Annotated in this window: 110 protein-coding genes, 1 tRNA gene, 2 pseudogenes and 1 riboswitch (1 of these 114 only partly in view); of the genes and pseudogenes, 61 read left to right on the forward strand and 52 right to left on the reverse strand. The window is 42.2% G+C overall.

Annotated features, from left to right (window positions below; translation table 11 throughout):
- Positions 1–265, forward strand: partial view of a TIGR03279 family radical SAM protein gene (locus ACE3JL_RS08265; RefSeq protein WP_375329598.1) — the end only. 1,088 nt of this gene lie to the left of the window's left edge; the window shows 265 of its 1,353 coding nt (coding positions 1,089–1,353); its start codon lies beyond the left edge, outside the window; its stop codon occupies positions 263–265.
- A 248-nt stretch (positions 266–513) separates the two neighbouring features.
- Here the strand turns inward: ACE3JL_RS08265 and ACE3JL_RS08270 are convergent, their stop codons facing one another.
- The 4 genes from ACE3JL_RS08270 to ACE3JL_RS08285 form a co-directional block, all read right to left on the reverse strand.
- Entirely contained in the window at positions 514–1,071 is a 558-nt protein-coding gene (locus ACE3JL_RS08270) for a 50S ribosomal protein L25/general stress protein Ctc (RefSeq protein ID WP_271990459.1), read from the reverse strand.
- Positions 1,072–1,098: 27 nt separating this feature from the next.
- Positions 1,099–2,442 (reverse strand): adenylosuccinate synthase, encoded by a 1,344-nt coding sequence (locus ACE3JL_RS08275; RefSeq protein WP_375329248.1) that lies wholly within the window; start codon positions 2,440–2,442, stop codon positions 1,099–1,101.
- Between the two features lie 127 nt (positions 2,443–2,569).
- Entirely contained in the window at positions 2,570–2,737 is a 168-nt protein-coding gene (locus ACE3JL_RS08280; RefSeq protein ID WP_164502949.1) for a hypothetical protein, read from the reverse strand.
- A 60-nt stretch (positions 2,738–2,797) separates the two neighbouring features.
- Positions 2,798–3,961: an LptF/LptG family permease gene (locus ACE3JL_RS08285; protein ID WP_375329249.1), complete on the reverse strand. Its 1,164-nt coding sequence runs from the start codon at positions 3,959–3,961 to the stop codon at positions 2,798–2,800.
- A gap of 207 nt (positions 3,962–4,168) precedes the next feature.
- Here ACE3JL_RS08285 and ACE3JL_RS08290 point away from each other — a divergent pair, with 207 nt between their 5' ends.
- Both ACE3JL_RS08290 and ACE3JL_RS08295 read left to right on the forward strand, forming a co-directional pair.
- Positions 4,169–5,221 (forward strand): dipeptide epimerase, encoded by a 1,053-nt coding sequence (locus ACE3JL_RS08290; protein WP_375329250.1) that lies wholly within the window; start codon positions 4,169–4,171, stop codon positions 5,219–5,221.
- Positions 5,214–6,275, forward strand: a complete 1,062-nt coding sequence (locus ACE3JL_RS08295; protein WP_271990447.1) for a DUF1611 domain-containing protein — start codon at positions 5,214–5,216, stop codon at positions 6,273–6,275. The genes ACE3JL_RS08290 and ACE3JL_RS08295 overlap by 8 nt, the downstream gene beginning before the upstream one ends.
- A 153-nt stretch (positions 6,276–6,428) precedes the next feature.
- On the opposite strand, the gene ACE3JL_RS08300 is transcribed toward ACE3JL_RS08295, so the two are convergent.
- Both ACE3JL_RS08300 and ACE3JL_RS08305 read right to left on the reverse strand, forming a co-directional pair.
- Positions 6,429–9,314, reverse strand: a complete 2,886-nt coding sequence (locus ACE3JL_RS08300) for a tetratricopeptide repeat protein (protein WP_375329599.1) — start codon at positions 9,312–9,314, stop codon at positions 6,429–6,431.
- Entirely contained in the window at positions 9,283–10,704 is a 1,422-nt protein-coding gene (locus tag ACE3JL_RS08305) for a hypothetical protein (RefSeq protein WP_375329251.1), read from the reverse strand. Before ACE3JL_RS08305 ends, ACE3JL_RS08300 begins: the two co-directional genes overlap by 32 nt.
- Before the next feature lie 320 nt (positions 10,705–11,024).
- Positions 11,025–11,158: riboswitch (guanidine-I (ykkC/yxkD leader) on the forward strand.
- A 68-nt stretch (positions 11,159–11,226) separates the two neighbouring features.
- Here ACE3JL_RS08305 and ACE3JL_RS08310 point away from each other — a divergent pair.
- The 11 genes from ACE3JL_RS08310 (at position 11,227) to ACE3JL_RS08360 (ending at position 20,225) form a co-directional block, all read left to right on the forward strand.
- Positions 11,227–12,405, forward strand: a complete 1,179-nt coding sequence (locus tag ACE3JL_RS08310) for an agmatinase family protein (RefSeq protein WP_375329252.1) — start codon at positions 11,227–11,229, stop codon at positions 12,403–12,405.
- A gap of 51 nt (positions 12,406–12,456) precedes the next feature.
- Positions 12,457–12,813: a hypothetical protein gene (locus tag ACE3JL_RS08315; protein ID WP_271988934.1), complete on the forward strand. Its 357-nt coding sequence runs from the start codon at positions 12,457–12,459 to the stop codon at positions 12,811–12,813.
- Positions 12,814–12,828: 15 nt separating this feature from the next.
- Positions 12,829–13,185, forward strand: coding sequence for a hydrogenase maturation nickel metallochaperone HypA (gene hypA / locus ACE3JL_RS08320; RefSeq protein ID WP_375329253.1), 357 nt, complete (start codon positions 12,829–12,831; stop codon positions 13,183–13,185).
- Between the two features lie 58 nt (positions 13,186–13,243).
- A complete protein-coding gene (gene hypB, locus ACE3JL_RS08325) occupies positions 13,244–13,933 on the forward strand; it encodes a hydrogenase nickel incorporation protein HypB (RefSeq protein WP_271988935.1) in 690 nt (229 codons plus the stop codon).
- A gap of 63 nt (positions 13,934–13,996) precedes the next feature.
- Positions 13,997–15,037: an ABC transporter substrate-binding protein gene (locus ACE3JL_RS08330; RefSeq protein ID WP_375329254.1), complete on the forward strand. Its 1,041-nt coding sequence runs from the start codon at positions 13,997–13,999 to the stop codon at positions 15,035–15,037.
- A gap of 86 nt (positions 15,038–15,123) precedes the next feature.
- Positions 15,124–15,939, forward strand: a complete 816-nt coding sequence (locus tag ACE3JL_RS08335) for an ABC transporter permease (RefSeq protein WP_375329255.1) — start codon at positions 15,124–15,126, stop codon at positions 15,937–15,939.
- A 70-nt stretch (positions 15,940–16,009) separates the two neighbouring features.
- Positions 16,010–16,768 carry an ABC transporter ATP-binding protein gene (locus ACE3JL_RS08340; protein ID WP_052277856.1) on the forward strand — a complete coding sequence of 253 codons (759 nt, stop codon included), beginning with the start codon at positions 16,010–16,012 and terminating at the stop codon, positions 16,766–16,768.
- A gap of 267 nt (positions 16,769–17,035) precedes the next feature.
- Positions 17,036–17,998, forward strand: coding sequence for an orange carotenoid-binding protein (locus ACE3JL_RS08345; RefSeq protein WP_002788671.1), 963 nt, complete (start codon positions 17,036–17,038; stop codon positions 17,996–17,998).
- Positions 17,999–18,164: 166 nt separating this feature from the next.
- Positions 18,165–18,554 carry a hypothetical protein gene (locus tag ACE3JL_RS08350; RefSeq protein WP_008204498.1) on the forward strand — a complete coding sequence of 130 codons (390 nt, stop codon included), beginning with the start codon at positions 18,165–18,167 and terminating at the stop codon, positions 18,552–18,554.
- A gap of 167 nt (positions 18,555–18,721) precedes the next feature.
- Positions 18,722–19,237 carry an alpha/beta hydrolase gene (locus tag ACE3JL_RS08355; protein ID WP_271988938.1) on the forward strand — a complete coding sequence of 172 codons (516 nt, stop codon included), beginning with the start codon at positions 18,722–18,724 and terminating at the stop codon, positions 19,235–19,237.
- A 73-nt stretch (positions 19,238–19,310) separates the two neighbouring features.
- Positions 19,311–20,225, forward strand: coding sequence for a DNA adenine methylase (locus ACE3JL_RS08360; protein WP_375329256.1), 915 nt, complete (start codon positions 19,311–19,313; stop codon positions 20,223–20,225).
- 133 nt (positions 20,226–20,358) lie between these two features.
- On the opposite strand, the gene ACE3JL_RS08365 is transcribed toward ACE3JL_RS08360, so the two are convergent.
- Positions 20,359–21,600 carry an aldehyde dehydrogenase family protein gene (locus ACE3JL_RS08365; protein ID WP_375329257.1) on the reverse strand — a complete coding sequence of 414 codons (1,242 nt, stop codon included), beginning with the start codon at positions 21,598–21,600 and terminating at the stop codon, positions 20,359–20,361.
- Between the two features lie 283 nt (positions 21,601–21,883).
- On the opposite strand from ACE3JL_RS08365, the pseudogene ACE3JL_RS08370 reads away from it, so the two are divergent.
- Positions 21,884–23,132: pseudogene (locus ACE3JL_RS08370) on the forward strand (ISNCY family transposase).
- Positions 23,133–23,453: 321 nt separating this feature from the next.
- Here the strand turns inward: ACE3JL_RS08370 and eno are convergent.
- The 9 genes and pseudogenes from eno to ACE3JL_RS08415 all read right to left on the reverse strand — a co-directional run.
- Positions 23,454–23,765 (reverse strand): annotated as a pseudogene (eno, locus tag ACE3JL_RS08375) (phosphopyruvate hydratase); the annotation flags it as partial.
- A 1,287-nt stretch (positions 23,766–25,052) separates the two neighbouring features.
- Complete coding sequence (locus tag ACE3JL_RS08380) at positions 25,053–25,430, reverse strand: hypothetical protein (protein ID WP_375329258.1); 378 nt, start codon at positions 25,428–25,430, stop codon at positions 25,053–25,055.
- 42 nt (positions 25,431–25,472) lie between these two features.
- A complete protein-coding gene (locus tag ACE3JL_RS08385; protein WP_375329259.1) occupies positions 25,473–26,396 on the reverse strand; it encodes an alpha/beta fold hydrolase in 924 nt (307 codons plus the stop codon).
- A 151-nt stretch (positions 26,397–26,547) separates the two neighbouring features.
- Entirely contained in the window at positions 26,548–27,255 is a 708-nt protein-coding gene (locus ACE3JL_RS08390; protein WP_375329260.1) for an SIMPL domain-containing protein, read from the reverse strand.
- A 99-nt stretch (positions 27,256–27,354) separates the two neighbouring features.
- The gene (locus ACE3JL_RS08395) at positions 27,355–27,642 is read right to left on the reverse strand and encodes a hypothetical protein (RefSeq protein ID WP_271988944.1); all 288 of its coding nucleotides are present in this window, start codon (positions 27,640–27,642) and stop codon (positions 27,355–27,357) included.
- A gap of 14 nt (positions 27,643–27,656) precedes the next feature.
- Positions 27,657–28,310, reverse strand: coding sequence for a uracil phosphoribosyltransferase (gene upp, locus ACE3JL_RS08400; protein WP_271988945.1), 654 nt, complete (start codon positions 28,308–28,310; stop codon positions 27,657–27,659).
- 168 nt (positions 28,311–28,478) lie between these two features.
- On the reverse strand, positions 28,479–28,661 hold the full coding sequence (gene rpsU, locus ACE3JL_RS08405) for a 30S ribosomal protein S21 (protein ID WP_002738938.1): 183 nt from the start codon (positions 28,659–28,661) through the stop codon (positions 28,479–28,481).
- Between the two features lie 66 nt (positions 28,662–28,727).
- Positions 28,728–29,081: a metal-sensing transcriptional repressor gene (locus ACE3JL_RS08410; RefSeq protein WP_002766602.1), complete on the reverse strand. Its 354-nt coding sequence runs from the start codon at positions 29,079–29,081 to the stop codon at positions 28,728–28,730.
- 91 nt (positions 29,082–29,172) lie between these two features.
- Complete coding sequence (locus ACE3JL_RS08415; protein ID WP_271988946.1) at positions 29,173–29,436, reverse strand: hypothetical protein; 264 nt, start codon at positions 29,434–29,436, stop codon at positions 29,173–29,175.
- 120 nt (positions 29,437–29,556) lie between these two features.
- Here ACE3JL_RS08415 and ACE3JL_RS08420 point away from each other — a divergent pair, with 120 nt between their 5' ends.
- Entirely contained in the window at positions 29,557–30,027 is a 471-nt protein-coding gene (locus tag ACE3JL_RS08420) for a hypothetical protein (protein ID WP_375329261.1), read from the forward strand.
- A 29-nt stretch (positions 30,028–30,056) separates the two neighbouring features.
- Here ACE3JL_RS08420 and ACE3JL_RS08425 read toward each other — a convergent pair whose 3' ends face one another.
- From ACE3JL_RS08425 to ACE3JL_RS08435, 3 genes are all read right to left on the reverse strand, one after another.
- Positions 30,057–31,946, reverse strand: a complete 1,890-nt coding sequence (locus ACE3JL_RS08425) for an ABC-F family ATP-binding cassette domain-containing protein (protein WP_375329262.1) — start codon at positions 31,944–31,946, stop codon at positions 30,057–30,059.
- A 582-nt stretch (positions 31,947–32,528) separates the two neighbouring features.
- A complete protein-coding gene (locus tag ACE3JL_RS08430; protein ID WP_271988949.1) occupies positions 32,529–33,536 on the reverse strand; it encodes a DnaJ C-terminal domain-containing protein in 1,008 nt (335 codons plus the stop codon).
- 211 nt (positions 33,537–33,747) lie between these two features.
- Positions 33,748–34,398, reverse strand: coding sequence for a TVP38/TMEM64 family protein (locus ACE3JL_RS08435; RefSeq protein WP_271988950.1), 651 nt, complete (start codon positions 34,396–34,398; stop codon positions 33,748–33,750).
- A 233-nt stretch (positions 34,399–34,631) separates the two neighbouring features.
- Between ACE3JL_RS08435 and ACE3JL_RS08440 the strand changes: the two genes are divergently transcribed.
- Positions 34,632–35,420, forward strand: a complete 789-nt coding sequence (locus tag ACE3JL_RS08440; RefSeq protein ID WP_375329263.1) for an ABC transporter permease — start codon at positions 34,632–34,634, stop codon at positions 35,418–35,420.
- A 136-nt stretch (positions 35,421–35,556) separates the two neighbouring features.
- Positions 35,557–36,141: a pseudouridine synthase gene (locus tag ACE3JL_RS08445; protein WP_271988952.1), complete on the forward strand. Its 585-nt coding sequence runs from the start codon at positions 35,557–35,559 to the stop codon at positions 36,139–36,141.
- A 144-nt stretch (positions 36,142–36,285) separates the two neighbouring features.
- Here ACE3JL_RS08445 and recQ read toward each other — a convergent pair whose 3' ends face one another.
- Entirely contained in the window at positions 36,286–38,397 is a 2,112-nt protein-coding gene (recQ, locus tag ACE3JL_RS08450) for a DNA helicase RecQ (RefSeq protein WP_375329264.1), read from the reverse strand.
- 108 nt (positions 38,398–38,505) lie between these two features.
- Complete coding sequence (locus tag ACE3JL_RS08455) at positions 38,506–39,117, reverse strand: DUF3318 domain-containing protein (RefSeq protein ID WP_271988954.1); 612 nt, start codon at positions 39,115–39,117, stop codon at positions 38,506–38,508.
- Between the two features lie 470 nt (positions 39,118–39,587).
- Between ACE3JL_RS08455 and ACE3JL_RS08460 the strand changes: the two genes are divergently transcribed.
- Together ACE3JL_RS08460 and ACE3JL_RS08465 are read left to right on the forward strand one after the other, a co-directional pair.
- Positions 39,588–39,872, forward strand: coding sequence for a hypothetical protein (locus ACE3JL_RS08460; protein ID WP_043995575.1), 285 nt, complete (start codon positions 39,588–39,590; stop codon positions 39,870–39,872).
- A gap of 211 nt (positions 39,873–40,083) precedes the next feature.
- A complete protein-coding gene (locus tag ACE3JL_RS08465; protein ID WP_002767176.1) occupies positions 40,084–40,284 on the forward strand; it encodes a hypothetical protein in 201 nt (66 codons plus the stop codon).
- Between the two features lie 68 nt (positions 40,285–40,352).
- Here the strand turns inward: ACE3JL_RS08465 and uvrC are convergent, their stop codons facing one another.
- From uvrC to leuB, 3 genes are all read right to left on the reverse strand, one after another.
- Positions 40,353–42,230 carry an excinuclease ABC subunit UvrC gene (uvrC, locus tag ACE3JL_RS08470; RefSeq protein ID WP_375329265.1) on the reverse strand — a complete coding sequence of 626 codons (1,878 nt, stop codon included), beginning with the start codon at positions 42,228–42,230 and terminating at the stop codon, positions 40,353–40,355.
- An 82-nt stretch (positions 42,231–42,312) separates the two neighbouring features.
- Complete coding sequence (locus ACE3JL_RS08475; RefSeq protein WP_002734814.1) at positions 42,313–42,573, reverse strand: hypothetical protein; 261 nt, start codon at positions 42,571–42,573, stop codon at positions 42,313–42,315.
- A 79-nt stretch (positions 42,574–42,652) separates the two neighbouring features.
- Positions 42,653–43,738 carry a 3-isopropylmalate dehydrogenase gene (gene leuB / locus ACE3JL_RS08480; protein WP_375329266.1) on the reverse strand — a complete coding sequence of 362 codons (1,086 nt, stop codon included), beginning with the start codon at positions 43,736–43,738 and terminating at the stop codon, positions 42,653–42,655.
- Between the two features lie 30 nt (positions 43,739–43,768).
- Between leuB and ACE3JL_RS08485 the strand changes: the two genes are divergently transcribed.
- On the forward strand, positions 43,769–43,909 hold the full coding sequence (locus ACE3JL_RS08485) for a hypothetical protein (RefSeq protein WP_375329267.1): 141 nt from the start codon (positions 43,769–43,771) through the stop codon (positions 43,907–43,909).
- On the opposite strand, the gene ACE3JL_RS08490 is transcribed toward ACE3JL_RS08485, so the two are convergent.
- Genes ACE3JL_RS08490 through rfbC form a run of 3 tightly spaced genes read right to left on the reverse strand, consistent with a single transcriptional unit; the run spans position 43,910 to position 46,414 of the window.
- The gene (locus tag ACE3JL_RS08490) at positions 43,910–44,983 is read right to left on the reverse strand and encodes a glucose-1-phosphate thymidylyltransferase (RefSeq protein WP_375329268.1); all 1,074 of its coding nucleotides are present in this window, start codon (positions 44,981–44,983) and stop codon (positions 43,910–43,912) included.
- 4 nt (positions 44,984–44,987) lie between these two features.
- Positions 44,988–45,863 carry a dTDP-4-dehydrorhamnose reductase gene (gene rfbD, locus ACE3JL_RS08495; protein ID WP_375329269.1) on the reverse strand — a complete coding sequence of 292 codons (876 nt, stop codon included), beginning with the start codon at positions 45,861–45,863 and terminating at the stop codon, positions 44,988–44,990.
- A gap of 5 nt (positions 45,864–45,868) precedes the next feature.
- Complete coding sequence (gene rfbC, locus ACE3JL_RS08500) at positions 45,869–46,414, reverse strand: dTDP-4-dehydrorhamnose 3,5-epimerase (RefSeq protein ID WP_375329270.1); 546 nt, start codon at positions 46,412–46,414, stop codon at positions 45,869–45,871.
- A gap of 133 nt (positions 46,415–46,547) precedes the next feature.
- On the opposite strand from rfbC, the gene bioB reads away from it, so the two are divergent.
- The 3 genes from bioB to lspA are packed head-to-tail and all read left to right on the forward strand — an operon-like array spanning position 46,548 to position 48,746.
- On the forward strand, positions 46,548–47,642 hold the full coding sequence (bioB, locus tag ACE3JL_RS08505; RefSeq protein WP_271988961.1) for a biotin synthase BioB: 1,095 nt from the start codon (positions 46,548–46,550) through the stop codon (positions 47,640–47,642).
- Entirely contained in the window at positions 47,614–48,264 is a 651-nt protein-coding gene (locus ACE3JL_RS08510; protein ID WP_271988962.1) for a biotin transporter BioY, read from the forward strand. Before bioB ends, ACE3JL_RS08510 begins: the two co-directional genes overlap by 29 nt.
- 11 nt (positions 48,265–48,275) lie before the next feature.
- Positions 48,276–48,746 carry a signal peptidase II gene (gene lspA, locus ACE3JL_RS08515; RefSeq protein WP_110577804.1) on the forward strand — a complete coding sequence of 157 codons (471 nt, stop codon included), beginning with the start codon at positions 48,276–48,278 and terminating at the stop codon, positions 48,744–48,746.
- 140 nt (positions 48,747–48,886) lie between these two features.
- Here the strand turns inward: lspA and ACE3JL_RS08520 are convergent, their stop codons facing one another.
- The 3 genes from ACE3JL_RS08520 to ACE3JL_RS08530 form a co-directional block, all read right to left on the reverse strand.
- On the reverse strand, positions 48,887–49,099 hold the full coding sequence (locus ACE3JL_RS08520; protein WP_151696174.1) for a type II toxin-antitoxin system HicB family antitoxin: 213 nt from the start codon (positions 49,097–49,099) through the stop codon (positions 48,887–48,889).
- A complete protein-coding gene (locus ACE3JL_RS08525; protein WP_271988963.1) occupies positions 49,083–49,349 on the reverse strand; it encodes a type II toxin-antitoxin system HicA family toxin in 267 nt (88 codons plus the stop codon). The genes ACE3JL_RS08520 and ACE3JL_RS08525 overlap by 17 nt, the downstream gene beginning before the upstream one ends.
- A gap of 162 nt (positions 49,350–49,511) precedes the next feature.
- On the reverse strand, positions 49,512–51,305 hold the full coding sequence (locus tag ACE3JL_RS08530) for a fatty acyl-AMP ligase (protein WP_271988964.1): 1,794 nt from the start codon (positions 51,303–51,305) through the stop codon (positions 49,512–49,514).
- Positions 51,306–51,468: 163 nt separating this feature from the next.
- Here ACE3JL_RS08530 and ACE3JL_RS08535 point away from each other — a divergent pair, with 163 nt between their 5' ends.
- From ACE3JL_RS08535 to ACE3JL_RS08585, 11 genes are all read left to right on the forward strand, one after another.
- On the forward strand, positions 51,469–52,170 hold the full coding sequence (locus tag ACE3JL_RS08535; protein WP_375329271.1) for a Uma2 family endonuclease: 702 nt from the start codon (positions 51,469–51,471) through the stop codon (positions 52,168–52,170).
- A gap of 58 nt (positions 52,171–52,228) precedes the next feature.
- The gene (locus ACE3JL_RS08540; protein ID WP_375329272.1) at positions 52,229–55,246 is read left to right on the forward strand and encodes an Eco57I restriction-modification methylase domain-containing protein; all 3,018 of its coding nucleotides are present in this window, start codon (positions 52,229–52,231) and stop codon (positions 55,244–55,246) included.
- Positions 55,247–55,328: 82 nt separating this feature from the next.
- Positions 55,329–55,580 (forward strand): DUF2281 domain-containing protein, encoded by a 252-nt coding sequence (locus ACE3JL_RS08545; protein WP_072923991.1) that lies wholly within the window; start codon positions 55,329–55,331, stop codon positions 55,578–55,580.
- Positions 55,581–55,762: 182 nt separating this feature from the next.
- Positions 55,763–56,083, forward strand: a complete 321-nt coding sequence (locus ACE3JL_RS08550; RefSeq protein WP_052278164.1) for a DUF4258 domain-containing protein — start codon at positions 55,763–55,765, stop codon at positions 56,081–56,083.
- A gap of 1 nt (position 56,084) precedes the next feature.
- Positions 56,085–56,303, forward strand: coding sequence for a YgiT-type zinc finger protein (locus tag ACE3JL_RS08555; protein ID WP_190359537.1), 219 nt, complete (start codon positions 56,085–56,087; stop codon positions 56,301–56,303).
- A 6-nt stretch (positions 56,304–56,309) separates the two neighbouring features.
- Positions 56,310–56,525, forward strand: a complete 216-nt coding sequence (locus ACE3JL_RS08560) for a hypothetical protein (protein WP_375329273.1) — start codon at positions 56,310–56,312, stop codon at positions 56,523–56,525.
- Positions 56,526–56,569: 44 nt separating this feature from the next.
- Positions 56,570–56,902, forward strand: coding sequence for a DUF6883 domain-containing protein (locus ACE3JL_RS08565; RefSeq protein WP_002790331.1), 333 nt, complete (start codon positions 56,570–56,572; stop codon positions 56,900–56,902).
- A gap of 12 nt (positions 56,903–56,914) precedes the next feature.
- A complete protein-coding gene (locus tag ACE3JL_RS08570; protein ID WP_185238376.1) occupies positions 56,915–57,142 on the forward strand; it encodes a DUF4926 domain-containing protein in 228 nt (75 codons plus the stop codon).
- Between the two features lie 52 nt (positions 57,143–57,194).
- On the forward strand, positions 57,195–60,554 hold the full coding sequence (locus ACE3JL_RS08575) for a helicase-related protein (protein ID WP_375329274.1): 3,360 nt from the start codon (positions 57,195–57,197) through the stop codon (positions 60,552–60,554).
- A gap of 122 nt (positions 60,555–60,676) precedes the next feature.
- A complete protein-coding gene (locus ACE3JL_RS08580) occupies positions 60,677–61,399 on the forward strand; it encodes a Uma2 family endonuclease (protein ID WP_375329275.1) in 723 nt (240 codons plus the stop codon).
- A gap of 58 nt (positions 61,400–61,457) precedes the next feature.
- Positions 61,458–61,592, forward strand: a complete 135-nt coding sequence (locus ACE3JL_RS08585) for a hypothetical protein (protein WP_375329276.1) — start codon at positions 61,458–61,460, stop codon at positions 61,590–61,592.
- A 392-nt stretch (positions 61,593–61,984) separates the two neighbouring features.
- On the opposite strand, the gene ACE3JL_RS08590 is transcribed toward ACE3JL_RS08585, so the two are convergent.
- Positions 61,985–62,455, reverse strand: a complete 471-nt coding sequence (locus ACE3JL_RS08590; protein WP_271990654.1) for a DUF29 domain-containing protein — start codon at positions 62,453–62,455, stop codon at positions 61,985–61,987.
- Positions 62,456–62,634: 179 nt separating this feature from the next.
- Here ACE3JL_RS08590 and ACE3JL_RS08595 point away from each other — a divergent pair, with 179 nt between their 5' ends.
- From ACE3JL_RS08595 to recN, 3 genes are all read left to right on the forward strand, one after another.
- Positions 62,635–63,693, forward strand: a complete 1,059-nt coding sequence (locus ACE3JL_RS08595) for a DUF2157 domain-containing protein (RefSeq protein ID WP_271990657.1) — start codon at positions 62,635–62,637, stop codon at positions 63,691–63,693.
- Positions 63,694–63,826: 133 nt separating this feature from the next.
- Positions 63,827–64,507: a two-component system response regulator RppA gene (rppA, locus tag ACE3JL_RS08600; protein ID WP_271990660.1), complete on the forward strand. Its 681-nt coding sequence runs from the start codon at positions 63,827–63,829 to the stop codon at positions 64,505–64,507.
- A gap of 50 nt (positions 64,508–64,557) precedes the next feature.
- A complete protein-coding gene (gene recN / locus ACE3JL_RS08605) occupies positions 64,558–66,312 on the forward strand; it encodes a DNA repair protein RecN (protein ID WP_375329277.1) in 1,755 nt (584 codons plus the stop codon).
- Here recN and ACE3JL_RS08610 read toward each other — a convergent pair.
- Positions 66,289–66,930 (reverse strand): Uma2 family endonuclease, encoded by a 642-nt coding sequence (locus ACE3JL_RS08610; protein ID WP_271990664.1) that lies wholly within the window; start codon positions 66,928–66,930, stop codon positions 66,289–66,291. The genes recN and ACE3JL_RS08610 overlap by 24 nt on opposite strands.
- 121 nt (positions 66,931–67,051) lie before the next feature.
- Between ACE3JL_RS08610 and ACE3JL_RS08615 the strand changes: the two genes are divergently transcribed.
- Positions 67,052–68,209, forward strand: coding sequence for an NAD(P)/FAD-dependent oxidoreductase (locus ACE3JL_RS08615; RefSeq protein ID WP_375329278.1), 1,158 nt, complete (start codon positions 67,052–67,054; stop codon positions 68,207–68,209).
- A 256-nt stretch (positions 68,210–68,465) separates the two neighbouring features.
- Here the strand turns inward: ACE3JL_RS08615 and ACE3JL_RS08620 are convergent, their stop codons facing one another.
- Positions 68,466–68,741, reverse strand: coding sequence for a hypothetical protein (locus ACE3JL_RS08620; protein WP_002768833.1), 276 nt, complete (start codon positions 68,739–68,741; stop codon positions 68,466–68,468).
- 487 nt (positions 68,742–69,228) lie between these two features.
- Here ACE3JL_RS08620 and cysS point away from each other — a divergent pair, with 487 nt between their 5' ends.
- The gene (cysS, locus tag ACE3JL_RS08625; protein ID WP_271990671.1) at positions 69,229–70,671 is read left to right on the forward strand and encodes a cysteine--tRNA ligase; all 1,443 of its coding nucleotides are present in this window, start codon (positions 69,229–69,231) and stop codon (positions 70,669–70,671) included.
- On the opposite strand, the gene ACE3JL_RS08630 is transcribed toward cysS, so the two are convergent.
- Entirely contained in the window at positions 70,654–72,183 is a 1,530-nt protein-coding gene (locus ACE3JL_RS08630; RefSeq protein WP_375329279.1) for a glycine betaine ABC transporter substrate-binding protein, read from the reverse strand. The genes cysS and ACE3JL_RS08630 overlap by 18 nt on opposite strands.
- A 118-nt stretch (positions 72,184–72,301) precedes the next feature.
- On the opposite strand from ACE3JL_RS08630, the gene ACE3JL_RS08635 reads away from it, so the two are divergent.
- Together ACE3JL_RS08635 and ACE3JL_RS08640 are read left to right on the forward strand one after the other, a co-directional pair.
- Positions 72,302–73,306: a CHAD domain-containing protein gene (locus ACE3JL_RS08635; RefSeq protein ID WP_375329280.1), complete on the forward strand. Its 1,005-nt coding sequence runs from the start codon at positions 72,302–72,304 to the stop codon at positions 73,304–73,306.
- 12 nt (positions 73,307–73,318) lie between these two features.
- Positions 73,319–74,752, forward strand: a complete 1,434-nt coding sequence (locus tag ACE3JL_RS08640; protein ID WP_375329281.1) for a bifunctional orotidine-5'-phosphate decarboxylase/orotate phosphoribosyltransferase — start codon at positions 73,319–73,321, stop codon at positions 74,750–74,752.
- A 321-nt stretch (positions 74,753–75,073) separates the two neighbouring features.
- Here the strand turns inward: ACE3JL_RS08640 and ACE3JL_RS08645 are convergent, their stop codons facing one another.
- The 5 genes from ACE3JL_RS08645 to carA all read right to left on the reverse strand — a co-directional run bounded on the left by ACE3JL_RS08645 (position 75,074) and on the right by carA (position 78,386).
- Complete coding sequence (locus ACE3JL_RS08645; RefSeq protein ID WP_271990682.1) at positions 75,074–75,370, reverse strand: DUF1816 domain-containing protein; 297 nt, start codon at positions 75,368–75,370, stop codon at positions 75,074–75,076.
- A 112-nt stretch (positions 75,371–75,482) separates the two neighbouring features.
- Positions 75,483–76,349, reverse strand: coding sequence for a 23S rRNA (guanosine(2251)-2'-O)-methyltransferase RlmB (gene rlmB / locus ACE3JL_RS08650; protein WP_271990684.1), 867 nt, complete (start codon positions 76,347–76,349; stop codon positions 75,483–75,485).
- Positions 76,350–76,392: 43 nt separating this feature from the next.
- A complete protein-coding gene (locus ACE3JL_RS08655) occupies positions 76,393–76,809 on the reverse strand; it encodes a Mini-ribonuclease 3 (protein ID WP_002768850.1) in 417 nt (138 codons plus the stop codon).
- Between the two features lie 3 nt (positions 76,810–76,812).
- Positions 76,813–77,163, reverse strand: a complete 351-nt coding sequence (locus ACE3JL_RS08660; protein WP_271990686.1) for an STAS domain-containing protein — start codon at positions 77,161–77,163, stop codon at positions 76,813–76,815.
- 74 nt (positions 77,164–77,237) lie between these two features.
- A complete protein-coding gene (gene carA, locus ACE3JL_RS08665; RefSeq protein WP_271990689.1) occupies positions 77,238–78,386 on the reverse strand; it encodes a glutamine-hydrolyzing carbamoyl-phosphate synthase small subunit in 1,149 nt (382 codons plus the stop codon).
- Between the two features lie 197 nt (positions 78,387–78,583).
- On the opposite strand from carA, the gene ACE3JL_RS08670 reads away from it, so the two are divergent.
- Both ACE3JL_RS08670 and ACE3JL_RS08675 read left to right on the forward strand, forming a co-directional pair.
- Positions 78,584–79,471, forward strand: coding sequence for a helix-turn-helix domain-containing protein (locus ACE3JL_RS08670; protein ID WP_375329282.1), 888 nt, complete (start codon positions 78,584–78,586; stop codon positions 79,469–79,471).
- A 509-nt stretch (positions 79,472–79,980) separates the two neighbouring features.
- On the forward strand, positions 79,981–80,760 hold the full coding sequence (locus ACE3JL_RS08675; protein WP_271990695.1) for a pentapeptide repeat-containing protein: 780 nt from the start codon (positions 79,981–79,983) through the stop codon (positions 80,758–80,760).
- A gap of 41 nt (positions 80,761–80,801) precedes the next feature.
- Here the strand turns inward: ACE3JL_RS08675 and ACE3JL_RS08680 are convergent, their stop codons facing one another.
- Positions 80,802–81,329, reverse strand: coding sequence for a hypothetical protein (locus tag ACE3JL_RS08680; RefSeq protein ID WP_271990697.1), 528 nt, complete (start codon positions 81,327–81,329; stop codon positions 80,802–80,804).
- 373 nt (positions 81,330–81,702) lie between these two features.
- On the opposite strand from ACE3JL_RS08680, the gene ACE3JL_RS08685 reads away from it, so the two are divergent.
- From ACE3JL_RS08685 to ACE3JL_RS08695, 3 genes are read left to right on the forward strand one after another with little or no spacing between them, the layout of a single operon-like run.
- Positions 81,703–82,146, forward strand: coding sequence for a shikimate 5-dehydrogenase (locus ACE3JL_RS08685; protein ID WP_375329283.1), 444 nt, complete (start codon positions 81,703–81,705; stop codon positions 82,144–82,146).
- 44 nt (positions 82,147–82,190) lie between these two features.
- Positions 82,191–82,712 carry a hypothetical protein gene (locus ACE3JL_RS08690; protein ID WP_375329284.1) on the forward strand — a complete coding sequence of 174 codons (522 nt, stop codon included), beginning with the start codon at positions 82,191–82,193 and terminating at the stop codon, positions 82,710–82,712.
- Positions 82,713–82,769: 57 nt separating this feature from the next.
- Positions 82,770–84,317: an RDD family protein gene (locus ACE3JL_RS08695; protein ID WP_375329285.1), complete on the forward strand. Its 1,548-nt coding sequence runs from the start codon at positions 82,770–82,772 to the stop codon at positions 84,315–84,317.
- Between the two features lie 49 nt (positions 84,318–84,366).
- Here the strand turns inward: ACE3JL_RS08695 and ACE3JL_RS08700 are convergent, their stop codons facing one another.
- The gene (locus ACE3JL_RS08700; protein ID WP_271990706.1) at positions 84,367–85,179 is read right to left on the reverse strand and encodes a rhodanese-related sulfurtransferase; all 813 of its coding nucleotides are present in this window, start codon (positions 85,177–85,179) and stop codon (positions 84,367–84,369) included.
- A gap of 77 nt (positions 85,180–85,256) precedes the next feature.
- Between ACE3JL_RS08700 and ACE3JL_RS08705 the strand changes: the two genes are divergently transcribed.
- The 5 genes from ACE3JL_RS08705 to ACE3JL_RS08725 all read left to right on the forward strand — a co-directional run bounded on the left by ACE3JL_RS08705 (position 85,257) and on the right by ACE3JL_RS08725 (position 89,517).
- A tRNA-Ala gene (locus tag ACE3JL_RS08705) sits at positions 85,257–85,329 on the forward strand.
- A 285-nt stretch (positions 85,330–85,614) separates the two neighbouring features.
- The gene (recO, locus tag ACE3JL_RS08710) at positions 85,615–86,397 is read left to right on the forward strand and encodes a DNA repair protein RecO (RefSeq protein ID WP_271990708.1); all 783 of its coding nucleotides are present in this window, start codon (positions 85,615–85,617) and stop codon (positions 86,395–86,397) included.
- Positions 86,398–86,419: 22 nt separating this feature from the next.
- On the forward strand, positions 86,420–87,910 hold the full coding sequence (locus ACE3JL_RS08715) for an MFS transporter (protein WP_271990712.1): 1,491 nt from the start codon (positions 86,420–86,422) through the stop codon (positions 87,908–87,910).
- A gap of 318 nt (positions 87,911–88,228) precedes the next feature.
- Positions 88,229–89,173, forward strand: coding sequence for a DUF4351 domain-containing protein (locus tag ACE3JL_RS08720; protein WP_271992551.1), 945 nt, complete (start codon positions 88,229–88,231; stop codon positions 89,171–89,173).
- Positions 89,174–89,298: 125 nt separating this feature from the next.
- A complete protein-coding gene (locus ACE3JL_RS08725) occupies positions 89,299–89,517 on the forward strand; it encodes a hypothetical protein (RefSeq protein ID WP_271992550.1) in 219 nt (72 codons plus the stop codon).
- A 142-nt stretch (positions 89,518–89,659) separates the two neighbouring features.
- Here the strand turns inward: ACE3JL_RS08725 and ACE3JL_RS08730 are convergent, their stop codons facing one another.
- From ACE3JL_RS08730 to ACE3JL_RS08750, 5 genes are all read right to left on the reverse strand, one after another.
- A complete protein-coding gene (locus ACE3JL_RS08730; RefSeq protein WP_375329286.1) occupies positions 89,660–90,811 on the reverse strand; it encodes a beta-ketoacyl-ACP synthase in 1,152 nt (383 codons plus the stop codon).
- Between the two features lie 201 nt (positions 90,812–91,012).
- Positions 91,013–91,750, reverse strand: coding sequence for a peptidylprolyl isomerase (locus ACE3JL_RS08735; RefSeq protein WP_271992546.1), 738 nt, complete (start codon positions 91,748–91,750; stop codon positions 91,013–91,015).
- 28 nt (positions 91,751–91,778) lie between these two features.
- On the reverse strand, positions 91,779–92,345 hold the full coding sequence (locus ACE3JL_RS08740) for a photosystem I assembly protein Ycf4 (protein ID WP_375329287.1): 567 nt from the start codon (positions 92,343–92,345) through the stop codon (positions 91,779–91,781).
- A 360-nt stretch (positions 92,346–92,705) separates the two neighbouring features.
- The gene (locus ACE3JL_RS08745) at positions 92,706–93,101 is read right to left on the reverse strand and encodes a transposase (RefSeq protein ID WP_375329288.1); all 396 of its coding nucleotides are present in this window, start codon (positions 93,099–93,101) and stop codon (positions 92,706–92,708) included.
- Between the two features lie 271 nt (positions 93,102–93,372).
- The gene (locus ACE3JL_RS08750) at positions 93,373–95,700 is read right to left on the reverse strand and encodes a tetratricopeptide repeat protein (protein WP_375329289.1); all 2,328 of its coding nucleotides are present in this window, start codon (positions 95,698–95,700) and stop codon (positions 93,373–93,375) included.
- A 587-nt stretch (positions 95,701–96,287) separates the two neighbouring features.
- On the opposite strand from ACE3JL_RS08750, the gene ACE3JL_RS08755 reads away from it, so the two are divergent.
- Positions 96,288–97,349 (forward strand): CIA30 family protein, encoded by a 1,062-nt coding sequence (locus tag ACE3JL_RS08755; RefSeq protein ID WP_375329290.1) that lies wholly within the window; start codon positions 96,288–96,290, stop codon positions 97,347–97,349.
- Positions 97,350–97,435: 86 nt separating this feature from the next.
- Positions 97,436–98,056, forward strand: coding sequence for a CPP1-like family protein (locus tag ACE3JL_RS08760; RefSeq protein ID WP_271992540.1), 621 nt, complete (start codon positions 97,436–97,438; stop codon positions 98,054–98,056).
- Here ACE3JL_RS08760 and ACE3JL_RS08765 read toward each other — a convergent pair.
- Together ACE3JL_RS08765 and cbiT are read right to left on the reverse strand one after the other, a co-directional pair.
- On the reverse strand, positions 98,053–98,748 hold the full coding sequence (locus tag ACE3JL_RS08765; protein ID WP_150975223.1) for an HAD family hydrolase: 696 nt from the start codon (positions 98,746–98,748) through the stop codon (positions 98,053–98,055). The genes ACE3JL_RS08760 and ACE3JL_RS08765 overlap by 4 nt on opposite strands.
- A 393-nt stretch (positions 98,749–99,141) precedes the next feature.
- Entirely contained in the window at positions 99,142–99,783 is a 642-nt protein-coding gene (gene cbiT, locus ACE3JL_RS08770; RefSeq protein ID WP_375329291.1) for a precorrin-6Y C5,15-methyltransferase subunit CbiT, read from the reverse strand.
- Positions 99,784–100,217: 434 nt separating this feature from the next.
- Between cbiT and ACE3JL_RS08775 the strand changes: the two genes are divergently transcribed.
- Positions 100,218–101,594 (forward strand): cobyrinate a,c-diamide synthase, encoded by a 1,377-nt coding sequence (locus tag ACE3JL_RS08775; RefSeq protein ID WP_271992536.1) that lies wholly within the window; start codon positions 100,218–100,220, stop codon positions 101,592–101,594.
- A gap of 271 nt (positions 101,595–101,865) precedes the next feature.
- Here ACE3JL_RS08775 and ACE3JL_RS08780 read toward each other — a convergent pair whose 3' ends face one another.
- Entirely contained in the window at positions 101,866–102,252 is a 387-nt protein-coding gene (locus ACE3JL_RS08780; RefSeq protein WP_271992534.1) for a hypothetical protein, read from the reverse strand.
- Positions 102,253–102,616: 364 nt separating this feature from the next.
- On the opposite strand from ACE3JL_RS08780, the gene ACE3JL_RS08785 reads away from it, so the two are divergent.
- Positions 102,617–104,476: an iron uptake porin gene (locus ACE3JL_RS08785; protein ID WP_375329292.1), complete on the forward strand. Its 1,860-nt coding sequence runs from the start codon at positions 102,617–102,619 to the stop codon at positions 104,474–104,476.
- Positions 104,477–104,523: 47 nt separating this feature from the next.
- On the opposite strand, the gene ACE3JL_RS08790 is transcribed toward ACE3JL_RS08785, so the two are convergent.
- Positions 104,524–104,940 (reverse strand): CoA-binding protein, encoded by a 417-nt coding sequence (locus ACE3JL_RS08790; RefSeq protein ID WP_271992530.1) that lies wholly within the window; start codon positions 104,938–104,940, stop codon positions 104,524–104,526.
- A 253-nt stretch (positions 104,941–105,193) separates the two neighbouring features.
- Between ACE3JL_RS08790 and ACE3JL_RS08795 the strand changes: the two genes are divergently transcribed.
- The 4 genes from ACE3JL_RS08795 (at position 105,194) to crtD (ending at position 109,431) form a co-directional block, all read left to right on the forward strand.
- A complete protein-coding gene (locus ACE3JL_RS08795) occupies positions 105,194–105,868 on the forward strand; it encodes a TIGR04283 family arsenosugar biosynthesis glycosyltransferase (RefSeq protein WP_375329600.1) in 675 nt (224 codons plus the stop codon).
- 117 nt (positions 105,869–105,985) lie between these two features.
- Positions 105,986–106,696: a superoxide dismutase gene (locus ACE3JL_RS08800; protein WP_375329293.1), complete on the forward strand. Its 711-nt coding sequence runs from the start codon at positions 105,986–105,988 to the stop codon at positions 106,694–106,696.
- 2 nt (positions 106,697–106,698) lie between these two features.
- The gene (gene thrB / locus ACE3JL_RS08805; protein ID WP_375329294.1) at positions 106,699–107,625 is read left to right on the forward strand and encodes a homoserine kinase; all 927 of its coding nucleotides are present in this window, start codon (positions 106,699–106,701) and stop codon (positions 107,623–107,625) included.
- Positions 107,626–107,919: 294 nt separating this feature from the next.
- Entirely contained in the window at positions 107,920–109,431 is a 1,512-nt protein-coding gene (gene crtD / locus ACE3JL_RS08810) for a C-3',4' desaturase CrtD (protein ID WP_375329295.1), read from the forward strand.
- A gap of 197 nt (positions 109,432–109,628) precedes the next feature.
- Here crtD and ACE3JL_RS08815 read toward each other — a convergent pair whose 3' ends face one another.
- A complete protein-coding gene (locus ACE3JL_RS08815) occupies positions 109,629–110,966 on the reverse strand; it encodes a histidine phosphatase family protein (protein ID WP_375329296.1) in 1,338 nt (445 codons plus the stop codon).
- A 408-nt stretch (positions 110,967–111,374) separates the two neighbouring features.
- Here ACE3JL_RS08815 and ACE3JL_RS08820 point away from each other — a divergent pair, with 408 nt between their 5' ends.
- Entirely contained in the window at positions 111,375–112,616 is a 1,242-nt protein-coding gene (locus ACE3JL_RS08820; protein ID WP_271990070.1) for a DUF4912 domain-containing protein, read from the forward strand.
- A 98-nt stretch (positions 112,617–112,714) separates the two neighbouring features.
- Here ACE3JL_RS08820 and ACE3JL_RS08825 read toward each other — a convergent pair whose 3' ends face one another.
- Positions 112,715–114,367 (reverse strand): acetolactate synthase large subunit, encoded by a 1,653-nt coding sequence (locus ACE3JL_RS08825; protein ID WP_271990068.1) that lies wholly within the window; start codon positions 114,365–114,367, stop codon positions 112,715–112,717.
- Positions 114,368–114,506 lie beyond the last annotated feature (139 nt).

Genomic DNA, 114,506 nt, shown 5'->3' on the forward strand with positions numbered 1-114,506 from the left:
TTTAAATAGTGATTATTGGGGGCAGGAAATCACGGTTACGGGTTTATTAACCGGGCAAGATCTTCTCAAGGGATTAGAAGGTAAAAATCTTGGGGATGGGGTTTTATTACCCTCCCTCATGCTCAAGCATGGGGAAGCGGTATTTTTAGATGATCTAACCTTAGAAACTGTTATTAATCAGTTAGGAGTCTCTATTTATCCAGTCCTGGGAGTAGAGGAATTAGTTAAAACTTGTCTTACTCTCGATCCCTTGAACAAATCCTAATTTTTCCCAATCCTTTTACTGTTGCCGTAACCGTTCAGGGGGGACGAAATCTGGTAAGCTGTCCGTAATTTAAATTACGAACAGCTTACAGCAAACAGTTGTCAGTTTTTCCCACTGATAACTGTTTACAAAAACCTAATTGGTTAAGCTAAAAGCTTTGATATGCTTAGTTTCCAACTTGCCTTTTAGGTGGGAGAATTGCCAAAAGTTGTCTTTTGCCCTTTTCCTTTCGCAGCTGATCACTGAATTTACCGTTTAGCGGCAACAATGGCAAAAACGGTGGTATGGGGATCGTCTTTTAAAGTTACCCCTTCTGGCATTTTCAAATCACCCACGAGCAAGGATTGCCCCACACCGATGCCCGACACATCAAATTCGATCACTTCTGGGATATTATCAGCAATACAGGAGACATTAACTTCGTTGACGAACTGTTCGATTAAACCACCCTGTTTAGTTCCGATCGCTTCTCCCATGGCTTTAATGGGAACGACGATATCGAGCTTACCGTGGGCAGATACCGAGAAGAAACTGAGATGATAGAGATTTCTTTTCCAGGGATGAGATTGTACCTCTTGGATCAAGGCTTTTCCTGTCCAGGACATTTCCGGGACATTCACATCCACCAGGGTATTATTCACCGAGGCCTTTTTGAGCAGGGTTAAGGCCGCTTTTTCTCCCACCACCAGAGAAACCGATTCCGTGCCGTTGTGGCCGTAGAGAACCGCCGGGATCAAACCCTGACGACGTAGGGCCCTGGGGTTAATATTCTCCGGTCTTTTTTGACATTCAACGCTAACTTGCATAGTTGACTAATCCTCTTTGGCAATGATTTAAAATTCGTGATTATCCCAAGGTGAGCCATTTTCGTCTAAAAGAGCGCGTTTTGGCCCGTGAATGGGGTCTTCAACGATAATAGTTTGGTCGCGACTAGCTCCTAGGGAGATAATAGCGATCGGTACTTCCATGATCGCCCCTAGGAATTTTAGATAATCGAGGGCCTGTTTAGGCAGGTCTTCCAGACTCCGACAATCGCTGGTGGGTTGTTGCCACCCCGGCATCGTTCGGTAAATCGGTTGACAACGGGCGAATTCCCCGGCGCTACTGGGTAAATGGCGACAGGTTTGGCCGTCCAATTCGTAGGCAACACAGACTTTGATTTCCTCTAGGGTATCGAGAACATCTAATTTGGTGATCGCTAGACAGTCTAACCCATTGATTCGCACTGCGTAACGACCGATCACCGCATCAAACCAACCGCAGCGACGACGACGGCCAGTGGTGGTCCCGAATTCCGCCCCACGATCGCATAATAACTGCTCGATCTCCCCCTCTAATTCCGTCGGAAATGGACCTTCACCTACCCTAGTGGTGTAAGCTTTGGCCACACCGATCACTCGATCGATTACCGTCGGACCAATGCCAGAACCCACACAAGCACCCCCAGCGATCGGATTGGAGGAGGTAACATAGGGATAGGTTCCGTGATCGAGGTCGAGTAGGGTGCCTTGGGCCCCTTCAAAAAGAATATTCTTACGCTTGCGGATGGCTTCGTAGATTTTTAGGGAACTATCGACCACATGGGGACGCAGTTTCTCGGCATATTCTAGATATTCCTCGATCACCGTCTTCGCATCTAAAGGCGGTAAGTTATATAACTTTTCTAAAATGACGTTTTTATAATTAATCGTCCATTCTAGTTTTTGCCGCAGATTCTCGGTATTGATCAAGTCGATGACTCGAATACCGATGCGCTCGGATTTGTCGGCATAGGTGGGGCCGATACCCCGTCCCGTGGTGCCGATTTTATATTTACCCCGTTTTTCCTCGGATGCTTGATCGAGCAGCCGATGATAGGGCATAGTGACATGAGCCGTTTGCGAGATATAGAGATTGTCGGTGGTAACATTGAGGGCGTGTAATTGCGCCATCTCTTTGAGTAACACCGAGGGATCTATGACTGTTCCTGAGCCGATTATACATTCCGTATCCGGGTAGAGAATCCCAGAGGGAATTAGATGGAGTTTGAACGTTTGACCCTCGACGACGACGGTATGACCCGCATTTACGCCACCTTGAGAACGCACCACCACATCCGCCGATCGACTCAGCAGATCCGTGATTTTTCCTTTTCCTTCGTCGCCCCACTGAGCGCCGATTACAATAACGTTAGCCAAGGTATTTTAGTCTAGCTAAAGTTCACACAAACTCCTATTATCCCTCTTGGCGAATACAACTGTCAAGTTATCTCTCTTAGCTAATTGTGGGGAGAAGGCGAGGGGAAAACTCGCCTATTTTCAGGGTTTATTGACCTTCCCGGCTCATTTGACGCTCGATAGTTTCGATAGCGGCATTTAATCCCGCTAGACGGGTTTCGAGGTCATCGCGCATCCATTTGAGGAATGTTAATTTACGCTCTTGACATTCTTGGCGGGAAGTGCTGCCACAAGTGTTGAAGAAAAAGGGAAACATAGACTAAGAGGCCTGCTATAACTCTACGTCTTCTATCTTGACGAAAATTTTCAAAAAAGTCTAACCGTTAAGTCGCCATAATAACCACAGACCTAAACCAAAACCGAAAAAGTTAGGCAGCCAAGCAGCTAGGAAGGGGGAAAGGGTGGCGGTTAGTCCCAAGCTGCCGACAAGGAAGTTTAAAAGATAGTAGAGGAAAACAATGGCGACACTGAGACCGAAACTGGTTCCCCGACTAATTCTTTGCGGTAGAGAACCCAAGGCACAGCCGATAGTAGCAAAGACGATACAGACAAAGGGAAAGGCGATTTTTTGCTGGATTCGCACTTGAAAAAACCTGACTCTCTTATCATCGCCACTGAGTTTGAGCAGTTGCACATATTCGATCGCCTGTGGTATGTTCATCTCGTAGGGATCGCGGCTTTGACGAGCAAAATCGAAAGCAGAGCGAGATAAAGCGATTTTTTCGGTTTTAAAGGGGATAACTTGGCTATAGGAGGCGTTAGGGGGGGTTAATTCATAGATAATGCCGTTAAAAAAGTCCCAGACGTTATCGACGGCATTCCAACGGGCCGAATCGGCGATAATAATTTGATTTAATTCTTGTTTTAGCCAACGGATAACGGTGACAGTTTTCATTTTTTCTCCGTCAAATTGTTCGGCATAAAATAAACTTCTTAAATTGCGATTAATCGTACCGTTTTCGAGGGTTTTTATTTCATAATCGGGATAATAAAAGTCTTTGTTTTTCCAAAAACTTGCTTCTTTATTAATTTTCTGTACTAAAATTTCTGTGGCTCGATAATTAGCATTGGGAACCACATATTCGTTTAATAAAAATGTCACACCTGTAACTATTAAACTCAGGCAAAAAGTCGGTATAAAAAGACGGTAAAGAGTGACTCCACAGCTTTGCAGGGCAACGGTTTCGCTATCACTACTTAAACGTCCGTAGGTGATTAAAGTGGCCAGTAAAAGAGAAACTGGCAGGGAATAAGTAACAAATTCTGGCACTTTTAACAGGAGAATTTCTAGGGCCGAGACAAGGGGTAGATTAGCATCAACTACCTGATTAGCTAAATCGGAAAGATTGCCGATCGCTACTCCCAAAGAGGCAAATAAACCAACACTAAATAAAAATGGCGGTAGTAGTTGGCTGATCAGATAGCGATCAATGAGGGCAATGCCTCCATTTACCCAGTAAGAAATCTTTTTCTTAATCATTGATTTTGGTTAACTCACTCCTCTTTCATCCCATTTCCTAACCCGCAGCCGTCTTGCCTATCCCTTCGGTTAGCCTATCATATTTTGTCTTTGACGAAAAACACCGCCGGAAGTTGTATGATTGCGGGGAGAGTGGACAGAAGTAAGGATTTGGGTAAGTGTAGATAATTTTTCTGTTCCTATTCCCCGATCATCCCCAGGTGAATTATGCTGCTAAACTGGCAAACTTTTACTATTCATAAACGAGTACCTTTAACGATTAGTCGCGGCACTACCAGTAAAAATACTAATATATGGCTGCAAATTAGCGAGGAAAATATCGAAGGGTGGGGAGAGGCATCCCCTTTTGATATTACCAGCGAGGAGAAAAAACCCGATAAAATTCTGCAAGAATTAAACTCGATCGCTCCTATTTTACAATCTTTTCACCCCTGTCAACGCCAAGAAATTGAGAAAATTTTATGGCAAAATCAGATATCTTCGCCTACTCGTGCCGCTATTGACACGGCGCTGCACGACTGGTTAGGCAAAAAAGCTAATTTACCTCTCTGGCAAATTTTTGGACTCGATCGCTCTTTAATTCCGCCGGTTTCTGTTACTATCGGTTTAAATTCTCCAGAAAATGTGGGGAAGAGGGTGTTAGATTGGCTAGAAATCGGCGATTTTAGCTTATTAAAGGTCAAATTAGGCTCACCAGACGGTATAGAAGCCGATCGAGCTATAATTCTGGCTATTAAAGAAATTGTCCCCCATTTGCCCCTAACTGTCGATGCTAATGGTGGTTGGAAATTGAGCGATGCGGTGAAAATGTGCCAATGGTTAGAGGAAAAAGGCGTTATTTATGTGGAACAACCCCTATCCGCGGGACAAGAACGAGATTTAATCGATTTATACCAAAAATCGCCCCTACCTATCTTCGTCGATGAAAGCTGTTTTTCTAGTCAAGATATCCCGAAACTGGCCGATCGAGTCCACGGCATTAATATTAAACTAATGAAAGCCGGTGGATTAGCCGAAGTGCAGAGAATGATTCATATTGCCCAAGCTTGCCGACTGCAAATTATGTTCGGATGTTACTCTGATAGCAGTTTAGCCAATACTGCCCTAGCACATCTTGGCCCGCTTGTCAACTATCTTGACCTAGATAGTCATTTAAATTTACGCGATGATCCCTTTACGGGTTTAAGCTTGGAAAGGGGACATTTACAAACAAATAATTTGCCCGGTTTGGGTGTTAGTTTACGGACAGAAGATGACTAATTATTTGACTCCTGACAAGAAAGTAGCGATTCTCCTCCACGAAGGAATCAAAGGAACTCGCGGCAAAACCGGATTAAGTTATCTGCGTTACGGGAAAGCGCAGGTAGTGGCGATTATTGACGCAGAAAGCGCTGGCAGTACCTTAAAAGAAGTGGCCGGAATCGATCGCCCCTTGCCGATTGTTGCTACTGTTAGGGAAGCTCTAACCTATCATCCCGATACCCTGTTAATTGGTATCGCACCCTCAGGAGGCATTTTACCACCCCATTGGCTAGAAGAAATCAAAGAGGCGGTAAAAGCAGGGTTATCCCTCGTTAATGGTCTCCATACACCCCTAAAACCCCTTTTTTCTCAGCTTAAACCGGATCAATGGATTTGGGATATCCGTCTGGAACCCCAAGACTTAAAAATTGGGCAAGCGCGGGCGAAAAATTTAACCTGTCAGCGTATTCTAACGGTAGGCACGGATATGAGTGTGGGCAAAATGTCCACTAGCATCGAATTACACCGATTTGCCCGAGAAAAAGGGCTAAAATCGCAATTTTTAGCCACTGGACAGGGGGGAATTATGATCGCGGGAAAAGGTGTACCCTTGGATGCGGTGCGCGTCGATTATGCTGCTGGTGCGATCGAGGCTTTGGTGTTAGAATCGGCAGAAAATAATGATATTCTGTTTATTGAGGGTCAAGGCTCCCTTTTACACCCTGGCTCCACCGCTACCTTACCCTTAATGCGTGGCACTCAACCAACGGGGTTAATTCTCGTCCATCGTGCCGGACAAATTCATATCAAAGATTTACCCGATATTCTCATCCCTCCCCTAACGGAAGTGATTAAACTCTACGAAATGACTGCCAGTGCTGGGGGAAGTTTCGGGGAGGTGAAGGTAAAAGGGATTAGTTTAAATACTTTTCATCTTAGTCCGCAGGCGGCAGTTAAAGCTATAGAAACTGTGCAGGAGGAAACGGGGTTATTTTGTACCGATGTTGTCCGTTTTGGCGGTCAAGGGTTATTATCAGTGATCAGTGATCAGTTATCAGTAATCAGTGATTAATTCAATCATAGTCAATGATAGGTGATGGGTTACGACTAAATCTGGATGTTGTTAAATTTTCTCTTGACAAAAGCCTCTTGACATGATATTATATTCATAATGGAAAATCCGTGCGCCTACAAACCCTATTTTCCCAAGCATTTAAACTCTAACTCATCTTAATTCTGCTTGCCGGAGTTGCGACAACATAGTTTTATAGTTCTCCATAATTGTTTGGGTATGGGGATGATTTTCCCCTAATACTTGGGTAGCAATATTAATCGCTTCTAGATAGAGAGGTTCCGCTTCTGTGTACCTGCCTTGGGAATCGTACAAGTATGCTAAATTGTTGAGGGAAGTTGCCACAGAGGGATGATTGTCTCCTAAGAGTCGTTTATACAAATCTAATGCTTCTAGATAGAGAGGTTCCGCTTCTGTGTACCTGCCTTGGGAACAGTACAATCCTGCTAAATTGTTGAGGGAAGTTGCCACATCGGGATGATTGTCTCCTAAGAGTCGTTTTCTCAAATCTAATGCTTCTAGAAGGAGAGGTTCTGCTTCTGTGTACCTGCCTTGGGATTTGTACAATGCTGCTAAATTGTTGAGGGAAGTTGCCACATCGGGATGATTGTCTCCTAAGAGTCGTTTTCTCAAATCTAATGCTTCTAGAAGGAGAGGTTCTGCTTCTGTGTACCTGCCTTGGGATTCGTACAAGTGTGCTAAATTGTTGAGGGAACTTGCCACATGGGGATGATTGTCTCCTAAGAGTCGTTTTAACAAATCTAATGCTTCTAGATAGAGAGGTTCCGCTTCTGTGTACCTGCCTTGGGATTCGTACAAGTATGCTAAATTGTTGAGGGAAGTTGCCACAGAGGGATGATTGTCTCCTAAGAGTCGTTTTGTCAAATCTAAAGCTTCTAGAAAGAGAGGTTCCGCTTCTGTGTACCTGCCTTGGGATTCGTACAAGTATGCTAAATTGTTGAGGGAAGTTGCCACAGAGGGATGATTGTCTCCTAAGAGTCGTTTTGTCAAATCTAAAGCTTCTAGAAAGAGAGGTTCCGCTTCTGTGTACCTGCCTTGGGAATCGTACAATCCTGCTAAATTGTTGAGGGAAGTTGCCACAGAGGGATGATTGTCTCCTAAGAGTCGTTTTTTCAAATCTAAAGCTTCTAGATAGAGAGGTTCCGCTTCTGAGTATCTACCTTGGGAATCGTACAATGCTGCTAAATTGTTGAGGGAAGTTGCCACATCGAGATGATTTTCTCCTAAGCGGGTTCGAGTTGCGGTTAAACAAGCTTGATAGTAAGGTTCAGCAATAGCATACAATCCTTGTCCTTTATAATAACGAGCTAAACCCGTATAGGACGAAACTAAATCCTCATCAGCGATATATTGGGGATATTCCCTGACAGCTTGTTCAATATGGGGAATTAAGGGAGTCAGATTTTGAATAATATCTAGAGTGGGAGTTTCGGGGACTGTTCTCGATGTATCTGTCATCACCGTACAATAACGACTTTTTGCGGTATTGGCTGTCTCGGAACCTTCTAATTTTTCCCGTAGATAAAGACGGATGAGGGGATGCAGTTGATACCATTCATTGCCTAAAGATTTCAGCAAATTAAGCTTAACCAAGCTATCGGTTAACCATTTTTCTATCTCGTCTTTAGCTTCATCAGAAAATAAACTGATGATTAAGTGCTTGGGAAAAGGTGCCGAAGCAAATAAACTGAGATAAAGAGCTAATTTTTGTTTTTCTGTTTCTAACAGTTGCCAACTGAGATACAGAATTGTTTTAATACTGCGGACTTCCTCCTTATCAGAGTTGAGATATTTTAAGCCTTTTTTGGGGAATTTTTCCTTGATATTGGCTAAAGTTTCAGTGGTTGCTTGTCTCAGAAAACTGCCTAGTAATTGTAATCCTAGAGGCAAATATCCTAAACACTGACAAAGTTGTTTGGCTGCCTCTAACTCCGCGGTTAGACGTTCTTTTCCTAAGTAGGTTTGCAGTAAATCTAAAGCTTGCGCTGCTGTGAGAACATCTAAGTTTATCGTTGATAGCGATACCCCTAAGTAACTAAAACGAGTGGTAATTAAAACCCGAAAACGAGATTCTTTTCCCGGTGGTAGATAAGATTTAATTTGGTCGTAGTCACGCACATCATCAAAAATAATTAAAGCATTTCCCTCGGGCCAATTTTGCCAACAGTAACGCACTCGTTCACTTAAGGTTCCCTTATTGGGGATGTTTAAACCCAGGTATTCTCTGGCAAAAAATAAAATAGCCAAACCGGGGTCACTGTTAAGGACATTTATCCAACAAATACCCGCAGGATAATCCCCTTTATGTTGCCAAGCATACTGTAAAGCTAATTCAGTTTTTCCCGAACCTCCCATCCCACTTAAAACAATTGGGGAAGATTGCTGAAAAGCTTGATTAATCCGGGATAATTCCTGTTCTCTACCAACAAAGTTAACTGCTGTTCCTGGTAAATTATAGGGATCATGAACGGTATTTTTATCGGTAAATAGCTGATTATAGTTGGTAGATTGGGTTGAATTTTCTGTTAAAAATAATCGCAAGAAAAACCAAGAATTTAAATCTGGCATAAATCGAATAACTTTGTTAGTAAAATCATGATTCATCCACCAAATTTGTCGGAGATTAAAGCAAGCTAAATTTTCTCGATTGAAATTAATTAATTGCAAGGCATCTACTAGGAAAGCATCAGAAAAAGCGGTTTCAAAACCAGTAATTGATACTACTCCCGACTCCAATTCTGCCAATTGTGTTAACAAGAAGTTCAAGACAAAAGAGGGTTTTTCCCATCTTGGTAAGACAATTTTATAAAAAATAATGCCTTGTTCTTGCAGTTTATTCTCTAATTCTCTAACTACTTGCTGACGGGAAAACTCATCATAAAATTCCACCCTAGCTAAACCTCTAGATGGTCTTCGTCCCCACAATAGCAAACGAGCTGCCGTATGGGAAATAGTACCCGGTTCTAACTCCGATTGATTAGTTTGATTAACTTGATGTACCACCGGGGACACCTCCATCGGGAGCAGTAGGAATATGACCTTGAGCATTTAAAATATCAACCACAAGGGGATGCACCATAAAGCATCTTTCCCCGTCTCCATCTACTTCTTGAATCGCACGATCATTTAATAAAGCGTATAATATCTCATTGGGAATTTGTGCTTCTGGATTAGCATCATAAATTCGTTTTAACAATAATACCTTATCCCCATAACTAACATGATCGGTATCATAAGGATTTTGGCCTAAACGTCTTTCATATTCTGTTCTTAAACTGCGAATTGCCCTGCTAATATGACTAGACATGATCAGATTTTGTTGATTGAGAATTGCCTCATCAGAAGCTTCTCTAACTAAATAAAATAAATCTCTGATATTGCCACCAGAGGCAATAATAACCCGCTCTATTTGTCCATCTTCAAATAAATTAGATTTAACTCTTGCTTCTAAAACTTTTCTCACTGCTTCCCGTCCTTTTTGGTTAGGAGTATGATCTTTTTGGCAAAAAACTGGAGTATCGGGAATCAGGAGATTATGGTCAAAAGTGAGGTTAATCCCGGGAGATGAATTATATAATCCAATCGGAATATTAAAAATAATGTGAATGTCTAAATCTTTGAAAATGTTAGAATAGTTTAAAAATAAATCCCTGACCGCTTCTTGTGAAACACCAGCTTTATCGAAGTCCTCTCCAATAATTAACCAGCTTCTCTGCATAGTTTCCTGTAAGTTCTGATCACATTCTTTCAGGAGTTGATTAGCAATATTAATTAAATCTCTGGAACGGGAAAGACGGTATTCAACAACTTTTTTCTCTCGCGAGGAAGCAAACCGGAATTCTCCCTTGAGAGAGGCAAAAAGTCCGAGAATTTTATTCCAGAAAGAATCTTCCTTTACTCCCGCTCCTGCTTCCGTTTTGATTTGACTTTCTCTGGTTTCCTTACGGGTAAATTCTTCAGAACTAAACCAATCCCAAAGCTTTTGTAAATTTTCATCACTGGGTTGTCGAGAAATTTTAGCGGTTTTCTCAACAATTTCCACCACCATAAAGAGAAACACATCAAGGGGACTGAAATTAATCGCATCGAGTTCACTTAAAACACTAAATCGCAGGGGTTCAAAATGCTGTTTAATCTCATGATCATTAATTAAACGAGTTAATTCTGTCGATTTGCCTACCCCCGTGTGTCCCATTAAACAGGCTTTGTAATATTGTTGCGTATCTATGACCCGTTTTAACCCTAATTTTAGACGCTGAATTTTATCTTCCCCTCTCACTTTATTCATTTCTTCTCGATAAAAAGCATCTATTTCCTTCTGAGTTAATAGGGGTTCAGGAGATATAGTTAAATAGATTTCATCAAGAGTAGTCGCAGGTTCAAAGCGAGTCAGAGAGGGGTGTTGCATAGAGACAGGAAAAATCATTCTCTGGAGATACTTTTTATTATATAGGGTTGGCTGGTTATAATTAAATTAAAAATGGATTTTAGGTTCGATCCCCCCTAGCCCCCCTTGATAAGGGGGGAAGCCGAAGGCGGGGGGATCCCCCTTGATAAGGAGGGTGCCGATCCCCCCTTAGTCCCCCCTTTAATCCCCGCTTAATAAGGGGGGCATCTGAAAGTTTTTAATACCCACCTAATTATTAAGCAAACCATATCTAAGCGGGAAAAATCCCTTTTTTTGTAGTCTGTGATACTGTTTTTGGGATTGAGATCGTCTAAGGTCAGAGAAATTGCTTCTAGGGTTCCGATTTAAACTTCTTTAAATGTCAGGTCCGAGAGAAGCAAGCTAGTCTTAAATGAGCGGATCAAAAATTTTTCCGTCTAAGCTGGCTACACGGCGGGATAAAAGCCCGGGAGACTTTAAGGATAACTGTTTTGAGGCAGTATCGTTGAAGACTCCCGGGTTGTTGTATTTTGAGGTGAAATGATGTCCGAGGAATCTACTTTTCAACCCCCGCATTTAACCGAAGCTCAACAGGCCCTAGAAAAAGAACGCCATTTGCCCCTAACTGGTTGGCAACAGGAAGTTTCCCAGGGGTTAACCTACGGTTTAGAGGCGGCCGATAGTATTCGCGATCGCAGTATTCCCACCTTTTCCAGGGGTGAGTTACCCCACTATGCGGGAATTAACACCTTTATGAAGGCCCCCTATTTGGAAGATGTGCGGAATGTGGGCAATTATGACGTGGCAATCGTCGGTGTTCCCCATGATTCGGGGACAACTTACCGACCCGGAACTCGTTTTGGACCCCAGGGAATTCGGCGGATTTCGGCCCTTTATACGCCCTACAATTTTGAATTAGGGGTAGATCTGCGCGAACAAATTACGCTCTGTGATTTAGGGGATATTTTCACCATTCCTGCTAATAATGAAAAGTCCTTTGATCAAATCTCTAAAGGGGTTGCCCATGTCTTTAGTTCTGGTGCCTTGCCGATTATTTTAGGGGGTGATCATTCCATTGGTTTTCCGACAGTGCGGGGTATTTGTCGGCATTTAGGGGATAAAAAAGTCGGTATTATTCACTTTGATCGCCATGTGGATACCCAGGAAACAGATTTAGATGAACGGATGCACACTTGCCCCTGGTTTCATGCCACCAATATGAAAAATGCTCCTGCTAAAAATCTCGTCCAATTAGGGATTGGTGGTTGGCAAGTTCCCCGTCAAGGTGTTAAAGTTTGCCGCGAGCGTGCCACTAATATTTTGACCGTCACCGACATTGTAGAACGAGGCATTGATGCTGCCGCCGAATTTGCCTTAGAACGAGCTTTAGATGGTACGGATTGCGTTTGGATTAGTTTCGATATTGATTGCATTGATGCCGGTTTTGTCCCCGGTACAGGTTGGCCGGAACCGGGCGGTTTATTACCCCGTGAAGCCTTAGCTTTATTAGGTAAAATTATCCAAAAAGCTCCCATTTGTGGTATGGAAGTGGTGGAAGTTTCCCCTCCCTACGATATTAGTGATATGACTTCTTTAATGGCTACGCGTGTTATTTGTGATGCCATGGCTCATCTGGTTATTTCAGGTCAATTACCGCGTAAAGAAAAGCCCTATTATATTCATCCTGAAGTTAATATGGAGGTTGATGAACCTTGGATTTAAGGACAAAAGCATCAATAATTAGAGAGGTAACACATTTGCGAGGAAACACCGATGGCTAAAGGATTTGGAACTCCCATTAACAAAAGGTTAGGTTACGTTTTAACTCTAGTATCTGATCCTAAAATTTATGCTGCTGCTGAAAATGCTTTGCCCTATCTTGATCAAGAGGAATCAGATGAACCTTTCGCTGGTATTACTAATGACTTGTCAATGGCGCGTGTCTGGAAAAGTCGCAAACAAGCCGAAAAAAGTGTTCGGAATTATCTTGGATTTTTAATGGATTGGATGACTGATGAAAATTTAGACGGATTAACTATTTTAATTTGTTCTTTAAACGCTGACAACAAAGGAAAGTTAACGACCGAAATTGCCCAAAAAATGCACCTAGAGAGAGTAGAAAAGAAGTAGCCACTTCAGCACATTATGCACGAAACTGATATGACTAAGGCGTTAATTATGACAGTTCGAGATTGGTATGATAGCCAACCTGAAAAGCTCAAAATTGAAAAAATTCATCTCATGGTTGGTGAATTTACCTGTGTCGAACCGGTCAGTTTACAATTTGCCTTTGAAGTTCACACTGCTAATACTTTTCTTGCTGGTGTGGAATTAGCAATTAAAAATATTCCCCTAATTGCTTATTGTCATTGCTGTCAAAAGGATTATAACCCCCAAATTGGCCAGCAATATTCCTGCCCAACTTGTCGATCGCCGATGGAGGATATTCGTTCAGGTCGAGAGTTAAAAATTGACCACATTGAATATTCTTTAGTTTCTTAAAAAAAGTTGGGCGATCGCTGATAAAATTTCGATGATCAATTATTCATTCTCAACTAAAATGCACCAAACTTTTGACGCAGCCCTAGAAATTAATCTACTTCATGCCAATCAAGCAGGAGCCGATCACAACCGGGAACATTTTGACGAGTGGGGCATTACCTGTTTAAACTTGATGAGTAGTCCTGGTGCGGGTAAAACTGTATTATTGGAAAAAACCCTCGCCACCTTAAAAGATCAATTAAAAATGGCTGTTATTGAAGGCGATATGACTACAGAACTAGATGCAGAGCGCCTGAGACAATACGGAGTTCCCGTGATTGCCATTAATACAGGTCGCTCCTGTCACTTAGATTCCAAAATGGTAGCTGGGGGAATCCATCGTTTTAAAGAAGATTATAACCCGAAAGAGTTTGATTTATTGTTGGTGGAAAATGTGGGAAATTTAGTTTGTCCCGCCGAATTTGAGGTAGGGGAACACGCTAAAGTTGCTCTATTAAGTATTACGGAAGGAGAAGATAAACCCCTCAAATATCCAATTATGTTTCAAGAAGCGGATTGTCTGATTATTACTAAATTAGATTTGGCTCCTTATTTAGAGATTGATTTACAACGTTTAGAAGCAAATGTTCGTTCTATGAATCCTGATGTAACCATTATTGCTCTTTCTGCTCAAACAGGAGAAGGTTTAGAAGAGTGGTTAAATTGGCTAAAAAGCCAAGTCCATAGGCCGAAGTTTTTGAATTGTTAATCAGTAACAGTTTTTGAGATTTATTTCTGTTTTACTAGCTGTAATCTCTAAAGGCTATTACCTATGAAACGGCGCAATTTTTTCTCCTTACCTCTCGTTTTTTTTAGTAGCTTACTCCTAACCATTAGTTGTAATCAAGCTCCTCAGCAAACCCCCAATGCAAGTAGTTCTCTAAATAATACTGCCCCCATTGTCATTGGTTATAGTAACTGGGCCGGTTGGTGGCCATGGGCGATCGCTGAAGAAGAGGGATTATTTGCTAAAAATGGGGCTAATGTTCAAATGAAATGGTTTGATGGTTATCTTGAATCCTTGCAAGCTTTAGCTGCCGGACAATTAGATGGAAATAGTCAAACTCTCAACGATACCATCGCTTTTGCAGGAGATGCAGTCAATGGTCAAGTTGCTGTTTTAGTCAATGATAACTCGTCAGGAAATGATAAAATTATTGTCACAGAAGAGATTAAAACGATTCAAGATTTAAAAGGCAAAAAAGTTGCTGTTGAAGAAGGGGTTGTCGGTGATTTTCTCCTCAGTTTAGCCCTAGAAAAAGAAGGGATGAGCCGTAAAGATGTGCAAATTGTTCCCATGGAAACAGGGGCTGCTGCCGCCGCTTTTGCATCGGGAAAAGTGGATGCAGTTGCTGCTTTCCCCCCCTTTTGGTCAACCGCCCTTAAACGAAAAGGTTCTAAAGAATTAATTAGTTCTAAAGCTTTTCCCGGTGCTATTCCTGATTTATTAGTTGTCAGTGCCAAATTAATCAAAGAAAAACCAGAACAGGTTCAGGCTCTTGTCAAAACCTGGTTTGATGTTCGAGAGTTTATGGCTAAAAATCCCCAAAAAGCCGATGAGATTATGGCCAAGCGTGCGGGCATTAGTCCAGAAGAATTAGTCCTATATAAAGAGGGAACGAAGTTTTTTACTTTAGAAGAAAACCTAGAAGCGTTTAGTCCGGGGAAAACCATGAAAAATATGCCCTTTGCCGCTCAAAAAATGGCTGATTTTATGATGGAAGTTGGCTTTATTAAAAAAGTCCCCGATCTAACAACTATTCTAGATTCCCAATTTGTCAAAGCCTTGGCAAATCAAGACAAAAAATCCTAATTAGTCCCTCGATCATTGGCTACAATAATTGTTTGATAACTGGGTGATATTGGCTGTCAAAATTATTCTTTTCTTTTAAAAATTCCATGACCACAACACCTAAAACGCTTCCTCAAAGCACTTTTTGGCGGATTACCGAGGATATTCCCGAATCTCTAAAGTGGATTTTAATGGTTTCCTCTATTATTTTCCCGCTTATTTTATGGTTACTAATCTCTAGTTTTGCGGGCATTGAATCCGTATTTTTACCCTCTCCTTTAGCCGTTATTCAGGCCTTAGGAAAATTAGCAGAACAGGGCTTTTTAATTCAAGATACTATTACCAGTTTTTTACGAGTAGTTGGCGGCTTTTTTTTGGGAGGATTGTTTGCTATTCCCCTGGGGATTTTAATGGGAACTTTTCCGAGTATTCGTAGTTTAATGGAACCGATTATTGGCGTTGTCCGTTATATGCCCGCTCCTGCTTTTATTCCGCTATTGGTTATTTATTTGGGTATTGGAGAAACGTCAAAGATAATGCTGATTTTTATCGGGACAATTTTCTTTAATACTTTGATGATTATGGATGCAGTTAAGTTCATTCCTCGGGAATTAATCGAAGTAACTTATACCCTTGGCGGAAATCGAAAACAGGTTTTATTTAAAGTGATTACTCCCTATATTATTCCTAATATTATTGATACTTTTCGCGTTAATATGGCGGCGGCGTGGAATTTGGTAGTGGTAGCGGAATTGGTAGCGGCGGATAATGGATTAGGCAAACGCATTTTATTGGCTCAGAAATTTCTGAGAACCGATGAAATTTTTGCCTGTTTAATTGTCCTTGGAATTATTGGCTTTGCTCTAGATTTAAGTTTTCGTTTGTTTTTGCATTGGACTTGTAAATGGTCAATTACTCGTTAACCTAAAAACTCAAGCACAGAGTTTATTATGTCACCCGTAAAATTATTTTAATGATAAGAGAAGGATATTAATGCACTTAGAAATTACTCAACTCAATAAAATTTTCACCACTAAACGAGGTGCTGTGGTCGCGCTGAAAGATATTAATTTACACGTTGACAGTGCTGAATTTGTCTGTGCGGTCGGGGCCTCTGGTTCGGGAAAATCGACTTTGTTGCGAATGATTGCGGGTTTAGAACTGCCCACTTCCGGCAAAATTACCGTTGATGGTGTTGAAGTGACAGGGCCAGGAGCCGATCGCGGCATGGTTTTTCAAAATTATACACTCTATCCCTGGATGACGATCCAAAAAAATGTTGAATTTGGCTTAAAACTACAGGGATTATCGACAAAAGAATGCTGGGAAGTGGCCTGTTATTATCTGGATATTGTCGGTTTAACTCAATTCGCTAATGCTTATCCTAGAGAACTATCGGGTGGGATGAAACAACGGGTGGCGATCGCCCGCTCTCTTGCCTGTCATCCCAAAGTCTTATTAATGGACGAACCCTTTGCCGCTTTAGATGTACAAACCAAAGAAAGAATGCACGAATATTTAATTGAAATTTGGCAAAAAATCAGGTGTAGTATTTTAATGATTACCCATGATGTGGATGAAGCGGTTTTTTTGGCGCAACGTATTTATGTTTTGAGTGCTAGGCCAGGGACTATACAACGGGAATTAACAATTAATTTACCCGCAGATCGTAATTATAAAATTAAACGACAATCTCAGTTTTATGACTATACGGATCAAATTTACGGCCTACTACGGGGTGAGAAATCCTAGAAAAAACTAGGGAGCATCAAGAGTATTCCTGGATTGAAAATAAGTTAGAGCAGCAAAAATTATCCTCAAACAGCGATCGCTGCTGCCGCCAACCCTAGATAAATGATGGAACAGTTGTTCAACCATTAAGATTTTGTGATAATCCTGGGCAAGTGTGATCTAAAGTACAGCTTTTTTTGGGAAAGTTTCTTCATCGGTGCTGCCTTGGGTCGCCAATATGATAGAATGGCAGTAAATTGATACAAAACTTTACTTCAAGGTGAATCTATGCCGTTTACGATCGAATCAGCGCGGAGCATTTTCCCCAACACGCTATCAGCGGATGTGGTTCCCGCCACGATTGCGCGTTTTAATCAGCTGAATACCGAAGATCAACTAGCCTTGATTTGGTTTGCCTACCTAGAAATGGGCAAAACCATCACCGTTGCCGCCCCCGGCGCTGCTAGTATGGTGTTTGCCGAAAAAACCATGAATGAAATTCGGCAGATGTCACCCTTGCAACAATCGCAGGTGATGTGCGACTTAGCTAACCATGCTGACACCCCGGTTTGTCGCACCTACAGCACTTGGTCTGCTAATATCAAACTGGGATTCTGGTATCAATTAGGACAATGGATGGAAAATGGCAGTGTTGCCCCAATTCCCAAGGGTTATGAACTATCTGCTAATGCCAGTGCCGTTTTAGACGGGATTAAAAAATTAGAGTCGGGACAACAAATCACCGTTCTGCGGAATTGTGTGGTGGATATGGGCTACGATCCCAAGAAACTGGGCGATTATAACCGTATTTCCGAACCCGTGGTTCCTCCCCAAAATATTGCCGAACGGACCAAAGTTAGCATTGAAGGCGTTACCAATGCCACCGTCCTCAACTATATGGACAACCTCAACGCGAATGACTTTGATGTATTAATTGAATTATTCACCCCTGACGGCGCTCTGCAACCACCTTTCCAACGTCCCGTCGTCGGTAAAGAGGCAGTATATCGCTTTTTCCGGGAAGAATGCCAAAATTTGAAATTAATCCCCGAACGCGGTGTAGTAGAACCCGCCGATGACGGTTTTACTCAGATTAAAGTGACGGGAAAAGTACAAACTCCTTGGTTTGGTGCAGGTGTGGGTATGAATATGGCATGGCGCTTCCTCCTAACTCCTGATAATAAAATTTTCTTCGTAGCGATCGATTTATTAGCTTCTCCGAAAGAATTATTAAACTTTGCCCGTGGCTAAATAGCTACTGAGAGAAATCATTAAAAATTCTGATGAAACTTATTAGAGTTCCTTGTCAAGTGAACTCTTTTTTTTATACAATTAAAAGGCTGACTTAAAAAAATTGGTAAATACACCGGTTTCTTCTCCGATCTAGGTAAGAATAACTAAACAATTATTCTTACAGATGTGGGCGAAAAGAGTCGAGGTAGTTCAAAAATCCAAAATTATCATCCCTAAAACTAAAATCATGCCTATGAGTGAAATAATTTGGTCAGATACCGAACAAGAAATTGCTCAAACTGCTTTCCAAAAAGCGTATCAGCGCGAAACTAGCACTTTAATAGAACATATTAAAGAACAGTCTGGTCAGATCACGGTTTTAGATGATATATGGCAAATGCACGATTATCTAAGCGCCCGACGACATCAGATTGATGGTAAATATGACTATCGCTATACTTCCCTAATTTTTGTCTTTGCTCAACTATTAAAGGAAGGATGGTTAAAGCTAGAAGATCTCAACGGTTTGGAAAAAGATAAACTAGCGAAAATCGCTGCTCTCTCGCGAATGTAAATTAATGATTAGCATTAAGCTATCAGCTTTCTGCTCCTAGTTAGGTGACTAAAAAATTCATCTCTAGATAATCAACACCGTCTTAAGTTTTTCCTAAGCGGCAACCAATTCCGCTAGAATGAGTCAATCATTCGGACCGCTTTTCGCTTGTTTTGCACCTTTGGTTTATGTTCAAAAATCTTTTACTTCCCCTAGGAATATCTATCTTTCTCGGTGTTTGTCAGTCTTTGTCAGCCGCCGAATCAGCTATCATCAAATACTACATCTTCCAAGGGGCCGTATCGGTATCAGAATTAAAGCAATTGAGCGAAACAGGCGAATTAGCTCCCGCTTTAGCGGCACAATTAAAGATGGCTAACCAAAAACCCGAAGAATTTCGTAAAATCCTTAATCGTCGGGTAGCGGTGGATGCCGTCTTTCTTTCCAAATTTCTTAATAGTTTTTTTGGCGAAAGTTTGCTAGATTACGCCGCCGAAATTGTCCACACCCCCAATCGGGCCGCTAGTCGGCAAGCTTTACGGAGTGCCTTAGTCACTTCTGCACTTAATGATAATGAGATTCAAATTATCGAAGTCCTCGCTAATTATCCCACCAGCGAGGTTCATGTGGATGGCAATCGTCTGCTCGATTTAATCAACCAAGTTGAATCAGTATTGAAAAAAATGCCCCGTTTACCTTTCTGATATTAAATCCGCCTTTCAGGTTTTCATGAATTGCTCTCTAAATTGAATAGATTAGGATAATCTAGTAATAATAATGACTACTTCTTTGTCTGAAAGGAAAACAGTTAGCGCCAAACCTTTTTTAAAGTGGGCGGGAGGCAAAACTCAACTGGTTCCTAATATTCTATCTTTGATTAATTCCCAGATTTCTCAGGATTGTCAGTTTAACTACATTGAACCTTTTGTCGGAGGTGGGGCAGTTTTATTCTCAGTCTTAAATAATTTTTCTCCTGTCCAAAAAGTCATTATTAATGACATTAATCCTGATTTAATCATGGCTTATAATGTTATTAAAAATAATGTCAGAGAATTAATAGTCAAGCTTAAACAAATTCAGCAGGATTTTTATGAACTTAAAAATCTAGAGGAACAACAAAAGTTTTTTTTAGATAAAAGAATAGAATTTAATTCTCGCAGCTGCGATGACTGTCTAGAAAAAACAGTTTTGTTATTATTTCTCAATAAAACTTGTTTTAATGGACTTTATAGAGTCAATAGCAAAGGACTTTTTAATGTCCCCTTTGGAAAATATGTCAAACCGTTGATCTGCAATGAAGAAAACCTATTAGCTGTCAACTATCATTTACAGAAAGTGACGATCCTACAAGGAGATTTTGTCCAAACTCTAAATTATGCCAATAACAAGACTTTATTTTATTTTGATCCTCCCTATAAACCGATTAAAAAAACATCAGCTTTTACCTCTTATACTAAAGAAGATTTTAACGATGAGGAGCAAATACGATTAAAACAATTTATCGATCGAGTGGATCAGGCCGGTTATAAATTTATTTTAAGTAATTCCGACCTTAAAAACTTTGACTCTGACAATAATTTTTTTGATGATTTATATAAAGATTATAATATTCAAAGGATAAAAGCCCGAAGAAATATTAATTCTAAAGGCAATAATAGGGGAGAAATTTGGGAATTACTGATCAATAATTAACAAAAATTAAGCCTAACAGAAAAGAGGGGTCAATCAGATAAACCCTAAAAAAAGCGATTTTCATCAGATAAGCTCCCAAAATTCTTTTATTGATCGAGGGACACTAGCAAACGAGAAGGGTACAATTGCAGATTCAGAGAATAAAGTCGGTTGACAAGAAATTAGATTGGCGTTCTTTGAGGATTTGAGTGATCAAAGATTTGTTTAAGTCAGTTTCCTTCGCCGCAACCAGCGTCCTGATTGAGAACGAGCGCAAAGCATCGCTCACCGACAATGTACCTTCCGCCGAATCTTTCCTACCGGTGAAGGGGAAAGTATCCGGTCCCCTTTGACACTGACTGTTGATGTTAACTCGACAGACTTGATTGACTAAGGGATCAATCAGGGTAGCGATCGCCTCGGTATCTTGACCGAAAATGCTGACCTGTTGACCGTAGTTGGAATTGACGATGTAGTTGATGGGAGTTTCCAAATCGTCATAGGGCATCACGGGAATCACCGGACCAAACTGCTCTTCATGGTACAAGCGCATTTGAGCCGTAACCAGATAGACTACGGCTGGATAGAAAAACGTTTCCCTGATCGTTCCCCCTCCAGCGTTGACCACTTCTGCGCCGAATTTTTTAGCATCTTCCAGCAATTCCGTTAGGTATTGAGGCTTACCCGGTTCTGCCAGAGGTGTTAGCGTCACCCCCTCATCCCAGGGCATCCCAAATTTGAGGTTATTCACCGCCAACCTAAATTGTTCGATAAACGCTTCAGCAATCTGGCGATGTACAAACAGGATCTTCAATGCCGTACACCGTTGCCCGTTGTAGGAAAGCGTTCCTAAAATACATTCCTTAACCGTCAAATTGAGGTCAGCATCGGGCAGGATAATGGCGGGATTTTTTGCCTCTAATCCGTAAATGGTGCGGAGGCGGTTAAGTTTGGGGTGTTGCTTTTCTAAGCTATTGGCTGCCCGACTCGAGCCGATGAAGGCCAACACATCGACCAAACCAGATGCCATCAGGGGCGGAGTCACGGTGCGTCCAGAACCATAGATGATATTGACTACGCCGGGGGGAAACGCTTTCTGAAAAGCCGACTGCAAGGGATAGAGGGGTAGGGTGCCGGGTCGGGGCGTTTTGACCACTACGGTATTCCCCATAATTAGAGCGGGAATCAGTAGGGTGAAGGTTTCGTTCAAGGGATAGTTAGACGGTCCCATACACAACACCACACCCAAGGGAGCTCGCCGAATTTGTCCAATGACTCCCTCGACGATTTCAAACCGGGAAGAGACGCGATCGAGATTTTTTAGGGCATCGATGGTATCGCGGATATAGTCCAGGGTGCGGTCGAATTCCTTCTGCGAATCGGCAGCAATTCTCATTTTGAAATAAATAGAGCATTAACCCCGATTTTGGCAAGGAAAATATAGTACGAAGCAACTATTTTCTAGAAGAGGCGAACAATAAAAAAAACAATTGGCTAGACAAATTAAGTATAAATACCCAAGCAATCAAAGAGGTTGGCTGAGAACGAACAGGGTTAAATCAGGAAGATAGTTCTGTTTTTAGAATAGAGAATTCAAGGGAAATAAAAATTTATAATTATTGTCAGCTAAGGTAAAATGGGTGAGATAGAAATCCACCGGCACGTCAAATTATTCCAAGATGGCTCAAAAAGCGGCAACCCTAGAAATTTCGGAATTAATGCAATTTTTCCATCAAGAATTAGATGATTTACCCGATGAGAGGAAACCTGGAAATAATAGAAAATATGAGATAAAAGATGCCGTGATGGCTGCATTTTCAGTCTTTTTTACTCAGTCGCCGTCTTTTTTAGACCATCAACGTTTAATGAAAAGCAATAAGGGAAAAGATAATGCTGAAAGTTTATTTTCAATTAAAAAAATTCCTGGGGATAATCAAATAAGAAATTTGCTAGATCCAGTGCCAGCATCTAATATCTCTAGGACTTTTCAAAAAGTCTATGAATGGTTAAAAGAAAAGGGAGTTTTGAAAAAGTTTCTCTACTTAGATGGAGAAATATTAGTGGCGTTAGATGGCACAGAATATTTCTCATCCAAGAAAATTAATTGCCCTCATTGTAACTGTCGTAATCATCGAAATGGAACTACAACTTATTTTCATGGCTGTGTCACACCGATAGTAGTTTCTCCTAAGCAAAAACAAGTAATTAATTTAGAGCCAGAATTCATTAAAAAACAAGATGGACATCAAAAACAAGACTGTGAAAATGCGGCCATTAAAAGATGGTTAAATAGGAATCATAAAAATAAGTATGGTTATCCTGTAACTCTTTTAGGAGACGACTTATATTCTCACGAACCTGTTTGTAAATTAGCGGTAAAACAAGGTTATAATTTTATTTTTGTTTGTTTGGAAACGTCGCATAAAACTTTATATGAATGGCTAGAATTTTTAGAAAAAAGTGGCGAAGTTAGGACCGTTGAAAAGAAACAATGGGATGGACGAAAAAATCTAATTTATCGTTATCGTTATGCTTCTAGAGTTCCCTTAAGAGAGGGGGACTCAAGTCTCGAAGTTAATTGGTGTGAAGTGACTGTTATCAATGAAAAAACCCAGAAAACTATCTACCAAAATAATTGGATAACTAATCATAAAATCACGGAAAATAATGTCGAAGAAATTGTCAAAGCTGGACGTAGCAGATGGAAAGTTGAAAATGAAGGCAATAACGTTCTTAAAAATCATGGTTATAATTTAGAGCATAACTTTGGTCACGGTCAGAATCATTTGTGCGAGTTCTTATTGTCTTTGAATTTACTAGCTTTTTTATTTCATACCGTGTTGGATTTAGTTAATTACACCTATCAAAAGATTCGTGAGCTATTAGTAACTAGGACTTCTTTCTTTAATGATATTCGTACCCTATTAAAATTTATTTGGTTTAAGAATTGGTCGGAATTTTTCTCATTTATTCTAACCGAATATGTCCCATTTAAAAAAGTAAATTCTAGTTAAAAATGTCAGAACTCTTGAAGAAAAAAAAGAAAGTTGTTCATAAAAAAACTAAAAATTTTGTTAGAATTTCATCCAGATTTATGAGTTGAAATCGATTTTTTGTGGACAAAGTTCTTAAAACCTGTCTATCTCCAGCTTTGGATGATAATTATCTGTCAAAAAATCATGCTTCTACACAAGTTCTCTATTTAAATAAGAGAATTTTATCTGATTTTTTTCAAAATGAGAATTGCTGCTTAAATTCAGTGCCGTCTAACTCTAGCATTTTCTGATCGACGGCACTTTGGTCAGTGGCATCCATTCCCTTGAGGGCAGCAGCGATCGCACCATTGACGTTGGTCACCGCTTTGAGAACGCCCTTGCCACCGTAGTGAGTAGGATCGCCATCCCGTAATTCCAGCGCTTCCCCACTCCCCGTAGATGCTCCAGAAGGTACTGCCGCTCGACCCTTGCTGTTGTCTGCCAAAATGACATCGACTTCAACCGTCGGATTGCCACGAGAGTCGAGAATTTGTCGGGCATAAATGGTTTGAATGCTTGCGTCCATCGGTTTTACTCCTACTTGATTAGAATATTCAAGGGTATCTAGTCTGCCCTTAGAGAGACCCCCAGACAAAATAGCTCTGCGGGCCTTGGTCGCTTGTCATGGATTCGATGATTCTGATGCTACCCCATCAAAATAGGGTTGTCCAACAATCCAGGCACTTTCCTTATTTTATATACCAGTTTTATTATGTTAAGTTTAAGAACAACTATAGATTAAGACCGTTTGTTTGGCTAAACTCTTACCATATTCGCTAGTGCAAAGGGACTTTATCCACGGGAGTTCCGTCCATCTCAAATAAAACGGGCGCAAAAGCTCAGTCGCTCTTCATGTTATTTTCCGAGAAAATGGGATTAATTCGGCGTTGTCAAATTGAAAGATGATCCGAATCAGCTTGGAACTGAAATTACCTTGACTTGCCCTGCGCCAACTTGAAGGGGTCGAAGGGGTCGAAGGGTAGCAAGGATTGCATGGCATCTTTCATATTCTGATCTGACAACGCCTATGTTGACCTCACTAGCTTAGGAAACGCTATAATTTCGCTCAAAGTCAAGATTTTACGGCTCTTCTAGGTTCTGTGTGATAAGTTTAACTTACAGAGGATCGATCAATCTTTGTGTCCTTTGTGTCTTTGTGGTTCCTTCCACTCGCTCGCCAGAAAGAATGTATCTTAGAATACATTTTGCCCACCAAACCTAAGAGAGTCATTTTACTGCGTTTACGAGCTTTATTATCGGGCTAAAGCCTTGTCTTTTCTAATTTAGGTTCAAATAGTGCTTAGTTTATATATTTTTCAGCTTACTAGCCCCCGCTCTTTCTTTCCACCCTTATCGCGAACTGACGTTAGTTTAATGATAAGTAGTCGTGCAAAATTAATTTCCTAGTGAAGATAGGCAAGAGGTGGTTAGATATGTGTAATTAATTTTGCTTAGGTACTTAACAAAAGCTTCAGATTCAAAGCTTTAACTAGGGCTTGCTAAAAATTACTGTAAGCCTTGCTAGGAAACGTTTTTGGCACTTTTTAGCCTAAAAAGTGCAAGAAAAAGACGTTGAGCAATCGAAATAGAGACTCAAAACCCTTGCACTTTCATTGTCGATTGCAAAGGGTTCTACTTCCCAGTTCGCGAGGTCATTCTGTTATTCTGACTTCCCTGACCGACGATCTGATACTGACTCCTAGCCCCACCAACAAACTTTTTCATAGGAACAGCTTACCATGAAAAAATTATGCAAGAAGTCTAATCAAGACTGTCCACTAATCGATTACTGAAATGAGGATAGTTCTGGGAATTATCGGTTAGAAAGACCGCAGTTTCCTCGCGACCACCCCCATTCTTCCACCCCCACGGAAATTTGGGAACCGCGACGGACATCTCCTTTCGATAAGTCTATCAGAGTCACACTGACTGCGGAGAATAAACTGCCACGATAAATCGGTTGTCCTTTGTTGTTAGTATTTTTAAAACTAAGACTAGAAACTTGGGGAGGTTGACTGGAGCTTGTCCAGCGAATGCGCTCAAAACGTCCATTGATAAATTCTGCAGAATAGGACCAACCGTTATTCATGCGGCCTCGACAAAAAAGCTGTTGTGTGGCTACGGTAGCAGGAATATTGACAGATAAACTCAGAAGGCTGAATGCAGCGAGGGTGATCGGCAAAAATTTCATAAAAGTTGGCACTATAGGGTCAAATAATCCCATTATAAGTTTTTAGCTCGCAAATTTAACTATTGCAGCCCCGGTAAGTTCTGGTTTTTCGAGGTGGGGAACATGGCCACAGCGAGGAATCCAGACCAGTTGATTATTACGTAAGGCCTGCTGAAATTTCTCCGCGTCTTTTGTGCCTAAGATTTGATCGTTTTCTCCCCAAATAATCAGAGTTTCTTGGTTAATTTGGCTTAATTTTGGTAAAAATGACCCATAACCGCCACTTTTGGTAAAGGAGATTAAAGCCTCACTCCAGTGGGGACAATTCAGGTGCAGATTAGCACAGGTGCAAGCATCAACAGTGGCTAAAGTTGCATCGAAATAGGCAGTACGACTGATATTTTGACGCACGCGGGGATTAGCTAAAAAATTAGTTGCCCACTTATAGAGGGGAGAAAACATCAATTTACCCAAAACCGGGGGATTAGCTAGTCCGGCGCTGTCAATCAGGACTAATTTCGCCACTATTTCTGGGTAGGAGAGGGCAAAATCCAGGGCCACTGCACCCCCCATGGAAGCACCGACTAAAATTATCGGTTCGGCGATCGCAGTTTGCCAGAAATGGTAAAGATGGCTTTTAATAGTTTTGGGAGATACTTCTAAATCTGGGTATCGCTCAGTAAAACCGAAGCCGAGTAGATCTATCGCCCAAGTCTCCCTATTTTGGGCAAGTAAAGGTAGTAAACGCCGAAATTCCAGTAGGGAACTATCAAAACCGTGCAGGAGGAGAAAAGGCGGTTGACCTTGCCCTTGTTGACTATAGGTGGTTAGAATCGATCGAGGATAGATGGGGCTATCGATGGCAATTTGTTGGATATTCTGGAGGAGAGCAAGGGAGGTATCTTCGCTCAATCCCTCGCTAAAAGTGGGTAAAAAGTTAGGATAATTCACGGATGAGGGCGAAAGTTTTCTAGATTTTCCGAGCATCGGTGCTGATTTTAAGCTGTTGACTATCTAAATTACTCGTTAGGACTGTCCAGGAGCAGGAGAGCGAGGAGAGAGAGTTCGAGCATTTGTACTAAAATACTCAATAGGCAGTTTAAATGCAGTACAGCTTAACTGATAGCTAAAGGTTATATTAATAGCTAATTTCGAGGGTGACAGCAGCGCGCAGGGTTTGTTCCCCTCCGATAACCGGGCTACTGGCAGCATCGGCACTCCGAAAAACCGCTTCTGAGCGGGCTATTGGCACGGGATTACTGGTATTACCCACTTGGATAGAAACCGTTTCTTTCGGGACTAAACCGAGGGCCTGTAACACGATTGTGGCCTGTTCTCTAGCTTGTTCCGTGGCTTTGATGAGAGCGGTTCTTTGGGCAGCTGGGATCGCTGATTCCCCAGCAGTAAAACTTACCCCATCGATGCGTGTTGCCCCGACTTTCACCGCTTCATCGATTAAACTCCCCGCTTGGGCTATATCAATCTGAAAACTAATCAAATTAGCCCCGATATAACCGATTAAACGTCTTTGGTTGTTGCTGAAGTCGTAATTGGGCTGTAAACTAATGCCGGTGGTTTCCAATTTTTCCACTTGACGGGAACGGAGAAATTTAACCACCGCATCGCTACGATTGGCGGTTTCCCGCTGCACCTTACCCGCTTCTTTGCCTTGAACTTCTACCCCTAAGCGCACTATTGCTTGAGAAGTGGCGATATTCTCTATTCCTTCTCCCGTCACGGTAATTGTCCTCAATTCTCTTGGGTTTGCGTAGCTGGGCATAACTAATCCGGTGTTGATGAGGATAAGGGACAGTAAAAAAGCCAAGCAAAATTTTTTGTAATTCATGAAAAATCCGTAGCGATCGATACTATATATCGATTCTAGTGTTTATTTTGGGCAATTGAGTGGAAGATTATCCCTTTTCTGTCACTTTAAAAGGTCTGTTTAATGATCGCTGGCGTTTTCATCTACCGATTCTAACTGTTGACGCACATCATCGATCGCTAGATTTAACTGGGCAATTTTATCTTCTAAACTGCGGCGGGCCATTTCCATGCCTTCCTCTGGAGTCAAGCGCCCATTGCGGATGCTCTCCAAAAAAGATTGATTGTCGGCATCTTCCAAACTGCGACGACTGCGATTAGCCAACACCGTCCCTAAAACACCGCCCACTAAACCACCGACAATCGCACCGGCTAAAAAACCGCCCGTAAACCCATCTCGCTGACTCATAATCCCTTTTTCTCCTAATAGGTTCCAAAAGCTCGATCGCCGGCATCGCCCAACCCCGGCACGATGTAACCGCGGCTATTTAATCCTTCATCGATAATAGCCGTATAAATGTTCAAACTGGGATAATTTTGACTCAATTTCTGTAAAGCTGGCGGAGCAGCCACCACGGAAATCAGGCGAATCAGGGCAGGATCAACGCCTCTGCGGGTAATTTCTGCCATTGCCATTGAAATTGATCCCCCTGTGGCTAACATCGGTTCAAGAATTAAGACTCTCGTGGCCGGATCAAAACTGGCAGGTAATTTATTTAAATAACAACTCGTCTCTAAGGTTTCCTCATTTCTGGCCAAACCGAGGTGATAGGTACTAGCTAGAGGTAAAAGGCTTTGGGCCCCTTCCAACAGAGCTAATCCTGCCCGTAAAATCGGGACTACGGCGATCGGTACGCTAGGATCGATAAAAGTAGCGGCACATTCCGCTAGAGGGGTTTTAACGCTAGTTTCCAGGGTCGGCAACCATTGCCGCGCCGCTTCGTAGGTTAACCAGCGCCCTAGTTCCGTCATCGCTGTTTTAAACAGTACCGAGGGGGTATTTTGATCACGAGCGATCGCTAACCAATGCTTAACTAGAGGATGTTCAGGAACATAGACGCGCAGTTGTAAAACCATGAAAACACTAGAACTCGATCGAGGGCTAAACTTTATCTTAAGGGAAAAAGCCGTCGGGATTCAGTTATCAGTTATCACCTTTTTTTTCCCTTCTCCCCTAACACCCAAAACTGGGTTAAAATATAAAGCAAGCCAGAAGCTTGTGAGTTGCTTCTGACTTGGGTAATTTTAACGACGACGGGTTCTTTGTCGTCTCCGGGCTACTGCTTTACGCTTTCTCTTTTCTTGAGGGGTTTCAAAAAATTGATGCTTTTTGATATCCGCATAAATTCCCGCTTTCGCTACCTGTCGCTTAAAACGACGCAGGGCTGATTCGATCGCCTCGTTCTGACCAACTACCACTTGGGTCATTAACCTAATTCACCTCCTGTAACTGCTCTCTGCCTAAAAAATGCCAACTTCTCATTATAGCATAATCTAGGGTAAAAAGCGATCCAAGGCGGCCTTTAATTCTTCGATTTCTGTCTCGATACTACCTTCCTGGGCAGCTCGGGCAATACATTCGCTCAGATGTTCGTCGAGAATAATTCTGGCAACGCGATCAATCGCCCCGCGAATAGCGGCAATTTGCATCAAAACTTCGGGACAGGGGCGATTTTCCGATACCATCGTCTTGATGCCGCGAATATGTCCTTCGATCCGCGAGAGACGGTTAATAATTTGCTTCAGGGAAGCTTCGCTATGGACGTGGGGAGTCCCTTTTGACTCGTGGTCATGGCCCGTCTCGTCGTGGTTGTGAAGGGGGTCGAAAGGGGTAATTTGATTAGTCAAGGGTTTACTGTCAATTCAGTTCTACTTTCTAGTGTGCCACAGTTGCGAACCCCCAGCCCCTAGGATGGTTTTGTCTGGGTTAAATTTCGCTTCAAGGGTCTTCGCTTTGCCAATCCGGGCAATTTTCGCCTTGATTCCAACCGGAGGGATGAAATCCACAAATTAGACGCTGACGGGTTTCTCGACTCTGACCGTAGGATTGACCGTGGTAGTGACGACAACCGGTGCAGGTTTGGGGACGGGAGCAAGGCACTTGATTAAAACCAAGTTGCGATCGCAAAATCTGACACTGCGATTGATAATTGTGCCAGTTTTTGTCAATCGCTCTTTGTCGGATAAAATTAGCCCTATTCATGATGATCAGTGATACTAAATCCTGTTTAAAATGTATAGGAAAGTGGGGTGTAGGGTGTGGGAAGCAAAAAGTTGATCACTGATCACTGAAATAACCTACTAATGATAGTTTAGATTGACTATGAAAAAGATGATATTGACTTTACTATTAGCTTGGCTTTTAGTTGCTAATATGAATAGCCAAGGGGTTTTAGCGATGACGATCGATTTTCAATGGTCGGGAAATCAAGGCTATACAGCTAAAGGTTCTTTTAGTTATGATGAAAAAACGGCCCCAGCTATCTTTTCGGAAAAAGGTTCGGGAAAAACGCAAGTTTTAGAAAATTTTCAAGTATCTTTTTATGATAACAGTGGTCAAGAGATCGCTAAATACGATAATGTCAGCGGGGGAATTTCTTCGGCTAATTATTTTCAGTTTAATTTTAATACCAAAACTGGTCAAGTTTTTGGCTCGATCGATCTAGGGGGTGAAGGGATGGGGGAAATCTATCTTCAAGGGGTGGTTAACGATAATTTGGCACTCTTGCGGGTGGAGTCGGCAGATCTGATCATGGATGAGGATGATTCACCAGAAATTATCACTCAGTTTTAACTCAATCGATCGGGAGAGTAGGGATCATCCTAGCCTGATTTTTCTGCTAATTCTAACCAGCGATCGGTTAAATTATCAATTTTTTGACTTAATTGAGCTAATTCTTCGGTCAGAGCGGTTATTTTGGTAAAATCTTCTAGGGGTTTTCCATAAAGTACCTGTTCAATTTCAGCTTTTTTTGCTTCTAAAATTGGTATTTGTTTTTCGATGTCTTCGTATTCTTTTTTCTCTTTAAAAGAGATTTTTTTATTGATGGGTGAGGGAGAAGCTTTAACAGTTTTTGGGGTGACTTTTTTTTCTTTTGGTTCCTCCTCGTCTTTTTTCTGATCGAGATAAAGGGAATAATTACCCGGATATTGACGGATATTACCCCCGGTTTCAAAGGCAAAAATAGTATCAACTACTCGATCGAGAAAATAGCGATCATGGGAAACGACAATCACACAACCGTTAAAGTCCTCTAAATATTCTTCCAAAATTGCTAAAGTCTGCACATCGAGATCATTGGTGGGTTCATCTAAGATTAAAACATTAGGCGCACTCATCAAAACTCGTAGTAAAAATAAGCGTCGTCTTTCTCCTCCAGAAAGTTTATAAATTGGTGCATACTGTTGATCGGGAGGAAAGAGAAATTTTTCTAACATCTGGGAAGCGGTAATCACGCTGCCGTCTAGGGTTTTGACTAATTCGGCCACACTTTTCAGATATTCGATCACTCTTTGATTTTCGTTGATATTGAGATCATCGGATTGTTGATCAAAGTAACCAATATGAATAGTGGAACCGATGTCAACCTTGCCTAAATCGGGAAGAGTTTTCCCGGTAATAATATCCATGAGAGTAGATTTTCCTACCCCATTACTGCCAATAATACCGATGCGATCTTCGGGAGTAAAAATATAGGTAAAATCTTTAATTAAAGTGCGATCTCCGTAAGCTTTCGAGATATTTTCTAGTTCAATAACTTTTTTGCCGATGCGTCTTCCTGCGGTGGCAATATCGACTTTTCCTTCCACCTGTTTAAATTCCTTATTACCCATGGACTGAATGCGATCAATCCGCGCTTTTTGTTTGGTACTGCGAGCTTTTGGTCCTCGGGATAACCATTCTAATTCCCGTCGTAAAACTCCCGCGTGTTTGCGTTGACTACTGGCGATCGATTCTTCCGCTAAAGCTTTTTTTTCTAGATAATAAGCGTAATTTCCCCCATAAGTAGATAAGTCTCCCCGATCGATTTCAATGATGCGATTAGTCACTCGATCGAGAAAATAGCGATCGTGAGTAATTAATAATAATCCTCCCCGAAAACGGGACAAATAACTCTGTAACCACTCCACGGAAAGTGCGTCTAAATGGTTGGTGGGTTCATCCATCAATAAACAGTCAGGATCGGCTAAAAGTGCGGTAGCGATGGCGATTCTTTTGCGATATCCCCCCGATAAATCTCCCACGCGAGCATTAAAATTATCGATGCCCAGTTTGCTTAAAATAACTTTAGCATTGGTTTCTAAATCCCAGGCGGCAAGTTTATCAATTTGTTGCGAAATTCTTGACAAACGTTCCATAATAGTATCCAGATTTTCTGGCTCATGGACAAGGCGATCAGACAATTCCTCGTATTCCTTAATTAAAGTCATGCTTTCGCCACTATCGGCGAAAACCTGCTCTAAAACCGTTTTATCGTTGTCTAGCTGGGGTTGCTGGGGTAAATAGACGATTTTCATTCCCGAATTGATTTGAATTTCGCCCCCATCGATCGATTCTAAACCAGCGATCATTTTCAATAGGGTCGATTTTCCCGATCCATTTGTACCGATCAGGCCGACTTTATCGCGATCATCGAGGCTAAAACTGGCATCTTTGAGAATTTCCTTGATACCGAAGTCTTTTTTGAGCGATCGAACCGTCAGCAGTGTCATGATTTCTGGGAATAATCCTTCTTTTCTATTGTAATGTCTCGACTAATATAAGCAGCGTGGTTTCAAAAAATTAACCAACTAATACCATTTGCATCTGGTAAATTACCTAATTTTCAGGAAAAAAGTTGGCTCTTCTAGGTTCTGTGTGATAAGTTTAACTTACAATGTGATCGATCTTTGTGTCCTTTGTGTCTTTGTGGTTCGCTCCACCCCCTCGCTAGGAGTAATGTATCTTAGAATACATTTTACTCACCAAACCTGGGAGAGCCAAAAGTTCCGAAAATTTCCCCCCGATCCTTCCAAAAACTGGCACTTTTTGATTTCCAAAAAGCCTAAAAGTTTTACCCAACAAGGTTTTGGCTCTTCGGTTTGTGTTATGCAGTCGATTTATGCTCCCCTATTGAACCATACTAAGTAAGGTTTTTAGATTTATTCAGCAAGTCCTAAATAAAATCGTTCAGTTCAAGGGATAGGTGGTGCGTTACGATGGATTGTTACCTTGAAGTCAAAACAGCAATTTTTGCCGTCTAACGCACCCCCGGTTTTAGTGACAAGATAACTGCTCTGGGTATAGCTAGGAACTTAAATTTGCACCTGTTTGAGATGACGACGGGGATCAGTGGTACGCTGAGATTTAATTTTCTCGTATAATTCTCGTTCGATCGCCGTTAACTGTTTGGGAGTATCGATGACAATTTTGACTAATTGATCGCCGCGTTGTCCTTTATTATCGATCCAACCTTTACCTCGTAAGCGTAGGGATTGACTGGAACGAATACCTGCGGGAACTTTTACCGTCACCAGGCCATCGGGGGTAGGAACTTCGATCGCTGTACCTAAAACCGCCTCATCGGGAGTAATCGGCACTTCACAGGTTAAATTGTCGCCTTCAAAAGTAAAGAAAGGATGGGGTTCTAATTCCACATCGAGAAATAGATCTCCCCGTTGTTTACTCAAGGGATCGATTAGTCCTTTACCTCTTACCCGGAGACGATTACCGGTTTTGGTTCCTGGGGGGATTTTGATATCGATCATTTCTCCGGCTAAATTAACCCGTTTTTGTACTCCTCGTAAAGCTTCCCCAAAAGTCAGACGCAGTTTAGCGGTGGAGATACCAGAAGTGACCGATTGCGGTGGAGTGCGAGCGCCGGCAAAGTCGTTAAAATTGCTAAAATCGCCAAATCCTCCCCCCGGAGTCCCGTAGGAATGGGAACCGGGGCGAGTACCGCCGGAGCGGCCCATGCGACCGAGCAGTTCATTGATAAAATCATCAAAGGTGCTGTACTGGCTAAAGTCAAAACCGTCGGAACCAAAGTCAACCCCCCCATTGCCGCTGGGTCTATTCGATCGCCCGGCCTGTTGCCAATATTGTCCAAATTGATCGTATTTTTGGCGTTTTTCGCTATCGGAGAGGACTTCGTAAGCTTCACTAATTTCTTTAAAACGTTCTTCGGCGCTTTTATCGTTAGGATTGCGATCGGGGTGATATTTGACGGCTAATTTGCGAAAAGCTTTTTTAATTTCTTCGGCGCTGGCAGTTTTACCTACTCCCAGAACGGCATAATAATCTTTATAATCTGCGGCAGGCATTGATACGCTATCTCCTTAGCAATGAGGATTCAGTCGGGATATTCCTAATCTAACTTAATTTTATCGCTGTCAGGCTTGAATCAGTGATCGGTGATCGGTTAACAGTAACCAGTAACCGGTGATCAGTGAAAATAAAGTGCCGAAGTTTTCACTTAACACTATCTACTTAAAACTCCAATCTGATAACTGATAACTGATCACTGATAACTGATCACTGAAAGGGGAATTGCCGACGACGACGATACCAAGTTCCCACAGCTACTAACAAAGCAATGAGGGTAAAAGCCATCATTAGGGGCAGTATATCGCCTTTTCCTAGAGATTTTAAACCCGCACCCATCATGACAAAGGGTAAAATTCCGGGGACAGTGCCTAATAAAGTACCGATAAAATAATCGCGAAAACGAATAGAAGTTAATCCTGCAACAAAGTTAACAATACCGTAGGGAATAATCGGTAATAGACGGATAGCAAACATATAAAATAGTCCCCCTTGCTGCATTTCTGCATCGATCGCTTGCCATTTTCCTTGAAATTTTTTGGCGGTATATTCCCGGCCAATAGTACGGGTAAACGCAAAGGCAACTATAGCGGCAACCAAAGCGGCGATCGTTGTCCAAACTGTTCCCATAACCACCCCAAAGATGGCCCCACCGCTAAGGTTTAAGGGGGTAGAAGGCAGAATTAAAATTGTCCCGATCGTATAGAGAATAATATACAAGATGGGGGCGATAATTCCCATTTGTTTTAACCAAATCTGTAATTGTTGGGAGTCGATACCACCGATCAGATAAACTCCGATCGCCGTGGCCATAATACAAATTATGGTTAGGATCATGACACCACTTTTAGTTTTAGACATTTAACGGCAATTTTTGGCTAAGTTCGGGTTGCAAAACACAAGATGCAGCCGGGGTCTATACTTCCCTGTTGCCAAAAATATAGCAGAAATCCGCTTTTGCCACAAACCCTAAGTAGCATCATGTTCAACTAATTGACGATAATTATTTTTCTGGTCTGAAAAGCCAACTCTTGAAAAAGGGGACAATTGTTAATTATTATTAAAAGTATATTTACTAATTAACCAAAATACCAGTGAAACTAGCTCAAGCTCAGACGATATTAACAGACACTTTAACCGTATTTTGGGGAGAATGGTTAGATTTACGGGCGAGAGTCCTTCAGATCGCCGCTACAGGTCTAATTTCTCCCCTAATCTATATTATTGGTTTCGGGTTGGGGTTGGGAAGCGCCCTCGATCGCTCGATGAAACCCTCGATCGGCGATTCTTATCTAGAATTTATTTTACCCGGAATGGTGGCCCTGTCCTCAATGGCGATCAGTTTCGTGGGAACTACCTTTTCTATCTGCGGCGATCGCTTATTTAGTAAAACCTTCGAGGAATTATTATTACTTCCCGTCCATCCCCTCTCATTATTTTTAGGCAAAGTTCTTGCGGGAATTTTGCGGGGTGTAATGACTTCTGCATCAGTGATTCTTGTTGCTATCTTATTTACAGGAAAATTTGCCAGTTTTCTCAATCCGCTCTTTTTATTAGTTTTAATCTTAAATTGTGCTGTCTTTGCTGGTTTAGGGGCAGTTGTCGGATTGCGAGTTACATCCATCGAAAGTGTCAATCTGTATAATAATTTTTTGATCGTGCCGATGTCTTTTTTAGGAGCAACTTTTTTCGATCCAAAAACCTTACCCTGGGCATTAAAAATTATTGTTTATGCCTTGCCCCTCACCTATACTAGTCTAGCATTAAGAGGCGCAGCCTACGATATTAATCAATTTCCTTGGTTCGCTATCCCCATTTTATTAATCTTCGCTATTCTTCTCTCGATCGTCGGCGCTTATCAATTCTCCCATCAACGGGATTAAATCAGTTATCAGTTATCAGATTTTAGTTTTCAGTGAATAGTATTAAGTGGCAAGTTTTGATCTTTCTTTTCACCGATTACTGTTTACCGATAAAAGCAACAAGCTCCTGACTTCTATTCCCTGACTTCTTTTTACTTTGAATAAACATATCCTTTTTTATAAACCCTACGATGTATTATGTCAGTTTACTGATGAACATGGTCGCTCAACTTTAAAAGATTATCTTCCCATCCCGAAGATCTATTCCGTCGGTCGTTTAGATAGGGATAGTGAGGGATTATTATTACTCACAGATAACGGTCAATTACAGCATCGTTTGGGTCATCGTCAATTTGCCCATTTGCGTAGCTATTGGGTACAAGTAGAAAGAATTCCTGACCTAAATGCTTTAGAAAAATTGCGTCAAGGTCTTCATATTCAGGATTATATTACTCGACCAGCAATAGTTAATTTACTAGATTTTGAACCAGATTTACCACCGAGAGAGCCACCGATTCGTTATCGAAAATCTGTCCCCACCGCTTGGTTAGAAATTACTTTAACTGAGGGGAGAAATCGTCAGGTAAGACGGATGACTGCTGCCGTTGGTTATCCGACTTTAAGGTTAATTAGAACAGCTATTACTATTGACAAAAACAATAAATTATGCTTAACAGGATTGCAACCCGGTCAATGGAGAGAAGTGACTGAAAAAGAGAGAAAAGCCTTAGAAAGGTTATAATTTATCTAAGCAACTGCATCCAGATTAAAATCCTTTTGTTTCTATAGATAGGGTTTGCTGAACAAATCTAACTCCCTTCTCCCTTCTTCTCAGTCTCCTATACCTTTTAAAGTGAGGGTTTGCATTAAAAGAGTTCCTCCAGCGTTATTGCCGGGGTCGTCTTTGCCAAGCAACAACTAATTTAATTTCCTCATAACTATAATTATCTCCTAGACTTTCTTTGAGAGTTTTTAGGGATTGATTGCCCACTTTTTTAATCGCTAAACAAATATATTCCTGTTTATTCTTAGAAACCAACTGATTAATATCAATTGCGTAACCTGCTTCCAGCAATTTAGCTAAATGTTCATAGATGGTTGAGACTTTTAAGCTTCTTTTGCGAGCGATTTCTTCCGCATTCAAACCATCTTGATAGTATTGGAGAGTCAGGAATTGAGTAGAGGGAAGACTATCCTGACAAAAATCATTAATTGCAGCTATAAATATATCCCCATACTGCTGTACTTTGTTGTGTACTACTCCAGAAATTTGACGAAACTGCTCTAAACTCCGGGGTTTTGATTGGGCCATCAAACGCAGACTAGAATCATGGAAAATAACATAGGGAGGAATCCCTTGACTATCGGCAATTTTCTTCCGCAATTGCCGCAAGCGATCGAATAATAAATCACTTTCCATCGTATTGGGATTGTCGTCTCCCAGGATTGGACCGTTAGCTTTTTGGGGGACGGCAATAAACACGGAACGTTCTTTCCGCATCACTTCCCAACTGTGTTGATTAAGTTTCAAGATTCTAAAATTGTCTTCTGTTTCTACCAGCAGATTTTGTTGGACGAGGGAACGACTTAAACGTTTCCACTCCCCGAGAGTTTTATCCTTACCGATGCCATAAGTGGATAATAAGTGATGTTGATATTGGGTGATTTTTTCACCTTTTCCTCCCCTGAGTACGTTGATTATGTGCATCATACCGAATTTTTGTCCCGTCCGCGCCACACAGGATAAAAATTTTTGTGCCTCGATTGTCCAATCCTCAGAATTGTTCCCATTCCGACAGTTATCACAGTTACCACAGTTACCCGCAAAACTTTCTCCAAAGTAGCCTAGTACACTCGATCTTCTGCATTCAGTCCCTTCGGCATAATCTAACACCTGTCGCAATTGTTGACGAGCTTTCTGTTGTTCATTTGGCTCGGTTTTTTGATTAATAAAATACTCTATTTTTCTGGCATCGGCAAAGCTAAAAAAGAGGGTACATTTAGCCGGTTCTCCGTCCCTACCAGCGCGGCCAGATTCTTGATAATATCCCTCTAAATTGCGAGGTAAATCGTAATGAACGACAAAGCGCACATCTGGTTTATTAATCCCCATACCAAAGGCAATTGTAGCCACCATAATCTGCACATCATCCCGAATAAAACGGGTTTGATTTTGGCTTCTTTCTCGATCATCCATACCCGCGTGATAGGGTAGGGCATCAATACCATCTTTTTGTAAATGTTCGGCTACTTGATCGACGGTTTTACGGCTGATACAGTAAACTATTCCTGCTCCTTTTTGTCCCTTAATATATTGATACAATTGCTGATAAGATTTACTGGTTTTAGGTTGAACTTCATAATAAAGATTAGGACGATTAAAACTAGCAATATGAATGGAAGTATCTCGCAATCCTAATTGTTGGATAATATCTTCCCTCACCTGTTGGGTAGCGGTGGCAGTTAAAGCCAGAATTGGCACGGAGGGAAAGCGTTGACGAACTTGTTTAATTTGTCGATATTCAGGGCGAAAATCATGACCCCAATCGGAGACACAGTGAGCTTCATCTACCGCTAAACAGGCTAAACCGAGGTAATTATCAATAACAGCTAAAAAGTCTAAAAAACTAGGCGATAATAATCTTTCTGGGGCGACATATAACAGTTTAATTTTTCCTTGCAGGATTAAAGATTCTCTTTCTCTGACTTGTTTAGCGTTTAAAGTGCTATTGAGAAATGTTGCCCCGATGCCATTATCAGCTAAAGCAGTTACTTGATCCTGCATTAAAGCAATTAAGGGAGAAACCACCACCGTCACCCCTTTTTTGATTAAAGCAGGTAGCTGGAAACAGAGAGATTTACCGCCTCCAGTGGGCATAATTACTAATAAATCCTGATTGTTTAAAGCAGCCTCAATTATTTGGCGTTGATTCGGTCGAAATTGATCGTAGCCAAAGTGATATTTTAAGACTTTTTCTAAAGAGTCAATTGCAGCCATTGAGCAAGGGGAAAAATATTTTTGTGGCAGTTATTTTAAGGTTAGGGATTTAAGTAGTCAGTGATCGGTAATCAGTAAAAAGAAAGCTGATAGCCAAAACCACTGACCCTAGGATTGTCTCACCTGATCGGGAACACCCACAAAGGAGAGATTAGCTAATTTTTTCAGATTCTGACAGCGCAATAACTCGTTAAAATTGAGACTCGATCGCCCCTCAATTTCAGCTATAGTCTCAATAGCCGATAATAAGCTTTTAGCGGCCTCGGTTTCCGTGTAACCGCGTCTAACGGCCACTTTTAGGGCTGCTTCATCCGCGTCTAATTCCCGTTGGGGGCTGCGTTTTTCTCGCCAAATCCGGTTAATTGCCAAGGCAGTTAAACCCCCCGCTACTGCCATACCGACGGCATCGGTTTGCAGGGTTTCCACGGTTAAACCGATCATACCAGCCAGGGCAATTACTCGATCGAGATCGGGTTTAAACCATTTTACTGCCGTTAAAACACAGACGGCCCTTAACAAGACTAAATCCCGTTGGGATCTTGATAATTGCCGCCAGAGGTCAAAATTAATTGGAATCGGTCTGACTCCTCTTTGCCAGGGTAGGGGAAAATTAGTTTCGATTACCTTGCTGCTTTCGGGTTTGCTGACAATGCGGGTCATCATCCGTCCCGAAGCAGGCATGAGGTCTAGTAAATGACTAATCTCGTGGTCTTGGTTCATCGATCGCCGGCCAATAGTCTTCGATCATTGAGTATAATCGCTTTCTGAGTTAATATCTCTTTTCCAACAATTTTCTCAACGAAACTGCGTGAGTCCCTACCGTTCGGCTTTGAGGGGTTCGATGCCCCGAAAATCGCCCATAAATTCTTGCATCTTTCTCAACATCCTCATGTATTGATTATTAATGAGGGGATGAAACCAGTCCTAACCGTATCTTGCCAACTCCAGGTAACACCCGAACCGCTTGCGACTACGTTAACGGGAAGGTGAAGCCGAACCCGATGAACGAACTGGCGATACAGTCGCTACAATAATTGCTGCTCTCGTAGGGTGTGTTAATAAAGTATTGACAATGTAAATACATCCTGCCTATACTACAAGTTATGGATGTCTATTTTGTCCTCAGTGGCATTACTTTTGTTTGGAATGACGAGAAATCTAGGATTAACCCGATCAACCATGACGGTATTATGAAAGTTGAGGCATTAAAAAAACGACTGGAGAAAAATCGCCCTATGACTACAATCACGATTCGTATTCCCGAAGATGTGATTGAAGATTTAAAGCGGGTTGCACCGTTGCTTGGTTTCTCAGGTTATCAACCTTTGATGCGTGCTTACATTGGACAAGGGCTGCGTGCGGATTTGGAGCGTCTAGAGGGAGATACAATTTCTGCTCTCGTTGCTAGTTTGAAGCGTCATGGTGTAAGTGATGAAGTGCTGCAAGAAGCGTTGAGTGAAGTTACTCCGCGTTAGTTTAGGTTTTCGGCCTCCTAGGTTGAGTTAAGCGAAACAATACGGGGTCGAAAATGGCTCAATTCGATTGAAAAAGCGAAACCCAACCACACCAACGGTTATTCTTAGTTGGGTGTAAAGCACCTTATCTGAGGTTAAAATTTATTCTTTCTAATTGTTGCTAGAAATAGGTTATGATGTTTATGCGTTTAGGGGCTAAAGGAGAAAAATCATGGTACGTTGGTCACTAACCGGATCAGCTTTAGGACAAAAAGGCGCAAAAAAGGGATACTTTGAAGAAACGTCACAAAGACTGAGCTTTGAAGAAACCGTGGATTCTGTCCAAGAACGTAACTTGCGTTATTCCGAGGAAGAAATCGAAGAATCTATCAATGAGGCTATCCGAGAAACTCGTGCTGCGTCTCGTTCTTGATACCAATATTCTAATTTCTGCACTGTTACGCAAAAACACACCGCCTTATATTCTTCAACAGCTTATCCCTACCTAGGATGAAAATAATTATAAATTTCCTTAGCTAATTGTTCCCCAATTCCTGTCACCTGTTGCAATTGTTCTGGGGAAGCTTCGCGAATATAATCCAGAGAATGAAAATGAGCTAATAAATCTTTTTGTCGCTTAAAACCTAAACCCGGTATCTCATCCAGACGGGAACGGCGACTTTTTTGCATCCTTTGTTGTCGGTGAAAGCTAACAGCAAAGCGATGCGCTTCATCCCTGACTCGACGCAATAATTGCACTCCGGGTTGTTCCTTATCTGTCTCTAAAGGAGAGGATTCCCCTGGTAAAAAAATCTCCTCTCTCTGTTTAGCTAAACTAACAACTTTTACCTGTTCTAATAAATTCATCTCCCCTAAAACTGCCACCACTGCCGATAATTGTCCTTTTCCCCCATCAATCATGACCAAATCGGGAAACTCATCACTTTCGGCAATATTATCGGGATTTTCGGCATAACGACGGAAACGCCGGCGAATTACTTCTGCTAAACTGGCAAAATCATCGGAATGGCCGATTTTAACCTCGGGATTTTTGATTTTATAGTGACGATAATGTTGATTAGCGGCCACCCCATCGATAAACACCACTCCCGACGCGACTGCATTAGAACCCTGAATATGAGAAATATCATAACCCTCGATGCGGTGCGGTAGTGCCGGTAAATCGAGAATTACCGCTAAATCCTGCAAAGACTGTAAATCCCGGTCGGCGCTTCTTTTCGTCTTTTCTAACTCATAAAGAGCGTTTTTCTCCACCATAGCTAATAAATCCGCTTTACTTTGCCGTTGGGGGACAGTTAACTCGACTTTGCGACCTTTTTTTTCCCTTAACCACCCCGCTAACACCTCACCTTCCGGTAATTCGCAGGGTAACAGGATTTCGCTGGGAATTTCCACCCCTTCCACCGATAAATAATGTTCTTCCAGAACTTTTTGCAAGATTTCTCCCTCGTTTGCTGACTGACTATCGGCAAAAAATCCCAAACGTCCCACCAAACGACCGGAACGCACTTGGAATAATTGTATGCAACAATGCTGCTCGTCCTTAGCTAAAGCGATCGCGTCCCGGGATACGGTATCATCAGGTAAAGAGACTTTTTGATCGGTATTAAGGGCCTGTAATCCGCGAATTTGATCCCTAATCGTGGCCGCTTGTTCAAAATCTAGGTTTTCCGACGCTGCGAGCATCTTTGTCGCTAATTTGTCTAATAATTCCCCCGTCCTTCCCTGAAAAATCATCGCTACTTTCTGCAAGGTTTCTCGATAATCCTGGGGACTAATTAATTTTTGACAAACCCCCGGACAACGACCGATATCATAATTTAAACAGGGACGGTCTTTAAACAGAGGTTGGGGACGTTGACGCAGGGGAAAAGTGCGTTTAATTAGGTGTAAAGTGTAGCGCAGCAGCCTGGTATCGACGTAGGGACCATAATAACGGTCTTTTTGGTTATTTATGCTCCGTTTGCGGGTAATAAAAATGCGCGGGTAGGTTTCCGACCAAGTAATACAAATGTATGGATATTTTTTATCGTCCTTGAGGAGAGTATTAAAATGGGGCTGATGTTGTTTAATTAGATTAGCTTCCAGGGCCAAAGATTCTGCTTCTGTGTCGGTGACGATAAATTCAATTTCTGTCACCTGTCGCACCATCAAAGCAATGCGGGGACTGAGGGGTTGACTGGGACGAAAATAGGAACGGACTCTAGACCGGAGTTTTTTGGATTTACCGATGTAGAGAATTTCGCCATTTTGGTCGCGCAGGAAGTACACCCCCGGTTCGAGGGGAATTTCCCGAAGACGATTTTCTAGGCGATCGAGGTCTTGGATTAGGGTAGAGTTAAGATTATTCCCGAACATCTTTTTATATTAGACAAAAAAATTACGTCAGTGGGTATTAGCTGACGTTTGGCAAGATATTTAGGGCAAATCTTCACAAAAATTAATAGGCTTCCGATTCGATTTGCTTAATCGGGACAAAACACTCCCCAGGGAGAAGAATCGGTTTATTGTTAAAAATCAATTGACCGCGATGATTGTCGCGGTTAATAGCGACACCGAAAGGACGTTTACTAACTCGGCTGTTGAGGGTACAGTAGATGCGATAAATGCGTCTGGCTGCCCGTAAGACAGTAGGATCTAACAAAATTGGGATTTCCATATCGACACGCTGTTGTTCTGTTTTCTCGGATAGGGCCACCATATCACTCGTCTCCCCACGATTAAATCGACGTATTTATTAAATCAATGGTATATGACGATTTCTGAATTTGTCACTTTTGTTATGATTCTAAAACTTTCAGGATGGCCTGGCCCATAGCTTGGCATCCCACTAAGGTCATACCTTCTGAGAAAATATCTCCAGTACGATAACCGAGGTCTAAGACTTTTTCTACGGCTTTTTCCAGCGATGCTGCCGCTAAAGGCTGATTTAGCCCATATTTTAACATCATAGCAGCACTGAGAATCTGGGCGATCGGATTGGCCGTATCTTGGCCGGCGATATCCGGGGCCGAACCGTGGACGGGTTCAAAAACTCCCACCCCAGCAGTCCCTAAACTAGCGGAGGGTAACATTCCGATACTACCGGTTAACATGGCCGCTTCATCGGAGAGAATATCACCGAATAAATTGCCCGTGACGATAGTATCAAATTGTTTGGGGGCCCGGACTAACTGCATGGCTGCGTTATCGACGTAGAGATGGGAAAGTTCCACATCGGGATAATTAGCGGCGATTTTCGTCATCCGGTCGCGCCAGAGTTGGGAAACATCAAGAACATTAGCTTTATCGACGGAACAGAGTTTTTTACCGCGTTTTTGGGCAATTTCAAAGGCCACCTTAGCGATGCGGTCCACCTCCGATTCCAAGTAAACCATGGTATTTACACCGCATTTTTCTCCCGTTTCCGTCTCAAAAATTCCCTTCGGTTGACCGAAATAGACACCCCCAGTCAATTCCCGGACGACCATGATATCCACTCCCTCGATAATCTCCCGTTTGAGACTAGAAGCGTCGATTAATTGCGGAAAAATGGTGGCAGGACGTAAATTAGCAAAAAGACCTAAACCAGATCTTAAGCCTAATAATCCCGTTTCTGGTCTTTGCTGCCGAGGCAAATTATCCCATTTATAACCCCCAATAGCGGCCAAGAGAACAGCGTCACTATTTTTACAGGCGCTCAGAGTTGCTTCGGGGAGAGGATTGCCGGTTTCATCAATGGCTGCCCCTCCAATTAAAGCGGTTTGGAAGTCAAACTGGAGGTCAAATTTTTTACCGATGACTTTCAGTATCTCTACGGTGACAGCGAGGATTTCCGGCCCGATGCCATCGCCGGGTAGTAGGGTAATGCGATACTGTTGCGTCATAGTTCTAGAACGGTAAAATAGGTCAGACTCTTGATTATAACACAGTTAGGTGGGCTTTTTTCTTCTAAAAATGTCAATCTTTCTCAGAAAAGCTGGGAAACCGCTGGCGAATTAGCTAGGGAAATTCTCGATCCTCCGGTATTAATTAAACAGGCATTTAATCCCCAATAACTATACTAATTCCACATGGGAATCATCCCCAATCATAAAGCGTAAAGCTTTTGGACGTTGGGGTGCGATTTCTAATTTTGCCCGTCGTCCGATAACACTATCAACTATGCGCTGATGAATGCCAATAATTGTGGCATCTTTGAGAATAACACTGTGTTCTATGTCGGCATCAATTAATTTTACTCCATTAGCTATACTGCTGTAGGGACCGATAAAACAATTCTCAATGTGACAATTTTCTCCAATAATGACAGGACCGCGAATGGTACTATTAATAATTTTACTACCCTGGCCAATTTGTACCCGTCCAATCACCTGACTATTAGGATCAATTTCTCCTAGTAAAGCGATTTCTAGAGAGGTATCGAGGATAATCCGATTTGCTTCTAATAAATCATCTTTTTTACCCGTATCTAACCACCAACCCAGTAGTTTATTCGCTTCTACTGCTTTATTTTGATTGATTAATTCTTGGATAGCGTCGGTAATTTCTAACTCACCCCGGCCCGAAGGTTGAATAGATGCGATCGCTTGATGAATGGTGGGAGCAAAAAAATAAATCCCCACCAAAGCTAAATTTGAGGGGGGTTCTTTGGGTTTTTCGACTAAGTATAAAACTTTGCCAGTTTCATCTACTTTTGCCACCCCAAAAGCACTAGGATTAGACACTTTTCGCAGGAGAATTAAAGCATCAAGGGACTGTTGATGAAAAGACTCTAAAAAGGGCGATAAATCATCCTCGATTAGGTTATCACCTAAGTACATAATAAAGGGGGAATCTCCTAGGAAAGATTGGGCAGTTTTGACAGCGTGAGCTAATCCAGCAGGTTGATCTTGGCGAATATAAGTTATCTTAGCGCCAAACTGTTCACCACTGCCCGTGGTCTGACGAATTTCTTCCCCGGTTTCGGGACTGATAATAATGCCAATATCGGTAATTCCTGCGGCAACAATTGACTCGATTCCATACCATAAAATCGGTTTATTAGCCACGGGAACTAACTGTTTTGCCCCAGTATAAGTTAGGGGACGTAACCTCGTACCTTTGCCACCGGATAAAATTAGTGCTTTCATAGTTTTAAAGATTAAATAGTTGGTTGAGCATCGCTTTGAGAGAATCTCGCCAATAGGGAGGAATATAACCCAATTGTTGCGAGATTTTTTGACCAGAAAGAACCGAGTAGGCTGGACGCACTGCTGGGGTAGGATATTCAGCAGTAGTAATGGGAATTACTCTCTGAATTTTTAAGGGAATACCGCTTATTTTTGCCTCCTCAAAAATCGCTTTAGTTAAATCAAACCAACTGGCAACACCGCTATTAGTAAAATTATAGATTCCTGTGGGATTATCGGCATTAATTAGAAGCTGAGTAATGGCCGTGGCGATATCTTTGGACCAAGTGGGACTTCCCACCTGATCCACCACTACTTTTAACTCCTCTCTTTCCTTGCCTAATCTCAGCATAGTTTTGACAAAATTACTCTTACCATAACTGCCGTAAACCCAAGCAGTCCGCAGGATAATTGCTTGAGAATTAACAGTTTTAATCTCCTCTTCTCCCCTTAACTTTGATTGTCCATAAACCCCTAAAGGATTAGTTAGATCGGTTTCTAGATAGGGGGTATTTTTCCGACCATCAAAGACATAATCGGTGGAAATGTGGAGAAATTTAGCTTGAATTTTCTCGGCAGATTCCGCCATAATTTTTGGGGCTATAGCATTGATAGAATAGGCTAAATCTGGCTCGATTTCGGCTTTATCCACTGCCGTATAAGCGGCGGCATTAACCAGATAATCGGGGTGAATTTCCCTAATTAACTGGCTGATTTTTTCCGAGTTAGTTAAATCTAGTTCTTCTCGACCGATACTAATAACTTCACCCAAGAATTGTAAAGTTACTTGTAACTCTTGTCCCACTTGACCTTTAGCACCAATTAGTAAAACTTTTTTCATCGTCTTTAGGGGAAAACTTCCACGGATTTAAAGGGTTGTCCAGCTTGGTCTTTAGGGGAGAGAATCGGCGGGTTCTCTAGGGGCCAATCAATCCCTAAATCGGCATCATTCCATAAAATGGTTTTTTCGTACTGTGGATAATAATAATTAGTGGTTTTGTAGAGAAATTCGGCTCGTTCCGAGAGAACTATAAAGCCATGGGCAAAACCTTCGGGAACCCAGAAAATCCGTTTATTTTCCGCACTTAAAACACAGCTTACCCATTGCCCAAAAGTGGGGGAACTTTGACGCGCATCCACTGCTACATCAAAAACACTACCGTTCACCACTCGCACCAATTTACCCTGGGGATTGGGGATTTGATAGTGCAATCCTCGCAGGACATTTTTTAGGGACATAGAGTGATTATCCTGGACAAAAGTGGTATTAACCCCAGTTTTTTCTCGAAAATCTTTCTGATTAAAACTCTCCAAGAAAAAACCTCGATCGTCTCCGTAAACTTGCGGTTCAATGATTAAAACATCGGGAATTTCCGTCGGAATAACTTTCATAAAATCGGAGACAAGATAACTTTTGCGGGTAGTCTAGCACAAAAGGGTATTTTTTTCTAAAGTTTTTTATTAATCTTTCCAGGGTAACTGAACAATGATAAGATGAGCCTAACTTAGTTAGAGCATAAACGACGTGGTACAAGTCTCTACACACACCGCTACTCAATCTATCCCCGTGGAGGGAGAAGCCTTAAAAAACTGGTTACAGACTAGGGCTAATCAGATTATCGCTGGCGATCGACTCAGTAAGCAAGAGGCCCTCGCTTTAACTGCGATCGAAGGTCAGGAAAATATTTTCAGCTTATGTGAAGCTGCCGATCGCATTCGTCAGGCCTGTTGTGGTAATACGGTGGATTTATGTAGCATTATCAACATAAAATCGGGAAGTTGTTCGGAAAATTGCAGTTTTTGTTCCCAATCCGCCCACCATCCCGGTCAAGATTCGCCTATCTACGGTTTAAAAAGCCGTGAGGAAATCGTCACCCATGCGAAAGCGGCAGCCGACGCAGGGGCCAAACGCTTCTGTTTAGTTAGTCAAGGCCGGGGATTAAAGTACAATAGCCCTAAATCGCAGGAATTCGAGGAAATACTGGCCACAGTTCAAGAAATCATCGAAACAGCCAAGATTAAACCCTGCTGCGCCTTGGGAGAGTTAACCCTTGCCCAAGCCCAGGCCTTAAAAGAAGCCGGAGTTACCCGTTATAATCACAATCTGGAGGCTTCCGAGAATTTTTATCCTAACGTCGTCTCCACCCACAGTTGGCAGGATCGGGTAGAAACGGTAAAAAACCTGAAAGCGGCAGGAATTCAAGCTTGTACGGGGGGAATTATCGGTATGGGGGAAAGTTGGACTGATCGCATTGATTTAGCTTTTTCCTTGGCGGAATTAGAAGTGGAATCAGTGCCGATTAACCTATTAAACCCCAGAAGTGGCACCCCTTTAGGTCATTTACCCAAACTGGACCCCTTGACTGCCCTAAAAGCGATCGCCATTTTCCGGTTTATCTTACCTCAACAAATTCTCCGTTATGCCGGGGGACGAGAGGCAGTGATGGGAGAATTGCAAAATCTGGGGCTAAAATCGGGAATTAATGCTATGCTGATTGGGCATTATTTGACCACCCTAGGACAACCGCCCCAACAGGATCAGGCGATGTTGGCTGATCTTAGTTTAATAGGAGGAGAAGCCCCCATCCCCGGTGAATACCAACCCCAACAGGCAACCTAAATCACGTCGAGGACGAGAATCTCCGCCGCGGCGCACTTCCGCATCGGTTCCCAATGAGTTAATCTGGGCCTTGATTGGTTTGTTGCTGACAATTTTTAGTACATTTGTTCCAGTAAGCCTAGCTAGTTGGTCGGCTGCGGGTCTATCTTCGCAAAAACTGGGCATAACTTACCAAATTGGGGCAGTATTATTAACGGGCTGTCTGGGGGGCAAAAATGCCGGGCTTCTTGCCCAGGTGGCCTATATTTTTCTGGGTTTAACTTGGTTGCCGGTGTTTGCCCAGGGTGGGGGAATGGGTTATCTAAAAGAACCCAGTTTTGGCTATATTTTAGGCTTTATGCCGGGGGCATGGCTGTGTGGTTGGTTGGCTTTTCGCTGGCGGGCTAAGATAGAAACTCTGGCTTTCAGTGCCTTTGCTGGTTTGTTAGTGATTCATCTGTGCGGTTTATTATATATGCTGGGATTGTCGATTTTTCAGCCCCAAGCCAGTCAAATCACCTTTCCCGATAGTTTGCCCACCCTATTTATGAATTATTCAGTCTGGCCATTTTTAGGGCAGTTAGTAGTAATTTGTGTGGTGGTAATTATTGCTTTTTTCTTCCGTAAATTATTATTTTATTGATGCCACAGCCAATGTTAAAAAAAAATCGCTGGTTTTGGATAGTGGCGGTGATTGGTCTAATTTTAGACCAAGTAACTAAGTATATAACCGTGCAGAGTTTTGAGCAAATTGGTGATACTTTTCCGATTATTCCGGGAGTTTTTCATTTTACCTATGTGATTAATACTGGGGCGGCTTTTAGTGCTTTTCGTGGCGGTGTTGGTTGGCTAAAATGGCTATCCTTATTGGTTAGTTTGGGATTAATGGCTTTTGCTTACTTTGGACCGCATTTAAGTCGTTGGGAACAATTGGCCTACGGTTTTATTTTAGCAGGGGCTTTCGGCAATGGTATCGATCGCTTTTTGTTTGGTTATGTGGTGGATTTTCTCGATTTTAGATTGATTAATTTTCCTGTTTTTAATCTGGCCGATGTTTTTATTAATATCGGGATTATTTGCCTATTAATTTCGACTTTTCCCCACAAGTCGCCCCGTTCTAAGTAGTGCCTTGCGATGAGATAAAATACCCGATAATTTATCCTAATGTCTAGGTTATTTGATAATAACTCCCCACAATCCTTATCGAGGAAATTTCTAATTTTATTGTTATCTACAACACCCATTTTTACTATTCCTGCGGTTGTTCAAGCAAATAATAAACGTCCTTTCGGTTCAGGAATTTCTCGCCCTAATTCTTGTGCTGTTTCAATCCATTGTTGAATAATGATTTCAGCATTTTGCACAGCTTCTTGATAAGTTTCTCCATCAGCCATACATCCTGCAAGTTCTGGAACTTCAACGATAAATAGTTGCTCCTCATTACTCCAGTAAATAATCAGTTCATAACGAATTTTCATCTTGATATCCTAACTTATATTTTAAAATCAGACTACGAATTTGCTTAACTTGATAGGCTTTTGCTTTTCCTTGTTTGGGTTGCAGATTTAAAATTTCTTCAACTCCTTCTTTAGTAAAAATATGATGACTTCCTCGTGTTCGTTGATCAAATCCTAATTTCCTCAGTAGTTGACAAAGTTGCTCGAAGGGAATGTTAGCATCAGAATTACCTAAAAGAATTTTAATCAATAATTTATCCTGTTTACTCATACATCCGATAAATATACAAGCAAAGTAGTCGGCTCTCTCAACATCATGGGATAAAGTGTTTGTAAACGTGACATTTTGGGCGTTTACCCTAACTTTAATCCCTAACCTAATCCTAACACGATTATTTATCCTCGATCGGGTGAGCATTGCCCACCCAAAAAACTATGCTTCTGTTTCAGAAATAGAGCGATCGAATTTACTAACTAACTGAGGATTTTCTGACCAAGCATCGATAACACTCATATTACCATTGAGAAAATTCTGTTTAATAGCGCGGCGTTGAATTTTGCCGCTGGCAGTTTTGAGAATTGTTCCCGATTTAGCCAAAACAATGGCATGGGTCATAATTTCGTGTTCTTCGGCGATTTCCTGACGGATATCAGCAATTAATTTGGCCGTATCTAACTCACCGCTGCGACGCTCTAATTCTTGGACAATAACTAACTGTTCCTCCCCATTATCTTCAATGGAAAAAGCGGCGCCATAATCGGGACGAAAAACCTCATTAAGATGCTGTACTGACCATTCTAAATCCTGGGGATAATGATTACTACCACGGACAATAATTAAATCTTTAATCCGTCCCGTGATATACAATTCCCCATCGAGAAGAAAACCTAAATCTCCTGTGCGTAAAAACGGTCCTTCTCCCGTATCAGCAAGATAAGCTTGAAAAGTTTCTTTGGTTGCGTCTTCCCGTTGCCAATATCCGGCGGCCATACTGGGGTCACTGGCCCAAATTTCGCCCACTTCATCGGCTGCACAAAGAGTGAAAGTATCGGGATTAACCATAGCTATACGGGTATCACAGACGCGACGACCACAACTGGGGACGTATCTAACTCCCGTGGTTCGATCGGAGCCTACAGGGACAATTTTACCGCGTTCGTAGGCGGTGGCATCCAAAGCGGTGATAATTGGGGTGGTTCCCTTGGGTTTATTGGAAATCAAGAGGGTATATTCAGCTAATCCGTAGGCAGGGGCGAAAGTTTGCCAAGAAAAGCCATAATCTGCAAAAGTATCGACAAATTTGGCCATAACCTTCGGATTAATCGGTTCGGCGGCATTTCCCGCAGCCTGCCAACTGCTCAGGTCTAATTCCGCTAAATCGGCAGCTTTAATCCTACGAGTACAAAGATCATAGGCGAAGTTGGGGGCTTGACTATGAGTAACTTTGTACTTAGTAATATTTTTTAACCACTGCATCGGACGCTTAATAAAAGCAAAGGGAGACATGAGATAGCAGGGTGTACCGTTGTAGAGGGGGACGGTGATACCTTCGACTAACCCGTAATCATGAAAATAGGGCATCCAAGTGAGGGTAACGCTATCCGGTTCGTAACCACAAGCTTTTTGCAAGTAACCGCAATGGTGCATCAGATTAAAATGACTTAGCATCACCCCCTTGGGGATATTAGTCGAACCGGAGGTATATTGCAGATAGGCAAGCGCCGATTTATCCACCTGGGGATCTTGCCATTGATCCGCCAGGGAAATATCAATGCTTTCGGTAGTAATCCATTTCATTTGGTCGAATTCTGGGAATTCTTCCTTAACACCTTCAATAAGAGTCAAAATACTTTCGGTAACTAGGGCAAAGGTGGCATTAGCATCCTTGACAATTGCGCGTAAACGGGGCAGAGTGCGTTTAAGTCGTCCCGATTCCGGTGGGGGGACGGGAATGGCAATCACTCCCCCGTAGAGACAACCACAAAAAGCGGCCACTACTTCTAAACTTTGAGGATAGAGTAACAGGGCCCGTTCTCCTTGAGCTTGGTATTTTTGCAAATAGGCGGCGATTGCTCTTGCTTGGCGATCGAGTTCACTGTAGGTTAAAGGTGGGGTTTCTTTTTTGCCATCGATAAGAAAAGTGTAGGCATGGCCCTCTGGTTGTGTCGTGGCGCGGTAACGTAAGAGTTCTACTAGGGTTGCGGGTTGAATTAGGGTTTCAGTCATCGTTGTTATCGGGCTTATTGGGGCTATTGTATAGAAGTTATAAGGTGCGGAAGGCGATCGGTCAAGGTGTAGGATTAAGTTATTGGTTAAAATCTCCCAGCACCATCTCTAAAGTAGTGAGAAAAAGCTATAATTAGTCAATCCTAAAATACCGGGAAAAGTCATGACAGCCCTAGACATAATCCCAGAAGTTGCCTGTCCCCCCACAGATTTATGGAGTGATGAACCACCCTTGGAAAGTGATCTACACCTGCAACAGATCATCATTCTCCTTAGTTGTCTAGAATTATTATGGCGCGAGAGGAGTGATTACTACGCTTCGGGAAATCTAACTATCTACTACAACGCGGAACAACTAAAAAAACGTGATTTCTGTGGTCCCGATTTTTTTGTGGTTTTAGATACCGAAAAACGTCCCCGCAAAAGTTGGGTAGTTTGGGGAGAACAGGGTAAATATCCCGATGTAATTGTCGAGATTCTTTCCGATTCTACGGCCAATATTGACCGCAATAACAAGAAAATTCTCTATCAAAATACCTTTCGCACTCCTAATTATTTTTGGTTCGATCCTAATACGTTAGAATTACAAGGATTTAGACTAATTGAGGGACAATATCAAGCCATTTCTCCCAATGAAGAGGGTTGTCTCTGGAGTGAACAGTTAGGATTATATTTAGGGATATTTGACCGGAAACTGCGTTATTTTACCGCCGATGGTCAATTAGTCCCCACTCCTCAAGAAGCGGAATTAGAGCAACGACAGGCAAAAGAACAGGCTCTTTTAGAAAAAGAAAGGGAACGACAAGCCAAGGAAAAATTAGCCCAAAAATTGCGAGAATTAGGCATCGATCCCGATACAATTTAACTGAAGTGGCAAAAGTCCTAGAGAAAGTAAACCTAAATGAGAAGTCGTGGGAAAACTTATGAGTGATATTGAACTTCGGCAGTCAGTTTATGACCTTCTTTCATCCCTGAGAGGATTGGATGCGCTCAAAAAATTATTCTGGTCTGAGTTAAATTACGAGCGAGAAAATCAAACCCTGTCCCGACGCAATTGGCCGGATAAAGCAGTAGAAGCATTAGCAGAAGATCCAATCCTATTAGCTTCTGGGGGGGAAGATTTTCAGGTTATTTATGCTCGTCTCAACTCTAAGCAACTGCTGCTCAATTTAGAGCGTCTTGTCGTTACTCAACTGCTAAAAAACCATCCCTACACTCTCTTTGTGTTCTCTAATTTCCACCAAGAACGGTGGCATTTTATTAATGTTAAATATGATGTTAAACAAGAAAAACGGCAAGTCTTGCGGCGAATTACAGTGGGTTCGGGGGAACAGTTACGAACCGCCACAGAACGCCTAAGTTTACTAGATTTAGATAATATTAGTTCCGAGTCTCCTTTAGCGATTCAGGAACGTCATGATGAAGCTTTTGATGTTGAGAAAGTTACTAAGAAATTTTTTGAACAGTATCGCTCGGTCTTTGAAAAAGTTGAGCAATTAATTACTAAAACTATCCCTAATGCTGACCAGAGAAGACTATTTACTCAGAAGCTATTTAATCGCCTGATGTTCATTGTTTTTATCCAGAAAAAAGGTTGGCTGAAGTTTAACGAACAAACAGACTATCTAGAAACCTTATGGCAGGATTATCAGAATGATAACAGCATCTCGAACAAAAACTTTTATCATAATCGCTTGACTTATCTGTTTTTTACGGGACTGAATAATCCCCAACAAACGGATATTATTGGTATCAATAACGGTGGTTTTCTTCGGCAAATAATCGGCACAGTTCCCTATCTTAATGGGGGATTATTTGAACAGGATGAGGATGACCGCAATCCTAATATAATAGTACCCGATCAGGCGATCGATGTTATCTTACAGGGCCTTTTTAGTAATTTTAATTTCACTGTAACTGAGAGTACACCCCTTGATGTGGAGGTAGCAGTGGACCCAGAAATGTTGGGAAAAGTGTTTGAGGAATTAGTCACGGGGAGACATGAATCAGGCAGTTATTACACACCTAAACCGATTGTTTCTTTTATGTGTCGGGAGGCGTTGAAGGGATATTTAAGCAGTAAGTTAACTTCTGAAAACAAAGAAGCGATTGAGCTTTTTGTTGACGAATATAATGCTATTAACTTAAAGAATCCAGAGGCAGTTTTAGAAACCTTAAAACAGGTCAAAGTCTGTGATCCTGCCTGTGGAAGTGGAGCTTATTTATTGGGAATGTTGCATGAGTTATTAGATTTGCGTCAGTGTTTATTTGCCACTAAAGGCATTGATTACAAAACGGTTTATCAGCGCAAGTTAGAGATTATTGAAACTAATATCTATGGAGTTGATGTCGATCCTTTTGCGGTTAATATTGCTCGCTTAAGGTTATGGCTTTCCTTAGCGGTTGAATATGAGGGAGACAATCCGCCACCGCTACCCAATTTGAAGTTTAAAATTGAAACAGGAGATAGTCTAACTGCTCCTAATCCCCAAGGTTCTGGGATGGTGCGCGAGGAGTTTATCCATCGGTTTAGGGAAGCTAAAGCGAAGTATTTAAGAGCGCATTTAGGCAGTGATAAACAAAGTCTTGAACAGGAGATTAATGAGGTTAAGAAACAGATTGCTTTATTAACCCATGGCAGTGCTTCTGTGATTGCGAGTGATAAGGAAGCTATCTCAAAAGGGTTTGATTGGGTGGTGGAGTTTGCCGAGGTATTAGCGGAGGGAGGTTTTGATATTCAGGTAGCAAATCCCCCCTATGTGAGAATGGAGTTATTTAAGGAAATTAAACCTGCTTTGCGGAAAAATTTCCCTGAAGTTCACAGTGATAGGTCTGATTTATATTGTTACTTTTATGCGAGAGCTTTACAATTACTTAAAACTGGGGGAATGTTAGCTTTTATTTCTTCTAATAAATGGTTCCGTGCAAAGTATGGGGAGAAGTTAAGAGAGCATATCGCTGATACTTGTCAGGTGAGAAGTATTACCGATTTTGGGGATTTACCAGTTTTTGAAAGTGCCACTGCTTACCCAATGATTTTTATTTTAAATAAGCGAGAAGACTTAAATAATTCAATTATATTTACTGAAGTTAAATCATTAGATGATCCTTATCCTGATGTTTTAAGATTGACTCAAACACAAGGAAATGTTTTACCTAAAAGTGCTTTGAATGGGAAGGATTGGATATTGTCTAATAATTTAACAACTAATACAATTAGTAAAATGACTCGATCCAGTATATCCTTAAAAATGTATGTTGATGGACATATCTATGCTGGTATAAAAACAGGATTTAATAAAGCATTTTATATTAGTCATAAAGATTATGAATTGTTATTAAAGGTAAATCCTATAAATTCAAAATATATAAAACCACTTGTCTTGGGAAGAGATATCAAGAAATGGAATATAACATCTATAAATTCTTATGTAATTTATATGTATAAAGGAATAGATATTGAACCAATAGACGATATTATTGATTATCTTTATAGTTATAAAGATAGACTAGAAAAAAGAGCCGCAAAACAGAAATGGTATGAGCTTCAACAACCACAAGTAAAATATAAATCTTCCTTTGAACATCAGAAAATTATTTTCCCTGATATTGCTCCAGAACCAAGATTTACTTTAGATATAACTGGCGTTTATCCTGACATGACTGCCTTTATTATACCAAAAAGTGATTTATATTTACTTGGTGTTCTGAATTCATCTCCTGTTTATAAGTATTTCCTGGAAATAGGAGCGCAAGTAAGGGGGGGTTATTTGAGATTTAAACGTCAATATGTTGAAAAAATCCCCATCCCTCCCGCTTCTGAATCTGAAAAAGAACCCATCATCAAATTAGTACAGAAATGCTTAGATGCCAAAGGAGTTAACTGTGAAGAATGGGAGAAAGAGATAGATGAGAGAGTAGCGGCATTATATGGACTGTAAGGGGTTAGATACCCGACTTCTTTAAGAAGTCGGGTATCTGAAATCAAGATATAATTATTAAAACCCCCAAGAGAATGAAACCATGACACAAGCAACAACTACCCCCTCACAAACCATCTTAGAAAAACTGCACACCCTCACCCCCCAACAACAGCAAGAAGTAATCGACTTTATTGAATTCTTGCAATTTAAGGCAGAGAAGACAGAAATTACAGAAGAAGAAGAACCGATTTCTGCTTATGAATCAGCTAAAGATTTAGTGAGGTGTGTGGAAAGTGGAATAGGCGATCTATCTTATAATAAAAAATACCTTAAAAGTCCAGCAAAAAAATGACAGATTTAATAATCTCGGAGAGAAATAATTGATTTAATTATTCCTGATTGAGATATAATTATTAAAACCCCCAAGAGAATTAACCCATGACACAAGCAACCACCCCCTCACAAATGAAATTTCCTTAGATTTAGTCTCCATTGCCCCAAAACCACAGCAAATATAGAGCTTAACCAGTTGAAGTGACTTCTGACAAGATACTCGAACAAGTACGAGAAGCAGCAGCCAAAAGACTTCTGTTTCTTCCCCATACTATTGGGCAGATGTCACGAGGCGATCGCATGATGACAACAACCGAGATCGAAACTGTTGTCATGACAGGTGAACTGATAGAAAGCTATCCTGAAGATGTGAGGGGACAAAGTTGTTTAATATTAGGATTTGGAGAAAATAGCAGACCGATTCATGTCGTCTGTGCTCCCAAAGACGAATATTTGGCGATTATTACTGCCTACCTTCCCGATCCATCAAAGTGGTCATCTAATTTTAGAAGGAGACGTTAGAATGGAATGCCTCTGCTGCAAGGGACAAATGAAACGGGGAACTGCTCCCTTTGCCATTGATCGCAACGGATACCATCTTTCTTGGGATGCTGTCCCTGCTTGGGTGTGCGAACAGTGTGGCGAAGTGCTTTTTGAAGCTCGTGAAGTGAATTTAATTCAAGAAACTCTCTCTGTTCTAGATCGTGAAACTGCCGTCTTAGTTGAGCAAGCATTATCCTAAACTACTATGAAAATACAAGGAATTATCAAAGGCAATACTATCGAGCTATTAGAGGATTTATCTCTTCCTAATGGCGTAAAAATTTCTCTGTCAATCCCCGATAATTTAATTCAAAAAAAATTATTGTGGGAAGACTTAGAAACTCTTATTGGAGTATGGAAAAATCAACCAGAACTCGATGATATATTTTCTGAAATTGACCGAGAGCGCCATAGATCATAGTTCAATCAAGGCAGCAGAGACAATGATTGAGTAGGTGGTATAATGTGAAATTACCCAATCCTAAAAATACCATTATTGATGATAACAAATTGACCGGTTATGCCCTAAATCTAAATCATTCAGATGGACAGCATAAAGCCAGGGTTTTTAAATCCGTCTTAAACTTAGATATTAATAACGTTCAATTTCTTAAAAATGCACTCCTAGAAGCAGTTAAAACCTATGATGCTATTCCTGACAAAATCAATCAATATGGACAAAAGTATGTTATTGATTTTCCCCTGACTCATCAAAACAAAACCGCCATTATTCACAGTGTTTGGATCATCAGAAATGACGAAAACTTTCCCCGCTTAGTGACTTGTTATGTACTTTAAGGAGATAATCAAATGAAACTCTTAGATGTAGTTGCCTTATTAGAAGACTTACCCCAATTAGGATTATATTGCGGACAAGTCGGAACAATTGTAGAAGTTTATGAACCCACAGTTTTTGAAGTGGAATTTAGCGACACATCAGGACGTGCTTATGCTATCGAAACCTTACAAGAAAATCAACTAATGTTATTATATCATTCTCCCTTAGAACCTAAAAATTTAGCTGTAAATATAGGGTAAATTTTCTTAAGAAACATTATTGATATAACAATTATCTTATGGATATCGAACTATGCCTACCCACGACATCATCGACAATCGCCAGCAAAAATTAGTCGATAACATCAACCAAATTCTTCACTCTTCAGAAGCCGCTCATTTTGCCGTCGGTTACTTCTTCCTCTCTGGCTTTACTGCGATCGCAACTCGTCTCGCCACTATCCAACAAATGCGCCTCCTGATTGGCAACACCAGCAACCGGGAAACCATCGAACAACTAGCAGAAGGCTACCGGCGCTTAGAACTAATTAAAAACCATCTGGAAGCACAAGAATACCCCAAACGGACAGAACGCAAGCAGATGGCAACAGAAACCGCCGATAATATTCGTTCCAGCGTCGAACTAATGGACCAAACAGATGAAGCAGAAACCTTAGTAAAAAAGCTGGTTCAAATGATTGAAGAAAAACGCCTTCAGGTGCGAGTTTATACTCAAGGGCGACTCCATGCTAAAGCCTATATCTTCGACTACGGGACAATTTATAACCAGCAGGGACAACCCCTAGAACGTCAAGAAAAAGGCCTTGCTATCGTTGGTTCTTCTAACCTTACTTTATCAGGAATTTCCCACAATACCGAACTTAATGTTATCGTTCACGGTAATGAAAACCACGCCAGTTTAACAGAATGGTTTAATCAACTTTGGCAGGAAGCAACAGAATTTGATGGAACACTGATGCAGTCTTTACAACAATCTTGGGCGATGATGCCAGTACGTCCCTACGACATCTATATGAAAACTCTCTATATGCTCGTGCGCGATCGATTGACAGAAGAAACTGCCAGCGAAATGATGATAGATAACGAAATTACCGAGAAACTAGCAGACTTTCAAAAAGTAGCAGTTAACCAAGCAGTTAAACTCATCCGCGAGTATGGGGGTTGTTTCGTTTCCGATGTGGTAGGACTAGGAAAAAGCTTCATTGGTGCTGCCATTGTCAAACGCTTTGAACAAGTGGAAAAAGCCCGCCCCTTAATTATTTGTCCAGCGCCACTGGTGGAAATGTGGGAACGCTACAACGAAATTTATCAACTTAACGCCCGCGTTTTATCGATGGGATTGCTGCGGGAAGATGAAACCAGTGGCATCAGAGTTTTATTAGAAGATTTTAAATACAAAGATCGAGATTTTATCTTAATTGATGAAAGTCATAACCTGCGGAATGTTGCAACCCAAAAATATAAAATTGTCGAAGCTTTTTTAGCAGCTGGGAGACAATGCTGTTTCCTGACAGCAACTCCTCGTAATAAAAGTGCTTGGGATATTTATCATCAGATTAAGCTCTTTCATCAAGATGATAAGACAGATTTACCCATAGAACCGCCCGATCTAAAAGAATATTTTCAATTAGTAGAGAAAGGGGAAAAACAGTTACCTGACTTGTTATCTAACATCTTGATCCGGCGCACCCGCAACCACATTTTACGCTGGTACGGCTTTGATGCCAAGACTCATAAACCCGTAGATGCAGACAATTTCAAGGATTATTTAAACGGCAATCAACGCGCTTACGTTATTGTGGGTGGTAAGCATCAGTTTTTTCCCAAAAGAGAACTACAAACCATTGAATATAGTATTGAAGATACCTATCAAGGACTTTACCAGGAACTGCGCCAATATTTAGGGCAATCTCGCCAACAGCAACCAGCCAACCCTCGTAAAAATGAACTTTGCTATGCTCGTTATGGTTTGGGAAATTATGTATTACCAAATAAGCGCAAACAAGAACCATTACTCAGTTTACAAAATGGGGGAGCAAATTTAAGAGGACTGATGCGAGTCCTGTTATTCAAACGCTTTGAATCTAGCGTTTATGCCTTCCAACAAACTGTTAAGAAATTACTGCAAGTCCATCAACGCTTTCGAGAAGCTTTACGCCAAGGAATTATCCCCGCCGGAGAAGAAGCTCAGGCAATTCTCTGTGAACCAAACAATGGGGAAGAACAAGACATTATCGATGCCTTGAGTCAGGCATCTGGGAAGTATGATCTAGCTGATTTTGATGCCCCAAGATTGCAGAAACACCTCGAACATGACATCCAATTGCTAGAGAGAATTTTGCACTTAGTTGAGCCAATTACCCCAGACAAAGACGCTAAATTACAAACCCTCAAAAGCTGGTTGAATAAACCCCCGCTGCAGGATAGCAAGTGCCTTATTTTTACTCAGTATGCTGATACCGCCTCTTACTTGTATCAAAACCTCAATCCTAACGGCGATCGAGACGATCTAGAAGTCATCTACAGTGGCAATAAAGATAAGGCGCGGGTAGTGGGAAGATTTGCCCCTAAAGCCAACAAATACTATAAATTGACTCCGGGAGAGTCGGAAATCAAGACTTTAATTGCTACCGATGTTTTAGCCGAAGGTTTAAACCTACAAGATGGCAACCTGATTGTTAATTATGACCTGCATTGGAATCCCGTCCGACTCATTCAAAGGTTTGGTCGGATCGATCGAATTGGCAGCGAAAATGATGTGGTTTATGGCTTTAATTTTCTCCCAGAGACGGGATTAGAGCGGAATCTAGGATTACGACAAAAACTCAAAAACCGCATTCAAGAAATTCACGAAACCATAGGGGAGGATGCGGCAATTCTTGACCCCACAGAACAGCTTAACGAAGAGGCTATGTATGCGATTTATGAAAAAAGTAGCAGCCATCAATTAAGTTTGTTTGAAGATGAGGGAGAATTTCTCGACCTCAACGAAGCGGAAGAAATTCTCAGACAACTCCAGCGAGAAAATCCGGCTGAATACGAACGGATAGCTAACCTGCCCCATGGCATCCGAACGGCTCGCTTTTCTCTGAATAAGGGCATAATTATCTTCTGTGAAGCTTCTTATCCGAACCGCAAAGATTGGAAGGGCTACCAGCAATTATATTGGCTCGATGAACAGGGAGAGATCAGATCAAAAGATACTGCCCGCATTTTAGGAATGCTCAAAACCAACCCAGAAGAAGCAGCACTGCCGCTGCCCAAAAATTACAACCAAGCAGTCATGCAAGTCAAGGTGAAATTTGCCCAAGAAGTCCAACACCGCCAATCGGAACGTGAGTACAGCCGTTCTCTGACTCAAGCACAGCGCTACGTCCTGCGAGAATTGGGACTGCTGTTCAAAACCACTCAGGATGAAGAAATCCGTAAGCAGGTTAACCTATTAGAACAGGCCTTTCGCCAACCGATTACCACTGTACTGAAGCGCGAGTTAAACCTGATTAAGCGCCGTAGCCTGACAGGAGAAGCTTTGTTTAGCGAACTGAAGAAATTATACAGCCAACATGAGATGCGAGACTGGTTAGATCGCCGCCGCTTGCAAGGTGAGGAGCAACCAATTCCCATCATTATTTGCAGTCAGGCTTTAGTTTAGAAACGGCGATCGGTCAAGGTATAGGATTAAGTTATAAGTTATTGGCTAAAATCTCCCAGCACCATCTCTAAAGTAGTGAGAAAAAGCTATAATTAATCAATCCTAAAATACCGGGAAAAGTCATGACAGCCCTAGACATAATCCCAGATGTCACCTATCCCCCCACAGATTTATGGAGTGATGAACCACCCTTGGAAAGTGATCTACACCTGCAACAGATCATCATTCTTCTTAGTTGTCTAGAATTATTATGGCGCGAGAGGAGTGATTACTACGCTTCGGGAAATCTAACTATCTACTACAACGCGGAACAACTAAAAAAACGTGATTTCTGTGGTCCCGATTTTTTTGTGGTTTTAGATACCGAAAAACGTCCCCGCAAAAGTTGGGTAGTTTGGGGAGAACAGGGTAAATATCCCGATGTAATTGTCGAGATTCTCTCCGATTCTACGGCCAATATTGACCGCAATAACAAGAAAACTCTCTATCAAAATACCTTTCGCACTCCTAATTATTTTTGGTTCGATCCTAATACGTTAGAATTACAAGGATTTAGACTAATTGAGGGACAATATCAAGCCATTTCTCCCAATGAACTGGGTTATCTGTGGAGTGAACAGTTAGGATTATATTTAGGGATATTTGACCGGAAACTGCGTTATTTTACCGCCGATGGTCAATTAGTCCCCACCCCTCAAGAAGCGGAATTAGAGCAAAGACAGGCAAAAGAACAGGCTCTTTTAGAAAAAGAACAGGCTCTTTTAGAAAAAGAAAGGGAACGACAAGCCAAGGAAAAATTAGCCCAAAAATTGCGAGAATTAGGCATCGATCCCGATACAATTTAACTGAAGTGGCAAAAGTCCTAGAGAAAGTAAACCTAAATGAGAGGTCGTGGGAAAACTTATGAGTGATATTGAACTTCGGCAGTCAGTTTATGACCTTCTTTCATCCCTGAGAGGATTGGATGCGCTCAAAAAATTATTCTGGTCTGAGTTAAATTACAAGCGAGAAAATCAAACCCTGTCCCGACGCAATTGACTAAATAAAGCAGTAGAAGCATTAGCAAAAGATCCAATCCTATTAGCTTCTGGGGGGGAAGATTTTCAGGTTATTTATGCTCGTCTCAACTCTAAGCAACTGCTGCTCAATTTAGAGCGTCTTGTCGTTACTCAAATACTAAAAAACTATCTCTACACTCTCTTTGTTTTCTCTGATTTTCACCAAGAACGGTGGCATTTTATTAATGTTAAATATGATGTTAAACAAGAAAAACGGCAAGTCTTGCGGCGAATTACAGTGGGTCTGAGGGAACATCTCTGCCATTACTTGTGAAAAATGTTATGACTTGTATAGCTTCCCAGTTTTTGAGATTTGAAGACTGTTTAGAAGCATTTTGAAAGCGTCTTAGCTGATGGATTAAATATAAATTATTAGCCATAGAAATCTTCGTCAAGAATATGTTCTAAGGAAAAAGGGCAGTCTAAGGGATATGATTCTTCCGGAGGAATCGCAATTCTAAAGTCAGCCAATTTACTTTCCTTGATGGCAATTTTACGACCTTTAGGATAGATTTTATCGATGGCGATTGCTAGATGAGATTTCAAAGAAGGGGTGTTTTCTAGTAAGGCGATAACTCGTTCTCTGTGTTCGACAATGGAGCTATACCAGCTAGATTTCATGCTTTCAGGGGCAGATGATTGTACTTTTAATTTCAGTAAATGAGCCAGCAAAATCATTAAATTTCCTTCCAGGGCATTTTTATCTGATTTACCCAATTCTTTCAACTCCTCAACCAAATGAGATACATCTAATGCCTGAAAATCTCCTTGTTCTAACTGACCTATTGTTGTTATCAGCCATAATTGAAAATCTTGTTCATAGAGTTCTGATTTAGTTGTCATGATGGCTTCGATAATAGTTAATCTAGATTGAATAATACTCTCATTTTGCAGATTTCGGATATTTCTATCGGTAAATATTAAGTTTTATTACAGGATTTGACCTCTGCGCCTATTCCCTATTCCCTTATCATTAGGATAAGCGGTTAAAATACATCTTAGCTTAAGGACTAGAGAATATTATGAGACTAGAAAGAGAAGATTTTGATTGGGCGGTACAAGAAAACCTAATTACTGCCAGCCAAGCTGAAAATTTATGGACGGCTTTTTTGTCCCGTTATCCCCAGGAAGATGAAGTTAATAGCCCTCGCTTTAATTTCGCTAATGTAGCCTATTATTTTGGGGCATTAATTGTTATCTCTGCTCTGGGGTGGTTTATGAACGAAGCTTGGGAAAGTTTCGGCGGTGCAGGCCTATTTTTTATCGCCCTGTTTTATGCAATTTGTTTTATTTTGACGGGAAAAAATCTCTATTTTCAGCAAAATCTCAAAATCCCTGGCGGTCTTTTATTTACCATGGCAGTGGCAATGACTCCCTTAGCAATCTACGGTTTACAACGCTGGACGGGGTACTGGCAAGATGGATATCCGGGTACATATCGAGATTTCCATACATGGATTAAAGGCAGTTGGTTTTTAATGGAATTAGGCACGATTATCGCAGGAATAATAACTTTGCGATTTGTTAAATTTCCTTTTTTAACTGCACCCATTGCCTTTAGTTTATGGTATATGTCAATGGACTTAACCCCTTTACTATTTGGAGAGAACGAATATACATGGAGACTGCGACTGTGGGTATCCTTTTGGTTGGGAATTGCCTGTTTAATAACTGCCTATTTAATTGATGTACGTCAGCGTCGTAGTCGGGGAGATTTTGCTTTTTGGCTATACCTATTCGGATTGATTATGTTTTGGTTTAGTCTATCTCTCCTCATGGATGATAATGAAACGCAACGATTTTTGTACTGTCTAATTAACTTGGGATTGATGTTATTATCAGTCCTGCTAAAAAGAAGATTATTTGTAGTTTTTGGAGGCATCGGAGTATTTGCCTATCTTTCCTATCTCTCCTATCGTCTCTTTGCCGATTCAATTTTCTTTCCCTTTGCCCTAACTGTCCTAGGACTTGGTATTATCTATATGGGAGTTTTATACCAGCGTCATTACCAAACTCTGGCTAGATTTATTGAAAGTTATATCCCTCTTGAATGGCGCAATTTATTACCCAAAGATAGATAATTAGGAGAAATGGTTTTTCAGTGATCAATAAACAGTAATCAGTAAACAGTGAACTGAGAACTCATATATGATCACTGATCACTGATAACTCACATCCAATAACTGATCACCGATAACTCATAATCTTCCTTCTATGCGAATACTTATCGTTGACGATGAAAAAGAATTAGCCGAACCTTTAGAACAAATTCTTTCTCAAGAAGGCTATCACGTTGATATTGCTGATAATGGTCGGACGGGGTTAAAATTGGCACAAGAGAATAATTATGACCTCTTAATTCTCGATTGGATGTTACCCCAGCAATCCGGATTACAAATCTGTCAATATTTACGGGATCAAGGGGACACCACTCCCGTTTTATTTCTAACCGCTAAGGACACAATAGATGATCGAGTGGCGGGATTAGATGCCGGTGCTGATGATTATTTAGTCAAACCCTTTCAACTGCGAGAATTATTAGCAAGAGTCCGCGCTTTATTGCGTCGTTCTCCCAATTTTGAAGCTAGTAATAGCAGTAAATTAAAATGTGCTGATTTAGAACTCGATAGCGAAAATCAAGTGGCCTATCGTCACGGTCGCACGATCAGTTTATCAGCAAAAGAAGTACAATTGTTAACTTTATTTATGACCCATCCGGGACAACTTCTCACCCATGAACAAATTTATCAGCATCTCTGGTCAGAAGGGGAGCAACCTAATAGTAACGTAGTTGCTGCCCTGATGCGCTTACTGCGTCGTAAAATCGAAGCGGACGGAGAAACACCTCTAATTAATACTGTCTATGGGAAAGGCTACCGTTTCGGGGAAAATTAGGGAATGCTGAAAGATAATAAGAATAGCAACTGATTACTGATTACTGATATATGTTATCCTGCCTACAAATTGAAAATTTTACCCTCATCGATCGCTTAGAATTAACTTTCGGCAGCGGATTAAATGTACTGACCGGTGAGACGGGGGCAGGAAAATCGATTATATTAGATGCGATCGATATTGTTCTCGGTGGTAAAGTCAATCATCGCGTCATCCGTCAGGGAAGTCAACAATCAACCCTAGAAGCGACTTTTTCTCTAACTCCAGAATTAATTGCTTGGCTAGAAAGTCAGGAAATTGACCCATTAGAAGATAATAGTCTGACCATCAGCCGGGAATTAGTGATTACTAATAATTCCTTGCGTTCTCGTTCTCGGATTAACGGAGTCGTCGCTAATCGCCAACAAATGGCGCAAATAAGAGATTTTTTGGTAGAAATCACCGCTCAAGGTCAAACAGTTCAGTTAATGGACGCTAATCGACAGAGGGAATTATTAGATCTCTACGGGGGTGAATCGCTGCTGCGGCAGCGGGAAAAGGTAGCCATAGCCTACGCTAACTGGCAAGAAAGCAAGAATATTTTAAATAATAGGTTGCAATCGGAACAAAATCGCCTACAAAGATTAGATTTATTAGAATATCAACTAAAAGAACTAGAATCAGCTAATTTAACTGACGCTAACGAATTGGAACAGTTGGAACAGGAAAGAAACCGACTCTCCCACGCTGTCGATTTGCAAAATTCCAGCTATCAAGTCTATCAACTCCTCTACCAAAATGATCGCGATCAACCCGCCGTCGCTGATTTGTTAGGAAAAGCTGAAAATATCTTGACAAATATGATGGTTTATGATAGCAGTTTAGAGCCAATTTTAGAGATGGTGCGATCGGCATTAAATCAGGTGGTGGAAGCGGGACAGGAAATCAACGTTTATGGGGATAGTCTAGAAGCAGATCCCGAGAGATTGAACGAGATAGAAGAGAGAATTGTCCAACTTAAGCGGATTTGTCGCAAGTATGGCCCAAGTTTAGCCGAAGCGATCGATTATTATCAGAAATTACAGCAGGAATTAGCGGAGTTGACGGGAGAAGGACAATCGATTGAGGAATTAGAAAAAATTTGTCAGCAACAGGAAAAAATCTATCGAGAAACTAGCACCCAGTTGACCTTTTTTCGACAAGAAACCGCTAGTCAACTAGAAAAACAATTGGTACAGGAATTAAAACCTTTAGCCATGGAAAAGGTGATTTTTGTCTGTCGGATTGCTCCGGGTAATCCTAGCAGTCTGGGAGTCGATCAAGTGGGATTTTATTTTAGTCCCAATCCGGGGGAAAAAATCCAACCTTTATCCAGTACCGCTTCCGGAGGAGAAATGAGTCGTTTTCTCCTAGGGTTAAAGTCCTGTTTTTCCCAATCCCAATCGGCAGCGGCAACCCTAATTTTTGACGAAATCGATGCGGGAGTATCGGGAAAAGTTGCTCAAGCAATTGCCGATAAATTAGATCAATTAGGTCAACAATATCAGGTTTTATGCGTTACTCATCAACCCTTAGTGGCTGCTTTAGCTGATCACCATTTCCGAGTTTATAAACAAATGATTGCCGAAGATAATCCCACTAATCCCTCGGAAATTCGCACGGTTGTCCGGGTTACTTCTCTCGATAATCGTCAGACGAGAAGGGAAGAATTGGCACAATTAACGGGAGGAAATTCGGCAGCGGCTGCCATCGCTTTTGCCGAGTCTTTATTGGAGAAAGCGGCTGCTAAAAAACAGGAGAATTTAACCTTGAAATTGACTGATTAACCAACGTCCCACCTGACTTTGATCTCTGGTGCGTGCCTGTTGTAAAGCTGACTCTAAAACCGCAAGTTTTAAATTAGGTAAAACCTTTGATATATCAATTCTTTTGCTACCTCGATCAATTATTTCAAAAGCAAATATTTGAGGATCATCTACCTTAACACTCCAGTATTCACTAACTCCTAATTCTTCGTAGAGTAAGCGTTTATTGCCTAAGTCATCATTAAGGGTAGATTTTGAGATTTCAATGACTAAATCTGGTGGGGGATACTGATTTAAATCAATAATCGAAGTCCCATTTGGTATCAGATTCGCTTTCTCTCCTAGATAGTAAGATATATCGGGCTGCACTTCTCTAATTCCTCTTTTGCGATAGGAACAAGTGGGGAGTCCTTGAAAAGGAATTTCTTTGAGGATAGCGTAGAGACTCACCCCCAAAAAGACAACGTGATGATCTCTAGCGTGTTCAAATCCAATAGGAGTCATTTCTAATCGATAATAGCCATTGTAATAATAACTTTTTCCTTGATTTTCCGGGAAGTTTTTAATTGCTGCTAAGTATTCTTCCCAACTAGCTTTAATCCATGAGTCAGTTATCCCCCTAGTTTCTAGCTGTTGCATAGTTATCCGATCCCGCTTTGAACTTTTTCTCTAATTATAGCAACTATTGCTCAAATCAGAACTAGGGAACTGAGCAAGTATAATGATAGAATAGATTAATTGAGAAAAAATAAGCCCAATTATGACCACAACTTATGATTATATAATTATCGGTGGTGGTATCACCGGTTCCGCCTTAAGTTATGAACTAGCTAACCTAGGCAGTCGAGTCCTCTTATTAGAAAAAGAAACCCATCCCCTCAACGCCACTTTCTACAGTTACGGGGGTTTAGCCTATTGGTCAGCCACCACAGAAATCCAGAGAAAACTATACCAAGAAGGTCGAGAAATTCAGCGCAATTTATCCCAGGAATTGGGCATAGATAACGAATACCGGGACATAGATATAATTCTCACCGTTAACCCCGAAGATGACCCAGCCACTGTGGCCGAAAAATTTGCTATCTTTGCTATTACTCCCGAAATCCTCTATCCGCAAGCAGCGATCGCTTTAGAACCCCTATTAAATCCCGCAGCTATCTCCGGAGTTTTACGACTGCCCCACGGTCACATTAACGCCGAAAAAACTAATCTTGCCTATCAACAAGCTTTTCTGCGTCTGGGAGGCACGATTATTCGGGAAGCTGTCATCGAATTAATTGAAACTGCATCGAGAATTACCGGCGTAAAAACTCCTAAAAATAATTATTCTGCCGGGGAAACTATCGTCTGTGCCGGGGGATTAACCCGGTCTTTACTGCAAAAATCCGGTATTGCTACTCCCGTCTATTTTACCCATGCCCAGGTGATCAAAATTCCCCCCACTGAGATCAAATTAAACACCCTAGTTATGCCCGCAATTCCTGCCAGATTGCTATTAGAGCAAAAAATCACCCAACTAGAAAAGCAGGGCATTTGGCAGAGAGAAACCCCAGAAATAATTGCCAGTGTTTTAGAAACGGGAGCGGTACAATTCCGGGATCAAAGCCTTTATCTAGGGCAAATTAGCGCCATTATCACCGATCCAGATGCGATTTTAAACGCTCTGGCCGGGGAAAAAGCAATACGGGCCGCCGTGGGGACATTGCTGCCCTCTTTAGCCTCTCTCCCCGGCAGCTGTCATCATTGTCTAGTGGCTTTTGCTCCCTCGGGACGGCCCCTAGTGGGAGCGATCGCCGATAAAGTGGGATTGCAGGTATTTTCTGGTTTTACCAGTACACTTGTATCGGCTCCGCCCCTGGCCCGACGTTTTGCGCGTCATCTGCTGGGGGAAAATGACGAAATAATTAGGGTTTGCTGAAAAAGTTTTTCCTGGGGACAGGGTGTGGGGTGTGGGGTGTGGGGTGTGGGGTGTAGGTTTTTACCCATTTTCATCTGGTAAATTACCTAATTTTCAGGGAAAAAGTCCTGGAATTTCCCCCCGATCCCTCCCAGATCTGGGACTTTTTGTCAATCAAAAAGTCTAAAAGTCTTACCCAACAAAGTTTTTAGATTTATTCAGCAAACCCTAATTTGCAAAAGTCAAGAGAGAAATTAACTGATGGTTGCCATTAATCCTAATCGACTTTTTCCAACTGCCAAAGAATTTGGTTTCCCTCCCGTCTGACCCGGGAGATTACCCAATTTCGCCACGGCCAATGGTCGCCGCGACTGGTAACGGCGCCTGGATTAATATCCATTAAATCGGCCACTTCGGCACTGGTAATCAAATAACCGCGATTGGCCACTTCATCGGCAATGCGTAGAGTTTCGATGAGATTTCTTAGCTGGTCAACTCTTTCTCCCCGGGGTAATTGGATTTCATCGCCAGCGCTATTAGGTGGTTCATTCATGGTGATGGTCTGGTCAAAGTTGATTAACAATAAAAATTGTCGGTTGAGGCAAACAAGCAAGCTTCCCCTATCGTTATTCTATCGATTTCATCAATAATAGTCCTGATCAAAACAGTCCTATCCCGTCACATCTTTACTAAAACCCTAAAAACCCCTTGACAAAAAACACAAAATATAGTAGGTAAATCAGGGAAAGTGGTTAGCCGTCACTGATAAGTAGTCGTGCAAAATTAATTTCCTAGTCGAGACAGGAGACAGGAGACAGGAGACGGGATACAGCTATTAGGGATCGGATTTGAGTTTTCAGTTCTCTGTTTGCTCACCACCGCAGAAGTCTGACGGAGTAGTGGCTTAGATGTGTAATTAATTGTGCTTAGATACTTACACTGATAACTGCTCACTGATCACTGATAACTGATCACTGATAACTGAAAATAACTGCTATAAAATTGGACTAGCCTTTTTCCCCAGAAAAAAATCCCCATCCATGACCTTAATCCTCTACAACACCCTCAGTCGTCGCGAAGAACCCTTTACCCCCCTCATACCCGGCATAGTCTCCATGTATTGCTGCGGCATTACCGTCTATGATTATTGCCATTTGGGTCATGCGCGTACCTGTGTGGTTTGGGATGTGGTGCGGCGTTATTTGGAGTATCTCGGTTATCAAGTGCGCTATATTCAGAATTTCACCGATATTGACGATAAAATTCTCAATCGAGCTAAAAATGAACACACCACCATGGCAGCCGTGGCCGAGAAATTTATCCAGGCCTACTTTGAGGATATGGCAAAATTAGGAGTCAGACCGGCGGACGCTTATCCCCGGGCCACTCATACCCTCGACGGTATCAAGCGCTTAGTCTATGAATTAGAACAAAAAGGCTATGCTTACCCCAGCGATGGCGATGTTTACTATTCCGTCCGTCGTTTTTCTGATTATGGCAAACTATCAGGGCGAAAACTCGATGATTTGCAAGCCGGGGCCAGCGGCCGGGTAGAAACCGACGACCCGGAAGCAATTAAAAAACAAGACCCCTTCGATTTTGCCCTCTGGAAGGGGGCAAAACCGGGGGAACCTAGTTGGGATTCTCCCTGGGGCCAAGGTCGTCCGGGGTGGCATATTGAATGTTCGGCCATGGTCAAAGAACAATTGGGAGAAACTATCGATATTCATGTGGGGGGAAGTGATCTGATTTTTCCCCACCACGAAAACGAAATTGCCCAAAGTGAAGCGGCAACTGGTAAACCTCTGGCCCACTATTGGTTACATAATGGCATGGTTAAGGTGGCCGGGGAAAAAATGTCGAAATCCCTCGGTAATTTCATCACTATTCGCGAGTTATTGACAAAATATGACCCCTTAGCCGTGAGATTATTAATTTTAGGGGCCCAATACCGCAAACCGATCGATTTTTCCGATGAGGGATTGCAGGCGGCCACTAATGGCTGGCATACTTTACAAGAGGGTTTATCCTTTGGTTATAAGCATCTTCCGCCAGATAATCCCGCAATTACTGACCAAGAGCTAGAAAATCGCTTTCAAGAGGCGGTAAATCACGATTTTAACTTTGCCGGTGGTTTAGCGGTGTTATTTGAAATCGCTAAGGAATTACGCAAGGAGGGTAATAATTTAACCCATGCGGGTAAGACGGACAGCAATCTGGCCGAATTAGCGGTAAAATGGCAGACTTTGGTGAAATTGTCTAGGGTTTTGGGTCTAGAAATTGCCGCCGACCAGAGGGAAACCCCTGTTTCTGAGGGAATTAGTGCAGCGGATATCGAAAATCTCATCCAACAACGCACAGAGGCGAAAAAAGCGAAAAATTACGCCGAAAGCGATCGCATTCGCGCAGAATTAAAAGCGCAAGGGATTAGTTTAATCGACCAACCCGGGGGAGTGACTAAATGGTTAAGAGAGGGAGACTAGAAATTCTTCGGCCACTTCCTCCACCCTGCGATTGCGTCCATCCACCTGATAGTTTAATTTCTGCATAGTGCTGGAGGTAATTTTGCCGGTGAGTTTGGCTAAAACCTGTCGCAATTGCGGATATTTTTGCAAACTATCCCGGTTAAAAATCGGTACCGCTTCGTAGGGAGGAAAATAGCGTTGATCATCTTCTAGGATGACTAAATCTAGCACGGGAATTAAGCCATCGGTGGAATTTCCCGCCACTAAATCCACTTGTTTTTCGGCTAAAGCGCGGTACATTAACCCTAAATCCATCACTTTCGGGGGTCGGGCAAAAGTTAGGCCGTAGGTCTTCGCTAATCCCTTGTAACCGTCTTCCCTTTCCAAAAATTCATAACCAAAACCCGCTTGCCAATTGGGGGTATATTTAGCCACCTGCGAGAGAGTTTTAAGATTGTATTGACTGGCGGTTTCTCCCCGGATAACAATGGCGAAAGTATTCTCAAATCCTAAACTGGGAAACACTTCTAGATTAAATTTTTCTGGATAAATCTCTTGCAGCTTTTCAGCGACCAATCGGGCATCGTTAAGGGGTTTTTCCCGCAAAATTCCCGTGAAAGCCGTGCCAGAATACTCCACATAACCATCGATTTTACCCGCTTTCACTGCTTCATGACAGATCAGAGTACCACCGAGATTAAATTGACGATCAACCCGTAAATTCGTCTCTTTTTCGATTTCCTGTGCCAAAATTTCCCCTAAAATCACCTGTTCAGTAAAATTTTTGGAACCGATCACCACTGTGCCGGGGGATGAATGGAAAATTTGAGTCAAGAGGAAAGATAGCAAGGCCAAACCGATTAAACCTAAGCCCCATTGCCATTTAGAGGGCTTTTTCGGGTGTTGCGAAGGGGAAAAGGTCTTTTCTAGCCGACCGATACTCCAATCGGCAACAAGGGCTAAAAAAGCGGCAGGAATTGCCCCCGCCAAAATTAACTGATTGTTGACCGTGGCAATACCGCGAAAAATAAACACTCCCAAACCACCACCACCGATAGCAGCTGCGATCGTAGCCACACCGATAGCAATCACCGTCGCAATTCTCACTCCTGCCAAAATTGTCGCCCTGGCCAGGGGTAATTCAATATAGCGCAGGATTTGACCGTCGGTCATACCTAGGGATAACCCGGCTAATTTTAATTCGGGATCAACTTTTTTGATGCCCAGATAGGTATTTAAAACAATTGGCAGTAAGGTGTAGAGAGTTAGGGCAACAATAGCGGGAATTTTGCCGATTCCTCCCAAAAAAGGCACGGAAATTAAAAAACCAAATAGGGCTAAACTGGGGATAGTCTGTAGGGTGTTAATGATCGCTATAATCGGTTGAGCGAGAATAGCTTGACGACTAATTAAAATACCTAGAGGAATCCCGATTAAGCTACCCATAGCCATGGCTATTCCCGTCAAGAAAAGATGCTCTCCTGTGCGAAAAGCGATTTCCCCCCCATAATCTAGCCAAAAACTATCCATAAACTTCCCTTAAAGCGGATGCTTCATCCTATTGTATAGAATAAATAGTATCTATTAGTTCCAGTCTTGATTTAAAGATTCTATCACTATCTTGACATTATTTCCCCCCTAAAGACCAATGACTAACAAATTTAATCCTCGGGCTAAAACTGTTGCCGATTGGGCCTATATCGGTATTGATAAACATTTTCATAAAATTCTTAAACACGAAGCTGGAGTTTTACTCGATCAGGATCCAGAAGAATTACATCAAATTCGTGTGGGAATGCGCCGTCTTCGCAGTACCTTAACTGGTTTTGACCCCGCTTTAACCATGCCAAAATCTGCCGATCAAAAACGGGTGGGTAATCTGGGCAGAATTTTAGGAGAATTGCGAGATTTAGATGTGTTAAAAGAGGCTTTTATCGGTCATTATCAGCCAATTTTACCCCCGCAAGAACAGGAGCTACTGAAGAAAGTTTTACAAGTTCTCGAACAACAAAGAAAGAAGGCATTTGCTAAGGTAGAAAAGCTGTTCAAGTCCGACAAATTTCTCAACTTTAAGGCAGATTTTGCCCGTTGGTTGGATAATCCCACCTATCAACCGATGGGAAAATTAGATATTGCTACGGTTTTACCAGACTTATTATTACCGCAAGCGAGTCGCTTTTTACTGCACGAAGGCTGGTTAGTTGGGGTAAATTTAGAGGAAGATCAAAAAGTAAGAGAGTTTTCCAGTCAAGAAATTGATGACTTATTGGAAAAAGAAGGATTATTACTGCATGATCTCCGCAAAGAAGCCAAGCGTTCTCGCTATAATATGGAGTTATTTACTCAGTTTTATGGCGACAAATATAAAGAGTATCTAGAAGATATTAAAAACCTTCAAGGTATTCTCGGAGAAATGCAGGATTGTTGTGTTCTCTCGGATTTTCTTAGCCAAATTTTCCCCAATTGTCTTGCCAAGGAAATGCCGACTTTACTAAAAATTTTCCAAAATATCCGTCACCAAAAATGGCAAGAATGGCAACCCCTACAAAAGAAATTCCTTGACGCTGACACCAGAAAAAGTCTGCACCAGACAATTTTACAGCCTATTTTTCGACCAAATAGTGTAGAATTAGAAACTAATCCAGAATTCTGAGATTAGAAACCGATGAATTTTTTTCAAAAGTTAAACCACGCCATTAGTCAAAACCAGACTCTACTTGTCCTCGGTTTAGATGCTAACCCTGAAATGATGCCCTCCACCCCGGGAGAATTAATCGTTAATTTAGAACAGTGGCTCAAGTTTATTATCGATGAAACTGCCCCTTTTGTCTGTGCCTACAAACCAACTTTAGGTTTTTATCAAGCTTTGGGAGCGGCAGGTTTAGAATTATTACAGCGAGTTTTAACGGCAATTCCCGCTCATATCCCGGTAATTTTGGATGCTAAACACGGTGATATTAATACCAGCAGTATTTTAGCCGAGACTATCTTTAAAACTTGGCAGGTGGACGCGGTTACTCTCAATCCCTACTCCGGACAGGATCACGTTGCTCCTTTTTTAGTTTACCCCGAGCATGGCGCTTTTATCCTCTGTCATACTTCCAATCAAGGCGCGATTAATCTGCAAGAATTTCCCAGTCGCGACAATCCTTTTTATCTGCAAGTTGTCAAAGAAGCTTGCACCTGGGGAACTCCCGAACAAGTATTTTTAGAAGTGGGAACCACTCAACCGGAGATATTGAAAAAGATTCGCAATTTTGCCCCCGAAAGATTGATTTTATTACGCAGTATTTGGGAAGAAAAAAGTCAATTCTCCGAGTTAATTACTGTGGGTTTAAATAGTCATGGCGAGGGTTTATTAATTCCTGTACCCCAAGATTTTTTATCTCAACCCGATTTGGGAACAAAAGTCAAGGATTTACGAGAGGAAGTCAACAAAATTCAACAAAATCACCAGCAAGAATCAAGCCAAGATGAGACTTGGACTGCTAACGTTTGTCTTTTAAAACAACATCCTCATCAGGATTTAATTCTACAATTATTTGATATTGGCTGCTTGATGTTTGGCGATTATGTGCAAGCATCGGGAGAAACTTTTTCCTATTATATCGATCTGAGAAAAATTATCTCTAATCCTAATATTTTTCAGCAGGTAATTGAAGCCTATGGAGAAATATTAAAAACCTTGACATTTGACCGCATTGCTGGTATTCCCTACGGCTCTTTACCCACAGCTACGGGTTTATCTTTATTATTAAATCATCCGATGATTTTCCCCCGCAAAGAAGTAAAAGCTCACGGCACAAGAAGAGTAATTGAAGGTAATTTTCAAGTGGGGGAAACGGTGGTAGTGGTGGACGATATTTTAATTTCTGGCAAAAGTGCGATCGAGGGGGCAGAGAAAATTAAATCGGCGGGATTATTAGTTAATGATATCGTAGTTTTTATCGACCATGGTGGCCCTGTTAAAGATAAACTTCGTAGCCATGGTTATCAACCTTATTCGGTTTTAACCCTAGCAGAAATTACCGATACTCTCTACGAAGCGGGAAGACTGACGGAAGCAGAATATAGCTGTTTTTTAAATCGCTCCCATTGATATTTAGCCATCAGTTATCAGTTATCAGTTACCAGTTATCAGTTACCAGTTATCAGTTACCAGTTTTAAGTAAGGGACTTGCGCTTTGATAATGTACCTTTTGGGCGAACGCAGTTCGCCCCTACATTGTGGACAAAATCCGTTACTGTAGGGGCGCAAAGCTTGCGCCCTCCGATCGATTGGGATATTATTCCCACGCAAGTCCCTAAGCAGTATGTATTAAGTGAGCCTCATCAAATGGCAGTTTCCTGCTGTCTTTTCACTGATTACTGTTTACTGATTACTGATCACTGATCACTGATAACTGATAACTGAAAGTCTTTAAGAAGCTTGACTACGTAACACCTTTAGGGTATTCAGGAGCTTGTTTTCTTCTTTTTCCTCAAAAATAGTTAAATCTTTCGGTTTACAACGTTTTATATGCAATTTAATCCCCTGCGCTCCTTCTGTTTTCAAATCTTCTTCGTAACCAGCTTGAGCGACTTCAGCCTCGTCTTTAGCGAGAAAAGGACCGAAATAATAAGTACATCTGGGATAGTCGGTTTTAATCTCGACCCAGTAGGCTAATCCGAACCTTTCGAGTAAGCTAATCAAAAATTCTTTCATTTCGTTCCCCATCTAAATCTACTCTGGTGGTTTTGTTACGTTCGTTTACATTTCGCAAACTTCCTTCCTATTCTATTTATACTTTCTCCTTTTGGCTATTGGGAGTGTCGAAAAATACAGATTTTCAGTCTGGGGAATTTTGCCAGCGTTGACGGTAAACCTCGTAAAGAGCCATCCCCGCCGCCACCGAAGCATTGAGACTGGGGGTTTTGCCTGCCAAAGGGATAGATACCAATTCATCGCAGGACTTTTGGGCCAACAGACTCAAACCCTCTCCCTCTGAACCTAGCACCAATCCTATCGCACCCGTTAAATTGATTGTGTGTAAAGATTTCCCACTTTTTGCCGCCGTGCCATAAAGCCAAAAACCGGCCGCTTTTAATTCCTCTAAAGCACGATTGAGATTAACCACCCTAGCGACGGGTAAATATTCCAAGGATCCGGCCGCCACTTTCATCACCGTCGATGTCACCCCGGCGGCGCGACGTTGGGGAATAACTACCCCCTGACAACCCATGGCCTCGGCGGTGCGAATAATTGCCCCCAGGTTATGGGGATCCGTGATCCCTTCGGCGATGACGATGACGGGGTGACGACTTTTGCCCTTAGCTTTTTCGATCAGATCGGCTAATTCGATATACTCATAGGGGGACATCTGGGCGGCGATTCCCTGATGATTGGCCTTATTGGTAATCTGATCGAGACGCAGATCGTCCACCTCATCAATTACCGTACCGTTGGCCTTGGCTTTTTCTAGGAGGGTATGATAACGGGGATCGTAACGGAGTCGATTGACCACCCAAATCCGATTTAGTTGGCGCTCCTCCTCCATAGCTGTTAAAACCACCCGGCGACCGTAGAGCAGATCATCAGCTTCTTGGTTTTCTGGAGTTACTACCGGGGATTTAGCCAGAATTGGCCCAGTTTTTGACCGCAAAGGCCGGCGAGAATTACGATTATCGGACTTGTCACGAAATGGTCGATCGCTCATGATTGCATGGATTAAGAGTAAAGTCGGGAATCGTCCCTGATGGCTATAATTCTAGTTTTTCTAATAGTTGATGTAATCTTGAGGGGTCTTGGAGATAAAGATAGCCGAACAGGGTTTCTAAACTGCTGGCCTGCTGATAGACTTGGGCTGTCAGACGACGACGTTTTCCCGTGACCGCATTGCGTCCCCGGCGCAGAATTTCTTTTTCTTGGTCTGTCAGATAGGGCTGCAGTTGCGCTAAATCTAAGGCCTGTTGTTCGGCTCTAACTTTGCCCACCACCTGAGCGTGATAGTCCCCCAGACGCTGAGGCGGCAGTAGATAATAGGTGCGGATGTATAATTCATAAACAGCATCCCCCAGATAGGCCAGAGAAGCAGGCGATAATCGGTCAAGACCCTCTAGGATTGGTGAACCCTGGCCACTGACCTGTAAGCGAATTTGTTCGAGAGGAGATTCCACGATTTACGCTTTTTCTAGATATTCGATCGCCGCTTCTAGGGTGGGTTGCAGGGAAAAAAACTTCTCCAATCGCACCAGTTTTACGGTTTGAATTACCCGAGGATTGGTAACAATTTGTAAACTGCCCCCTTCGGTTTTGGCCTTTTTCACCAATTTTACCAAAGCCCCTAAACCGGAGCTATCGATAAAATCAATCTGAGCGAGGCTAATAATCACATCCTTGGGACCTTCGTCCACATAGCCTTCGATCACCTTACAAAAAGTCGGTTCGGAAAAGGCATCTAAAAGACCCGTCAAACGGAAAATTTGGTACTTATCTCTGACCTCGCGGGTGCCTCGCAAGCTGACGGTCAAGTTAATTGCTTCTGGAATAATCGCCTCCTAGCTCTAGAGCCGTAAAAATCAAAACCCTAGTATATCCTAAAAATTTACGACCGATCCTTTTTTGCTTGCCGCATTAAATCGACAAATTTGCCAAACAGATAATCGGCATCGTGGGGGCCGGGACTGGCTTCGGGGTGGTATTGTACCGAGAAAAAGGGCAAAGACCGGTGTTTTAACCCCGCTACAGTGCGATCATTGAGGTTGAGATGGGTAATCTCCACTTGCGGATTTAAAGAGGCCTCCTGCACGGCAAAACCATGATTCTGACTGGTAATTTCCACCTGTTGCTGCAGTCCACAGGGTTGATTTAACCCGCGATGGCCAAATTTCAGTTTAAAGGTTTCTGCTCCTAGGGATAGGCCTAAAATTTGATGACCCATACAGATGCCAAAAGTGGGTTTTTCTCCTTGTAAAAGTTGCTTGGCTAGGGCAATTCCTTCGGTGACAGCCGCCGGATCTCCCGGTCCGTTAGAAAAGAAAATACCATCGGGATTATATTCGGCGATTTTTTCCGGGGGAGTGTCAGCGGGAACCACAATCACCCGACAACCGTAGCTGGCTAAACGCCGGAGAATATTGCGTTTGATGCCAAAATCGATCGCTACCACCGTTAACGGTTCTTGATCACTATCAATGGGCGCAAATTCCCAAGCGGAGGGGGTGGGAGTCGTCCATTCGTACACTTCCTTGGTGGTAACTTCTTTGACGAGATTTAACCCGGCCATACTGGGGGCCGCCTGCACCAACCGCAGTAAATCGTGATAATCGAGTATTTCCGTGGAAATTGCCCCATTCATCGCCCCAACCGAGCGAATTTTGCGGGTCAGAGACCGGGTATCGATGCCATAGATGCCAATAACATGATGAGCGGCCAGATAATCCGGTAGGGATTGGCTAGAACGCCAATTACTGGGCCGATGGCAGATGTTTTTTGCGATCGCTCCTTTCACCTGGGGACGAATTGACTCCTCATCTTCGGGATTAACCCCCGTATTCCCCAATTCTGGATAGGTAAAAGTGACGATTTGACCAGCATAACTGGGATCGGTGAGGACTTCCTGATAACCAGTCATTCCCGTGTTAAAAACAACTTCGCCGACGGTGGTTCCCTTGGCCCCGAAGGAATAACCCTCGTAAACTGTACCATCGGCTAGAACTAATAAGGCTTTTTGACTAGCAGCACTTGATATCATCGTCAATTTTTTAATCTTGAGTAGTGGTGAGAAACAGAAGTCAAGGATAGACTAGAACAGGGACTAGAAAACGAATTGCTTAGTTTTAATTGGCTAGGGCGTTTTATGATTAAGAGTACGTCCGCTCAAAGACAACAGCTTCCCCTGACTAGCCATCGGCAAAATCCTATCGCTTAAAAAATAACTATATAAGTAATATGAGTCCAAGAAAACTGACTGATGCCACGAAAAAAGAAATTCTTAAGCTTTATCGGGAAACGGAGGCCACCACTTCCACGTTAGCCGAGCGTTATGGCGTGAGTAGTTCTACGGTCAGTCGTTTTCTCAAAAATTCTTTTTCTGGCGAGGAATACGAGCAGTTAATCCAGAAAAAACGCTTGGCCCGCAATGGTCGCGGCCTTGAGGAGGACGAAACAGCAGCGGATTTACCGGAAAAAGCGAGCGAGGTGATTAGTGTTCGGGCAGCCCAAATCGCAGCTGCAGCTAAGGATGAGCAGGATTTTGAGCAACCGATCGCTTCTGTGGAACAATTAACCCTGTTAATGGATACCGCTTACCCTCCAGAAGCAGATAATCCAGAAGATACAGAAATTAATGGCGATAAGACCCTAGAAACCGCTAATTTAAGCGAGTTTTTCGTCGAAGCTATCGAGGAAGATGAGCTTGACGAGGATTGGGATGAAGATGAAGATGAGGATGAGGATGAAGATGAAGATGAGGAGGAGGGGGAACTAGCGGACAGCTATTTGGGACCGACTATCGTTAAAACCGCCCAATTACAGATCTTACCCCTCTCGGCGGCGGCTTTTCCCAAAACCTGTTACTTGGTCATCGATCGCGCTGCCGAATTAATCACCCGTCCCCTCAAGGATTTTGCCGAATTGGGTAAGGTTCCCCCTCAGGAAATCCAGCAGCGCACCCTCCCCATCTTTGAAAGTCATCGCATCGCTCGTCGTTTCTCCAAGCGCAAGGAAAAAGTGATTAAAGTTCCCGACGGTCGCCTGATCGAAAAAGCTCACGCTCAACTGGAAGCTAAAGGGATCACCCGTCTGCTCATGGATGGTCGCATCTACGCTTTAGAGTAGGGAATTAGGGGATTAGCAGGGGAAGTGGGGAAGTGGGGTGTGGGGAAGTGGGGTGTGGGGAAGTGGGGTGTGGGGTGTGGGGAAGTGGGGAAGTGGAGCATTGGGCTGAAATTTCCCTAAACCCCTAAATCCCTAAATCCCTAAATCCCTAAACCCCTATCTCCCGCCTCACCCCACCAACAAACTTTTTCAGGAAACCCTAAATATAATCAAGTTTGAACAATAGATAAGTTTTTTAACAAGAGTAGTGTTAGATACTAATTAGCCGATGGACTGGGGTAGAATTGGAAAAACCAGTCCAACTGTTTTAGCCAAGCTATTTAACTATGATGAAAATTAACTTGCTGTTCGGGTTATCTTCTCTTAAAAAATCGATAAAAAACTTTACATAAACTCAAACGAGAGCCTCGTAAATTGCTCATCTAAAAGCAGAGTGAGTTATCGGACAAAGTTTTTAAGTGCTTTTGTTGATTACTTCTTAACCACCATCTTAAAGTAGAAGAAGGGAGATGAAAGTTAATCAGTTACTAAGACTCTACGAACAAGGAGAGCGGGATTTTTTAGCCATTGACTTGATGAGTCTAGATCTACAACAAGTGACTCTAATCGCTGTCAATTTTGCTGCGGCCAATTTGCGCGGAACTAATTTGAGTCGCTCTTTTTTGACTAAATCAAATCTGCGGGGAGCGAGTTTGAATTGGGCGAATTTAACCTATGCCAAATTAAGTCAAGCGCAATTAGTGGAAGCGGACTTAACCAAAGCCAATCTCACGGGGGCCTTTATGGTACAGGCAAACCTGCGTAACTCGCGCTTAAGTGGGGCGGATCTTTCCCATGCTAATCTCCGGGGAGCGAATTTATGCGGGGCGAATTTATGCGGGGCGAATTTATACTTAGTTAATCTCTTGGAGGCAACCCTAGATAAAGTCAATCTCAATTGGGCCAATTTGCAGGAAGCGCGGTTAAGTGGGGCTAAATGTCGTCAAATTTCCGCAAGGGAAGCCAATTTTAGCGGCTCTTTTCTGAAAGAGGTGGACTTTCAAGGGGCCAATTTAGAAAGGGCTAATTTTAGCGAGGCACGTCTGACGGGTAGTGATTTACGCGGGGCTAATTTAGTGGGTGCTAACCTAGCGGGAGCGCGTTTACAAGAGGTAAATCTACAGGGAGCGGACTTGAGGGGTGCTAATTTGACGGGGACTTGTTTTGAGAGTGTCACTGGTTGGACAGAAATCGTCCAAGAAGATGATATTTTTCCCCTAGACTGGTTTCAGCCTCGTTTTGCCACTTAAAAGTCAATACATCTGCCGAAAGCCTGTCCTTTTCCTATCGATTAACGATTAGCTGGAGTGTTTAATCTTTGCTTAGGAATAGGGATTGGGGAAGGATTATTCGGTTCATCCTCGAAGGGTAAAGCAGGGGGAGCAGGAGGAGTGGTAGCACCGGGAGATGGTGCTGGAGATGGTGTGGGATTAAGGGCAGCGGGGGGATTTTTCGGGGTGACGACGGGTGCGGGAGAGCTAAAACCGAGGAGATCTTTGCCAAAGGGAAAAACATTCCTCCAGCGTTGAATATTGGGATGGCCAAACCAATCTTGACGGGATACCTTCACCGAGAGGAAAGGTGCGATCGCACCTGATTTTTCGGCGGTTATTAATAAATCAATTTTATTAAGACCCTGTTGTTGATTAAAACGACTGATGATAGTTTTCTCTGCTAATTGCGATGCTCTAGTCAATAATCCTTCGTAGGATTCTCCCTGTTGAACTGTGATGGGAAGATTAACAGTGGATTGAGCAAAAACCACGTCAACGGCGATAATTCCCGTCAGCAGCGTTAAAACAGTAATAGACTTGTACATAGGACAGACAGTTAAACAGTCACTCCCTGGTTAGGGTCGGGATCTTCCCTGTTAGAGTTCCCTGATCGCTTTCTTAAATTACCATGACCGCTCTCTGGCCACAATTGAAATTTTTCGGTAGCGAAATCGTCCTTAGTCCCTAGTAATAGGCAATAGGGGAATAATTGGGGCTGGCTGAATAAATCTAAAGACTTTGTTGGATAATATCTTTAAGCTTTTTCAAATCAAACAGTGCCGGCCATTGGAGTAATCGGGGGGAAAATTCAGGGACTTTTTCCCTGAAAATGGGTAAAACCCCACACCCCACACCAACGAAAAACTTTTTCAGTATAACCTAATTGTATTTGTCCCTATCGACCAGAGGTTGTTAATTATGACACAAACTAGCGAAACCGTTACCTATTCCCTTGAATCTGTCCTCAAAGAAATTAAAGATAGTATTAAAGAGGTTAATCAGAAAATTGACTCTCTCCAAAGAGATATGGGTCAGAAAATAGATTCCTTTCAGAGAGATGTGGATCAAAAATTTGACACCCTGCAAAGAGATATGGATCAAAAATTTGACAGTCTCCAAAAAGATGTTAACGATTTAAAAGTGGAAGTCACAGAAATCAAAGGAGATATTAAAACTCTTGATCAGAAATTTGAAACAATGGATAAACGACTAGAAAAAGTCGAAGATAGTTATGCAATCCTAGTTAAAGATATTGCTGACTTGAAAGGGTTTAAATCCCTTATTATCCCTATGGTTGTAGCTTTTTTAAGTGCCGTGATAACTTTGGGATTGCGCGGCTTTTTTCTTGGTAATAAACCTTAATTTTTTATTTCAATAAAGTAGTTATCTGTAAGAGGTTGTTAATTATGACACAAACTAGCGAAACCGTTACCTATTCCCTTGAATCTGTCCTGACAAGAATCGAGAGTAAAATCGACAATCTCCAAAGAGATGTGGATCAAAAATTTGACAGTTTGCAAAGAGATGTGGATCAGAAAATCGACAATCTCCAAAAAGATGTTAATCAAAAATTTGACATTCTCCAAAGAGATATGGATCAGAAAATCGACATTCTCCAAAGAGATATGGATCAAAAATTTGACATTCTCCAAAAAGATGTTAATCAAAAATTTGACAGTCTCCAAAAAGACGTTAATGATTTAAAGGCGGAAGTCACAGAAATAAAGGGAGATATTAAAACTCTGACCGAAAAAGTAGAAGGTATCGATAAACGACTGGAAAAAGTTGAAGATAGTTATGCAATCCTAGTTAAAGATATTGCTGACTTGAAAGGGTTTAAATCTCTGATTATCCCCATGGTTGTGGCTTTTTTAAGTGCCGTGGTAACTTTGGGATTGCGCGGCTTTTTTCTTGGTAATAAACCTTAAATATATCAGGGAATATTGTTATCATCAAGTTTATTTTTTACTCTACCAATAAAATCTATGAGTTTTTGTATTAATCCTCATTGTCCTAAACCGAAAAGTATCACGGAGAGTCGTTACTGTCAATCCTGTGGTTCCGACTTGCTTTTAAATGGTAAATATCGAGTCACAAATTTATTGAGTGCCAAAGGTGGATTCGGTAATACCTATGAAGTGATAGATGAACGTAAAATACCCAAAGTATTAAAAGTTCTTACCTACGATTCTAGCAAAGCTATTGATTTATTTCAACAGGAAGCCAATCTTTTAAAACAATTAAATCACCCCGGTATTCCCAAAGGAGAAAACTATTTTATTTATCATCCCCGGGAGAGTCAAACTGCTTTACACTGTTTAGTCATGGAGAAAATTGCTGGTATTGACTTAGAAGAACATCAAAAACAAAGAGGATTTAAACCGATTGATTATAATCTCGCTTTGGATTGGTTAAGTCAGTTGGCTAATATTCTCCATGAAGTTCATAAACATAAATTCTATCATCGTGATATCAAACCTTCTAATATTATCTTAAAACCCGATAGTCAATTAGTTTTAATTGATTTTGGGGCAGCGCGACAGGTGACTAAAACCGTCCTAGCAGGAGGTAAAAATACGGGAATTTATACCCCCGGATATGCTCCTCCTGAACAATCTCTTGGTCATTCTGTCCCCCAATCAGACTTTTATGCTTTGGGCAAAACCTTCGTCTTTTTGTTAACCGGTAAAGAACCCAGTGATCCAAAAGTTTATAACATTAATACCAATGAATTTAACTGGCGTAAATATGCGCCAAATATCCCTTCTCGATTAGCAGATTTTATCGATAATTTAATGGCAGAAAAACCTATTGATCGACCGAAAGACACCAAAACTTTGCTAAAAATTATTACTGATATTAAATCCAATCCCCATCAAACTAAAAAAACTAAAAATTCTTCTTCTGAAAACCCTAAAATTATTCCTATTCCCAATCCTGCCCTTATTTCTTTAATCGCTGCAATTTCTCCTAGTTATGCTGGGTTTTGGCTCCGTTTCAAAGCTTCTTTAATTGATTCTTTTATCGTTTTTATTATCGCCGCTTTATTAGGTGGTTATATCTGTTTTCGCTTACAACAATGGTCAACTTTTCAAGACTTAAATCTTGATTTTGATATACCCAAAGAAATCTGGGTTTACTATGCAGGAGCATTAAGTGCAGCTGGAACAACAATTATCGGTTTTGCTTTATTTATAGCGGCAATTATCTATAATATTCAAGCCAAACTTAACTTTACTCACGAGCATATTGCTATCCTGACTGCTCTTGGTTTAGGAATAGTGATTAAATGGTTATATTATGTTTTATTAGAATATCTTTTTAAAGCCACTATTGGTAAAATGTTTTTTGATTTATCTGTCACCGATAGCCAAGGCCGACGCATATCTTTTGCGAGAGCAAATCGCCGCTACTTACTAAAATATCTCTCCACTGCTCCCTTATATTTGGGCTTTTTACTGGCAGCCTGGACAAAGAAAAAACGCGCCCTTCATGACATGATTTCTGGTACACAAATCCGCAAAAAAAAGTAACCAGATACTAGAAAAGTAGGGAGATGAGAGCGGTTAAGATAGGAGAAAATTAACTACAATAGGGACAAGATATTCCTGCTCGGTAATTGGGAGATTGTTTATCTTTTTCATCGATGGGATGACCGCAAGCGGGACACATTTCATAATGTCCCACCTCTAGATTAGCTGTTAGTGCCACTCTTTGATCAAAAACAAAACATTCTCCTTGCCAAAGACTCTGATCTGGACTAACTTCTTCTAAGTATTTCAAAATACCTCCCTCTAGCTGATAAACTTGAGAAAAGCCTTGATTTAATAAAAAAGCTGCCGCCTTTTCACAGCGAATTCCCCCCGTACAAAAAAGAGCTATTTTTTTATCATTAATACTATCAAAATTTTCCTGAATATACTCAGGAAATTGGCGAAAATGCTGGATTTCTGGGTTAAGCGCTCCCGCGAAAGTACCGATCGCCACTTCATAATTATTACGAGTATCGATCACTACCACGTCCGGCTCTTTCAGCAATTGGTTCCACTCTTCAGTTTTGAGATGAATTCCTGTGTTTTCGAGAGGATTAGCCTTGGGTTGACCAAAAGTCACAATTTCCTGTTTTAAGCGAATTTTTAAGCGTTGAAAGGGCAAATAATCGCAAACAGACTCTTTCACCTCTAGATTAGCTAAACGAGTATCGGTTTTTAACCAACTAATCACCTCGGCGATCGCTTGACGGTTCCCGGCGATCGTTGCGTTAATCCCCTCGGCTGCCAGAAGAATAGTTCCTTTAATTCCTCTTTCTTGGCAGTATTTTTGTATTTCTGGCTGTTTTTGACGATAATCTGACAAAGCCACAAACTGGTAAAAAGTGGCGACTAGATAAGACATGGCAAGTAAGGGAAAAATTAACTTGTAATATTTTTGACTATAGGTTATGATAGCAAAAGTGTCCTAAAAACCAGATCGGGGGTTTAGCTCAGTTGGTAGAGCGCCTGCTTTGCAAGCAGGATGTCAGCGGTTCGAGTCCGCTAACCTCCATAGTCCTGACTGATTCCCCTGTGCTTGGTGATTAGCTCAAGTCTTCTTGGGGAGACAATTAGCTAGGGTTTGCCGAAAAAATCTAAAAACCTTGTTGGCTAAGACTTTTAGAGCTTTTGTCAATCAAAAAGTACCAGATATGGGAGTGATCGGGGGGAAATTTCCGGGACTTTTTCTCTGAAAATTAGGTAATTGACCCCCTCAAAATCGGTAAAACCCTACACCCCACACCCCACACCCTGTCCCCACGAAAAACTTTTTCAGCAGACCCTAGTTAATTATTAAATGATGTCTCGCACCTATCAAGCTACTGGAATCAATCTACAAGGAATGGCCTTCGGAGAAGCCGATCGCCTCTTAACTATTTTGACCGCCGAATATGGTTTAATTAGAGCCATCGCTCCCGGTGCGCGCAAGTATAAATCTTCCCTGCGGGGTAGAAGTGAACTGTTTGTGGTCAATAATCTGTTGATAGTCGCAGGAAAATCCCTAGATAAGGTCGTTCAAGCTGAAACTATCGAATCTTACCCTAAATTAAGTCAAAATCTCGCCAAACTCACCGTTAGTCAATACCTCTGCGAACTGGTTTTGGCGATCGCACTGAGCGAACAACCCCAGAGGGAATTATACGAATTAATCTGCAGCCATCTGGCCAGAATTGAAGTCCTCGACGAAAATCAATACATACTTCCCTATCTTTGTCAAGCAATTTTTCATTTCTTAATAATTGCCGGCTTAGTGCCGCAAGTCCATAACTGCCTGTTGACGGGAAAAGCTTTAATTGGGAACAATTGCCTAGGATTTAGTTTCGAGGCAGGGGGAATAATAGATCTAGCTGCCCTAACAGAAACAATCAACCCGCCCAACATCGATAGTAAACTGACGTTGCAAGAACTGCAATTACTGCAATGCTTAGGAAAACCCGATTTTCCCCCAGAAGAAAACCTTACCTCAGAACTAGCTTGGATTAACCTCGATCGCCTGCTGCGTCGCTATACTCAATATCATCTAGGAAAAACTTTTCGATCCTCGGCATTAGTTGAGGGTTTATCTCCCTTAGAATTTTAAACAGATAGCAAAAATCATCATAATGCAACTGTTTGACTCAGAAACTGACGACGCTACGTCTAGCGCCTCCTCCACTCCTGTTTTTAATTCTTCCGATTCCTCACCGAGGCAATCCGACGCAGAAACCATGAACCGCTTGCCTAAACGTGCGCCCAAATCTAATCCTAGTCAGGGTTTTGCCCCAGTGCTAAAAAACCCGCGTTTTCTCATTCTCTGGGCGGGGGGAATTTTTTCCCAATTAGCGGATAAATTCTATTTAGTCCTGATGATCTCCCTAATTGCCACCCATTACCAAAAAGCCGATCAGTCGATTAGTGGCTGGGTATCGGCGATAATGATTGCTAATACAATTCCGGCGGTGTTAGTGGGTTCGGTGGCGGGTGTATATGTTGATAGATGGTTAAAAAAACAAGTTTTAGTTATTTCTAACCTTTTACGCGGGGCTTTTGTCCTCCTCATTCCCCTATTATTGTGGTTAGTGCGCAAGCAAACTTTAGCCGTTCCCCTCGGTTGGTTGCCTGACGGTTTAAGAAATTGGCATTACCGGTTACAAGGAGAATTTAACTTACCCTTCGGTTTTTTCCTGTTGTTAGTCATTACTTTTTTTGTCTCCACCTTAACCCAATTTTTTGCCCCTGCTGAACAATCTACCCTGGCATTAGTAGTAAAACGTCGTCATCTTCTGCCCGCTAATTCCCTCAGCACTTTAACCACCATGGCGGTATTAATTATAGGTTTTGCCATCGGTGAACCTCTATTAGCTTTTGCTGATAGCATTTTCGGCACAAGAGCCGGACAATTTGACTTAGGAAAAGTGATGATTGTCGGTGGTTTTTATATAATTGCCGGTTTAATTCTAATTATCCTGCGAACTAGCGAAAAATATATTATTCCTACCGCAGAACAACCCCATGTTTGGCAAGATATCCGCGACGGCATTCGTTACCTCAACAAAAATCATAAAGTTCGTAACGCCCTAATTCAATTAGTCATTTTATTCTGTATTTTTGCCGCTCTATCAGTATTAGCTGTCAGTATGGCCGAAAAACTACCCGGGTTAAAAGCTTCTCAATTTGGCTTTTTATTAGCCTCCTGTGGTGCAGGAATGGCAGTTAGTGCCATTACTTTGGGTTATTGGGGTCAAAAATTCTCCCACACCCAATTAAGTCTCTGGGGTTCCTTGGGTATGGCGGCAGCTTTAATCGGTTTATCCCTAGCAACAAAGAGTTTAATTTTAGCCTTCGCTATGACGGCTTTATTAGGGATTTTTGCGGCTTTAGTCGGGGTTCCCATGCAAACTACCCTACAGGCAGATACACCCCCCGAAATGCGCGGTAAAGTCTTTGGTTTAGAAAATAATGCCGTTAATATTGCCCTCTCTTTACCCTTAGCTGTTGCGGGTATCGCCGAAACTCAATTCGGACTCCGACCAGTATTATTAGCTTTAGCAGTTATGGCAGTTATCGGCGGTGGTTTTACTTGGTACGTTTCTCGCAATTTATCTAAAGATTAGCGGAACTTTTCAGTTATCAGTTATCGGTTATCAGTTATCAGTTATCAGTTATTAGTTATCAGGAGTCAGGAGTCAGGAGTCAGGAGATTGCTTTTATTTATTCTCCTATCTCCCCCACAAAGAAGCGAAACTAACATTAACTAAACGGTTGTACGAACAGGGTTATCAACGAGAGGATATTCTCAGAATAGAAAACGGGTTTCTTGAAGAAACCCGTTTTCTGGATCGTCTTGTCAAGTAACCTTAAACTTGTTAGAATCAAAGAGTTGTTATTTTCTGGTAGTCATTCACCGCTCAGATTCGTTAAAATTATATTACATGACTAATAATGTTGACCATGATCGCTTATTTAAGGAGTTAATCTCCACCTTTTTTATCGAATTTATTGAGTTGTTTTTTCCTGAAGTAATCAATTATTTAGACACAGACTCAATTACTTTTTTAGACAAAGAAGTATTTACCGATGTCACGGAAGGAGAAAAGCATGAAAGCGACTTAGTAGCACAAGTTAGGTTTCTCGGAAAAGAATCTTTCTTTCTGATTCATGTAGAAGCGCAGGAAAGTTCTCGAAAGTGGTTTAATCGGCGAATGTTTACTTATTTTGCTCGCTTTCATGAGAAATTTGTCTTACCGATTTATCCAATTGTAATTTTTTCTTACTCCCAGCCCAAAAAAGAAGCAATTAGTCAGTATGTAGTCGATTTTCCCGATTTTAAGGTGTTAGAATTTAACTATCAGATAGTGCAGTTAAATCGATTAAATTGGCGAGATTTTCTCAATCAGCAGAATCCAGTTGCTTCGGCTTTGATGGCTAAGATGAACATTGCCGAGACAGAGCGAGCTAAGGTTAAGGCGGAATGTCTGCGCTTGTTAATTACTTTAAGGTTAGATCCTGCGAGAATGCAATTAATTTCTGGATTCATTGATACATATCTCAATCTAAATCCTGCCGAAGAGATACAATTCCAAGAAGAGATTAGCACATTTAGTCAACCCGTACAGGAGGGAGTTATGCAAATTACTACCAGTTGGATGCGTCAAGGTATCGAACAAGGTATCGAACAAGGTATCGAACAAGGTATCGAACGCGAAAAAACATTGATTATTCGCCAACTTAAACGCAAGTTAGGGGAGATTAATCCTGCATTGGAAACTAAAATTATGCAGTTAAGTATTGATGATGTCGAAGCATTAGGAGAAGCTTTATTCGACTTCTCTGCGGTTGAAGATTTCATCAATTGGTTAAATACTTTAACTGCCTAGCTTTGACGTTAGCGATCGCCTTTTGGAGAAAACGGGTTTCTTTGAGAAACCCGTTTTCTGCGTAAGTATAGTATATCACAAAAATTGCTTCGATGTTTGAAGAGAACTGATAACTGATAACTGAAATGAATAACCCAAATACTGATTTTGATACTCCTTGGAAAGATGTCTTAGAAATCTACTTTGAAGACTTTGTTTCCTTCTTTTTTCCTCACGCTCACGTGGGTATTGATTGGAATCAAGACTTTGAATTTCTCGACAAAGAACTTCAACAAGTGGTGCGGGATGCTGAGTTAGGTAAACGTCAAAAGCTGACGTCGAGGTCCGAACGGGTCAAAACATAGTTTTGTAACCATGACCAACTTACCCCTGTTACTCTTAGGGTTATTTCATTCTCTTTTATGTCATTTTCTTAAATCGTTATCTGGCAAAGTTTTTAGTCGATTTCTCGCCATAAATATCTGAAAATTTTTCAAAACGTCGTGCTTAGTAGGTTGATTCATGAATCAACCTACACCTGTCAGTCTGCCACTTACCAACTGCGATCGCCGCGTTTTGTCCTCCGAAACCGAAACTAAGACAGAGACAATTTTGCAAGGAAAAATTAATGGCCGATCTGGTTAAATTTAACTGGAAAGGGGACTCGTTCACACCGACACAGGGGGGAATTAGCTGATTTTTTAGAGCCATGAGACAAAAAGCCATACCTAATGCCCCTGAAGCCCCTAAAGTGTGTCCTGTTGCCCCTTTTGTCGAGCTTACAGCCACTTGCGAGCCAAAAATGCTGGCGATCAGGTTTGCCTCCCGTTCATCGTTTAAACGCGTGCTAGTGCCGTGGGCGTGAATGTAGTGAATTTCATCTTTTCTTAATTTACTTCTGTGCAAACATAGTAATACAGCTTTGGCAGCACTATGATTATCCACCGCTGGGGCGCTAACATGATCGGCATCGCAGGTAAAACCATAGCCCAAAATTTGCCCGTAGATGGAGGCATTTCTACTTAAGGCCTCTTCCTCCGATTCAAGGACTAAAATCGCCCCACCTTCCCCCAAAACTAAGCCTTCCCTAGCTCTATCAAAAGGATAACAGCCCGTTTTCGCTAAGGCCCCCATCTGTTCAAATCCCACCAAAGTTAAGGGAGTGATCGGGGTTTCGATCGCCCCTGCTAAAACTCGATCGCATTCTCCCATTTTGATTAATTCTACACCCCGGGCGATCGACCAGATAGCCGTGGCACAGGCCGCCATCGGTGCTAAGACTGGGGCGCTGGTTTCTATCAATCTAGCGGTCAATACCGAGGCGCGATCGGGTAAACTATCTAACCAGTTTTCTACTATTCCCGTCGCTGCCATCTGTTCCCATAAACCCTGACAACTGCGACTAGAACCGATAGTGACACCACAATCCTTTAAGGGAGGGGTTAACTTCGCATCTTCGAGGGCAGCAATCAGGGCAATTTTGGTTAAATCGTCTAAAAATGCCGGTTTGTGACCGATTAAACCCAATGGTAAAACGGGTAAATCAGAAAAGGGTTGTTGTCTAGTTATACCAGTTTTGCCCTCTAGTAATCTTGGCCAACTCTGACTTAAATTTCCCAGAGAACTAATTAACCCAATTCCCGTCACCACAACATTCATTTATCAGTTAAGTACCTAAGCAAAATTAATTACACATATCTAACCACCTCTTGCCCCTTGCCTCTTGCCTCTTGCCTATCTTCACCAGGAAATTAATTTTGCACGACTACTTATCAGTTATCAGTTATCGGAATATTAAATGATTGGGTGGGTTAGGGGGGAGATTAAATTATCGTCGCACGAACCCACCCTAACCGATCGCTATTTTTTCAGATTTTCTGCACCGGAAACAACTTTGGCCGAGTCAATTTTATCCCCTTGTTTGATCGTATCGATCACTTCCATTCCCTCAGTTACATAACCAAAAACGGCATAATCACCATCGAGAAAATTGATATCCGACAGAGCAAAATAAAACTGAGAAGAAGCGGAATTAGGTTGTTGAGAACGGGCCATTGCGATCGCACCGCGTTTATGAGGTAAAGCGACGATGGGAGTACGCGACGTGGCCTGTTGACCGATTGCTTGCCCATAAATCGGCTCTTTTTCGTCTTTGAGGAGAATTTCAAGGGGAACATAACGGGATTGCTTGGTTTCTGGGTCAACAAAACCACCAGTTCCGCGACCTTGGGGATCACCACCTTGAGCGACAAAAGGCTGCGGTTCTTTAACCACGCGATGGAAAGTTAAACCATTATAAAAACCTCTTTCCACGAGATCCACAAAGTTACCGGCAGTAATTGGGGCCGCATTGCCATCAATTTCGATCTTTACCGGTTTACCTTTGATGACCATCTCGACGACCGCAGTTCCATCTAAACGGGGTTTGTAATTATCCATGTTGACACTGCCCGAACTGGCAGGTTGAGAGGTTTGGGTGATACTAGAATTATCGGGGGTGGAGTTAGCTTCTGGGGAAGAACAGCCGAAAAGTGTTGTCGTTGTGATTAAAAAAACACAAACCACAGATAGCCAGCCAGATTTTCTTATCTTCATCATTTTATAGCCAAAAAGAGCGAAAAAAGGCCTACAATCCCTCTAGAGGAATTTCCAGAAAACGAGCGAGTTCCGCTCCTTGATTTTCCAATTCCGAGAGGGACATAGGATCACCGACGCGGGTTAAAGGGATATCGCGACGCTGTTTAATCCGCAGGAATAGTTCCCGTTTCGGGTTGAGTCCTTCTCGCACTTCGGCCCGTACAGCTTGCACATCTTCGAGAGGCCAATCGAGATCAATGCGACGATTTTTGCCGGGGTAGCCCCAACGAAAGATTTTAACTTTGCCGGTTTCCTTGTTAAACTCGTTGTAACCACCTCCAACATTCCAAAGGAGAGATAACCAGAGATAGATGGCTAAAAGCGTCCCCGCAGTACCATAAAAGAGGAGAGCGACTCCTTGGGGAATAAATTGTAAGGCACTGGTATCGCTAACGAGAAGTAGATTGACCTTTAAATAACTCGAAAGACCCGCGAGAAGAAACCCTAGACCGCCAATAGTGACGATTAAAGCCCAAAAATAGTTACTAGGGCGACGCGCTCCCACTACTTCTTGCCGCAGGATCAGGCTATCTTTACTTGTTGTTTGCGCTTTCATGAATTCTTTGTAAGGTTGCCTAGAGTTATTTTACCGGCTTTTTTCTCCCCACTTCCCCAACCCCCAACCCTGACTTAGGTTGTCGATTGGGAGCGCAATGCGGTCAAAATAACTCAGACAGTTTTTCTCTGATTAGGATTAAGGGTACTCTTGGTCAGCGATTGCCTTCGAGAAAAGCTGACAACATTTCAGAAAATTTATTACCAATCAAAGGTTGACTTGCTAAGAAATAAACAGATGGAATTTAAAGCTTTCAGCGAGGGAGCATCGTTTCTGTTCATAACTAGACTTGATCTCGCTTTGTCAAGCACGCTGAGAATTTCCTTATCTACGTCCCAAATTTTATCCCAGTATTCTTGTCTAAGTTTTTGTGCTATTTTTATCTCTTTTTCTGGGGGGTGTAGAGTTTTTTTTGCGGTTTATTCTCAAGCGTTCAGCTATTCTTGCCACTGTCGCTACGCTTAACAATATACCAGTTTTTTCTAGGAATAGTTCCGATAGTTCGGCTAGAGTTGCATTATTATTTTCCTCAATTAACTCACCGAGGGCGATCATCTGTTCGGGTGTGAGTTTTAAATGACGTCCACATCGATAAGTCTTCGGTCGAATATCTCCTGTTTCTCGAGATTGCTTCAAAAGCTTTTGGACGAAACTTAAAGTTACGCAGAATCTTTTCGCTAATTGTCTTTGAGAGATGGGTTCGTTGTAATAACAGTCGAGAATTTTCTGACGGAACTCTACTGGATAGGATTTCATTTTTTGTACAATTTAGCTATCGATGAAATTATACTTCATATTTATGATCAATGCTGTAACTGATAGGACGTTTTTGAACCAGCAAAAATTAATTATGTCAGAGGGGTAATCAATGAGAAAATCTTTAAAACCTTGTCATGAAAGCGTCTTATAAGCACCACAATCTGGTGCTTCTGTCAAGCTTTATTAAGAATTGTTGCCATGTCTTGACAAGGACAATCAGAATTAGATTTTGGTCTAATGTCACACCTGAGCTTATTTTTTAGACAAATTACTGCATTTTTAACATCCACTCTACTGTGCGTTCATACAGTTCTAAATTACCAGTTTTTATCAAAGCATTAGCGGCTTTTTGCAAATAGTTAAGACTCGCTAATCTACTACTAGGATTTTTATCATCGTAGGTGGCAAGAGCCAAGTTATAATAAGCTTCGCCATAATTAGGCTGATAACTAATTGCTAATTGATAATCCGCAATTGCTTCTTTTTTCTTGCCGATTTTTTCCTTAACTAAACCTCGATTATAGTAAGCTTCAGCATAGTTAGACTGGAGAGAAATGGCTATATTTAAATCCTCCAAAGCACCAGTATTATCTCCCAAATCAAAGCGAATAACTCCCCGGTTATTATAGGCGATCGGATTATTAGAATTCAAGCTAATTGCCCTATCTAAATCCTCCAAAGCACCTTCCTTATCCCCAGTTTGTCGTCGAATAATACCACGATTATTATAGGCGATCGGATTGGCCGATATTCTCGGTGTTACCTGTACCTGATCGGGAATAGTAGCGGTATCTGTGCGTGCATTTCCCCGATTACTATACACCGTCACATCGATAGGATTAATGCTCAAAGATTGAATGTAATCTGTAATCGCTCCTTGGTTATCTCCCACGTCAGCGCGACTATTACCACGACTATAGAAAATTCTCGCATCGCGGACTTTTTGTAGGAATACATTATAATCCTCGATCGCTCCCTGTTTATCCCCTTTTTCAAAACGCGCATTAGCCCTTTTATGATATCCTTCTGGATCGTTAGGATAGGCAAGTAGATAAGTAGTATAATCTCTTTCGGCTGCGGCAAAACTTTTCAAAGCAAAATGAGCATCTCCTCGCGCCTGAGCATGACAAGAAACATTATAATTAGGACGAAAATCAGTTTCTCTGGAGTTATAAAAATAATTTTTTTCAGCAGATTCTCGGATATTTTCGCTACAGACAGAGCGAGAAGTAAAACTAGGTGTATTAATCCGATCATCTTGGGCTAAGGCAATATTATAATTATCTAAAGCCTCCTGATAACGCCCCAATTTATACAGCACTAATCCCCGATGATAGTAAGCGGCTGCATCATGACGATTTTGCGCCACTGCCGCAGTAAAATCCTCTAAAGCTCCCGCATATTCTTGATATTTATTAGCTCGCATTAACCCCCGATATACATAAGCTTTTGCGTCTTGGGGCTGCAGATAAATTGCTTGGTTATAATCTTGAATTGCCCCTTGATTATTGTTGAGTCGTAGGTGAGCATAACCCCGTTTAAGAAATGCTCTAGCATGGGGAACTTTATCGTAGTTAGGATTAAAACGGATAACAAGTGCTAAGTCTTCAATTGCTCCATTATAATACTCGATCGCCATTTGATATCCCTGTGGGGAATTAGAAGATAAATTGGCTAATTCCACTTCCTCGTCAGCAATTTCAATTTGTACTCTGGCGCGGTTTTGATAACTGCTAGGAGCATTCTTGGCTAAAAATAAGTTAGGGGAGCATTTTAAAACGATTTTATAATCCTTAAAAGCTTCTCGTTTTCCCCCTATCTTTTCTAAAGCTATTGCCCGATTATAATAGCCTTCAATTAGATCTGGTTGATATAAAATAGCCAGATCATAATCTTTGATGGCCGCTGCATAATTACCCAAGCGGGAGTAGAGGTTTCCTCGATGATAATAGCCACGATAATTCTCGGTTTCATAACCTATGAAACGCTGGTAATAATCTAAAGCTAAGGATTGATGATTGAGGAAAGAGGCAATGATTGCCAAGTTAAAGTAAACTTCGCTTTTATTGGGATTATATTTAAATGCTTCCTGAAAATCTGATCGAGCAGCTTCTAATAATTTTAGCTGACGCTGCTCCTTAGCCATGGCTAACTTTAACACACCTCTTTGATAATAGGCTTGAGCTATTAACTGTCGATCTTTGAACCCGGAAGCATTGTAATTACTATACCAAATATATTGACTAAAATCATCGATCGCTCCGTTTTGATCGTTGATTTTTTCTCGCGCTATTCCCCGTTGAATATAAAGTTGAATTGTACCCGGATCACTAGGATAGGCTCGCAGAGTAGCTGAATAATTAGCAATTTCTCTTTTAAGAGCATTAGTATCCACTTCTTCCCTAGAAATGACAGGACATGGCAGGTTTTCTACTGCTTTAACCGAGTTAACTTCTAAACCAAATAATTCCCAAAATAACAGGGGAGACAATAAAAATATTTTTCTAAAAAACTTGATATCTAAACTGTTTCGTGCTAAGGATGTGAAAATAGCTTGCTCTGTCAGGGTTTTAGAGATTAAAGGTTGTTGTGGCATGATGATTAAAAAAATTTGTAGTAAACTCAAATCTGAATTGCATCACTATTTGATCGTATTTGATAAAATACCGCAAATAGTGTTCGATAGTCAAGACATTTTCGGGGGTGATTGTTAATTGACTCCACAACTTTTGCGAATTCCTCCCGTTGGCTCTCCTAAACTGGTTACGGCACATTAGTATTTTTAATGAGCTTAAAAACTTAGATATAGCGGTTCTCACACCTGTGTAGCACAGCCAAACCTTTGCTGAGCAAGCTTTTCAACATCGATAATGTACCTCTTGCAAACAGGAAACGCTATAGTATGGAATCGAATAAGGCAAAAATATTTTTTGTTAGAATTAGTATCCCGTCAAAGTAAGTTATCGAGCCGCTATCGGGTCAAAATATCTAAAAGCACAGATAAATTTGACATCGTCTTCGGTTTTATGGGTAGGATAGTTGTCTCTTGTCTTTTTTCTGCTCCTGTCTCGGATTTTCCTCACCTAACGGAAGATTTTTGATGTTTACAGGAGAGCCTTTGATCTCAAACAGCCAAATTAACTCGATAAAATAAAAATTAATGGCAGTAAGGAGATAAAATTTATGGCTGAGTCAAAAAACTGGGATTTTCAGAGATTTTGGCAAACTCTCGACTATTTTGATAGTATTCCCCTCTGGAGTTGTCTGCAAAAGCTGCTCGGTTTCGGAGAAGATAAAAAAATTCAGCTAACAAATGAGCAAGGCATGAAGACTATTTTAGTCATTGGTGGTGAAAATGCGATCGGTAGAAAGGTAATCGCTCAATTACAGCAGCAAAACTATCAAATTCGTGCTTTAGTCGATAATATTGATGATGCTCGTCAATTATTCGGCGAAAATGTCGATTTATTCGCTCTGCAAACCCCGCAATTATTTACGGGGATTGATGAGATTATCTACTGTCAAGGGGAGAATAACCGTCATAGTTTAGCTAATTTACTTGATTTACTGAAAAATGCTGGTATAACCGCCGAAAAAACCCTCTTTGACTTTAGCAATCCCAGCAGTGACATCAAAGAAATCTGGGGTGCGGTGGATGATGTGGTAATGGGAGGAGTGAGCGAGAGTCAGATAACCCTAACCGGAGGACGCGCTCTCTTTTCCGGTATCGTTAAAACCGAAAATAACGGCGGTTTTGCCTCAGTTCGTACCAGAAACCTGAATCCTCCCCTAAATTTATCTAACTACGAGGGAATAGAATTACAGGTACAAGGGGACGGAAAACGCTATAAATTAATTCTGCGTTGTGAAGGACGTTGGGATGGTATCGGTTACTGTTATTCTTTTGATACACTTGATCGCACCTTGCAAAGGATTTCTATTCCCTTTCGCGATTTAATCCCAGTGGTACGCGCCAAAACGATGGCAGATGCAGCCCCCTTTGATAGCAGTAGCCTCTATGCTTTGCAGTTAATGCAGAGTAAATTCGAGTACGATGGGGCCTTAAATCCCCGTTTCTCCCCGGGGTTATTTGCTTTAGAAATTGTCACAATTAAAGCCTACGGTGGCAAAAACCGCTTAATTATCGTTAAAGAAGGAGAAATCGTCGAAAAAAGCCTTTTAGATGCCAGTGGTTATCCCTACGAAGCGATCGATTCTGCTCAGATTTTCGCTAAACTTAATTAATTTAAATAAGCTTGGAACTCAAGGTACACTACTGAACATAGGGTTAAGATCATGACTATCGGGAGCATAATTAAGGAGGTATGTTCATGAGTGAACAGAATCCCTACGAACAACTTGGGGTGACTGAAGAATCCTCTTTTGAAGAAATTCAAGAGGCCAAACAAAGACTGGTGCAACAGTATCAGAATGATAGCAAAATTGTCGAATCGATCGAGGCCGCCTACGATTCTGTCCTTATGGATCGACTGCGGATGCGACAGGAAGGTAGAATCAAAGTGCCTGATCGCATTCGTTTTCCCGAACGTCTGACGATTCCGGTGGAAAGTAAACCAGTTACTAGCGGCAAATCTCCTAACTGGTGGAAAAGCTCAATCGATACACCTTCTGCAAAGGACATCGCTATACCAGCAGTGATTTACGCTTGTTTAGGAGCAATCACGCTGTTAGTTCCCGATCCCAGTGGCTCCCTTTTACCGCTGCTCCTAGCTTTTGGCGTTTTCGTTAATATCTATTTTTTCAACCGCAAAGAAAAACGTTTTGGCCGCGCCTTACTATTCACTCTCGCTGGTTTAGTGCTAGGAGTCGCTCTGGGAGCGGGATTAGCCAGTTTAGCTGCCAAGGCTGATTTGAACGTTTTCGGTGATCGCCAAATTTATGCGCTCGTCACTTTTCTGATCTTTTGGGTGATTAGTAGTCTTTTCCGTTAACCAGTCGCTCGTAGGGAGCCTAAGATCACGTCCACTGCTTCCCCAAGGTTATTGACGATATAATCAGGCTCGTAGCTCTCTAAACGGGAACGGCTGCGAATCCCCGATAATACGCCAATAACCTTAATATTTTGGCTCTTAGCGGCGGCAATATCCGCTTCCGTATCCCCCACCATCCAAGTATCGGCAGCCGCTGGCAGTTCCTTAGCAGCCTTAGCCATAAGCAGGGTTTTGTCGCGCACGTCGTTGGTTTTCGTGTAATTATTATTTAGACAATAACGACGATTAGCGGCGAAAAAACGACCGATATCGTGGCGATTAAAGGCATGATCTAGCTCAGATACCCGCCGCATCGTCATGACGACTAAATCTATCTTTAAATCTTGGATTCTCTGGAGAGTTTCCAAAGAACCAACCACCGGGCGATCGTGGACAAGATAGGGTAAAGTATGGACAGTTTGACGACGAAGATGGGCAAATTTCCGCGCTTGATCTTCATCTAATCCTGACATTTCCCCGATGCGCTTCTCAGAAACCTGATCCCGTTTTAACTGCCAGAACTCTGCTTTCGATAATTCCCCAATAATTTGACCTTTATAGGTGGTTTTCTGCAAACAGTACTGATAAACTTGGTAATATCGCTCCGATACGTCCATTATCGGGCCGTCAAAGTCGCTAATTAGTCTCAACATCGCTCTAATGCTTCTCACTTTATTAATTTTTATATACAAGTTACCCTACAGTCTTGACAATGACAAGAGTTTTGTCAGGAAAAAAATTAGGGAAATGGGTAGATAGGAGAACTCAACTAAAACCCCAACATCCCAACACCCTTCAGTACCAATATCCGTAAGACTTCATTTTTGATATTTGTGGTGAAAATTTTTTCATCGGGACTGACTCCAGCAACAAACTTTTTGCTGCAAACCCTATTTAGGGTCTGCATCAAAAGGTTTTGTGTGGGGGTAGGGTGTGGGGTTTTACCGATTTTGATAATGGCTTTAGCTAAATTATAATTACCTACTACGCCTTTAAAATTAAGGTTTTCTACAGCGATAACAATAAATCTGGTTATTAAAAACTGATTATTTATTCTCCGTTTTGCCGTTCGGTTGAGCGTTCGTGCGAGTGAGCGGATCAAGTTTATCACCACTCAGGATAAACATGGGATCAACGGCAGCAAAAACTTGCTGAATACCCCTCGTTTCTAGACGATTTACTGCCGCTTGTACGATCTCGATATTACGGGCCTGTAAATTAGAAAAGCCTTCGGAAAATTGATAGAGGGTTTCCAAATTATTGGCCGTAGCCACGATGCGTCCGTTGGGTTTCAGGTATTGCCACACTTCTTGCAGCACCGATTTAATCGGTTTGCCGCCCTCGATACAGACGCGATCGGGTGCTAGGGATATATTGGGTAAACAATCGGGAGCGCTGCCTTCAAAAACCGTAACATTTTTTACCCTAAAGCGATCGCAATTACGGCGGATTAAACTCGCCACTTCTTCATCCCTTTCAATAGCAATAATCGGACTATTGGGGCATAATAAGCCAATTTCAACGGGAATAGTGCCAGTTCCAGCCCCTATATCCCAGAAAACCCCCCCATCGCTTAACCGCAAAGCGGAAATCATCAATAATCTCACCTCGCGTTTACTCAAGGGAATCCCAGGCAAACGTTCGAACAGTTCATCGGGAATACCGGGGGTTTTATATAACCAAGTCATGGGGAATCAATTATTGAGAAGCTTTACTAGCAAGCATTATTATACAAATTTGTCAAGTTTTGTTTATCAGTTAAACAGGTACTTTGCTAGGGATGTAACCCTGATTATAGCGATAAGAAGCTATTATTTGTGATTATAGGCTTTTTCATGTCAAGGGAATGATGATCTATCAAGTTAAAATTGATGGATATAATTGGGTTAACTTCAATTGGCAGTCAACTGGAGAATAGGAACGCTCTCTTAGTTTAGGGACTTACCCTTTGATATTGTACCATTTAGGGCTTGTCTGATTCTTCCACAGAGCAATGGTCTGGCTGGGACATTATTTCTACCCAATTCCCTAGGGTAATTGCCCGTTATTTTGTATAAGGTGAACATTGAATGTATAACAGGTTAATTAAGTCTAGCTCGATCTCGAAAAGAAACAACTAATCATGATCATCGCAGGAGAAAGGAGCGGAGTCGGTAAAACTACGATTACTCTGGCAATCTTAGCCTATTTAATCAGTCGTGGCGATCGAGTGCAATCTTTTAAAGTCGGACCAGATTATATCGATCCCATGTTCCATACTCATTTTACCGGTCGCCCCTGTCGCAATCTCGATCCGGTTTTAACTTCTGAAGACTATGTAAAAACCTGTTTTGCCCAACATTGTCAAAACGTCGATTATGCTCTGATTGAAGGAGTAATGGGGCTATTTGATGGTATTCAATTAAGCGATACTCAATTTCCCGATTATGCCAGTACCGCCCATATTGCCCGTATTTTAGGGCTTCCTCTGCTTTTAGTTATCGATTGTAGTCGTTTATCTACCTCTGTCGCCGCTATTGTCCGCGGTTATCAATCTTTAGACAAAAATCTCCATCTGGCCGGGGTTATCCTCAATCGGGTTGGTAGCGATCGCCATCTGCAATTACTGCAAACCGCCCTAGAATCCATCAATATGCCCATTGTCGGGGTTTTGCGTCGTCAAGATTCCCTGACAATTCCTGATCGCCATCTAGGATTAGTTCCCAGGGATGAACTAGGAGAAATCAGGGAACTACAAGATAAACTGGCTTCTATTGCCCAAAACTGCTTTAATTGGGACATTCTCTTGCCTTTACTGACTATTTCTCCCCAAGAGAACCAGAAAAATCCCCCAGAAGCAAATAAGCTTTTTCCCCCTATCCGTATCGGCATTGCCAGAGATAAGGCTTTTAACTTTTATTATCCCGATAATCTCGATATTTTAGCCAATTTAGGCGCGGAATTAGTCTTTTGGAGTCCCTTGCAAGGGGCAAATTTGCCTGAAAACCTGCAAGGATTGTACTTTGGTGGCGGTTTTCCCGAAATCTTTGCCCCGGAATTGGCCGCTAACACCCCTATCTTAACCCAGGTGAGAAAAGCGATCGCATCTGGAATGCCCACCTACGCCGAATGTGGAGGATTAATGTATTTATGTGACAAAATAGTTGATTTTGAGCAAAAAAATCATTCCATGTTGCAAATAATCCCCCAATCTGCTATAATGTCCTCGAAGTTGACCCTAGGTTATCGACAAGCCATCGCCAAACAGGAGACGATCCTGCTCAAAGCAGGTCAACCAGTGCGCGGCCATGAATTCCATCGCTCCCAATTAAGCGGGGTAAGCGACGCACCGATTTATCAACTGCAAGCATTCCCCAAAAGTACTATCAATGGCGAAGGGTGGCAAGGTAAAAATCTACACGCTTCCTATCTACACCTACATTTTGGGGCTAACCTCAGCCTGCCGAAAAAATTTTTAGCTGCCGGCCTTGATTTTTTGCGAACAGCTGCGTTAAGCTAGTTCCAGATAAATTTGATAATCAATCCGTTAAGGGATACAGGAGGTGATGTCGATGGTAGAAAGTAGTAAAAGCATGGGTCTCCTAATCGACAATAGCCGGCTGTGCGCCGGGGCTGTTCTCTAGACCCCACGTCTAAACAAGATTTAGACTAGCTGGAGTTCCTTCCGGCAGTCTGGTGTCGATTCTGATGACCCGCTACACCGCCCTTACCGAGCAATTGGTGAGGGCGGATAGTTTTTCAGGGTTTTCCGTAATCTCAGCACTTTAACTCTACGGGTGCAAACTAACCCATCGCCGATTCTGGTTTGGGGACACCATTTTAACGCCTGTCACCGAAATAATATTATTGGCGAGATTCTCCGCCATCATGGGAATCAATCGATTTATATTATTCTTATAAGCTTTGATCCAGAATTCGGAGAGTTTCTCTCTCGCCTCCTCATTGACGTAGATAGTTTTATCTGGCGTAATCAATACCATTGCCACGTGACCAGTGTTTTCCGTAATGGCAAAGACAAACTGCTCACGGTCGGACTTGAGACCTTCGTACCAGTAGTCTATGTGTTCTTCTAATTCGTACTCATAGAGAGTGCGTTCCATCTTGCCATCTTCTAGTAAGGCCTTACGCAGTGTATTGGCTATCTTTTTTTGTTTCATGGTCTTGTCCCTGCTTTTGCGGGTGTTAAGTTTCGTTGATTAGACATCGCTCCCTAGACGCGTATGAAAGTGCCACTATAGAAATCATCAATTAACCTGAATCACAGAACCTTGCCCGACTGGTTGAGATGAGCCTGTTATTTGAGCCTAAGTCTTCTCTCTGTAAGGATTCTAACCTACTTTAGTTTTTCTTTAAATGCGGTTAGAATCGACAGGGTGGCCACTTTATCAACCGGTCAAGGGAAAAAATGAGATCGCCTCTTTCCTTAAACAATTAAATCGTGTATAATGGCGAAAGAGTAGCAAGGCTATATGCGTCATCAAACTGTGTAGTCAACCTATAAGGTGTGAGGAAAAAACCATCATGTTAAAAATGTTCTGGAAATCATTGCTGGTTAGCCCAGCGATCTTAGGGGCTACCCTGGTAGCTTCCGCTAATGCTAGTAGCTTCGATCCCGTCAAATCTACCAGCGTTTCTACTGAATTTAACAATCTAGAAATCGCCCAAGTTCAGGACAACGGTGTAGGAACTGGCGAACTACTCAATCAGATCGAACAGTACGGTAACGAGGGTCAAGTTGCGCCCGTACAGGGCAACACCATCGATCAAGTCACCAGTGTTAACCAACTGCGCGATGTTTCTCCCACCGCTTGGGCTTTCGAGGCTTTAAGAAGCTTAGTTGAGCGCTATGGTTGTATTGTTGGTTATCCTGATCGCACCTTCCGGGGCGACCGAGCTTTAACCCGTTGGGAATTTGCGGCTGGTTTAAACGCTTGCTTAAACGTTATGGAACGTTTAATTCAAGATGGTGTCAACGTCCTCAAGGAAGACTTAGACGCTCTTAAGCGCTTAATGGAAGAGTTCCAAGCTGAATTAGCAGCGTTGGGAGCTAGAGTTGATAACTTAGAAAGCCGGGTGTCTTTCCTCGAAAATAACCAATTCTCCACCACGACCAAATTAGCTGGGGAAGTTATCTTCGCTGTCACCGATACGGTCGGTGCTGGTAGCCCCGCCTCCCAGGCCGCCATGCAATACCGCGCTCGTTTAGTTTTAAACACGAGCTTCACCGGTCAGGACGTGCTGAAAACCCGTTTAGCGGCGGGTAGTGCCACTCCCTTCGGATTTGATTACAAATCGACCACCACACTACAAAATGGTGATCCCGCTTCCGTCAGATTTGATAACCTGCAAAGCCCTTCCCTATTCCAAACCTGGACCGCGGCGGGTAACGGTAGCGATGTGGTTCTCGACTGGTTGGCCTACTATACCCCTGTTGACTTAGGTTACTTCGGTCGCTTCAATACTTACGTCGCCGCCTGGGGTGGTATTTGGAATGACTTCGTTCCCACCACTAACCCCTTCTTTGAAGACTTCGACGGTGGTAATGGTGCGCTATCTACCTTCGCTTCCGAAAACCCCATCTATCGTATCGGTGGTGGTTCTGGGGGTGGTGTTAGCCTACAGTTAGGCTTCCTCCAAAGCATTGTCGGTCCGACTTCCCTATCTTTAGGTTACTTGGCCGGTGGTGGTGGCTCTAGTTCTGCGGCCAATCCTAACCCGGGTAATGGTCTCTTTAACGGAGATTACGCCGCTTTAGCACAGATTAACGCTAACCTCTTTAACTTCCTCAACGTTGGCTTCACCTACGTTAACGCTTATCAAGGTGCCGATACCGCCATCTTCGGTAACGGTGGTTCCTTCGGTGTAACGGGGACTTCCGCCGCTAACCTTTCCCAAAGACAGTTAAATACCCTGCTCAACGTTAACGGCAACGACCCTGGTAGCGTTACCCTACAGGATGAAGTCGGTTTCTTCAACTTTGGAGCCAAAGTATCCAATAGCTACGGTTTAACCGGTGCAGTGGATATTGGTTTCGCCAGCTTGAGTGCCTTTGGAACCTATTCCACCGTGCGCTTACTCGGTCTCGGTGATGCGGAAGTCTGGACCTACGGTGCTGGTATTGCCTTCCCCGACTTAGGTAAAGAAGGAAATATCTTAGGTCTGTTTGCTGGTGCGCAGCCCTACATTGGTCACTTAAGCTTCCGGGAAACGGGATTGCGGGTATCTAACATCGTTCCCTACCACGTTGAATTGTTCTACAAGTACCAAGTCACCGATAATATTTCTATCACCCCCGGTGTCATCTGGATTTCTGCACCTGAACAGTTCAAAGGCACTGGTAACGAGTGGATTGGTACTCTCCGCGGAACCTTTACCTTCTAGGATTTCCTAAATTAAACCCGAAACCCCACCGATGGTGGGGTTTTGTTTTAGGCAAATAAACGCTGATATTCTATCTGGATACAGGAATCCATAATCACATTTAAACCTGCCTCGATCGCTTTTTTTTCGGCAACTGGGTGATAAATTTTCAATTGTGTCCAAAGAGTAGCAGCCTGAATAGCAATAGCTGACTCGACAATTTCGGGTAGATAATCAGGATGACGAAAAACGTTAACAATATCCACGGGTTCAGGGATAGCCTCTAGAGAAGGATAGCAGCTTTGACTGTCAATTTGCTTGACCATCGGATTGACAGGATAGACTCGATAACCCACCGCTTGCAGGAATTTGGCCACCTGATAGCTGGCGCGATTCGATTTCTCAGAATGCCCGACCACTGCGATAATTTTACTATTGCTGAAGATGGTTTTGAGCGCACCATCGTCTCCTTTAATATTCGGCATTGTCCCACCTATCTTAGAACAGAGTTTCGTTTCCCATAAAGATGAAGTGTAACCTAATTTGGTATCGATTTTGACTCCAGCTTTAGCCACTCTGAATAACTGGCAGCGATGTTTAACTTTTTTACAGGAAAAACAGTTATTAAAAATCGAAATCAATCCCTCGGTATCTGTGGGAAAAATTACCCGATGGTTGCCCCTAAATCCTCTGACTTTAGTTACCGCGGTTCGACAAGCTCACCGTCCACAAAACCTGATGAATTATCTTAGTGTTATCATTCCGACTCTGAACGAGGAGTTAAGAATTGCAGCAACGTTAAAACAGATAGGTGCGGGAGTAGAAATTATTGTTGTCGATGGGGGAAGTACCGATAAAACCAGAGAAATAGCCGAACAATTGGGAGCAAAAGTTATTATTTCTCCTAGCAAAGGTCGTGCATTTCAGATGAATATAGGTGCAAAAATAGCGAAAAGAGATATTTTGTTATTTCTGCATGGAGATACTTTACTTCCCCAAAATTATCAAGAACAAATTATCAATACTTTATCCCAATCTGGAATAGTAGCAGGGGCCTTTGAATTAAAAATTGATGGAGAGAAAAAAAACCTGCGTTTAGTAGAAAAATTAGTTAATTGGCGTTCTCGCTGCTTTTCTCTTCCCTACGGAGATCAAGGAATATTTTTAAAAGCCTCAATATTTGCCGATTTGGGCGGTTTTCCTGAGTTGCCAATTATGGAAGATTTTGAATTAATACAAAGATTAAAAAAAAGGGGTAAAATCGCCATAGTTTCTCCTCCAGTGATTACCTCAGCAAGACGTTGGCAAAAATTAGGCATTGGCAAAACCACCTTAGTTAATCAATTAGTTATTATTGGTTATTATCTAAAAATTCCGCCGCATTTGTTAAAAAGTTTTTATCGTTTATGGTAATTAGGGAGAACTGCCACTAGATTCTGATTACTTCTGGGAGTCTCTCGATAAAAGTTTTTGTTTCCCGAAGTACCGATCGATAGGATAATTGATCATCGAAACATCTGCTCTGAGAATATGTCTCTCAATCGCCGTCAATTTATTTATCTTTTAGGTGCTACCCTTGGCACAGCCACTCTTGCCAGTTTGAAGTCTGCAGCTTTTGCCGCTACCGGTCCCTATAGTCTTATTGCCCTACCCTATAGCTATGATGCCCTAGAACCTTATATTGATAAGGAAACGATGCAATTTCATCACGATAAACACCATGCAGCCTACGTTAATAATCTCAACACGGCAGTGGCCAAATATCCAGAATTGCAGAAAAAAACAGTAGTAGAATTGATTAAAAATCTTGACTCTTTACCCGCCGATATTCGCACCACTGTCCGTAATAACGGCGGCGGCGATCTTAATCATACGATGTTTTGGCAAATTATGTCCCCTGATGGCGGTGGCGAACCAAAAGGAGCAATAGGAGCGGCAATAATCGCTAAATTTGGCAGTTTCGAGGCATTTAAAAACGCTTTCAACCAAGCAGGTACTAAACTTTTTGGTAGTGGTTGGACATGGTTGGTTTTAAATAAGTCAGGAGAACTGGAAATTATCAGCACTGCTAACCAAGATAGCCCCCTAATGATGGGATTACAGCCAATTATGGGCAATGATGTTTGGGAACACGCCTATTACTTAAAATATCGTAATCAACGGGCTGAGTATTTAAAACAGTGGTGGAATGTGGTTAACTGGGAGGAGGTAAATCGCCGCTATCTTCAGGCAAAAGCTTAACCATGTCAACTTTTACGGTTACAGTTCCCGCTACCACTGCTAATATTGGGCCCGGCTTCGATTGTCTCGGAGCGGCCTTAACCCTATATAATCAGTTTACTTTTACCCTGCTGCCGGCAACGACAGCTAACCCTGTTAGCATTATTGTCAAGGGGACTGAATCAGCTAAAGTTAGCCAAGGGGCTGATAATTTAATCTACACTTCTTTTTTGCAAGTTTATCAAAAAATAGGACAGAATCCGCCCCCCATCGCCATCGAGATCGGTTTAGGGGTTCCCCTAGCTAGAGGTTTAGGTAGTTCTGCCACTGCTATTATCGGTGGGTTAGTGGCTGCCAATCAATGCGCGGGCAATCCTTTATCTATGGGGGAAATCGAAGCATTAGCGATCGCATTGGAGGGACATCCAGATAATGTGGTGCCAGCTTTGCGGGGCAACTGTCAGCTATCGGCAGGTGGCAGCACAAATTGGGCTATTTGTCAAGTATTTTGGCAAAAAAATCTCATTCCCGTCCTAGCGATTCCCGATTTTGAACTGGCTACGGAAAAAGCTCGGGCGGTTTTACCCGAAAAAATTAGTCGTCAGGAGGCAATTTTCAATATTTCCCGCTTGGGTTTATTATTGCGGGGATTAGAGACGGGTAACGGCGATTGGCTGAGAATTGCCCTAGAGGATAAACTGCATCAACCCTATCGCCAATCTTTGATCCCGGGTTACGAAAAGGTGAAAAAAGCCGCCATTAATGCCGGTGCTTACGGGATGGTAATTAGTGGCGCAGGTCCGAGCCTATTGGCTTTAACTAACCCTGAAAATGCCCAAAAAACAGCCACAGAGATGACAAATGCTTGGGAGGAAGTGGGGATTAACTCTAGTGCCAAAATTTTGGCTTTAGATACCCTAGGGGCGCGGGTAAACTGTTATGAATTATGAATTATGAAGTGGGGGAATTATGAATTATGAATTATGAATTGGGGAGGTGGGGAAGTGGCGAAATTGAACTATAGCGTTTCTCGCATCTGTGCAGCACAGTTAAACCTTTGCTGATTAAGCTGTTCAGGATCGAGAATGTACCTCTTGTGAATCAGAAATGCTATAAAACCCCAAAACCCCAAAACCCCAACCCCCAACACCTAAAACCTGTCTCCTGAGTCCTGTCTTCCGTCTCCCGTCTCCGGATTGCCAAAAGGGTTAGTATAAAAATAAATATAAATAATTATTAAGAAAATGACTCGAATTACCGTTATTGGTGCAGGGATTGGCGGACTAACGGCGGCGGCATTATTGGCGCGTCGAGGTTATCAAGTGACAGTATATGATCAGGCGCTTGTCCCCGGGGGTTGTGCCTCGACTTTTTCCCGTCGGGGTTTTACTTTTGACGTGGGGGCAACTCAAGTGGCAGGATTAGAAGTAGGGGGCATTCATCAGCGCATTTTTGCTGAATTAGGGATAGATTTACCCGATTCTGTCCCCTGCGATCCCGCCTGTGCCGTTTTTCTGCCGGGGGAAACCACTCCGATTAATGTCTGGCGCGATCAACAAAAGTGGCAAGAGGAAAGACAAAAACAATTTCCGGGCAGCGAACCTTTTTGGCAATTATTACAAAAGCTCTTTCAAGCAAGTTGGCGTTTTCAAAGTCGCGATCCAGTTTTACCCCCGCGCAACTGGTGGGATTTAGGGCAATTAATCGCCGCTTTGCGTGTAGATACTGCCATTACCTTCCCCTTTACTTTGATGACTGTGGGCGATGCTCTGCGATTATACGGCTTAGAGAGGGATAAACGCCTAAAAACCTTTCTTGATCTCCAGTTAAAGCTTTATTCCCAAGTTACTGCCGATGAAACCGCTTTACTTTATGCCGCCACCGCTTTAGCAGTTTCTCAGTCTCCCCAAGGTTTATCCCACCTTCAGGGTAGTATGCAAGTATTAAGCGATCGCCTAGTAACAGCTTTGGAAAAATACGGCGGTAAATTGCAAATGCGCCACACAGTGGAAAAAATACTGACAGAAAAGGGAAAAGCTACGGGAATTATCGTCAGAAATCAAAAAAATGGTCAAATACATCCAGAAATGGCCGATGAGATTGTGGCTAATATCCCGATCCAAAATTTACCACAATTAATCGATCGCGAAGCCATTCCCAGTCTTTATCACCGGAGAATCGAAAAACTTCCCCCCGCATCCGCTGCTTTTGTGGTTTACTTAGGAGTCGATCGCGCTGCTATTCCCCCCGATTGTCCCCCCCATTTGCAATTCCTCTACGATTACGATGGCATAATCGGCGAAAATAACTCTTTGTTTGTTTCCGTGAGTAAAGAAGGGGATGGCCGCGCTCCAGTGGGAAAAGCGACGATTATTGCTTCTTCCTTCACCGATACCAGTCTTTGGTGGCGAAAAGGAGAAGATAATTATCAGCAATTAAAAGCAGCATACACCCAAGAGGCGATCGAGCGTCTCGGTAATTATTTCCATCTTAGTCCTGATCACATCGTTCATATCGAATCAGCTACACCGCGCACTTTTGAACGGTTTACGGGGCGAAATCAGGGCATTGTCGGCGGTATTGGTCAAAGATTGTCCACTTTTGGCCCTTTTGGCCTAGCGACGCGCACTCCGATCCCCCATCTTTGGTTAGTGGGAGATTCCACCCATCCGGGAGAAGGCACTGCCGGAGTCAGCTATTCGGCACTCACGGTAGTTAGACAGATTGAGAATCAATTAAGTAGTCGTGCAAAATAAATTTCCTAGTGAAGATAGGCAAGAGGCAATAGGCAATAGGCAAAAGCTTTATCGAAATGTGTAATTAATTTTGCTTAGGTACTTAGCTTCTAGTTAGCCGTAATTATGAATTATGAATTATGAATTGGGAAGAATAAATAAAAGCAATCTTCTGAATACTGATAACTGTTAACTTACCCACTGATCACTGATAACTGTTATAAAGCGCCAGCTGCCGTGCGATCGAGTATTCCCGCTCCTAGATGAGAGGTGATATTAACTGCTTGCAGGACCGGTTGAGAGTCAAATCCTTTGGGATAATCGATAACACTAACCGCGCCATTTCCCTGTTTAATATTCCAGAAATTAGCGGGTTTTAAACCCAATAAATAACAAAGAATCACCTTATTAATGGCATCGTGAGCTACTACCATAATTGTCTTAGGACTATCGCTATTACTATAGGTTTTAACGATTTGCCGCCAACAAGCGATCGCTCGATCCCAAACTTCCTGTAAATTCTCTCCTTCCGGCATTTGTACGGTTTCTGGGGCATTTTTCCAATCTTCTAACATCCCGGGGAAACTTGCTTCAATTTCCTCCTCTAATTTACCTTCCCAAAGTCCGTGACAGATTTCTGTCAGATCCACTTGGGTGTATAAGGTGACATTCGGGTGATATTGCAGGATAATTTGGGCAGTTTCCTTGGGACGGGACAAAGGACTGGTGACAGCGTGATCGATCGCCGTTTCTCGCAGAAATTCGGCGGCTTTCTCAGCTTGGGCTTTGCCATTATCATTGAGAGGAATATCGCGCACCCCTTGAAAACGTTTATCCCGATTCCATTGGGTTTCTCCGTGACGCACAAGCAGCAGCCTCGATCCTTGGAAAGGAGGACGCGGTGGGGGTAAAGCTATCCCTAAGTGTGCCGTTTGATTGAGGGATTCCACCTGAACAGGATCACCAAAATCACCCGTAAAATTGAGAACATTAACGCAACAGTTAGATTGTTGTAGGGAATGGTATAAGGAAACCGGAATACCGATGGCACTGAGGATTAAACAGCGATTAATGCCGTTATGGGCAACAATGAGGATAGTTTGTCCCTCGTGTTGGGGAATAATTTCCCGCCAAAAATCCTGCGCTTGTTGATAGAGGGAGAGAACGGGATAATGTTCTTGACCATCGGGCAGTATCATCTTGAATTCATGAGGTTTTTGATGCCAATCCCGATATTCTTGGGGGTATTGAGCTTTTACCTCCTCTTTGACCATATTTTCCCAGATAGGCAGATCGATTTCTAGTAGCTGGGAAGTGGGTTGAATGACGGGAGAGTGATTTAAACGAGACTGAATCACCTCAGCAGTAGATTTGGCTCTTTGGAGAGGACTACAGTAAAAAGCGGCGATATCGATTTGACTGAGGGCATTTCCTACTTTTTCCGCATCCAGATGGCCTTTTTCCGTCAAAACCGAGCCATCACTGCGACCTTGTATTTTCTGCTCTGCGTTATAACTGCTTTGTCCATGACGAACAATAATCACACGAGTAGCCAAGCGGTTCAGTCTCCTTAACTAAAAGTCTCAATATCAGATTACAGGCGATCGGGATCGGAGTACAAATCAGTGATCAGTAATCAGTAATCAGTAATCAGTGTAGCGCATTTGTACTAAAATATCGCCTACAGTTTCAAGGCAGCACAGCATATCAAAACTTCCTGATATAACAATCTCTTTGGGATCAAGGGTTTGGCGGCTTTGTCAAGAAATCCTGACAATGTACTTGGTCAAAATCGGAATCTTGCTGTTTAATAGGTATTTATAACAAGTGATTCCCTTGATCCCCATCGAGTGGATCTCTCGTTAACAAAGCAATCGATGAGTAGTTGAAGGATTACCAAGATCAATGCTTTTGTAAATGCTCAAAAACATTTGCCGTCTTAACTAATCGGAGAGCGTCAACTCATGGTTCCAGAATACCCCCCCTTAGATGAGATGACCTTGCGGCAACTGCGACGAGTTGCCAGTCAATACAGCATCTCTCGTTATAGTCGGATGCGGAAAACGCAATTAATCGAGGCAATTACCCAAGCGATGGGAATAATCGGCAATTTTAATATTAAAGAGGAAAAACCAGTGGAAGCAGCAAAATTTGAATTAGGTCAAGCTAACCCAATCGAAGATCTTCTAGGTTCAGTGGATGATGGTTTAGGAGATCTTCCCGGTGGCTACGGTGAAAATCGCATTACCCTCCTACCGCGCGATCCTCAGTGGGCCTATGCTTACTGGGATATCCCCAACGAATCAAAAGAGGATCTCCGTCGTCAAGGAGGACAACAGTTAGCCCTACGTCTTTATGATGTCACAGATATCGATCTCAATAGCCAAGGCTCCCATAGCGTCCAAGAATATCTCTGTGATGAATTGGCCCGGGAATGGTATTTACCGATTCCGGTCAGCGATCGAGATTATGTTATCGATATCGGTTATCGTTGTGCTGATGGACGTTGGTTAGTTTTGGCCCGTTCTCCTTTAGTGCGGATTCCTCCCGTCTATCCTTCCGACTGGATTGAAGATATTTTTGTCACCGTTAACTGGGAAGAAGAACTGGTGGGCAAAACTGTTTACGAACTCGTTCCCCCCAGCAAACGCTACGACAGCAGCACTGGAACTGCGGGAACTAGCCCCATCTACGACCAAATTTTCGAGAGTGTCGGCGATATCGAAGCCCTACGGGTGGCCGGTTCCTTGTTTGGTTCCATGCAGCACGTCGCTGGTTCCGTACCGATGTCGGAAGTGATCAGTTCTTATGTATTCCCCTCTGGGGTTGGTATGTGGGCAGTTCCCACGGTATCGGGACTAACCGCTTCCGGTATCGGCATAACTGCTTCTGGTATCGGTATGGGTGCTTCGGAAACCCTACAACGTCCGCGCAAATTCTGGTTAGTTGCCGATGCCGAATTAATCGTCTATGGTGCCACCGAACCCGATGCCACGGTAACTATCGGTGGTCGTCCGATTAAACTCAATTCCGATGGCACTTTCCGCTATCAGATGTCCTTCCAAGACGGTTTAATCGATTATCCGATTATGGCCGTGGCCGCCGATGGGGAACAAAATCGTTCTATCCACATGAAATTTACCCGGGAAACTCCCTCTCGCAATACCAACACTAAAGATGAGGCGGTTCTAGAATGGTTATTTTAGATTGGGTTTTCTAACGTTACCAAAGCCAACCTAATTACTTCCCCCTAACTGAGATTCAGTTAGGGGATTTTTTTGGGGATTGTCAACGCTATCAACTTCTATTCCCAAATCTGACAGCTTAAATCGCCCGATTTTTGGGAAAGACGCAGATTTTCGCCGTAATCGACGGGAACATCGATCACCGTAGGGACATCTTGCCGGAAAGCTTCCTCTAGTATTGGGATCAAATCCTGGGCAGATTCCACCCGATAGCCTTTTAATCCCATACTTTCGGCAAATTTAACAAAATCGGGATTCCCAAACTTAATAAAAGAAGAGGTCCCAAAATGATTAAACTGCTTCCATTCGATTAAACCGTAACCGCCATCATTAAATATGAGAGTGACGAAGGGAGTTCCCACCCGCAAAGCTGTCTCCAATTCCTGACAATTCATCATAAAACCGCCGTCCCCCGTCACCGCCACAACGCGCTTATCGGGATGAACTAACTTAGCGGCGATCGCACCAGGGATAGCAATACCCATAGCGGCGAAACCGTTAGAAATAATGCAAGTATTAGGACAATCGGAGTGATAATGGCGGGCCATCCACATTTTATGAGCGCCCACGTCAGAAATGGCGATATCTTCTGGTCCCATCACCTGACGCAGATCGTAGATCAATTTTTGTGGCTTGATCGGAAAACCCGTATCATTGGCATAGGTTTCGTAATCGGCCCGAATTTCCGTCTTTAATCCCGCAGTGACAGGAGTTGGTTTATTCTGGCGATCGGCCCGTTTGAGGATATCGATGAGAGAATCGGTGATATCACCCACCACTTCCACCACCGGGGCATAACTGCTGTCAATTTCCGCCGGAGTCATGCCGATGTGAATAATCGGTAATTTCCCGTCTGGATTCCATTTTTTCGGGGAATACTCGATTAAATCGTAACCAACAGCGATAATTAAATCACTGCGCTCAAAAGCACAACTAATCAAATCCCGTTGCTGTAATCCTACCGCCCAAAGAGCCAGAGGATGGGTATAGGGAATCACCCCTTTACCCATAAAAGTGTTAGCCACAGGGATATTCAAGGCCGTGGCAAATTCCGTTAAAGCCTCACTGGCATTAGCGCGAATTGCCCCATTTCCCGCCAAAATCAAGGGATTTTTCGCTTTAGAAATCACCGCCGCCGCCATGTTCAAAGTCCGATAGGAAGCGTAAACTTTTTCCTGACTATCGAGGGGCAAAGGACTACCATCGGCAGCCATAGCGGCGATATTTTCGGGAAGATCGATATGAACTGCCCCCGGTTTCTCACTTTGGGCGGTTTTAAAGGCTCTCCGTACCACTTCTGGGGTGATACCCGGCCGCACGATTTGTTTATTCCATTTCGTCACTGGGGCGAACATGGCCACCAGATCCAGGTATTGATGGGATTCAATGTGCATCCGATCGGTTCCTACCTGGCCAGTGATGGCCACCAAGGGCGCCCCATCCAGGTTAGCATCGGCTACCCCTGTCATCAGGTTAGTCGCCCCTGGTCCTAGGGTGGAGAGACAAACCCCCGCTTTTCCGGTCAAGCGTCCATAGACATCGGCCATAAAAGCGGCGCCCTGTTCGTGACGAGTGGTGATAAATTTGATCGAGGAGTTTTTTAGGGCTTCCAAAACATCGAGGTTTTCTTCCCCGGGTAGCCCAAAAATATACTCGACCCCTTCATTCTCTAGACATTTAACTAGAAGTTCGGCTGTGTTTAATTCCCCCATAATTCCCTCCTGTAGAGCTTACTTCATCAGTCAAGTCTCTAGAGATAGTTCATCCCGGCGGATTGAGGTTGTTGCGCTCAACTCGTCGGGATGATATCAGTAGACTATGTGTACCAATGTAGCTGAATAAAATTTTGTT

The organism is Microcystis sp. BLCC-F210 (assembly GCF_042134685.1).
GTDB lineage: Bacteria > Cyanobacteriota > Cyanobacteriia > Cyanobacteriales > Microcystaceae > Microcystis > Microcystis aeruginosa_D.

Excerpts from the sequence above, each read along its gene's own strand:
- ACE3JL_RS08270 (WP_271990459.1), bottom strand. The coding sequence starts at position 1,071 with ATGCAAGTTAGCGTTGAATGTCAAAAAAGACCGGAGAATATTAACCCC.
- ACE3JL_RS08280 (WP_164502949.1), bottom strand. The coding sequence starts at position 2,737 with ATGTTTCCCTTTTTCTTCAACACTTGTGGCAGCACTTCCCGCCAAGAA.
- ACE3JL_RS08285 (WP_375329249.1), bottom strand. The coding sequence starts at position 3,961 with ATGATTAAGAAAAAGATTTCTTACTGGGTAAATGGAGGCATTGCCCTC.
- ACE3JL_RS08290 (WP_375329250.1), top strand. The coding sequence starts at position 4,169 with ATGCTGCTAAACTGGCAAACTTTTACTATTCATAAACGAGTACCTTTA.
- ACE3JL_RS08295 (WP_271990447.1), top strand. The coding sequence starts at position 5,214 with ATGACTAATTATTTGACTCCTGACAAGAAAGTAGCGATTCTCCTCCAC.
- ACE3JL_RS08300 (WP_375329599.1), bottom strand. The coding sequence starts at position 9,314 with ATGGAGGTGTCCCCGGTGGTACATCAAGTTAATCAAACTAATCAATCG.
- ACE3JL_RS08305 (WP_375329251.1), bottom strand. The coding sequence starts at position 10,704 with ATGCAACACCCCTCTCTGACTCGCTTTGAACCTGCGACTACTCTTGAT.
- ACE3JL_RS08310 (WP_375329252.1), top strand. The coding sequence starts at position 11,227 with ATGTCCGAGGAATCTACTTTTCAACCCCCGCATTTAACCGAAGCTCAA.
- ACE3JL_RS08315 (WP_271988934.1), top strand. The coding sequence starts at position 12,457 with ATGGCTAAAGGATTTGGAACTCCCATTAACAAAAGGTTAGGTTACGTT.
- hypA (WP_375329253.1), top strand. The coding sequence starts at position 12,829 with ATGCACGAAACTGATATGACTAAGGCGTTAATTATGACAGTTCGAGAT.
- hypB (WP_271988935.1), top strand. The coding sequence starts at position 13,244 with ATGCACCAAACTTTTGACGCAGCCCTAGAAATTAATCTACTTCATGCC.
- ACE3JL_RS08330 (WP_375329254.1), top strand. The coding sequence starts at position 13,997 with ATGAAACGGCGCAATTTTTTCTCCTTACCTCTCGTTTTTTTTAGTAGC.
- ACE3JL_RS08335 (WP_375329255.1), top strand. The coding sequence starts at position 15,124 with ATGACCACAACACCTAAAACGCTTCCTCAAAGCACTTTTTGGCGGATT.
- ACE3JL_RS08340 (WP_052277856.1), top strand. The coding sequence starts at position 16,010 with ATGCACTTAGAAATTACTCAACTCAATAAAATTTTCACCACTAAACGA.
- ACE3JL_RS08345 (WP_002788671.1), top strand. The coding sequence starts at position 17,036 with ATGCCGTTTACGATCGAATCAGCGCGGAGCATTTTCCCCAACACGCTA.
- ACE3JL_RS08350 (WP_008204498.1), top strand. The coding sequence starts at position 18,165 with ATGTGGGCGAAAAGAGTCGAGGTAGTTCAAAAATCCAAAATTATCATC.
- ACE3JL_RS08355 (WP_271988938.1), top strand. The coding sequence starts at position 18,722 with ATGTTCAAAAATCTTTTACTTCCCCTAGGAATATCTATCTTTCTCGGT.
- ACE3JL_RS08360 (WP_375329256.1), top strand. The coding sequence starts at position 19,311 with ATGACTACTTCTTTGTCTGAAAGGAAAACAGTTAGCGCCAAACCTTTT.
- ACE3JL_RS08365 (WP_375329257.1), bottom strand. The coding sequence starts at position 21,600 with ATGAGAATTGCTGCCGATTCGCAGAAGGAATTCGACCGCACCCTGGAC.
- ACE3JL_RS08380 (WP_375329258.1), bottom strand. The coding sequence starts at position 25,430 with ATGAAATTTTTGCCGATCACCCTCGCTGCATTCAGCCTTCTGAGTTTA.
- ACE3JL_RS08385 (WP_375329259.1), bottom strand. The coding sequence starts at position 26,396 with ATGCTCGGAAAATCTAGAAAACTTTCGCCCTCATCCGTGAATTATCCT.
- ACE3JL_RS08390 (WP_375329260.1), bottom strand. The coding sequence starts at position 27,255 with ATGAATTACAAAAAATTTTGCTTGGCTTTTTTACTGTCCCTTATCCTC.
- ACE3JL_RS08395 (WP_271988944.1), bottom strand. The coding sequence starts at position 27,642 with ATGAGTCAGCGAGATGGGTTTACGGGCGGTTTTTTAGCCGGTGCGATT.
- upp (WP_271988945.1), bottom strand. The coding sequence starts at position 28,310 with ATGGTTTTACAACTGCGCGTCTATGTTCCTGAACATCCTCTAGTTAAG.
- rpsU (WP_002738938.1), bottom strand. The coding sequence starts at position 28,661 with ATGACCCAAGTGGTAGTTGGTCAGAACGAGGCGATCGAATCAGCCCTG.
- ACE3JL_RS08415 (WP_271988946.1), bottom strand. The coding sequence starts at position 29,436 with ATGAATAGGGCTAATTTTATCCGACAAAGAGCGATTGACAAAAACTGG.
- ACE3JL_RS08420 (WP_375329261.1), top strand. The coding sequence starts at position 29,557 with ATGAAAAAGATGATATTGACTTTACTATTAGCTTGGCTTTTAGTTGCT.
- ACE3JL_RS08425 (WP_375329262.1), bottom strand. The coding sequence starts at position 31,946 with ATGACACTGCTGACGGTTCGATCGCTCAAAAAAGACTTCGGTATCAAG.
- ACE3JL_RS08430 (WP_271988949.1), bottom strand. The coding sequence starts at position 33,536 with ATGCCTGCCGCAGATTATAAAGATTATTATGCCGTTCTGGGAGTAGGT.
- ACE3JL_RS08435 (WP_271988950.1), bottom strand. The coding sequence starts at position 34,398 with ATGTCTAAAACTAAAAGTGGTGTCATGATCCTAACCATAATTTGTATT.
- recQ (WP_375329264.1), bottom strand. The coding sequence starts at position 38,397 with ATGGCTGCAATTGACTCTTTAGAAAAAGTCTTAAAATATCACTTTGGC.
- ACE3JL_RS08455 (WP_271988954.1), bottom strand. The coding sequence starts at position 39,117 with ATGAACCAAGACCACGAGATTAGTCATTTACTAGACCTCATGCCTGCT.
- ACE3JL_RS08460 (WP_043995575.1), top strand. The coding sequence starts at position 39,588 with ATGAAAGTTGAGGCATTAAAAAAACGACTGGAGAAAAATCGCCCTATG.
- ACE3JL_RS08465 (WP_002767176.1), top strand. The coding sequence starts at position 40,084 with ATGGTACGTTGGTCACTAACCGGATCAGCTTTAGGACAAAAAGGCGCA.
- uvrC (WP_375329265.1), bottom strand. The coding sequence starts at position 42,230 with ATGTTCGGGAATAATCTTAACTCTACCCTAATCCAAGACCTCGATCGC.
- ACE3JL_RS08475 (WP_002734814.1), bottom strand. The coding sequence starts at position 42,573 with ATGGTGGCCCTATCCGAGAAAACAGAACAACAGCGTGTCGATATGGAA.
- leuB (WP_375329266.1), bottom strand. The coding sequence starts at position 43,738 with ATGACGCAACAGTATCGCATTACCCTACTACCCGGCGATGGCATCGGG.
- ACE3JL_RS08490 (WP_375329268.1), bottom strand. The coding sequence starts at position 44,983 with ATGAAAGCACTAATTTTATCCGGTGGCAAAGGTACGAGGTTACGTCCC.
- rfbD (WP_375329269.1), bottom strand. The coding sequence starts at position 45,863 with ATGAAAAAAGTTTTACTAATTGGTGCTAAAGGTCAAGTGGGACAAGAG.
- rfbC (WP_375329270.1), bottom strand. The coding sequence starts at position 46,414 with ATGAAAGTTATTCCGACGGAAATTCCCGATGTTTTAATCATTGAACCG.
- lspA (WP_110577804.1), top strand. The coding sequence starts at position 48,276 with ATGTTAAAAAAAAATCGCTGGTTTTGGATAGTGGCGGTGATTGGTCTA.
- ACE3JL_RS08520 (WP_151696174.1), bottom strand. The coding sequence starts at position 49,099 with ATGAAAATTCGTTATGAACTGATTATTTACTGGAGTAATGAGGAGCAA.
- ACE3JL_RS08525 (WP_271988963.1), bottom strand. The coding sequence starts at position 49,349 with ATGAGTAAACAGGATAAATTATTGATTAAAATTCTTTTAGGTAATTCT.
- ACE3JL_RS08530 (WP_271988964.1), bottom strand. The coding sequence starts at position 51,305 with ATGACTGAAACCCTAATTCAACCCGCAACCCTAGTAGAACTCTTACGT.
- ACE3JL_RS08535 (WP_375329271.1), top strand. The coding sequence starts at position 51,469 with ATGACAGCCCTAGACATAATCCCAGAAGTTGCCTGTCCCCCCACAGAT.
- ACE3JL_RS08540 (WP_375329272.1), top strand. The coding sequence starts at position 52,229 with ATGAGTGATATTGAACTTCGGCAGTCAGTTTATGACCTTCTTTCATCC.
- ACE3JL_RS08545 (WP_072923991.1), top strand. The coding sequence starts at position 55,329 with ATGACACAAGCAACAACTACCCCCTCACAAACCATCTTAGAAAAACTG.
- ACE3JL_RS08555 (WP_190359537.1), top strand. The coding sequence starts at position 56,085 with ATGGAATGCCTCTGCTGCAAGGGACAAATGAAACGGGGAACTGCTCCC.
- ACE3JL_RS08560 (WP_375329273.1), top strand. The coding sequence starts at position 56,310 with ATGAAAATACAAGGAATTATCAAAGGCAATACTATCGAGCTATTAGAG.
- ACE3JL_RS08570 (WP_185238376.1), top strand. The coding sequence starts at position 56,915 with ATGAAACTCTTAGATGTAGTTGCCTTATTAGAAGACTTACCCCAATTA.
- ACE3JL_RS08575 (WP_375329274.1), top strand. The coding sequence starts at position 57,195 with ATGCCTACCCACGACATCATCGACAATCGCCAGCAAAAATTAGTCGAT.
- ACE3JL_RS08580 (WP_375329275.1), top strand. The coding sequence starts at position 60,677 with ATGACAGCCCTAGACATAATCCCAGATGTCACCTATCCCCCCACAGAT.
- ACE3JL_RS08585 (WP_375329276.1), top strand. The coding sequence starts at position 61,458 with ATGAGTGATATTGAACTTCGGCAGTCAGTTTATGACCTTCTTTCATCC.
- ACE3JL_RS08590 (WP_271990654.1), bottom strand. The coding sequence starts at position 62,455 with ATGACAACTAAATCAGAACTCTATGAACAAGATTTTCAATTATGGCTG.
- ACE3JL_RS08595 (WP_271990657.1), top strand. The coding sequence starts at position 62,635 with ATGAGACTAGAAAGAGAAGATTTTGATTGGGCGGTACAAGAAAACCTA.
- rppA (WP_271990660.1), top strand. The coding sequence starts at position 63,827 with ATGCGAATACTTATCGTTGACGATGAAAAAGAATTAGCCGAACCTTTA.
- recN (WP_375329277.1), top strand. The coding sequence starts at position 64,558 with ATGTTATCCTGCCTACAAATTGAAAATTTTACCCTCATCGATCGCTTA.
- ACE3JL_RS08610 (WP_271990664.1), bottom strand. The coding sequence starts at position 66,930 with ATGCAACAGCTAGAAACTAGGGGGATAACTGACTCATGGATTAAAGCT.
- ACE3JL_RS08615 (WP_375329278.1), top strand. The coding sequence starts at position 67,052 with ATGACCACAACTTATGATTATATAATTATCGGTGGTGGTATCACCGGT.
- ACE3JL_RS08620 (WP_002768833.1), bottom strand. The coding sequence starts at position 68,741 with ATGAATGAACCACCTAATAGCGCTGGCGATGAAATCCAATTACCCCGG.
- cysS (WP_271990671.1), top strand. The coding sequence starts at position 69,229 with ATGACCTTAATCCTCTACAACACCCTCAGTCGTCGCGAAGAACCCTTT.
- ACE3JL_RS08630 (WP_375329279.1), bottom strand. The coding sequence starts at position 72,183 with ATGGATAGTTTTTGGCTAGATTATGGGGGGGAAATCGCTTTTCGCACA.
- ACE3JL_RS08635 (WP_375329280.1), top strand. The coding sequence starts at position 72,302 with ATGACTAACAAATTTAATCCTCGGGCTAAAACTGTTGCCGATTGGGCC.
- ACE3JL_RS08640 (WP_375329281.1), top strand. The coding sequence starts at position 73,319 with ATGAATTTTTTTCAAAAGTTAAACCACGCCATTAGTCAAAACCAGACT.
- ACE3JL_RS08645 (WP_271990682.1), bottom strand. The coding sequence starts at position 75,370 with ATGGGGAACGAAATGAAAGAATTTTTGATTAGCTTACTCGAAAGGTTC.
- rlmB (WP_271990684.1), bottom strand. The coding sequence starts at position 76,349 with ATGAGCGATCGACCATTTCGTGACAAGTCCGATAATCGTAATTCTCGC.
- carA (WP_271990689.1), bottom strand. The coding sequence starts at position 78,386 with ATGATATCAAGTGCTGCTAGTCAAAAAGCCTTATTAGTTCTAGCCGAT.
- ACE3JL_RS08670 (WP_375329282.1), top strand. The coding sequence starts at position 78,584 with ATGAGTCCAAGAAAACTGACTGATGCCACGAAAAAAGAAATTCTTAAG.
- ACE3JL_RS08675 (WP_271990695.1), top strand. The coding sequence starts at position 79,981 with ATGAAAGTTAATCAGTTACTAAGACTCTACGAACAAGGAGAGCGGGAT.
- ACE3JL_RS08680 (WP_271990697.1), bottom strand. The coding sequence starts at position 81,329 with ATGTACAAGTCTATTACTGTTTTAACGCTGCTGACGGGAATTATCGCC.
- ACE3JL_RS08685 (WP_375329283.1), top strand. The coding sequence starts at position 81,703 with ATGACACAAACTAGCGAAACCGTTACCTATTCCCTTGAATCTGTCCTC.
- ACE3JL_RS08690 (WP_375329284.1), top strand. The coding sequence starts at position 82,191 with ATGACACAAACTAGCGAAACCGTTACCTATTCCCTTGAATCTGTCCTG.
- ACE3JL_RS08695 (WP_375329285.1), top strand. The coding sequence starts at position 82,770 with ATGAGTTTTTGTATTAATCCTCATTGTCCTAAACCGAAAAGTATCACG.
- ACE3JL_RS08700 (WP_271990706.1), bottom strand. The coding sequence starts at position 85,179 with ATGTCTTATCTAGTCGCCACTTTTTACCAGTTTGTGGCTTTGTCAGAT.
- recO (WP_271990708.1), top strand. The coding sequence starts at position 85,615 with ATGATGTCTCGCACCTATCAAGCTACTGGAATCAATCTACAAGGAATG.
- ACE3JL_RS08715 (WP_271990712.1), top strand. The coding sequence starts at position 86,420 with ATGCAACTGTTTGACTCAGAAACTGACGACGCTACGTCTAGCGCCTCC.
- ACE3JL_RS08720 (WP_271992551.1), top strand. The coding sequence starts at position 88,229 with ATGACTAATAATGTTGACCATGATCGCTTATTTAAGGAGTTAATCTCC.
- ACE3JL_RS08725 (WP_271992550.1), top strand. The coding sequence starts at position 89,299 with ATGAATAACCCAAATACTGATTTTGATACTCCTTGGAAAGATGTCTTA.
- ACE3JL_RS08730 (WP_375329286.1), bottom strand. The coding sequence starts at position 90,811 with ATGAATGTTGTGGTGACGGGAATTGGGTTAATTAGTTCTCTGGGAAAT.
- ACE3JL_RS08735 (WP_271992546.1), bottom strand. The coding sequence starts at position 91,750 with ATGATGAAGATAAGAAAATCTGGCTGGCTATCTGTGGTTTGTGTTTTT.
- ACE3JL_RS08740 (WP_375329287.1), bottom strand. The coding sequence starts at position 92,345 with ATGAAAGCGCAAACAACAAGTAAAGATAGCCTGATCCTGCGGCAAGAA.
- ACE3JL_RS08745 (WP_375329288.1), bottom strand. The coding sequence starts at position 93,101 with ATGAAATCCTATCCAGTAGAGTTCCGTCAGAAAATTCTCGACTGTTAT.
- ACE3JL_RS08750 (WP_375329289.1), bottom strand. The coding sequence starts at position 95,700 with ATGCCACAACAACCTTTAATCTCTAAAACCCTGACAGAGCAAGCTATT.
- ACE3JL_RS08755 (WP_375329290.1), top strand. The coding sequence starts at position 96,288 with ATGGCTGAGTCAAAAAACTGGGATTTTCAGAGATTTTGGCAAACTCTC.
- ACE3JL_RS08760 (WP_271992540.1), top strand. The coding sequence starts at position 97,436 with ATGAGTGAACAGAATCCCTACGAACAACTTGGGGTGACTGAAGAATCC.
- ACE3JL_RS08765 (WP_150975223.1), bottom strand. The coding sequence starts at position 98,748 with ATGTTGAGACTAATTAGCGACTTTGACGGCCCGATAATGGACGTATCG.
- cbiT (WP_375329291.1), bottom strand. The coding sequence starts at position 99,783 with ATGACTTGGTTATATAAAACCCCCGGTATTCCCGATGAACTGTTCGAA.
- ACE3JL_RS08775 (WP_271992536.1), top strand. The coding sequence starts at position 100,218 with ATGATCATCGCAGGAGAAAGGAGCGGAGTCGGTAAAACTACGATTACT.
- ACE3JL_RS08780 (WP_271992534.1), bottom strand. The coding sequence starts at position 102,252 with ATGAAACAAAAAAAGATAGCCAATACACTGCGTAAGGCCTTACTAGAA.
- ACE3JL_RS08785 (WP_375329292.1), top strand. The coding sequence starts at position 102,617 with ATGTTAAAAATGTTCTGGAAATCATTGCTGGTTAGCCCAGCGATCTTA.
- ACE3JL_RS08790 (WP_271992530.1), bottom strand. The coding sequence starts at position 104,940 with ATGCCGAATATTAAAGGAGACGATGGTGCGCTCAAAACCATCTTCAGC.
- ACE3JL_RS08795 (WP_375329600.1), top strand. The coding sequence starts at position 105,194 with ATGAATTATCTTAGTGTTATCATTCCGACTCTGAACGAGGAGTTAAGA.
- ACE3JL_RS08800 (WP_375329293.1), top strand. The coding sequence starts at position 105,986 with ATGTCTCTCAATCGCCGTCAATTTATTTATCTTTTAGGTGCTACCCTT.
- thrB (WP_375329294.1), top strand. The coding sequence starts at position 106,699 with ATGTCAACTTTTACGGTTACAGTTCCCGCTACCACTGCTAATATTGGG.
- crtD (WP_375329295.1), top strand. The coding sequence starts at position 107,920 with ATGACTCGAATTACCGTTATTGGTGCAGGGATTGGCGGACTAACGGCG.
- ACE3JL_RS08820 (WP_271990070.1), top strand. The coding sequence starts at position 111,375 with ATGGTTCCAGAATACCCCCCCTTAGATGAGATGACCTTGCGGCAACTG.
- ACE3JL_RS08825 (WP_271990068.1), bottom strand. The coding sequence starts at position 114,367 with ATGGGGGAATTAAACACAGCCGAACTTCTAGTTAAATGTCTAGAGAAT.